This window comes from Nonomuraea rosea (assembly GCF_039539705.1).
GTDB classification, from domain to species: Bacteria; Actinomycetota; Actinomycetes; order Streptosporangiales; family Streptosporangiaceae; genus Nonomuraea; species Nonomuraea rosea.
This window is the reverse complement of sequence record NZ_BAABDQ010000015.1, coordinates 55522-170864: the sequence shown is the minus strand read 5'-3', so window position 1 is coordinate 170864 and position 115343 is coordinate 55522. Positions and strand designations below refer to the sequence as shown.

The following is a 115343-nucleotide window of genomic DNA, read 5'->3' as shown; positions in this document are numbered from 1 at the left end:
GGAAGTACACCACGTACCGGATCATGGCGAAGGACGTGATCGACGCGGCGCTCGAAGGCTACGACGTGCCCGAGTCGGTCACCGACCGGCTGCCGCTGCTCGGCGCCGACGGGCTGCCCGCGCTCCAGCTCTCCGTCCGGCGCATCGCCGAGGACCACGACCTGGACACCGACACGGTGGCCTACCTGCTCCGGCGCTACGGGAACCTGGCGATGGAGGTGCTGGAGCTGGTCCGCGAGGACCGCGCGCTCGGCGAGCCGCTCATGGAGGAGGGGCCGTGGCTCAGGGCCGAGGTCTGCTACGCCGTCACCCACGAGGGCGCGCTGCACGCCGAGGACATCGTGGCCCGCAGGACCCGGATGCTCATCGAGTCGAACGCGCTCGCCGAGCAGGCCGCGCCGCTGATCGCCCGGCTGATGGCGGACGTGCTCGGCTGGGACGACGCCCGGGTGGAGCAGGAGGTCGCGCGCTGCCGGAGCCTGGTGGAGGCGGAGCGCGCCGCACTCGACGACGCGAAGACCCCACGCCTGGCCAACGCCTGAGCCCCCTGCGGCGATCCCGCGTCACTGCTCGCCCGGTGCGGCGAGCCAGTGACGGGTGAGGTCGTGGACGGCCTCCAGCCAGCGTTGCGGCTGCTCGCCGGCGGCGATGGCGTCCCCGGCGCCGTGCAGGACGGTGAACAGGATCGTGGCCGCGATCCGCGGATCGACGGGGCGGAACGCGCCCTCGGCCATGCCGCGGCTCAGCGCGCCGGCGATGGCGGCGATGACATCCGGCTCACCGGGCGCGGGCGCGAGCGCGGAGCCGAAGTGGAAGGCGGCGTCGTGCAACCCGCCGGGCCGGGAGATGGAGTCGACGGCCGCCGCGCATTCGGCGTCGAGGGTGGCCCACCAGTCGATCGGCTCGGCGGACTCGGCGAGCCGGTGGAACCGGTCCACGTAGTCGCGAAGGACGCGCTCGCGTACCGCCGCGAGCATGTCATCCCAGGAGGAGAAGTAGACGTAGAAGGTGCCCTTGGCGGCGTCGGCCTCCGCGGTGACGGCCTGAACCCAGTTGCTCACGTCCTGCCGGGACTCCAGGAGCCGGATGGCGGCGTCGATGAGCTCGGTGCGCCTGGCCTCGGGGGAGAGGCGGCGGCGGCTCCTGGAGGTGACCACCGCACCAGGCTAGTGGACCCGGCCGGCCGGAGCGGGAGCCTCTCCGGCGCGGCCGGCCGAGGCGATCCTCACCGCGTCACCCCCGCGTGGGCGATGCGGAGCTCGCTGACGCCGCGCAGGTTGATGTGCTCCCGGTACGGCGGCGGATCGGCGACGAGCCCGGGCTCCCGGACGCGCCGGGCGAACGCGGACAGCGCGAGCCGGCCTTCGAGCCTGGCCAGCGGCGCTCCCAAGCAGAAGTGCGAGCCGAAACCGAAGCCCAGGTGCCGCACCTGCGCGCGGCCCGGGTCGAACCGGTCGGGATCCGGGTTCGCCTCCGGGTCCCGGTGCGCCGCGGCCAGCAGGAGGATGATCAGGCTGCCCGCGGGCGCCTCCGCCTGCCCGACGCGTACGTCCTCGCGGGCGAGCCGGGCGGTGAGCTGGACGGGCGGGTCGTAGCGCAGGATCTCCTCGACGACCGCGGGCGCCGTGCCGGGGTCGTCGCGCAGGGCGGCGAGGTGGCCGGGGTGCCGCAGCAGGGCGAGCACGCCGTTGGCGATCAGGTTGACCGTCGTCTCATGCCCCGCCACCAGCAGCAGCACGATCGTGGAGATCAGCTCGTCGTGGCTGAGCACGTCGCCGCCGTCCTCCGCGGCGAGCAGCTCGGAGATCAGGTCGTCCCGGCGCGGGCTCTTGCGCCGGTCGGTGACGAGCTCGCCGACGTACCTGTGCATCTCGACCGAGCCGCGCACCCACTCCGGGGTCGCGCCGTCCGTTTCGCCGAGGTCGGAGAAGCCGTCGAGCAGCCGGGTGAGCTGGGCGGACCACCCATGGAACAGCCGCTCGTCGGCCTGCGGGACGCCGAGCATGCGGCAGATGACCGTCATCGGCAACGAGTAGGCCAGGCCGGACAGCACGTCGAACGTCTCACTCTCGGCCGCGTGGTCGAGAAGGTCGTCGACCAGTCGCGCGACGGAGGACTCCATCCTGGCGACGGTGCGCGCGGTGAACGCGCTGCTGACCAGGCGTCGCAGCCGGGTGTGGTCCGGCGCGTCCATGGAGAGGAACCACGGCTGCCGGACCGAGGGCGGCGCGTCCGGCGGGTAGGGATCGGCCGACCGGCCGGCGTCGAAGAAGCGCCAGCGCTCGGCGCTGAGCCGTGGGTCGCGCAGCAGCGTCTCGCAGTCGCGGTAGCCCGTCACCACCAGCGAGGACATCTCATCGACCCACACCGGTCCGCGGGCGCGGAACTCGGCGTAGACCGGGTACGGGTCGATCCTCGACGCGGGTTCGAGCAGTTTGCCGACCAGGTGGAAACCGGACGTGTCGCGGTCCGTTGCCAGGGACATCCGTGCTCCTTCCGTAATTAGTGACCTGAGGTCATTAATACTGACCTGAGGTCAATATGTCAACTATAGTCAGTCCATTGATGTAGCGACTACACTCACGAAGCATGACGAAACGACACTGGTCCCTGCCGAGAGTCCTCATCGCCCTGATGGCGGTCGAGACGGCCCTGGGGGCGCTCCTGTTCGACCTGGTCCTCCATGACACCGCCCACGAGCACATGTACAACCCGGCCTGGCCCCCGCACGCCAAGTTCCACGACGCGCAGTACATCGTCATGTCGCTGGCCCTCGGGCTGTTCGCGCTGGTCCTGCTCGCCCGCCGTCATGGGGACGCGCACGCCCGTCTGCTGTGGTCGGCGGGCATCCTGGCCGTGCCCTGGGCCGGCATGTTCCCGGCCCTGCTGTTCCCCGGCACGGCCACGTACGACCCGGAGTTCGAGGCCGGGACCCAGTTCGTCCTCGGCCTGCACGGCCAGGTGTTCATGGCCCTCGTCACCCTCGCGATCCTCGGCGTCGCGGTGGGCCTCGCCGTGGCGCGCCGCCGCCAGGTGGCGTCGTGAGGCTGTTCGTGTTCGGCGGGAGCGGCGGCGCCGGTGCGCAGGTGCTCGCCCAGGCGCTCGGCGCCGGCCATCGGGTCACCGCCCTGGCGCGCACCCCCGAGTCGATCCCCTCCCACGCCCGCCTGGCGGTCCTGCGCGGCGACGTGCTGGAACCCGAGGGCTGGCGCGGGGCGCTCGCGGGCCACCACGCGGTGCTGTCCTGCCTGGGCAGCCCCGATCGGCGCCCCACGACCGTCTACTCGCAGGGCATCGCCGGCATCGTCGCGGCACTGTCGGACAGCGGAGTGCGCCGGCTGACCTGCGTCACGTCGGCCAGCCTCGGCCTGTCGCCGTCCGCGCCGCTGAGTCAGCGCCTGCTGATCGGCCGGGTGGTCCGGCCGCTGTACCGCCACATGTACGCCGACATGGCGAGAATGGAGGACATCGTCGCCGCCAGCGATCTGGACTGGACCATCGTCCGGCCGCCGAGGCTCACCAACGGCGTGCTCACCGGAACGTACCGGACGGCCGTCAACGGGCACCTGCCGCGCACGCGCTCCCTGTCGCGGGCCGATCTCGCCCACTACCTGCTCAACCACCTCGACGATCCGGTGAGCCGGCGGTCCCGGGTCGAGATCTCCCGCTGAGGGGCGGCTTGACGGGGCGTCCATGAGCGCTTACGTTTCCGGCGACCAGTGAAATTATCGATACGAAACCGAAACTTTCGGAGGCGCGTCGTGGTCATCCCCCCAACCGGCAACGGAGGTCACCGGTGAAGCCATTGATCATCGCCCTCGCGCTCGTACTCGCCGCCCCCCTTCCCGCGTACGCGCACCCGCGCGCACCGCGTGACCTGCGAGAACTGGCGCACCAAAGCGGCATCAGGATCGGCACGGCCGTCGACATCGCCGCCCTGCGCGGCGAGGCCGACTACCGCAAGGTCCTGAACCGAGAATTCACCCACGTCACGGCGGAGAACGCGATGAAGTGGGAGTCGGTCGAGCCGCAGAGAGGGGTCTACACCTGGGCCGACGCCGACACCCTCGTGGACAACGCCCGCCGCAACGGCCAGCGCGTCCGCGGCCACACCCTGGTCTGGCACAACCAGCTCCCCGCCTGGCTGACCGCCGGCGTCGCCGACGGCACGATCGGCAACGACGAGCTCAGGTCGATCCTGCGCGACCACATCACCACCGAGGTCCGCCGCTACAAGGGCAAGATCAGGGCGTGGGACGTCGTCAACGAGGTGGTGGAGGAGGACGGCACGATGCGGAAGACCATCTGGCTCGACCGCCTCGGCCCCGGCTACATCGCCGACGCCTTCCGCTGGGCCCACCGCGCGGACCCGCAGGCCAAGCTCTTCATCAACGACTACAACCTCGAATGGAACGCGCCCAAGATCGAGACCACCCTGGCCCTGGTCAAGGACCTCCAGGCGCGCGGCGTGCCCATTCACGGCGCCGGCTTCCAGGGCCACCTCGGCATCCAGTACGACTATCCGGGCGACTGGGCGAACGTCATGCGCCGCTTCGCCGACCTCGGCCTGGAGATCGCGGTCACGGAGCTGGACGCGCGCATGGTGCTGCCCGTCACCGAGGAGAAGCTCGAGACCCAGGCCACCTACTACAGCCGCGCGCTCACCGACTGCCTCAGCGTGGCGGCCTGCAAGGAGCTGACCGTCTGGGGCTTCACCGACCGGCACTCGTGGGTGCCCGGCTGGTTCGACGGGCAGGGCTCGGCCTGCCTGTTCGACGAGAACCTGGCGAAGAAGCCCGCCTACCGGGCGCTGCTGGCGGTGCGGAGCCCCAGGTAGCGGTCGCTCCGGCACCGGCCGGGTAGCCGGTGCCGCGGGGCCCGATGAGGGCTTTCCCCCAGGCGCATCCCCCAGTCCTGCGCGGCGGCCGCCCGCAAGGCTGGGGGTTTCCCCAGGCCGCCTCCTGACGCGGCCCCACCGGCCGGATGCCTAATGTCCGGTGGGAGCCGGCGAAACGGGGCCCGTGAACGGGCTCGCGGACGGCGCGAAGGGAGTGCGACATGGCACGCGATCTGGAGGGATTTCCGTACCTGGAGGCGGAGTTCGCGGCGAACGGGCGGTTGCTGACCGAGCCCGCCGCCACCGACGTGTCGGGCCTGGTGAACCGCAGGACGCCGACGGATCTGATCATGCTCGTGCACGGCTGGAACAACACCGCCACGGTCGCCCGCGAACTGTACCGCGAGCTCGCCCGCTCGCTCAGGGCCGCGGCGCCGCGGACGGCGCCCGCCGGTCGCACGATCGCGCTGTACGGCGTCCTGTGGCCGTCCGCGAAGTGGGACTGGTTCGAGCGGCTGACCGGCACCCTGGACGCCCTGGACGCGCGCCACGGCACGGAGCTGGGCATCCGGCTGGACGGGCTGCGCGAGGTGTTCACCGCTCCGGAGCAGCGGGAACGGCTGGCCGCCGCCCGAGCTCTCCTTCCTGACCTGGAACGTTCCAGTACGGCCCAGCGGGAGTTCGTCGCCCTGGTCCGCGGCCTCCTCCCCACGCACGACGCGCCGGACGACGACGCGCCGGACCAGCTCTTCGCGCTTGACGACGACGACCTCGCCGAGCAGCTCACCCACCGGCTCCCGCCCATGGCGGACCAGCGCGGCGACTTCGCCGTGCCCGCGGACAGCCTCCTGTGGAACCTGGCCGGCGGCTTCCTCGAAGGCGCCAGGCGGCTGGTCGACTTCGTGGCCTACTACGAGATGAAGGAGCGGGCGGGCACGGTCGGCAGGGACGGTCTTGCCCGCTTCCTGCGCGGTCAGGTCCCCGGCGGGGTCCGGGTGCATCTCGTCGGCCACAGCTTCGGCGCCCGGCTGGTGTCCGCGGCGGCGGCCGCGTCCGGCGGGATCGGCGCGCGAGCCTGCTCGATGACGTTGCTGCAGGGCGCGTTCTCGCACTTCGGCTTCGCCAGCAACTACCTGCCTGGGCGCGACGGCCTGTTCCGCCCCGCGGTGACCTCGAAGGTCGTCACCGGGCCGCTGCTCATCACGCACACCAGGAACGACCAGCTCGTCAGCATCGCGTACGGCATCGCCTCCCAGCTCGCGGGCCAGACCGGCGCCGACGCCTTCGGGCCGGCCAGCCGCTACGGCGGGATCGGCGCCAACGGCGCGCAGAACACGCCCGAGGTCGCCCAGGGCACGCTGCTGGCCGCCGGCCGGGCCTACAACCTGCACCCGGGCGTTCCGCACAACCTCAACGCCGACGCCTTCATCACCAACCACAGCGCGGTGACCGGACGCGAGGTCGCGCACGCGATCCTGTCCGGCGTGGCCGCCACACCCTGAAGAGGAGTGAGCACATGCCACAGACCTCGCGTCTCCAGGAACGCCTCGGGACGGTCTTCCTGCCGGAGGCCCAGGACGTCGTGCCGGTGCAGGACGCCGCGCCGCTGCCGGGCATGCCGCCGATCATCGGCCCGGAGGACGCGGCGCGGGCGCCCGACCTGCTGCCGCCGATCAAGATCTGCGTCACGAACCTCAAGCAGGGTTGCTACCGGCTGCGCTTCACGCCCAAGGGATCGCCGGTCACCGTCGCCTTCCGCGGCACCCTGCGGGTCGAACACATGGGCGGCAACCTGCGCTTCTCCGGCGATCTGTATAGATTCCGCCCGGGGCAGTCCGACGCCGACGCCGACGCCGTCACTCCCATCCCCGTCCATCCCCGGGCGGACTACCACTCCTACCTCAAGGGCGTCGAGGCCAGGCTGCTCACCATCGTGCGGCCGGGCACGCCGTGCCCCTTCAGCCTGACGTTCGACCAGTTCTCCTACCTGCATCCCGCGACGGGCTTCAAGGGCGCCTTCAACCCGGCGGCCGACCGGCAGATCCGCTTCAGCCTGCACGCCACCACCACGCAGGACTTCTACCGGGGCAGTGCGTTCGAAGGGCTGACGGAGCTGGGCGAGGTGAGCATCCGCTGGATCTCCGCGTCGTACCGGCGGGCCCGCGTACAGCTCAACACCCTGCGCGGCGCGGTGGCGCCGCCGCCGAACGTGGCCGGTGAGAGCTTCGCCACCACCTTCGCCAAGGTGGGCTGGGAGCTGGCCGTCACCGACGACGGGACGATCCCGCTGCCCGCCGTGCTGGGCGCGATCGACATCAACGACCGCTGGCCGGAGGAGAGCCTGCACGCTCTGATGGCCTCCGTCCCCGACTACGATCCCGCCAGGCTCGACGAGGAGTGGCGCGTCCACCTCGTCTGCGTGCCCGCCCGGCTGGGGAGCGGGCGCGGCGTCATGTTCGACTCGTCGCTGGGGGCCGATCCCGACGAGATCGCCAGGGAGGGCTCGGCCACGTTCAGCCACGACGGCTATCCCGCGGCCGACTGCCTGGACGGCCAGGGCGGCTCCCACTATGACGCCGCCACCGACCAGCAGCAGCGCCAGGTGCCCGCGGCGTTCCTGCGCTCGGCCACGCACGAGATCGGGCACGCCTTCAACCAGATCCACACGTTCTTCGAGGCGCCGTCGGACAACTCGATCATGAGTCCGACGCCGACCGTGGCGACCGTGATCGGGCTGCCGGGCAAGTTCCCCGACGAGATCAAGATGGAGTTCAGCCCGACCGTCGCCAGGCACCTCAAGCACCTGCCGGATCCCGCGGTGCGGCCGGGCGCGATGGAGTTCTTCGGCGCGGCCGTGTCCGCTCCCGAGCCGGCCGACATGGACTGGCCGGACACGCTGGAGCTCGTGGTCTCGCCCGCGAAGGAGCAGGTGTCGCTGGGCGAGCCGGTGTCGCTGTCCTGGACGCTGACGAACCGCGGCGGCTCGGCCGTGACCGTGCCCGCCAGCCTCGACGTGAGCTCGCTCATCGCCAGGGTCAGCGTCACCGACCCGGCGAACGGGATCACGTTCATGCGGCCCGCCGACCTGTCGGCCTGCCCGTCGACCAGGTTCGAGCCGCTGGCGCCCGGCGCGTCCGCCTCCGGCTCGACCACGCTCTACTGGGGCACCGACGGCTTCGCCTTCACGATGCCGGGGCGGCATCGGGTGGAGGTCATCGTGATGTGGCCGGGCGACGGCGTGCCGCAGGCGGTGTCGGGGACGGCCGGCGTCTTCGTCGTCTATCCCACGACGTCCGCCGACAACGACCTGGCCGACCTGCTGCTCGATCCGGACGTGGGCAAGGCGGTCGCGCTCGGGATGCCGTACGGGGAGGCCGTCGATCGGGTGCGCAGGGCCGAGGCCATCGCGCCCGGGCACGCCGCGACCGTAGCGCTCAGAGAGATGGGCCCGTCGCAGTTCGGCGGCTAGGGTCGGGCGCGTGGACAGCAGGATCATCGACCTGCCCGAGCCGGCCGTCGCCGCCGCCACCGACGGGAGCACCGTCTGGTGCGCGGCGGGCGGCCGGCTCCTGGCGTTCGACCGGTACGGCTCGCCGGTCGGCTCGGTGCCGGCGCCGCGGGGGCTGCGCTCGCTCGCGGCCGTCGCGGGCACCCTGGTGGCGGCCGGCGCGGCCCTGTCGTGGCTGGACCCGGGGACCGGCGAACCACGGGAGAGCGTGCCCGCGGGGCCGGGGACCGTCGTGCTGGCGGGCGGCGGCGCGGTGTGGGCCGCCGACCGTGCGTCGCAGCGCGCCTGGCCCCTGCCGGCGGCGGGGGTCCGCGGCACGCCGATCGAGACCCCGGGCCTCGACGCCTGCGCCCCCGACGGCGACCACCTCTGGTGGACCACCCACCCCGACCCCCCGTCGCACGGCGACCCCCACTCCGGCGACCCACACCCCGACCCCCCGCCGAGTGGTGGGGCCGTGTTGTGGGGTGGGCCCGAGCCGGTGGCGCTCGGGCCCGTGCGGGTGGGGGCGATGGTCGTGTGCGCCGGGGTGGTGTGGATGGGCGCGGAGGACGCGCTGCTGACCGTGAACGCCTGGTCCGGGGTGCCGATCGGCGGCTCTTGGCTGCAGGTGAGGGGCCCGGTGACCGCGCTGGCCTGCGCGAACGGTGTCCTGGCCGGTGGCGGCCCGGCCCACGGGATCTTCGTGCTGGACCCGGCCAAGGACGAGGGCCCCCGGTACGCCGGCGCGGGCACGCCGGGCACGCCGGGCACGATCCTCGCCTGCCCGCCCGCCGTGTGGGCCCTGTCGGCGGACCGCCCGGCGGCCCTGGTGATCCCGCAGTTCTGAAAACTCACGAGGTAAAGGCCGTTGACAGATATTCATGTATTACCTACTTTTTAGGTAGGTAAATGGTTCTGGCCCCAAGGATGGCCCGTGAAGCGCACCAAGGGCATAGTGCCCCTCGTACTCGTCGTCGCCTTGACCGCCTGCGGTTCTCCGCAACCCGCCCAGCATGCCCAGGCCACCTCCCTGACCTGGGCCATCGAAACCCAGCCGATCACCCTGAACCCGCAGCAATGGGCCCAGAACAAGGTCAGGCTGCTCGTGTTCAACCAGTTCGACGCGCTGCTCTCACGCGGCGCGGACGGCTCCTTCCAGCCCTGGCTGGCCAAGTCGTGGACGGTGTCGGACGACGAGCTGACCTACACGCTGGAGCTGCGCGACGACGTCACCTTCCACGACGGCACCAGATTCGACGCCGCCGCCGTCAAGGCCAACCTCGACCAGTTCCGCAAGCCCGGCTACAACCCGACGGTCGCCTCCATTCAGCTCAGGGCCTTCGACAAGGCGGAGGTGCTGTCGCCGACGAGCCTCAGGATCACGCTCACCGAGCCGGACGGGCTCTTCCTCGACTTCCTGGCCTCGCCCTACTCCGGGCAGATCTCGCCCAAGTCGCTGCGGTCCGCCAAGGACCTCAAGTTCGGCGGCCCCGACCTGGTCGGCACGGGGCCGTTCATCCTGGACGCGTACGTGCAGGGCCAGGAGATCCGCTATCGCCGCAACCCCGCCTACACGTGGCCGCCCGCCGGCGCGGCCCACCAGGGCCCCGCCCACCTCTCCCAGCTCACCTACCGGTTCCTGCCCGAGGCCGCCGTCCGCGTCGGCGCGCTCACCTCCGGCCAGGTACAGGTCATCGAGGGCGTACCGGCCACCGAGACCGCCCTGATCAAGAGCGACCCGAACCTGAGCCATCAGAGCGCACTCAACTCGGGCACCTCCTTCACCTACTACTTCAACACCTCCCACGCCCCCTTCGACGACCAGCGCGTACGCGAGGCGTTCCGCGCGGCGACGGACGTGGACGCCGTGCTCAAGGCCGTCTACCAGGGCACCGCCACCAGGGCGTGGAGCCTGGTCGGCAAGGCGAGCCCGTTCTACGACGCCACGCTCGAAGGCACGTACGGCGCCGACCCCGCCAAGGCCAACGCCCTGCTCGACGAGGCCGGGTGGAAGCAGCGCGACGCCGAGGGCTTCCGGACCAAGGACGGCAAGCGGCTCACCGTGCGCACGCTCGCCTCGGCCGCCTTCATCAGGGACCGCCGCGACGTCCTGGCCCAGGCCATCCAGGCACAGGTCAAGCAGAGCGCCGGCATCGACTTCCAGGTCAAGATCGTCGACCAGGGGACGGCGCAGAAGGCGCTGGACGACAACGAGTACGAGCTCTTCGAGAACTCCCGCGGCGACTCCGACGCGGGCGCCGCGCTCAACCTGCTCCTCCCGGGCAAGGGCGCCATCAACCGCACGCACTACTCCGACCCGCAGCTGGAGAAGTGGCTCGCCGCCGCCACGGCCACCTCCGACCAGGCCGAGCGGAAGGAGCTCTACACGAAGGTCCAGCGGGCGGTGGTGACGGACAAGGCGATCGTGCTGCCGATCTACGTGCCCGCCGACCAGATCGCCGCGCAGAGGAGCGTGCAGGGGCTCGGGTTCGACCCCGGCTCGGGCACCCCGCGCAACGCGTACGACGTCCGGATCGGCACATGACCGTCGTCAGGCGGCTGCTGACCGGGCTCGCCGTGCTGTGGGCGGCGGCCAGCACGGCGTACGTCGCGCTGTTGCTGGCCCCGGGCGAGACCATCGACATCCTGATCGGCGACGGCGCGGACACGCCGGAGATCCGCTCGCGGATCATCGAGGAATGGGGGCTCGACCGGCCCGAGGTGGTCCAGTACGTGTCCTACCTGTGGCGGCTCCTGCACGGCGACCTCGGCCGCTCCTACCACCTCCAGCTCGGCGTCGGCGAGATCCTGGCCACCCAGGTCGGGCCCACCCTGCAGCTCACGCTCGCCGCCGCGGCGGTCGGCGTGTCACTGGCCGGCATCATCGCCGTGGCGACCGCGGGCCGCGGCCGGTGGCTGCGCGGCACGGCCACGGCCGCCGAGCTGGTGTCGGTCTCGGTGCCGCCGTTCCTCATCGGTCTCGTGCTGCTGTCGGTGTTCTCGTTCACGCTGGGCTGGTTCCCCGTCTCGGGGGCGTCGGGGCCGCAAGCGCTCGTCCTGCCCGCGTTCGCGCTGGGCCTGCCGATCGCCGGCGTGCTCGGGCAGGTGCTGCGCGGCGGCCTCGAACGGGCGCTGGAGCAGCCGTTCGCCGTCACCGCGCGGGCGCGCGGGCTGAGTGAGCGGATGCTGGTGGCCAGGCACGCGCTCAGGCACGCGCTGATCCCGGCCGTCACGCTCGCCGGCTGGTTCACCGGCACGCTGCTCGGCGGGGCGGTGATCACCGAGGTGCTCTTCGGCCGTCCCGGGCTCGGGCAGGTCGCCATGCAGGCGGTCACCGGCCGGGACATGCCGGTCGTGATGGCCGTCGTGCTGCTGTCCGCGATCGTGTACGTGGCCATCAGCACGCTGCTCGACCTGGCCTACCGCGCCATCGACCCGCGGATCGGGGGCTGAGGTGCGTCTGCTCGCCCCCTTCGCGTTCCTCGCCGTGCTCGCGCTGGCCGTCGCCGTGCCCGGCCTGCTCACCGGCGTGGACCCGCTGGCCGCCGACCCGCTCAGCGCGCTCGCCGCGCCGGACGGCACGCACTGGTTCGGCAGCGACCACCTGGGCCGCGACGTGCTGTCCAGGGTCGTGTACGGCGCCCGCCACTCGCTCACCATCGGCGTGACCGCGACCGCCCTGGCGGTGGCCGCGGGCGTGCTGCTCGGCCTGGCCGCGGGGCTGTCGCCGAAATGGCTGGACGAGGCGCTGGCCCGGTCGTTCGACGTCCTGTCCACGCTGCCCGAGCTGCTGCTCGCGCTGCTCGTCATCGCGATCACCGGCCCCGGCACCGGGAACGTCATCTTCGCCATCGCCGTCGCCGCGCTCCCGAACTACGCCCGGGTGATCCGCGCCCAGACCTTCGTGGTGCGGCATGCCGGATATGTCGAGCAGGCGGTCACGTTCGGCCGGTCCCGGGCCGCGATCGTCGCCGGTCACGTCCTGCCCAACGTGCTCGGCCCGATCCCCGTCCTGGCCACGATCGGGCTCGGCCAGGCCGTCATCGCCGCCTCCGGGCTCAGCTTCCTCGGCATGGGGCCGCAGCCGCCGGCCGCCGAGTGGGGCGCGATGCTCTCCGAGGCCCGCAACTACCTGCGGGTCGCCTGGTGGCAGGCGCTGTTCCCGGGCATCGCGGTGACGCTGACCGTGGTCTGCCTGACCGTCGTCGGCCGCCGCCTGCAACGCCGCTTCGAAGGAAGGACCCCATGATCATCAGGACCGCCCGCACGGCCGTCCCCATGGCCGGCGGAGAGGGCGCGCCGTGACCACGTACGCCGCGCCGCCTTCGGTCGCGACCCTGGTGGCCGTGGAGGGCCTGCGGGTGAGCTTCGGTGCGAACGAGGTCGTGCGCGGCCTGTCGCTGTCGATCGCGCAGGGGGAGTGCGTGGCGATCGTCGGCGAGTCCGGCTCCGGCAAGAGCGTCACGGCCAGGTCGCTGCTCGGCCTCGCCGGGCCCGGCGCCACGGTGCGGGCCGAGCGGTTCAGCGTGGCCGGCCGGGACGTGCGCGGTTTCGGGCCGGAGGACTGGCGGCGGCTGCGCGGCCGGTTCGCCGGGCTCGTGCTCCAGGACGCGCTGGTCTCGCTCGACCCGCTCAGAACCGTGGCCGCCGAGATCGCGGAGGTGCTGGCGGTGCACGACGTCGTGCCGCGCGCCCGCCGCGCGGACCGGGTGCTGGAGCTGCTCGAATCGGTCGGCGTCCCCGAGCCGGACGTACGCGCGCGGCAGCGCCCGCACCAGCTCTCCGGCGGCCTGCGGCAGCGCGTGCTGATCGCCTCGGCCATCGCCGCGGAGCCCGAATTGATCATCGCGGACGAGCCCACCACCGCGCTCGACGTGAGCGTACAGGCGCAGATCCTGCGGTTGCTGGCCGAGCGCAAGGCGGCGGGCACCGCGCTGCTGCTGATCAGCCACGACCTGGCGGTGGTCGCCTCGATCGCCGACCGCATCCTCGTCATGCGGGACGGTCACGTGGTCGAGGAGGGTCCGGCCGGGCAGGTCCTGGCCGCGCCCGCCCACGCCTACACCCGCTCGCTGCTGGCCGCCATACCCTCGGCCGCCTCGCGCGGCACGCGCCTGTCGGGCGGGCCGCCCCTGACCCGCCGCGCGCCGGACCCGTCCGCGCAGGTGCTCGCCGCCACCGGCCTGACCAGGTCGTACGGCCCGCGCCGCGTGGTCGACGACGTCTCCTTCACCCTGCATGAAGGGGAGACGCTGGGCATCGTCGGCGAGTCAGGCTCGGGCAAGACCACGCTCGCCAGGCTGGTCCTCGGCCTGCTCGAACCCGGCGACGGCCGGGTCAGCCTGCGCCGGCAGCAGTGGAGCGGCGTGCCGGAGCGCCGGCGCCGTCCCCTGCGCCGCGGGATCCAGCTCATCTCCCAGAACCCGCTCGACTCCTTCGACCCCCGCCACACCGTCGGCCGCCTGATCGCCGAGCCTCTCGACCCGCCACGAGGCCTCAGCGCCCGCACCGCATGGAGCTCCGGCAGCGCCCTCAGCGCTCGTGAGGAGCGGCGGGCGCGGGTGCTCGACCTGCTGGCCCGCGTCGGGCTGCCCCCCGAGGTGGCCGCCCGCCACCCGCGCGAGCTGTCCGGCGGCCAGCGTCAGCGCGTCGCCATCGCCAGGGCCCTCGGCCCCCGTCCCGACGTGCTCGTCTGTGACGAGCCCGTGTCCGCGCTCGACGTCTCGATCCAGGCCCAGGTGCTCGACCTGCTGGTGGAGCTCCAGGCCGAGTACGGGACCGCCCTGCTGTTCATCAGCCACGATCTCGGCGTCGTCCACCACATGAGCGACCGGGTCCTGGTCATGAAGGACGGCGCCGTGGTGGAGGAGGGCGAGGTGGAGCGGGTCTTCACCCGGCCGGTCCACCCCTACACGAGGGCGCTGGTCGAGGACCTGCCCCGACTGCCCCATCCGGACAACCAGGCCATCCGTCCATGATTTCCCGTACGAGGAGCACGCCATGAAACAGGTGCACCTGGCCGCTCATTTCCCGGGCGTGAACAACACCACCGTCTGGGCCGACCCCCGCTCCCAGAGCCAGATCGACTTCTCCTCCTTCCAGCAGCTGGCGCGCACCGCCGAGCGCGCCAAGTTCGACTTCTTCTTCCTGGCCGAGGGCCTGCGGCTGCGCGAGCTGAAAGGCCGGATCCACGATCTCGACGTGGTCGGCAGGCCGGAGGCGCTGACCGTGCTGGCCGCGCTGTCCGCGGTCACCGACCGGCTCGGGCTGGCCGCCACGGTCAACGCCACCTTCAACGAGCCGTACGAGCTGGCCCGGCGGCTGGCCACCCTCGACCACCTCAGCCAGGGCCGGGCCGCCTGGAACGTGGTCACCACCTCCGATGCCTTCACCGGCGAGAACTTCCGCCGCGGCGGCTACCTCGATCGTTCCGAGCGCTACACGCGGGCCGAGGAGTTCGTCCGGCTCGCGCGCGTGCTCTGGGACTCCTGGAGCCCCGACGCCGTGCTCGCCGACCAGGAGAGCGGCCGGTTCCTGCGGTCCGACGCCGTCCGGACCGTACGCCACCAGGGCCGCCACTTCACCGTCGAAGGCCGCTTCAACGTCCCGCGCAGCCCGCAGGGACAGCCCGTGATCATCCAGGCGGGCGACTCGGAGGAGGGCAGGGAGTTCGCCGCCGCCACGGCCGACGTGATCTTCAGCCGGCACGGCACCCTGGAGGCGGGCCGGGCCTTCTACGCCGACGTCAAGCGCCGCCTGGCGCGATACGGCAGGGAGCCGCACCAGCTCAAGATCATGCCGGCCGCGACGTTCGCGCTCGGCGACACCGACGCGGAGGCGGCCGAGCACGCCGCCGAGATCCGCCGCCTGCAGGTGGGGCCGCAGACCGCGATCGCCTTCCTGGAGCAGATCTGGGGCAGGGACATGTCCGCCTACGACCCGGAAGGTCCCCTCCCTGATGTCGAGCCCGAAGGTGCACAGGACGTCTCCCAAGGGCGGGTCCAGGTCGCCGACCGGCTCGGGGTGGCCGCCCGGTGGCAGGCCGTGGCGCGGGCGAAGGACCTGACCATTCGTGAGCTGGTCATCGAGATGACCGGCCGCCAGTCGTTCGTGGGCTCGCCGGAGACGGTGGCCGGGCAGATCGAGGAGTTCGTGCGTACCGACGCCGCCGACGGGTTCATCCTGGTCCCGCACCTCACGCCGGGCGGGCTCGACGACTTCGCCGCCAGGGTGGTGCCGCTGCTGCAGGAGCGCGGCGTGTACCGCGCCGACTACGGCGGCGCCACACTCCGAGACCATCTCGGGCTGGACGCCGCGCACGTGGGAGGTGCCGCGTGACCGGGCTCGGGCCGGACGCCGCGCATCTGAGAGGTCGCGTGACCGGGCGGCACCTGCACCTGGCCGTCGCGCTCGACGGCGCGGGATGGCATCCGGCGGCCTGGCGCGACCCGGCGGTCAGGGCGCGGGAGCTGTTCACCGCGCGTCATTGGGCCGGGCTCGTCGCCGAGGCCGAGCGCGGGCTGCTCGACTTCGTCACCATCGAGGACGCGCTCGGCCTGCAGTCCACCCTGCTCGACGGCCCGGACGACCGCACCGACCAGGTACGCGGCCGGTTCGACGCGGTGCTGCTCGCCGCCGCGCTCGCCCCGCTGACCACGCGCATCGGCCTGGTGCCGACCGCCACGACCACGCACACCGAGCCGTTCCACGTGGCGATCGGCATCGCGACCCTCGACCACGTCAGCTCGGGGCGCGCGGGCTGGCGGGTCCAGGTCTCACCGCGCAGGACCGAGGCCGCGCACTTCGGCCGCAGGGACCTGCCCGTACTCGACCTGACGCGCGTTGATCTGACGGCGGGTGCGGTGGCGGAGCTGTTCGCCGAGGCGGCCGACGCCGTCGAGGTGGCCAGGCGGCTGTGGGACAGCTGGGAGGACGACGTCGAGATCAGGGACGTGGCCACCGGGCGGTTCATCGACCGGGACCGGCTGCACTCCATCGACTTCGCGGGCGACCGGTTCTCGGTCAGGGGCCCCTCGATCACGCCACGGCCGCCGCAGGGGCAGCCGGTCGTCGCGGTGCTCGATCACGGGGCCTCCCCGGTGCCGTACGAGCTGCCCGCCGGCTCCGCCGACGTCGTCTTCGTGACCCCGCACGACAGGGACGGCGCGGCGGCCATCGTCCGGCAGATCGAGAGCGTGCGGCGGGGCCCGCTCAAGGTCTTCGCCGACCTCCTGGTGTTCGTGGGCGACGACGCCGCCGAGCGCAAGGCCAGGCTGGACGAGCTGGCCGGCGCGGAGCTGACCTCGGACGCGTACGTGTTCGCCGGCACCGCGGCGGAGCTGGCGGACCTGCTCCTGGACTGGCGGGCGGCCGGGATCGAGGGCTACCGGCTGCGGCCCGGCGCGGTGCCGATCGACCTGGCGGGGATCAGCCGCCAACTGGTCCCCGAGCTGCGGGAACGCGGCGCCTTCAGAAGCTCGTACGAGGCTGCCACCCTGCGCGGACTCCTCGGCCTGCCGCGCCCGGCCAGCCGTTACGCCTCTTCAGAAAGCTGATATCACGTGAAATTTCTGGCCATCACCCTGATCGTGCACGACGGCCGCAAATCTACGAACGAGCGCTTCCGCGAGGTCGTCGGCAACGCGATCCTGGCCGAAGAGCTCGGCTTCGACGGCTTCGGCGTGGGGGAGCGGCACGAGCGGCCGTTCATCTCCTCCTCGCCGCCCGTGGTGCTCAGCCACATCGCCGCCAAGACCTCCCGCATCCGCCTGTTCACCGCCGTCACCACGCTCAGCCTCCTGGACCCCGTACGGGCCTACGAGGACTACGCCACCCTCGACCACCTGTCGGACGGCCGCCTCGAACTGATCATCGGCAAGGGCAACGGCGCCGCCCAGGCCCAGCTGTTCCACGTCACCGCCGACGATCAGTGGGAGCGCAACCGCGAGGGCTACGAGCTGTTCCGCAGGCTCTGGCGCGAGGACAAGGTGACCTGGGAAGGCGGCTTCCGCCCTTCGCTGACGGACGCGGAGACCTGGCCGCGGCCGTTCCAGCAGCCGATCCGCGTCTGGCACGGCAGCGCCACCAGCAAGGAGTCGGTGGACCTGGCCGCGCGCTTCGGCGACCCGCTCTTCTCCGCGAACGTCACCAACCCCATCGAGCCCTACGCCGAGCTGATCGAGCACTACCGCGAACGGTGGACCCACTACGGGCACGATCCCGCCGACGCGCTGGTCGGGGCGGGCAGCGCCGGCTACTACGCGGCCAGGACCTCCCAGGAGGCGATCGAGACGTACCGGCCGATCTTCGAGGGCCGCCTGGTGGCCGCCAAGAGGTACGGCGTGCCGCTGGTCTTCCACTCCCTGGAGGACGCCATCGAGCGCAGCTCCATCCTGGTCGGGAGTCCGCAGCAGATCATCGACAAGGTACTCAGATATCACGAAAGGTTCGGACACGAGGTGATGCACCTGCACGCCGACGCCGACGGGCTCACGGACGGGCAGCATCGGGACGCGCTGGAGCTGTTCCAGGCGGAGATCGCGCCCACGCTGCGCAAGGAGATCCCCAGCAGGCCGTTCCCCGGAGGGCTGTCATGACGGTTCCGCTGTCCATCCTCGACCTGGCGCCCATCTCGTCGGGCGGCGGCGCGGGTGACGCGCTGCGCAACACGATCGACCTCGCGCGGCGCGCCGACGAGCTCGGCTACCGGCGCTACTGGCTGGCCGAGCACCACTTCGCGTCCGGGGTGGCCAGCTCGGCGCCCGCGGTCCTCATCGCCCTGGTGGCGGCGGCCACCCGCCGGATCAGGGTGGGGTCGGGAGCCGTCCAGCTCGGGCACCAGACGCCGCTGGCGGTGGTCGAGCAGTTCGGTCTCATCGACGCGCTGCACCCGGGCCGGATCGACCTGGGGCTCGGCCGTTCGGGCCAGCGCCGGGCGGAGCTGAAGGCCGCAGCCCCCGAAGAGGCCACGAAAGCAGTGGGGCGGGTCGTGGACGGGCTGCTGATCCCGCCGCCGTTCAACTACTCCGCCCTCATCAAGGTCCCCGAGCTGGCCTTCCAGGCGTCGCTGCTGCAGCAGCCCGGCGCGCGGACGCCCGACTTCGCCGAGCAGGTGGACGAGATCATCGCCTTCCTGCACGGCACCTACACCTCCCCTGACGGCCTGACCGCGCACGCCGTCCCAGGCGAGGGAGCCGACGTCGAGCTGTGGGTGCTCGGCAGCAGCGGCGGCCAGAGCGCCCAGGCAGCGGGCGAGCGCGGGCTGCCGTTCGCCGCGAACTACCACGTCAGCCCGTCGAACGTGCTGGAGGCGGTGGCGGCCTACCGGGAGGCGTTCAAGCCGTCCGGCGTGCTGGCGGAGCCGTACGTCGTCGTCTCGGCCGACGTGCTCGTGGCCGCGGACGAGGCGGTGGCGGCCGAGCTGGCCAAGCCGTACGGGCTGTGGGTGCGCAGCATCCGCACCGGCCGGGGCGCCATCCCGTACCCGACGCCGGAGGAGGCCGACGCGCACGTGTGGAGCGAGCAGGACCTGGCGCTGGTCGCCGACCGGCTGGACACCCGGTTCGTCGGCACGCCCGAGACGGTGGCCGGCGGCCTGCGGGTGCTCCAGCGCGTCACCGGAGCCGACGAGCTGCTGGTCACCACCATCACCCACGCCCACGCCGACCGCGTGCGCTCCTTCGAGCTGCTGGCCGGCGCCTGGACATAGGTGGCGGATCTTGGCTTTCCGCGGCGGGACCGGCTGATGGGAGGCGGTTCGCACTTCCGGCACGGCCGGCTTCCGCTGGAGGCGGCGCTCGCCCGCGAGTCCGGCGCCTCGTACGCGCGCAAGGCGCTGCAACTCTAAACCTGATCGGAAGAGTAGGAATTGTGACTTGACTGGAGCTTGAACCTGATAAATGCTATCCCTACTTGTACAGTAGGAATGATAGGAAAGGGGCGGTTGTGCGAGCGCTCATCCTGCTCGGGCTGGTCGGTTTCGCGGCCCAGCTCGTCGATGGGAGCCTGGGCATGGCCTACGGCGTCACATCGACCACGCTTCTGCTGGCCGTCGGCACGAACGCGGCGGCAGCCTCCGCCACGGTGCACCTGGCCGAGATCGGCACCACGCTCGCCTCGGGAATCTCCCACTGGCGCTTCGGCAACGTCGACTGGAAGGTCGTCGCCAAGATCGGCATCCCGGGAGCCGTCGGCGCGTTCGCCGGTGCGACGTTCCTGTCCAGCCTCTCGACCGAGGTCGCCGCCCCGGTCATGTCGATCATCCTGCTGTCGCTCGGCGCGTACATCCTGGTCCGCTTCACCGCCTTCGGCCTGCCGCGCGGCAACCTGGGCAAGCCGCTGCGCCGCCGGTTCCTGGCGCCGCTCGGCCTGGTGGCCGGCTTCGTGGACGCGACCGGCGGTGGCGGCTGGGGCCCTGTCGGCACGCCCGCCATCCTGGCCAGCGGCCGGCTGGCCCCGCGCAAGGTGATCGGCTCCGTCGACGCGAGTGAGTTCCTGGTCGCGATCGCCGCCAGCATCGGTTTCTTCTTCGGCATCGGCTCCGAGAACATCGACTTCGCCTGGGTGGCCGTGCTGCTGCTCGGCGGTGTCATCGCCGCGCCGATCGCGGCCTGGCTGGTGCGGCACATCCCGCCGCGCATCCTCGGCTCGGCCGTCGGCGGCGTCATCATCCTCACCAACGTGCGCACCCTGCTGCGCAGCGACTGGATCGACGCCTCCGGCGGCGTCCAGACGGTCGCCTACCTGGTCATCGCCGCCATCTGGGCGGCCGCCATCGCCTACTCGGTGCGCGAATACCGCCGCGACAAGGCCAACGAGTCGGTCGAAGCGCTTGAGCTGGAGCTGCAGCGCAAGGCTACGGAGGAGGAGGAGACGGCCTCCGCCTGAGGCCCCCGCGCCGCCGGGCCCGGTCTCCCATGGGAGCCGGGCCTGTGGCGCTCACACGCCTATGAGAATCTCTGCCCGCACCCAGTACGCTCTCGGCGCCATGCTCGCCCTGGCCGAGGCCGACGGCCCGGTGCACGCCGAGTGGATCGCCGGCTCGCAGGACATTCCGCGCCGCTTCTGCGACAACATCCTCCTCCAGCTCCGCCGCGCAGGGCTCATCCACAGCCAGCGCGGCCCCGACGGCGGCTACTGGCTCGCCCGGCCGGCCAAGGAGATCGCCCTCGCCGACGTGATCCGCGTCACCGAGGGGGTCGAGCAGGCCACCCGCCCCTTCCCGAAGGCCGCCGCGCCGCTGGCCGCCATCTGGGCCCAGCTCCGCGACCACGAGGACGCCCTGCTCGGCGAGATCACCCTCGGCGACATCGTCTCTCCCGCCCGGACCGATCCCCGTCACGCCGGCCGCTGAATCACCGGCCCGTCCCCCGTATGTCACACGGGGGACGTCCAGGGATATTTCATGCTTTCTAGGTAGGTTATAGTGGCTTTGTTCGAGCCTCCGTTCATGAAGGGCGCTTCGCCATGCCAACCTCCAGACTGCGGACCACAGCCGTGGCCGGCACCGCCATGCTCGCCGTCGCGGGGCTCCTCGGCGCCTGTGGCGGCGGAGGGGCCGCCGGGACGGCGAAGAGCGGCGACGGCCGCCCGGTCCACGGCGGCACGCTGACCTACCTGGAGCATCAGCCTCCGACGTGCCTCTACCTGCCGGCGGCCGGCTTCTATCCCAACGGCGGCATCCTCAACCAGGTCACCGACAAGCTGACCTGGCAGAACCCGAAGACGCTGAAGATCGAGCCGTGGATCGCCACCAAGTGGGAGATCGGCGAGAACGCCACCGAGTACACCTTCCACCTGCGCGAAGGCGTGACGTTCAGCGACGGCAGCCCGCTCGACGCCGCCGCCGTGGCGGCCAACTTCGACGTGTACGGCCTGGGCGACGACAAGCTCAAGCTCCCCGTCGCGGAGTTCGTCAACAACTACGAGCGCAGCGAGGTCATCGACCCGCTGACCGTGCGCTTCCACTTCGACAAGCCGTCGCCCGGCTTCCTCCAGGGCACCTCGGTCATCGGCGCGGGCCTGGTGTCCAAGAAGACGATCTCCCTGCCGTACGAGCAGCAGTGCCAGCTCAAGAACATCGTCGGCTCCGGCCCGTTCACCCTGAAGAACCAGGTGGTCGACAAGGAGGTGGACCTGGTCGCGCGCAAGGACTACAACTGGGCTCCGCCGTCCTCCGAGCACCAGGGCCGCGCGTACCTCGACGAGATCAAGATCATCGTGACGCCCGAGGACAACGTGCGCGTCGGCGCCCTCACCTCCGGCCAGGCCGACTTCGTGCGATACGTCCAGGCCTACGATGAGAAGACGGTCAAGGACGCGGGCTTCCAGATCTACGCCGAGCCCACCAGAGGCGTCAACAACGGCCTCTACCTGCGGCCGGGCAACAGCATCCTGAAGGACCGCGACGTCCGCAAGGCGCTCCAGGCGGGCACGAACGCCAAGGAGGTCGTCGACACCCTGTTCACCGCGAGCTATCCGCTCGCGACCTCGGTGCTCAGCCACCTCGCGCAGGGCTACACCGACCTGTCCAAGCAGCTCGCCTACGACCCCGCCAAGGCGGCCGCGCTCCTGGACCAGGCCGGCTGGGTCAAGGGCGCCGACGGCATCCGCGCCAAGGACGGGCAGAAGCTGCAGCTCGGCGTGTTCGTCTCCGGCCCGCAGCCGCTGTCGAAGCAGACCCTCGAACTGGTCGGCCAGCAGTGGGCCAAGCTCGGCGTGAAGCTGGAGATCCGCCCGGCCGACGCGGGCACCCAGGCCGTGGACATCAAGGACGCCGAGAAGACCGCGATCCAGCACGGCATGGTCGGGCGCGCCGACCAGGACGTCATCAAGAGCCACTTCCACAGCCAGAACCGCGACGTCATCCTCTCCGACGACAAGGAGCTGGACCGGCTGCTGGAGGAGGAGTCGGCCGAGCCCGACGCCGTCAAGCGCGACGCCAAGGTCGCCGAGATCCAGCGGTACGTGATCGAGCAGGGGTACGCGATCCCGCTGTTCGAGGAGCCCCAGGTCTACGGCGGCGCGCCGAACGTCCACGGCATCGCCTTCGAGGCGGTGGCCCGCCCCTGGTTCTACTCGGTCTGGAAGTCGGATCAGTGATCCGCTACCTCACGGCCAGGGCCGGGCAGGCGGTGCTCGTGCTGTGGATCGCCTTCACGGCCAGCTACGTGCTGCTGCAGCTCCTGCCGGGCGACTCGATCCTGATCAAGTTCCAGAACCCGGAGCTCGGCCTGTCCCCGCAGCAGATCGCCGAGATCCGGGCGTACTACGGCGGTGGCGACCCGCCGATCGCCGACTACCTGCACACTCTGCTCGGCTTCCTGAGCGGCGGCTTCGGCTACTCGATCGACACCGGCACGCCGGTGGCCGAGCGGCTGGGCGAGGCGCTGCCCGAGACGGCGAAGCTGGCCTCGGCCGCGTTCCTGCTGGCGGTGCTGATCGCCGTGGTGATCGCGTTCGCGGCCGGCTACAGCAGGGCGTCCTGGCTCAGGAACGCGCTGCTGTCGGTGCCGTCGCTGTTCGTGTCGGTGCCGGCGTTCTGGCTGGGGATCCTGCTGATCCAGGTGTTCTCGTTCCGGCTCGGGCTGGTGCCGGTGATCGGGGGCGGCGAGGTGCGACAGCTCGTCCTGCCGGTGCTCACGCTGGCCGTGCCGATCTCCGCGCCCATCGCCCAGGTGCTGGCCCGCAGCATGGACCAGGTGGCCACGCAGGCGTTCGTGCCCGTGGTGGCGGCCAAGGGGGCCTCGCGCTGGTGGATCCTGTGGCGGCACGTGGCACGCAACGCGGTGCTCCCGACGCTGACGGTGGCGGGGCTGACGTTCGGCGAGCTGATCGCGGGCTCGGTGGTCACCGAGACCGTGTTCGGCCGCAACGGCATCGGGCGCCTGACGGAGCAGGCGGTCAACGCGCAGGACACGCCCGTGATGCTGGCCGTGGTGGTGCTCGCGACGGCGGTGTTCGTGCTGGTCAACCTGGTCGTGGACGTGCTGTTCCCGGTGCTCGACCCGCGCTTGAAGGCGGCCTCGTGAAGCGCGGGCTGCCGGTGAGCCTGGTCCTGGCCTGGGCGGTGATCGCCGTGGTCGTGCTCTGGGCGGCGGCGCCCGGCCTGTTCACCGGCTACGACCCGATCGCCGGGGTGCCGGCCGAGAAGTTGCAGGGGCCCAGCTCGTACCACCTGTTCGGGACGGACGCCGTGGGGCGGGACCTGTTCGCGCGGGTGGTGCACGGGGCCGTGCACTCGCTGTCGGGGGCGTTCGTGGCTGTCGCGGTGGGCCTGCTGCTCGGCACCCTGCTCGGGCTGCTGGCCGGGTCGGCGGGCGGGGTGGCGGACGCGGTCGTCATGCGGATCGCCGACGTGCTGCTGTCGGTGCCGGGGCTGCTCCTGGCGCTGACCGTGATCATCCTGCTCGGTCCCGGCACCGTGAACGTGGCCATCGCGGTCGGCGTCGGCTCGGTCGCGGCCTTCGCCCGGGTGTCGCGCTCCGAGGTGGTACGAGTGCGGCGCACCGACTACGTCGAGGCCGCGTTCGGCAGCGGCGGCCGGTTCCTGACCGTGCTCAGGCGGCACGTGCTGCCGAACTCGCTCGGCCCGGTCATCGCGCTCGCCGCGCTGCAGTTCGGGGTGGCGATCCTGGCCATCTCGACGCTCGGCTTCCTCGGGTACGGCGCCGAGCCGCCCACCCCCGAATGGGGCCTGCTCATCTCGGAAGGACGCAACTACCTGGCGACCTCGTGGTGGCTGACCACGCTCCCGGGAGCCGTGGTGGTGGCGGTGGTCCTCGCGGCGGGCCGCATCAGCCGCTCGATCGGACGGGAGCGGTCATGAGCCCGCACGTCAGGAGGGAACACCCGTGAGCCTGCTGGAAGTACGCGATCTGGCCGTCTCCTACGACGGCAGGCGCGCGGTCGAGGGGATCTCCCTCACGGTGGAGCCGGGCGAGGTCGTCGCCGTCGTGGGCGAGTCCGGGTCCGGCAAGACGACCACCGCGCACGCCGTCATCGGCCTGCTCCCCGCGAACGCCACCGTGGACGGCGGGCACATCCTGCTCGGCGGCGCCGATCTGGCCACCTGGCCGGCGCGGCGGATGGAGTCCGTACGCGGCGCCCAGATCGGCCTGATCCCCCAGGACCCGGGCAACTCGCTCGACCCGGTCAAGACGATCGGCACGCAGATCGGCGAGGTGCTGCGCATCCACAAGCGGGGCGACCGACGGGCCATCCGCGGCCGGGTCCTCGACCTGCTCGCCCGCGTCGGGCTGCCGGACCCGGAGGCCAGGGCCCGGCAGTACCCGCACCAGCTCTCCGGCGGCATGCGCCAGCGGGTGCTCATCGCCATCGCGATCGCGCTCGAACCCCGGCTGATCATCGCCGACGAGCCGACCAGCGCCCTGGACGTCACCGTGCAGCGGCGCATCCTGGACCTCATCGACGACCTGCGTGCCGAGTCGGGGACCGCGCTGCTGCTGGTGACGCACGACCTGGGCGTGGCCGCCAGCCGCTCCGACCGGCTGGTCGTCATGAAGGACGGCCGGATCGAGGAGCAGGGCCCGACGGCGGCCGTGCTGTCGTCGCCGCAGGCCCGCTACACCGAACGCCTCCTGCACGACGCCCCCGCCCTGTCGGCCGCGCCGTTCCGCGACCCGCCCGAGCCGGCGGCCGGCCCGGCGATCACGGTCCGGGACCTGGTCAAGGAGTTCAGGCTCGGGCGGCAGCCGTTCAGGGCGGTGGACGGCGTCTCCTTCGAGGTGGCGCGCGGCACCACGCACGCGCTGGTGGGCGAGTCCGGCTCGGGCAAGACCACCACGGCCAGGATGGTCGTGCGCTTCGAAGAGCCCACTTCGGGAACGGTGAGCATCGCGGGCGCGGGGGAGGGACGAGGGTTCCGCCGGCAGGTCCAGCTCGTCCACCAGAACCCGTACGGGTCCCTGGACCCCCGCCAGCAGATCGCCGACATCGTGGAGGAGCCGTTGCGCAACTTCCGGCTCGGCGACCGGGCCGCCCGGCGCGAGCGCGTGCTGGACCTGCTCGACCGGGTGGCGCTGCCGCGCGACGTGCGCACGCGCCGGCCTGGCGAGCTGTCGGGCGGGCAGCGGCAGCGGGTGGCGATCGCCCGCGCGCTGGCCGCCGGGCCCGAGGTGCTCGTGCTCGACGAGGCCGTCTCGGCGCTCGACGTCACCGTGCAGGCGCAGATCCTCGGCCTGCTCGAAGAGCTCCAGCGCGACCTCGGGCTGACCTACCTCTTCATCTCGCACGACCTGGCGGTGGTGCGGCAGATCTCACACACCGTCTCCGTCATGAACAAGGGAACCATCGTGGAAGCAGGAACGACCCGGGAGGTCTTCACCGCCCCCCGGCACGACTACACCAGAGAGCTCCTGGCGGCCATCCCGGAGCCGGTGCAATGAGGCTCGGCTTCTTCACCCGGCTGCTCGACGACGTCGCGCCGGCCGAACGCTACCGGCTGGCCGCCGAGCAGATCGCGCACGCCGAGTCCCTCGGCTTCGACTCGGCCTGGGTGGCTCAGCATCACTTCGACGGCGCCGAGGGCGGGCTGCCCGCACCGCTGGTGTTCCTGGCCCACGTGGCCGCGAGGACCAGCCGCATCAGGCTCGGCACCGGCATCATCACGCTGCCGCTGGAGCAGCCGGTGCGGGTGGCCGAGGACACCGCCGTGCTCGACCTGCTCACCGGCGGCCGGCTGGAGGTCGGCGTGGGCAGCGGGGGGACGCCCGCGTCGTTCGCGCCGTTCGGCCACGACAGCGCCGAGCGCTCCGCCATCTACGCCGGCCACCTCGCGACGCTGGTCAACGCGTGGTCCGGCGGCGAGCTCGGCGGCGGCAACCGGCTCTACCCGCCCGCTCCCAGGCTGGTCGAGGCCGTCTGGGAGGCCACGTTCTCGGTCAGCGGCGGCACGCGGGCGGGCAAGGCGGGCAACGGGCTGATGCTGTCCCGCACCCAGCCGCGGCCCGCCGACGATCCGCAGGCCACGCTCGCGCAGATCCAGCGGCCCATCGTGGACGCCTACCACGAGCACCTGCCGCCCGGCGCGACCCCGCGGATCATGGCTTCGCGGACCGCGTTCGTGGCCGACAGCAGGGCGGAGGCGCTGCGGTACGCCGAGCTCGGGCTCGGCCGGGGCCGGCTGCCGTTCGAGCTGCCCGACAGCGACCTGGACCGGCGCATCGCCGCGTTCGACGTGCACGTGGGCACCCCGCAGGACGTGATCGAGAGCCTGCGGGCCGATCCGACGCTCTCCCGGGTCACCGACCTGGTCCTCCAGGTGCACTCGGTCGATCCGCCGCACCCGCTCATCCTCCGCTCGATCGAGCTGCTGGCGACCGAGGTGGCGCCCGCGCTCGGCTGGGTCCCCGCCACAGAATTGAGCTCCACATGATCATCGATGTCATCGACCACCTGGCAGGCATCCAGCCAGGCTCGCCGCTCGACCGGCTGCGCGGCCGGCGCCCCGCCGCCCGCGAGCACGCCCAGCGCAGTTACGACGCGTTGTTCAGTCCCTGGGCCGAGGACGATGTCACGCTCGTCGAGCGCGACGCGGTCGCCGCGTTCGTGGCCGGGCTGCACCGTGACCCCGCCGCCACCCGCTTCTACGCCGACCGGCTGGCCGAGCTCGCGCCCGGCCTGCTGACCGTCGTGGAGTCCGAGATCGAGGCCGGCGGGACGACCGGGCCGTACGGGATCTACCCGGGCACGGGCCCGCTGTCGCCGGAGGACGACGAGGGGCTGCGCTACCGGGTGCGGCGGGCGGGGGAGGTCGGGGTGCGGCTCGCGGCCGCGTTCGAGCACGCCCACCTGCTCGTGTTCCGGCCGCGCGAGGCCGGGCGGGAGTCCCTGGACGCGCTGGCCCGCGCGGGCTGGAGCGCCACCGGCATCGTGACGCTGTCGCAGCTCGTGGCCTTCCTCACGTTCCAGATCCGCGTGGCCGCCGGGCTGCGCCACCTGCAGAAGGGACTCGCCTCATGACCGCCTCCCCCCGACTCGACGGGTCTGGGCGGGCGCAGCTCGCCTTCACGCGGGACCAGCTCGGCTGGGAGCCGTGGCTGGCGCCGCTGACCACGGAGGAGCTGACCGACGAGCACTACGAGGCGCTCGTCGACAAGGCCCGCGCCAAGTCGCCGCACTTCCTGCTGCTCGCCCGCGACCCGGGGATCCTGCACGCCAGGACGAACACCGACAACGACATCTTCCACAACACCGACGGCGGGCTGCCGCGCGCCGAGCGCGAGCTGGCCGCGACCGCCACCTCGCGGCGCAACGGCTGCGTCTACTGCGCCTCGGTGCACGCGCGCTTCGCGGCCCACTACTCCAAGCGCGCGGACGACGTGCAGCGGCTGCTCGACGAGGGGGTGCACGCGCCGCAGGACGGCAGGTGGCAGGCCGTCATCGACGCGTCCGTGGCGCTGGCGGCGACCCCCGGCGAGTTCGGTGCCGGCCACATCGAGGCCCTGCGCGCCGCGGGGCTCGACGACCTGGCCATCAGCGACGTCATCCACTCCGCCGCGTTCTTCAACTGGGCCAACCGGCTCATGCTCTCGCTCGGCGAACCCGTCGAGGAGCCCGCCTCATGACCGTCGATCTCCGCCTCGACCACCTCGTGCTCGCGGTCCCTGACCTGCTCGCGGGCGTCGCCGAGTTCGCCGCGCGCACGGGGGTCACGCCGGTGGCGGGCGGCAGCCATCCGGGCGGCACCGCCAACCACCTCGTGGGGCTGGGGCCGACCGCGTACCTGGAGATCATCGGGCCGGATCCGGCGGTGCCGGGGGCGCGGCCCCGGGCGTTCGGGCTGGAGTCGCTCGCCGAGCCGCGCCTGGCCGCGTGGGCGGTGCGGCCGGGCGACATCGACGCCTCGGTACGCCAGGCGCGCGAGCACGGCTACGACCCGGGCGACGTGCAGCCCCTCTCACGCCGCACGCCCGCGGGGACGCTCCTGGAATGGCGGCTGACCACGCGGGACGACCCGGCCGCGATCCGCCCGGTGCCCTTCCTCATCGACTGGGGCACCACGGGCCACCCCGCCGCCTCGGGGCTGCCGCAGCTGGGCCTGGCCTCGTTCACCGCCTTCGGTCCCGATCCCGGCGCGCTGCGGCGGGACCTGGCCGCGCTCGGCGTCGTGCTCGACGTCGAGGAGGGCCCCGAGACCGCGCTGCTGGCCGTGCTCGACACCCCGCTCGGCCCCGTCACCCTGCGCTGACCGAAGGCCTCTGTGTACGGATGGCGTCAAGAACTGCCCCTCACTCGTATGGAACCCGTCAAGAACGGAAAAAGCGCCGCATTTCATGGCTTTCCTAGGTCATGAACCGCTCATCCCGGGCGGTTCGGCAAATGTGTTCCGGAGTTGAGGAGTGGGGATGGCAGACGTCATCTTCGTCGCCCTGACGATCGCGATCTTCGTGATCTTCGGGCTGGTCGTCAAGGCGGTGGAGCGCCTGTGAGCGCGATCAATGCCACCGGTCTCGTGGTCGCCGTGGCCCTGGTGGTCTTCATGGTCGCGGCCCTGCTGTTCCCGGAGCGCTTCTGATGAGCCCCGCCGTCGCAGGGGCGATCTTCATCGTCTCCCTGATCGTCGCACTGGCGCTGGTGCACAAGCCGCTCGGTGACTACATGCACCGGGTCTACACCGGCGTCCGGCACACCGCCGTCGAGCGGGGCGTCTACCGGCTGCTCGGCGTGCGGGCCGACGCCGAGCAGAGCTGGGGCGTCTACGCGCGCGGCCTGCTGGCGTTCTCGGTGATCTCCATCCTGGTCGTGTACGCCCTCCAGCGGCTGCAGGACAAGCTCCCGCTGAGCCTGGGCCTGGCGCCGGTCACCGACCACATCGCCTGGAACACCGCGATCAGCTTCGTCACCAACACGAACTGGCAGGCCTACTCCGGCGAGTCCACCATGGGCCACCTGACCCAGATGGCCGCGCTGGCGGTGCAGAACTTCGTGTCCGCCTCGGTCGGCATGGCGGTGGCGATCGCACTGGTACGCGGCTTCGCCCGCCGCAGGTCCGAGACGATCGGCAACTTCTGGGTGGACCTGGTCCGCGGCACGATCCGCATCCTGCTGCCGATCGCGTTCGTCGGCGCGCTGGTCCTGGTGGCCGGCGGCCTGATCCAGAACTTCTCGGGCCTGCACGAGGTCACCACGCTGACCGGCGGCACCCAGTCGATCACCGGCGGCCCGGTCGCCTCGCAGGAGGTCATCAAGGAGCTGGGCACCAACGGCGGCGGCTTCTACAACGCCAACTCCGCCCACCCCTTCGAGAACGCCGCGACCTGGACGAACTGGTTCGAGATCTTCCTGATCCTGCTGATCCCGTTCGCGCTGCCGCGCACGTTCGGCCGGATGGTCGGCCAGGTCCGCCAGGGCTACGCCATCCTCGCCGTGATGGCCACGCTCGCCCTGGCGAGCGTCGTGCTGACCAACGTGTTCGAGCTGGCCGGCGACGCGACCGTGCCGCAGGCGGCCGGCGCGGCCATGGAGGGCAAGGAGGTCCGCTTCGGCATCCCGAGCTCGGCCACCTTCGGCGCCGCCACGACGCTCACCTCGACGGGCGCGGTGAACTCCTTCCACGACTCCTACACGCCGTTCGGCGGCATGATGACGATGCTCAACATGATGCTGGGCGAGGTCGCGCCCGGCGGCGTCGGCGCGGGTCTCTACGGCATGCTCATCCTCGCCGTCATCACCGTCTTCGTGGCGGGCCTGATGGTCGGCCGCACCCCCGAATACCTGGGCAAGAAGATCGGCGCGCGCGAGATCAAGCTCGCCTCGCTGTACTTCCTGGTCACCCCGATGCTGGTGCTGGTCGGCACGGCGGTCGCGATGGGCTCGCCGGAGCGGCGCGCGAGCATGCTCAACGCGGGCCCGCACGGCCTGTCGGAGATCCTGTACGCCTTCACCAGCGCCTCCAACAACAACGGCTCGGCCTTCGCCGGCCTCACGGTCAACACGCCCTGGTACGACGTGGCGCTCGGCCTGTGCATGGCCTTCGGCCGGTTCCTGCCGATCATCCTGGTCCTGGCGCTGGCCGGCTCGCTGGCCAGGCAGTCGCCCGTACCCGAGGGGGCGGGCACGCTGCCGACCCACCGCCCGCAGTTCGTCGGCATGGTCGTCGGCGTGACGGTGATCCTGGTCGCCCTCACCTTCCTCCCGGCACTCGCGCTCGGCCCGATCGCAGAAGGACTGTCCTGATATGTCAACCCCCGTGCTGGAGAAGCCGGCGCAGGCCCGCGGCCGCGTGGGCGGTGGGCTGCTCGATCCCAGGCAGCTCGTCGTGTCGCTGCCGGACGCGCTGAAGAAGCTCAACCCGGCCACGCTGTGGCGCAACCCGGTCATGCTCATCGTGGAGGCCGGCGCGGCGTTCACCACCGTGCTGGCGGTCCTGGATCCGTCGTTCTTCGCCTGGGCCATCGTGGTGTGGCTGTGGCTGACCGTGATCTTCGCCAACCTGGCCGAGGCCGTCGCCGAGGGGCGCGGCAAGGCGCAGGCGGCCACGCTGCGCAGGGCCAAGACGGACACCACCGCGCGCCGTCTGCGCAGCCGCACGTCGGCCGAGTGGGACGTGGTCGGCGCGCCCGAGCTGAAGCAGGGCGACTTCGTGATCGTCGAGGCGGGGGAGACCATCCCCGGCGACGGCGACGTGATCGACGGCATCGCCTCGGTGGACGAGTCGGCCATCACCGGCGAGTCCGCTCCCGTCATCCGCGAGTCGGGCGGCGACCGCTCTGCCGTGACCGGCGGGACGAAGGTGCTGTCGGACCGGATCGTCGTACAGATCACCCAGAAGCCCGGTGAGAGCTTCATCGACCGCATGATCGCCCTGGTCGAGGGCGCGAACCGGCAGAAGACGCCGAACGAGATCGCGCTCAACATCCTGCTGGCCGCACTGACGATCATCTTCCTGGCCGCCACCGTCACCATGCAGCCGCTGGCCATCTACTCCAAGCTCATCAACCCGGGCGTGCCGGATTCGCTCGCGCTCGACGGGAACGGCGTCACCGGCGTGGTGCTGGTCTCGCTGCTGGTCTGCCTGATCCCGACCACGATCGGGGCGTTGCTGTCGGCCATCGGCATCGCGGGCATGGACCGGCTGGTGCAGCGCAACGTGCTGGCCATGTCGGGCCGCGCGGTCGAGGCGGCCGGCGACGTGTCCACGCTGCTGCTGGACAAGACCGGCACGATCACGCTGGGCAACCGGCAGGCGGCCGAGTTCGTCCCGGTGGACGGCGTCACCGAGCAGGAGCTGGCGGAGGCGGCGCAGCTGTCCAGCCTGGCCGATGCCACCCCTGAGGGCCGCTCGATCGTGGTGTTCGCCAAGGAGCGCTACGGCCTGCGCGAGCGCGAGATCCACGGCGCCGAGTGGGTGCAGTTCACGGCGCAGACCCGCATGTCCGGGGTCAATCTGGAGGGCCGCGAGGTCCGTAAGGGCGCGGCCACGGCGGTGATGAAGTGGGTGCGCGACCACGGTGGGCATCCCACCGACGGGATCGGTCACATCGTGGACGGCATCTCGGCGTCCGGTGGCACCCCGCTGGTCGTCGCGGAGAAGGGCCGTGTGCTGGGGGTGATTCATCTCAAGGACGTGGTCAAGCAGGGCATGCGCGAGCGGTTCGACGAGATGCGCCGGATGGGCATCAGGACGGTGATGATCACCGGAGACAACCCGCTGACCGCCAAGGCCATCGCGGACGAGGCCGGGGTGGACGACTTCCTGGCCGAGGCCACGCCTGAGGACAAGCTGGCGCTGATCAGGAAGGAGCAGGAAGGCGGCCGGCTGGTCGCGATGACCGGCGACGGCACCAACGACGCCCCCGCCCTGGCCCAGTCGGACGTCGGCGTGGCCATGAACACCGGCACCAGCGCCGCCAAGGAAGCCGGGAACATGGTCGACCTCGACTCCAACCCGACCAAGCTCATCGAGATCGTCGAGATCGGCAAGCAACTGCTGATCACGCGGGGCGCGCTGACCACGTTCTCGATCGCGAACGACATCGCCAAGTATTTCGCGATCATCCCGGCCATGTTCGCGGCCGTCTACCCGGGCCTGGACGCCCTCAACATCATGCGCCTGGCCAGCCCGCAGTCCGCGATCCTGGCCGCGGTCATCTTCAACGCGATCATCATCGTCGCGCTGATCCCGCTCTCGCTGCGAGGCGTCCGATATCGGCCCTCCAGCGCCTCCAAGCTCCTGTCCCGCAACCTGTACGTCTACGGCCTGGGCGGCATCGTCGCGCCGTTCCTCGGCATCAAAGTCATCGACCTGCTGATCCAGTTCCTTCCGGGGATGTCTTAAATGGAACGTCTACCCAGCTGGCTGCGCCAGCACATAGCCGCTCTCAGGGCGGTCGCCGTCCTGACCGTGCTGCTCGGCCTGGTCTATCCGCTGGTCACCACCGGTGTCGCCCAGGCGCTGTTCAACGGCAAGGCGAACGGCTCCATGGTCAAGGGCGGGCACGGCAGCTCGCTGATCGGCCAGTCCTTCACCGACGCCGACGGCAACCCGGTCAGGAAGTACTTCCAGTCGCGTCCGTCGGCGGCGGGCGACGGCTACGACCCGACCTCGACCGGCGCCAGCAACCTCGGCCCCGAAGACGTCATCGACGTGCTGCCCAACGGGGCGGACGAGGGCAAGCAGTCGCTGCTGACCCAGGTCTGCGCCCGTTCCAAGGCGGCCGGCGAGCTGGAGGGCGTCAGCGGCGCCCGGCCGTACTGCACCTCCGACGGGGTCGGCGCGGTGCTCAAGGTCTTCCCCGACCGGGCCGTCAGCGTCAACCAGGCGTGCCCCGCGACCCCCTTCACGGCCGCCTACCAGGGGCTGAAGGTCGAGTGCGGCAAGCCGGGCGAGGACTACGCGGCCGGCCGGACCGTGCCCGTGCGCGGGGACGTGTCCACGGTGGACGTACCGGCCGACGCGGTCACGGCCAGCGGCTCCGGCCTCGACCCGCACATCTCGGTGGCCTACGCCGAGCTTCAGGCGCCCCGCGTGGCCAAGGAGCGCGGGCTGGCACCCGACCAGGTCAAGGCGTTGATCGGCGCGCACACCACCGGCCGGGCGCTGGGCTTCATGGGCGAGCCCGCCGTCAACGTGCTCGAACTCAACCTGGCGCTCGACCGCTCATGACCCGGGGCCGCCTGCGGGTCTACCTCGGGGCGGCGCCCGGGGTCGGCAAGACGTACGCGATGCTCGGCGAGGGCCGCCGCGGGCTGGAGCGCGGCCGGGACGTGGTCGTGGGTTTCGTCGAGACCCACGGCCGCGCCCGCACCGCCGCCCTGCTGGAGGGCATGGAGGTGATCCCCCGCACGAACATCGCCTACCGGGGGACCACCTTCGCCGAGCTGGACGTGGCCGCCGTCATCGAGCGGGCGCCCAAGGTGGCGCTGATCGACGAGCTCGCCCACACGAACGTCCCCGGCTCGCGCCACGCCAAGCGCTGGCAGGACGTGGACGAGATCCTCGACGCCGGGATCGACGTCGTCTCGACCGTCAACATCCAGCACCTGGAGTCGGTCAACGACGTCGTCCAGGAGATCACCGGCGTGCCGCAGCGCGAGACCGTGCCCGACGAGGTGGTACGCCGGGCCGACCAGGTCGAGCTGGTCGACATGTCCCCGGAGGCGCTGCGCCGCCGGATGGCCCACGGCAACGTGTACGCCCCGCTCAAGGTGGACGCGGCCCTGTCGAACTACTTCCGCGTCGGCAACCTCACCGCGCTGCGCGAGCTGGCCCTGCTGTGGGTCGCCGGCAAGGTCGACGACCAGCTCGACCGCTACCGCGCCGACCACGGCATCGCCACCACCTGGGAGGCCCGCGAGCGCGTGGTGGTCGCGCTCACCGGCGGCCCCGAGGGCGACACGCTGGTACGCAGGGCCGCCCGCATCGCCGCCCGCACCAAGGGCGCCGACCTGCTGGCCGTCCACGTCACCAGCGCCGACGGGCTGGCCGGCGCCGACCCGGCCGGCCTGGCCCGCCAGCGCACCCTGGTCGAGAGCATGGGCGGCAGCTATCACCAGGTCGTCGGCGACGACATCCCGCGCGCGCTGCTCGACTTCGCCCGCGGCGTGAACGCCACCCAGCTCGTCCTCGGCGCCTCCCGCAGGGGCCGGTTCGCGCAGATCTTCGCACGCGGCGTCGGCGTCGAGACCACGGCCCGCTCCGGCTCCATCGACGTCCACATGATCACTCACGACGAGGCCAGGAAGGGCCGCCGACCGGCTCGCTCCAGGGCCGCGCTGACCCGCACCAGGCGGCTGAGCGGCTGGGCGCTCTCCGTGGCCGGGATGCCCCTGCTGACCGCCGCGCTGGCGCCGTTCCGCGACGTGCTGTCGCTGCCCAGCGAGATCCTGTTCTTCCTCTGCCTGACCGTCGGCGTGGCGCTGGCGGGCGGCATGTGGCCGGCCATCACCGCGGCGATCGGCGGGTCGCTGCTGATCAACTGGTTCTTCACCCCGCCGGTCGGCGAGTTCACCATCTCCGATCCGGAGAACCTGTTCGCGCTGGTCGTGTTCGTGCTGGTGGCCGCGGCGGTCAGCACGATCGTGGACATCGCGGCCCGCCGTACGCGGGAGGCCGCCCGCGCCGCCGCGGACGCCGAGCTGCTGTCCACGCTGGCCGGGCACGTCCTGCGCGGCCAGGCCGCGGTGTCATCGCTGCTGGAGCGGACCCGGGAGACGTTCGGCCTGACCTCGGTCACCCTGCTCGAACGCCGCCCGGAGAGCGGCCGCACCCCCGACCACCGCTCGGATCCCGACGCCTGGCGGATCGTGGCCACCTCCGGCGGCGCGCCGTCCACCTGCCCTGGGCAGTCCGACACCGACGTGGTCATCGACGACGACATGATCCTGGCCGCCCAGGGCGGGCCGCTGGACGCCGCCGGCCGTACGGTGCTGGAGGCGTTCGCCGCCGAGGCGGCCGTCGCGCTGCGCCAGGAACGCCTCCAGCAGGCGGCCGAGCAGGCGCGCCCGCTGGCCGAGGCGGACAAGATGCGCACCGCGCTGCTCGCCGCCGTCAGCCACGACCTGCGCACCCCGCTCGCCTCCGCCAAGGCCGCCGTCGAGAGCCTGGGCAACACCGAGGTCGCCTGGAGCGTTCGTGACCGCGCCGAGCTGCTGGCCACCGCCGGGGAGTCGCTCGACAAGCTGGACCGGCTGGTGGCGAACCTGCTCGACATGAGCCGCCTGCAGGCCGGCGTCCTCGGGGTCACGCCGCAGCCGCTGGCCCTGGAGGAGGTCGTCCCGCGTGCCGTCGACGACCTCGGCCCGTTGCACGACCGCGTGGAAGGCGACATCTCCGTCGAACTGCCCGAGATCCTCGCCGACCCCGCCCTGCTCGAACGCGTCCTGGTCAACCTCATGGCGAACGCGGTCCGCTACAGCCCGCCCGGCAAGACGGTGCTCATCACGGCGAGCTGGCACGGCCAGCACGTGGAGATCCGCGTCATCGACCGTGGTCCCGGCATCCCGGCGGAGGCGCATGACCGGGTGTTCCAGCCGTTCCAGCGGCTCGGTGACCGTGACAACCACTCCGGCGTCGGGCTGGGGCTGGCGTTGTCGCGCGGGCTGGCCGAGGCGATGGGCGGCACGCTCGTTCCGGAAGAGACACCAGGTGGAGGTCTCACGATGATCCTGACCTTGCCGATCGCGCCACGGATCCCCCCGCGGCCCCCGACCCTAGCCTCGGCCCCGACCCCAGCCCCGATCCAGGACAGGGAGGCGACGCTGTGACGCGCATCCTCGTCGTCGACGACGAGCCGCAGATCCTGCGCGCGCTGCGCATCAACCTGGCGGCGCGCCACTACGACGTCGCCGTGGCGGCCGACGGCGGCTCCGCCCTGCGCGCGGCCGTGGACGCCGCTCCCGACCTGGTCATCCTCGACCTGGGGCTGCCCGACCTCGATGGCGTGGACGTCATCCACGGCCTGCGCGGCTGGACCACGATCCCGATCATCGTGCTGTCCGGCCGGGCCGGGAACCAGGACAAGATCGAGGCCCTGGACGCGGGCGCCGACGACTACGTCACCAAGCCGTTCGGGATCGACGAACTGCTGGCCCGCGTACGGGCCGTCACCCGGCGGGCCGCCGTCCAGGAGGCCGAGCTGGCCAGCGTCCGGGTCGGCGACCACGTCGTCGACCTGACCAGCAAGACGGTCTCCGGCGACGTGCGGCTCACGCCCACCGAATGGCACATCCTGGAGCTGCTCCTGCGCCACCCCGGCAAGCTGATCAGCCAGCGCCAGCTCCTCACCGAGGTCTGGGGCGCCAACTACGTCAAGGAGACCCACTACCTGCGCCAGTACCTGGCCCAGCTCCGCCGCAAGCTCGAACGCGACCCGGCCCGCCCCGCCCACCTGATCACCGAACCAGGGATGGGCTACCGCTTCACCCCCTGACCCGGCCTGTTACATTCTGGGCGGTAAAAGAGCGTGCTGGAGGTGCTGTGGCCGGTCGTCCGCCTGCTGACGAACACCCGGGGCGGCGGCTGTGGCCGCTCTACGCGGCCGGGTTCACCACGGCGTTCGGCGCGCACGGCGTCGCGGCCAGTCTGGGCGGTCCCTCCTCGGAGGCGGTGACCTCGCTGCTGGTGCTCGGCGGGCTGCTGGCGCTGTATGACGGCGCGGAAGTGCTGCTCAAGCCGCTCTTCGGCACGCTGGCCGACCGGATAGGCGCGCGGCCGGTGCTGCTCGGCGGCCTGGTCGCCTTCGCCGCGGCCTCCGCCCTGTACGCCGTCGCCGACAGCTCCGGCTGGCTGTGGGCGGCCAGGCTCGGCCAGGGCGCCGCCGCGTCGGCGTTCTCCCCGTCGGCCTCCGCCCTGGTCGCCCGGCTCAGCCCGGCGGCCAGGCACGGCCGGGCATTCGGCGGCTACGGCTTCTACAAGAGTCTCGGCTACACGCTGGGCCCGCTGCTCGGCGGCGTGCTGGTGTGGGCGGGGGGACTGCGGCTGCTGTTCGCGGTGATGGCGGTGCTCGCGGTGGCTGTGGCGGGGTGGGCCGCGCTGGCGGTGCCGGCCGTACCGCCGCTGCCCAGGACCCGGCAGACCGTAGTGGACCTGGGGCGGCGGCTGGCCGAGCGGACCTTCTGGCAGCCGACGGCCGCTCTGGCCGCCGCCACCGCCGCGCTGTCGGTCGGAGTCGGCTTCCTGCCGGTCACCGGCGCCGTCGCGGGCCTGGGCCCGGTGGCCACGGGCGCCGCGGTGTCGGTCCTGGCCGCCTGCGCCGCCGTGGTCCAGCCGGTCGCCGGGCGTGCTTTCGACGCGGGCCGGATCACCACCCGTTCCGGGCTCGGCCTGGGCCTGGCCGTCGCCGCCGCGGGGCTGGCCTGCGCCCTGCTGCCGGGCCTGGCCGGGCTGCTGGCCGCGGCCGTGCTGATCGGCGCGGGCACGGGGCTCATCACCCCGCTCGGCTTCGCGGCCCTGGCCGCCTCGACCCCACGGGAACGGCTCGGGCAGACGATGGGGACGGCCGAGCTCGGGCGCGAGCTCGGGGACGCGGGCGGCCCGCTCCTGGTGGCCGGCGTCGCCACCGTGGCCACGCTCGCCCATGGGTACGCCGCGCTCGCGCTGCTCCTGGCGGTCGCCCCCGTCGTCATGCTCGCCGGCCGGCTACGGCGCTGAGCTGGGGTTACTATTTGTTTTACGAGTAAAACACTTGCTAAACTTCAGGGGTGAGTGCCCTACCCTTCGACCAGCCCCGTGTCCGCCTGCCCGTTCGTGCTGCCCTGCGCCTGTCGCCGCTTGGTGACATCTGGCACAAGCCCGCGCTGAGCGCCGTCGCCGCGCTCGCGCTCGTGCTGCTGCCGTTGTACCTGGCCGGGCGGCTGGACCTGGTGCTGTACGCCGCGGCCGGCTCGATGTGCGCCCTGTACGGCCACGGCCTGCCGTACGCCGCCCGGGCCAGGGCGCTGGCGTGGGTGACGCTGGGAATGCTGTCGAGCACGGGGGTCGCGCTCGTCACGGCCGCGCTCACCGACTCGATCGCCATCCGGGTGGCGGTGGCCGCGCTCCTGGCCGGGCTGCACAAGGCGGTGTGCGACGCGACCAGGATCGGGCCGCCGGGGAACGTGGTGCTCACGTTCATCGCGGCCAGCGCCGCCTTCGTCCCGCAACACCTCGCCGACGTCCCCATGCACCTGGGGCTCGGGGTGCTGGGCGGGGCCGTGGCGTGGGCGGTGGGGATGGCTCCAGGCCTGATCCGGCCCGACGGACCCGAGCGGATCGCGGTGGCCCGGGCCCTGGAGTCGGCTGCGCGGCTGCTGCGGGCGTACGAGGGTGGCGGCCCCGCCCGCGCGGTCGCTGGGCGTGGGGGCGTGAGAGACGAGCTGCATCAGGCCCGTCACGCGGCTGCGGCGGCTGTCAACGCCGCCTGGCAGACGCTGCTGCGCTCCGGCACCGCCGACCGCCGCCAGGAGCTGCGGCGGCTGCTGGTCCGAGCCGAGTCAGCCGCCGCACTGGCCTCGGTGGACAACCAGCGCGTGCCGGCGCAGGAACTCTTGGCGGAAGCTGATCGGCTGGCCGGGGTTGCTCGCGAGTTGCGTAAGGGCCGGCGGCTGCCTGAGCCGTCACCGGCCGATCCCCGTACGGCGGCGGCTGAGCGGGCGGAGCTGGCGGGGGTCGCGGCCGAGGAAGGGCGTCCTGGGCGCCGGACGATTCGCTGCCTGCTCTCGGAGGTGGTGCGCAGGTGGCGGGTGGTGTTGATGGTGTCAGGAGGTGCGGCTGCGGCGGGATGGGCGTCGATGGGGCTCGGGGTGGGCCGCCCGTACTGGGCTGTCGTGACCGCCGCGGCCGTGTTCGCCGCCAACACCACCTTGTCCTGGAGCCGCGCGCTCCAGCGTGTGGTCGGGAACCTGGTGGGTGTCGCCCTGTTCACCCTGCTCGTGCCGGTCACCAGGCTGGGCGCGCTCGCGCTGATCGTGACGGTCCTCGCGATGCAGTTCGTCACGGAGGCGGCCGTCACCCGCAACTACTGGCTGGGCAGCGTGTTCGTCACGCCGATGGCGATCCTGATGACCGAGTTCGCGGGGGCGCAGCCGGTGCCCGTGCTCGTGGCGGACCGCTGGCTGGACACCTGCGTGGGTGCCGCCGCCGGGCTCCTGGCCTGCGCGCTCCTGCCCGATAGGCGGGCTGCCCAGCGGGTACGCGACGGGCTCGGCCGCCTGGAGCTGGCCGTGGCGCAGGAAGCCCCGCCGCCCGCTGAGCGCGGAGTCGCCCGCGGCCGGCTCCGCACCGCCCTCGTGGAGCTGCGCGAAACCGCCGACACCGCGGCGGGCGAATGGTGGAGCGCGGCGCTGCCCCACGAACGCATCGCCGCCGCCGAACGCGCCGGGCACCATCGACTCGCCGAACTGACGCCCTGACCCGCCACCACCGAGCGGACCGGCCGTTCGTTGTGGCGCGTACGATCAGTCCCACCCGAACCGCCGTGCAGGAAGGACCGAGCCCGTGGAGGACGCCGTGGCGGTCGCGCTGCGTCAGTGGCGGGAGGTCCTTCCAGACGCCGACCTCGACACGATCGCCGTCATCGGCCGGCTCAACCGGTGCGCCGCGCTCCTGCAGCACGCCACCGACGCCCCGCTGGGGCGGGCCGGCGTGAACCGGGCGGAGTTCGATCTTCTCTGCGCCCTGCTCAGGGTCGGCGGCGAGCTGACGCCCGGCAGGCTGGCCAGGGAGACGTTCGCCTCGGGCGCGGCGGTGACCAAGCGGATCAAGCGCCTGGAGGAGCTCGGCCTGGTCGCCAGGCGCGTCGACGACCGGGACCGCCGGGTGGCCCATCTGTCGCTCACCGAGCCGGGCCGGGACTTCATCATGCGGCTGATGCCCGAACAGCTCGAATACGAGACCGCGCTGCTGTCCGGCCTGCCCGCCGAGCGGGAGCGCCAGCTCGCCGACCTGCTGGCCGACCTGCTGCTGACGCTGGAGGGCCGCCTCGGAGGCATGATCGGGTGACCGGCCACGCGCCGGCGGCCGGGCGTTACGATGCGTCCGTGTCGTCAGAGACGTTGATCGTGGCAGCCGCCCAGACCTCCTCCCAGCCAGGCGACGTGCGGGCCAACGCCCGTGCGGCGGCGGCCTCGCTCGCCGTGGCCGCCGACGCGGGGGCCGGGCTGGTCGTGTTCCCCGAGTTGTCCCTCGTGGGCTATGACCTGGACCTCTTCGCCGATCCCACGGCCTGGGTGACGAAGGACGACCCGCGGCTCGACGTCGTACGCGAGGCCGCCAGGGACCTCCAGGTGACGGCGGTGGTCGGCGGGGCCTACCGCGAGACGGGCGCCGCCGGCTGGATCGCCTCCCTGGCCGCGCTGCCGGACGGGGAGCTGCACGTTCACGGCAAGCGCAACCTGCACGGCCGCGAGCGTGACCTCTTCGAGCCCGCGGGCCCCGGGCGGCTCCTCGACGTCGGCGGCTGGCAGGTCGCGCTCGCCGTCTGCTACGACGCGGGCGTGCCCGGCCACGCCGCGGACGCGGCCCGCCAGGGCGCCGAGGTCTACGCCGGGTCGGTCCTCTACACGACGGCGGAGACGCGCCGCCTGGACCTGCACTTCGCGGCGCGGGCGATGGACCACCGGATGTTCGCGGTGGCCGCGAACCACGCGGGCACCGGGTCCGGCTGGGTGTCGTGCGGTGGCAGCGGGGCCTGGCACCCGGACGGGACCCGGCTGACGCAGGCCGCGACCGGTCCCGGGCTGGTCACCACGGCGCTGTCGCGTGCCGAGTTGCGGGCGTTGCGGGAGAAGGACGCGCTGGCCGGCTACCCGCGCGGAGCCGTACCGGGGGGTCGATGACAATCATGGACATTCGTTATGACGGCGGTGCTGGAGATCGGCGGCGTGCGGTTGCCCCTACTGGCTCGACGATGCCATCCAGGCGGCGATCTGCGCCCGTGAGTTGACGCCGAGCTTGTTCAGGATGCTGCGGACGTGGCTGTCCACCGTGTGCTCGGAGATGAACAGGCGGGCGCCGATCTGCTTGTTGCTGAGCCCGTCGGCGACCAGCCGCGCCACCTCGGCCTCCCGCCGGCCGAGCGGCGATTCCTCCGCCGCCGCCACGGACTCCGGAGCCGGCTCCCCGAGCGCCAGCGCGACGGCGGCGTCCCTGCTCAGGCGTTCTCCCGCCGCGAACTCGGCCGCGAATCCGGACGCTCCGAGCGCCGCCACCCCCGCCTCCTCGGCCCCGGCCAGCAAGGGCGCGAGGTAGGGGAGGATGCTCGCCCCGGCCCCTGCCCGTACGGTCTTTGCCGCCCCCAGCAGCCGCGCCGCCCGCCGCGCCTGGCCGGTGCCCGCGGCGTGGCAGCCCAGGGCGTCGAGCAGGACGTACTGGCCGACCCGGTCGTCGATCCGGTACGCGATCCGCAACGCCTCGGTGAGCAGCGGCTCCGCCTCGTCGAAGTCGCCGGCGATCAGCGTGGCGGCGCCCAGGTTCACCAGCATCATGTCGAGGCTGTAGAGGTCACCCGTCGCCCGGCCGAGGCGTACGCCCTCCGCCGACACGGCTCTGACCACGTCGAGATCCCCGTCGAACAGGCCGACGAGCGCCCGCGACTGCAGGAACATGAGCGTGGCGGCGTCGTCGCCGAGACCCGTCGTGACGACGTGCGCCTCGCCGGCCAGCCGATCGGCCGCCTGACGGTCGCCCGCCATGGCCGCGGCGATCGAGGCCAGCGAGAGCGACTGCGCCAGCACGGGCCCGAGCGCGGGCGCCGGCCCGGACTCCCGCGCGCAGGTCACCGCCGCGTCGAGCGCCGGTCTGGCGGCTGCCGCGTCCGACTGCAGCACGGCCAGGAAGCCGCGCATGAACCACCCCTGGGCCCGCTCCTGCGGACCGCCGCCGGATGCGAGCAGCTCGTCGAGCCATCGGACGCCCTCGTTGACGGCACGGGTGACCCAGTAGTAGCCGATGGCGTACATCAGGGACAGGCCGCGGCCGGGGTCTCCGCCGGTCAGGCAGCCACGGAGGACCGATCGGAGGTTGTCGATCTCCAGGTCCATCCAGTCGAGCCACTCGGCGAGCCGCTGCCGGGCCGTGGCCGCGTCGCGCCGGCATCGAGCGGTGTAGTAGCCGGCGTATCGGCGCCCGAGCGCCTCCTGCTCGCCGGCCTCGCGCAGCCTGAGCACGGCGTACTCGCGCATCGTCTCGTGCAGGCGGTAGCAGGCCAGGCCCCTGACGTCCTCCTTCAGCACCAGGGACTTGTCGACGAGCGAGGACAGCAGGTCCAGCGCGGACACGTCGTCCCCGTACGCGCATACCGCCTCGATGTCCTCCAGCGTGAACCGCCCCGCGAACACGCACAGCCGCCGCAGCAGCGCCTGCTCGCCCGCCGTCAGCAGGTCGTGGCTCCAGTCGATGGTCGTGCGCAGCGTCTGGTGGCGGGGGAGCGCGGCCCGCCCGCCGCCGGTGAGCAGGCCGAACCGGTCGGCCAGGCGGCCGAGGATCTGCTCGGCGCTCAGGACCCGCGTCCGTACGGCGGCCAGCTCGATCGCCAGCGGCAGGCCGTCGAGGCGGCGGCAGAGGTCGGCCACGGCCGCCTGGTTCGCCGCGGTCAGCTCGAACGCCCCGGACGCCGCCGCGGCCCGCGCCGCGAACAGCATGACCGCCTCGTTCTGCCGCAGCCCCGCGAGCGGCAGGCCGGCGCGCGGCAGGTCGAGTGACGGCACGGGGACCACGTGCTCCCCAGGCACCGACAGCGGCTCCCGGCTCGTCGCGATCACCCGTACGCCCGGTGCGGCCCGCAGGACGTCCGCGACCAGCCCGGCGGTGGCCGCCAGCAGGTGCTCGCAGTTGTCCACCACCAGCAGCAGCCTCTTGTCCCGCAAGTACGACAGCAGCACGGACGAGGGCGTGGCCGCGGCCTGGTCCCGCAGGTCGAGCGCGGCCATGACGGCGTCGCCGACCAGCGCGGAGTCCCGTACCTCGGCCAGCTCGACCAGCCACGCGCCGCCGGTGAACGCGCGCCCGAGGGTGTTCGCCAGCCGGATCGCGAGGCGCGTCTTGCCCACTCCGCCCGGCCCGGCGAGGGTGATCAGACGGGCCTCGGTGAGCCGCTTCCTGACCTCCGTGAGCTCGCGGCGGCGGCCGACGAAGCTGGTCGCCTCAGCCGGCAGGTTTCCCAGGCGGCGCGGGGGTCTGGCCATGATGGCTCGGACACTACTACCGGCGCGCCGCGCGGCTGGGCCCACGAAATCACGAATAATCACGAATTTCCGTGATTTCGCCGAGCGGCGTGCTGCCCGACGCTGAGAGACATGGCTGAGAAAGCAGCGATGCAGCAAGCGGGGGTCAGCCGTGTCGAGCCCGGACCCCCTCCCGGCACCATGAAGGCGGTCCGCTTCTACGCTTACGGACCGCCCGAGGTCCTCCAGGTCGAGGACGCCGACGTGCCCGCCGTCGGCGACGACGACGTGCTGATCCGGGTACGGGCCGCCGCGGTCAACCCATTGGACTGGCACGGCATGCGGGGCGCCCCCTACTTCGCCCGCCTGCAGATGGGCCTGTCGCGCCCCAAGGTCAACGCGCTGGGCAACGACGTCGCGGGCTGCGTCGAGGCGGTGGGCAAGAACGTCACCGAGTTCCGGCCGGGCGACGAGGTCTACGGCGGCAGCGGCGTCCCGCTCAAGGCACGCAGCGCGTCCTTCGCCGAGTACGCCGTCTTCCCCCAGGACGCCATGATCCTCAAGAAGCCGGCCGGCCTGACCTTCGAGCAGGCGGCGGCCGTCTCGCAGGGAGCGATCTCCGCCCTGCAAGGGCTGCGCGACAAGGGACGCGTCCGTCCCGGTCACAAGGTGCTGATCAACGGCGCGGCCGGGGGCGTGGGGACGATGGCGGTGCAGATCGCCAAGGCGCTGGGAGCCGAGGTGACCGGCGTGTGCAGCACGCCGAACGTGGAGCTGGTCCGGTCGCTGGGCGCCGACCACGTCATCGACTACACCAAGCAGGACTACACCCGCACGGGCAAGCGCTACGACATCGTGTTCGACCTGGTGGCGAACCGGACCATCACCGAGAACAGGCGCGTCCTCGCCCGCAAGGGCGTCTTCGTGGAAGCGGCCCCCTTCGAGGGGCTGTGGCTCGGCCCGGTGATCGGGATGCTCAAGGTGGTGCTGCTCTCCCTGGTGGTGCCGCAGCGGCTGCTGTTCTTCCTGGCCAGGGCGCGCAAGGCCGACCTCGCGGCACTCGGCGAGCTGATCGAATCCGGCAGGATCCGCCCGGTCATCGACCGGACCTACCCGCTGGACCGGATCTCCGAGGCCGTCGGGTACGTCGAGCGCGGACACGCCAAGGGCAAGGTCGTGATCACCGTCTGAGCCGGCGTACGGGGTCCGGGCCTTACGTGGCCCGGATCAGGCGGACGCCGTACAGGACGATCCAGACCACCCAGAGCAGCCAGCCCGTCAGGCCGATGAGGCCGAGCGGGCCCTCCGCCCGCATGATCACGAAGGCGAGGCAGGCGGACGTGAGCTGGAGCGCGGCCGCCACGAACCCCAGCACGCCGTGCCAGGGGCGGATGAGCTTCGTGCGGAGGCCGGCCATCGACAGGCCGACGAGGGCGATCGCCAGGAACGTGCCGTTGAGCGTGAACACCGCGTCGTGCCACGCCCACAGCGCCGGGGTCGCCCCAGGGTCGGCGGGGGCCGTCCTGGCCAGGGCGAGGCGGCCCGCGCTGACGCCGGCGAACGTGGCGTTCTGCAGGATCAGGCCAGTGAAGCCGACCAGGGACCAGGCCTCGCCGCGCGCGCGTTCGGAGGTCCACATCACGGCGACCGCGCCCGCGCCGAACACGGTGGCCAGCACCCAGGCGAGGGGAGTGAGGGCGGTGCCGAGGCCGACGATGTGGCCGTTCGCGCCGAAGAAGGCGTTGACCTCGTCGATTCCGGCCCCCGTGACCGGCATTCCGGCCGGAGCCATGATCAGGTTGGCGCCCACGATCGTCGTGGCGAACCCGACGGCGGCGATGCCGCTGATCCGGGAGAAGCGCATGGTGGTGCCTCCGTTTACGTAGCTTATATTGAATATAAGTAGCGTAAACCCTTTAAGGTGGCGAGTCATGGGGGAAGAGACGGTCCAGCGCCGTTACGACTCGTTGCGCCGTACGACGCAGGCGCTGGAGACCCGCGCCGAGATCGCCCGCGCCGCCCGCCGGCTCTTCACGGAGCGGGGCTGGGCCGCGACGACCGTGCGCGACGTGGCGCGCGAGGCCGGGGTCTCCGTGCCGACGGTCTATTCGGTGTACGGCAACAAGGCCGGGCTGACCCGGGCGCTGGCGGACGCCGCCGATCTGTCGGCCGACCTGGCCCAGCAGCTCGCGGAGCTGGAGGCGGCCGAGGCCGATCCCCGCCGGCAGCTCGCCGCGATGGCCGGCTTCGACCGGCGCCTGTACGAGCGCGCGGGGGACGTCATCATGCTGCTGCGCGAGGCCGGGCGTACCGAGCCTGAGCTGGCCACCGTCTACCGCGACGGGCGCGCGCGGGCCGACGGGACCCGCACGACGGTGTTCTCCTCCTGGGCGCCCGGCGTCCTTCGCGCGGGGCTCGACGTGCCTGCGGCCGCCGACGTCTACGCGGGCCTGTGCAGCATCGACGTCTACACCACGCTCACCGCCGAACGCGGCTGGCCGCCGGACCGGGTCGAGCGGTGGTGGCGCGAGGCGCTGGCCCGCGAGCTGCTGAGCTGAGCCGTCGCAGGCCTGTCATCGGGGTCCATGAGTATTCGTGAACATCACTTCATGTTCGGCAGGCACCCGCATTGCATGGCCATGCATTGCTATGTATATACTTCTACTCGTGTCCAAGGTGCTCAATTCTCTGCCTGTCGGTGAACGTGTCGGCATCGCCTTCTCTGGCGGTCTCGACACCTCGGTAGCGGTCGCATGGATGCGCGAGAAAGGTGCCGTCCCGTGCACCTACACCGCTGACATCGGCCAGTACGACGAGCCCGACATCGCTTCGGTCCCCGGTCGCGCCACCGCGTACGGCGCGGAGATCGCCCGGCTGGTCGACTGCCGGGCCGCCCTCGTGGAGGAAGGGCTCGCGGCCCTGGCCTGCGGGGCGTTCCACATCCGGTCCGGCGGCCGTACCTACTTCAACACCACCCCGCTCGGGCGGGCCGTCACGGGCACCCTGCTCGTACGCGCCATGCTCGAGGACGGCGTGCAGATCTGGGGCGACGGCTCGACCTTCAAGGGCAACGACATCGAGCGGTTCTACCGCTACGGCCTGCTCGCCAACCCCTCCCTGCGGATCTACAAGCCGTGGCTGGACGCCGACTTCGTGGGCGAGCTCGGCGGCCGTACGGAGATGTCCGAGTGGCTGCTCGACCGCCGCCTGCCCTATCGGGACAGCACGGAGAAGGCCTACTCCACCGACGCGAACATCTGGGGCGCCACCCACGAGGCCAAGTCTCTGGAGCACCTCGACGCGGGCATCGAGATCGTCGAGCCGATCATGGGCGTCCGGTCCTGGGACCCCGACGTCGAGATCCCCACCGAGGACATCACGATCGCCTTCGAGCAGGGCCGGCCGGTGACGATCGACGGCAAGGAGTTCGCCTCCGCCGTCGATCTGGTCCTGGAGGCCAACGCCATCGGCGGCCGGCACGGCCTGGGCATGTCCGACCAGATCGAGAACCGGATCATCGAAGCCAAGAGCCGTGGCATCTACGAGGCGCCGGGGATGGCGTTGCTGCACGCCGCCTACGAGCGGCTGGTCAACGCGATTCACAACGAGGACACCCTCGCCAGCTACTACAGCGACGGCCGCCGGCTGGGCCGCCTCCTGTACGAAGGCCGCTGGCTGGACCCGCAGGCGCTGATGCTGCGCGAGGGGCTGCAGCGCTGGGTCGGCACCGCGGTCACCGGCGAGGTGACGCTGCGGCTGCGGCGCGGCGAGGACTACTCCATCCTGTCCACGTCAGGGCCGGCGTTCAGCTACCACCCGGACAAGCTGTCCATGGAACGGACTGTGGACTCCGCGTTCGGGCCGGTCGACCGCATCGGCCAGCTCACCATGCGCAACCTCGACATCGCCGACACGCGCGCCAAGCTGGAGCAGTACGCCGGGCTCGGCCTGCTCGGCGGCCCGCACCCGACGTTGATCGTCGCCGCGCCGGCCGCCTCGACCGGGCTGATCGGCGAGATGCCGGAGGGCGGGGCCGAGGCGATCGCCTCCCGCGGCGAGGTCCCCGACGACGAGGCGCTGCTCGACCACGCCGCGATGGAGTTCGGCACCGACTGACCCGCTACAGGTCGCTCCATGCCTCGGGTCCGGTCGCCACGTACGTGAGCAGCCCGCCCACGAACAGCCTTGCTCCGGTAGTGGTCAGGGCCGGTGGCCGCACAAGGACGCTCCGAGCGGAGTCATCAGGTACAGGACGTTGCGCCCGCAGCGCTCCCGCGTGACGAGCCCGTTCTCGCGCAGGACGCCGAGGTGCTGCGACACCGCGCTCGGCGTCACGCCGAGCGCGCGGGCCAGGTCCGTCGTCGTCGCGGGAGAGCGCAGCGCCTCCAGCAGCTCCGCGCGCGCCCGGCCGAGCAGCCTGACCGTGCTGCCCGCCGGCGCCCGCGTACCCGCCGTCCACAGCGTCCCGACGCCTCGCGCCGGGTAGCGCACGGTGGTCTGCGTGGACGTCCGCTTCTTGATCAGCACGTACGACGAGCCGATGGCGACCGGCATGAGGACCAGCCCGCCGGGACCGCGATCCACGACGCCCTCGGCCTGCCAGCGCTCTCCGCCCAGCATCAGCCGGCCGTCGCGCCAGCGCAGATCCGGATGCAGGTCGGCGAACAGCCGCTCGGCGCCGCCCGCGGCGAACTGCTTCGCGCGATGGACCACGTCGGCGTCGAGCACGGCCCGGATGCGCGACCAGTGCGGCGCGACGAGCCGGTCGTGCGCCGCGCGCAGTTCCACGGCGATCGCGCGCAGGCCCGCGGCCGGCCGGGCGGCCAGCGCCGCGACGGGTTCCGGAGGGTTCGCGCCGAACACCCTTCGCAGGCTCACCCGCACCTGCCGCGCCGTCGTCCGCCGCAGGGCGGCCAGGTCCTCGTCGATGGACGTTCCGGCGCCGGACGGGGCGGGCACCAGGAACTCCGGCCAGTTCGGCCGGTCGCTCACGAGCAGCGGCCACGTGTGCGACAGGTCGAGCGGCTCGGCGGCGAGGCTGTCCAGCGCCCAGCGCAGCCAGGGCAGGTTGGCCGCCTGCCGATCGAGGTCGGCCAGTTGCTGCAGGCAGGACACCGTCTCCGACAGCGGCGAGATCGCGAATCGGGTTGCCGCCAGCTCGTCCACGCCGAGCCGGATCGTCAGGGCCATAGTTGATTATGTAGTGCTGGGCTAAATGGTGTCGTGCCGCGGGTTCGGCGCGTGAAGATCCCGGGATGACGTACACCGAGCCTCGCTTGTCCGGGCGCTACTGGCGGTTCTGGTGGGTGACGGGGATCAGCGCCGTCGGCGACGGGGTGTTCGCGGCGGTGGTCCCGCTGCTGGCCGTCGCGGTCACGACCGATCCGCGGCTCGTCTCCTTCGTGGCCGCGGCGACGTATCTGCCCTGGTTGCTGCTGTCGTTGCCGGTCGGGGCGCTCGTCGACCGGTACGACCGCGTCGCCCTGCTGCGGTGGGCGCAGGCGGTCCAGGCGGTGCTGGCCGGCGTGCTCGCGATCCTGGCCGCGTACGGGCGGATCGGCATTCCGGTGCTGGTGGTGGCGGCGTTCGGGCTGGGGGCGTGCGCGGTCGTCTTCGGCAACGCGGCGCAGGCGATCCTGCCGGACCTCGTCGCCAGGCCGCTGCTGCACCGGGCGAACGGGCACCAGCAGACGATCACCACGATCGGCCTGCAGTTCGCGGGGCCGCCGGTCGGCAGCCTGCTGTTCGCGGTGGGGGTGGCGCTGCCGTACGGGCTGGCGGCGGGCGCGCTCGCCCTGGCCGCCGCCCTGCTGGCCACCCTGCCCCGGCGGCGCGGCGCCCACTCGCCGTCCCACGGTTTACGGATGGGGGCGGAGATCGCGGACGGGCTGCGCTGGCTGGCCCGGCACCGCCTGCTGCGCACACTCGCGATCCTCCTCGGCGTCAACACGTTCTGCGGCCAGCTCGCCAACGCGACGCTCGCCCTCCTCGCGACCCAGACGCTGGGGCTCAGCGCGCGCGCCTACGGCCTGCTGCTCGCCGGCGCCGCCGTCGGCAGTCTGCTCGGAGCCCTGGTCAACGCCCGGGTCATCACCATGATCGGGCCGCTGCCCGCCCTCCTCGCCGCCCTCGCCACGAACGCGGCCGTCTTCGCCGGGATCGGGCTCAGCCCGGACGCGATCGTGCTCGGCGTCCTGCTGGCGGTCAACGGCTTCGTCATCATGCTGTGGAACATCGTGACCGTCGGCCTCAGGCAGGAGCTCGTGCCGTCCGGGCTGCTCGGCCGGGTGAACAGCGTCTACAGGATGATCGGCTGGGGGCTGATCCCGCTGGGCGCGCTGGCCGGGGGCGTGGTGGCGCACGCGTTCGGGCTGCGCGCGCCGTACCTCGTCGCGGGCGCGCTGCGCGGGCTCGCCCTGCTCGCCGCCCTGCCCGTACTGATCCGCGCCCTCCGCCCCGACCAGCCGGGCAGTCAGTCGTGAGGCGTCAAAGGCCGCTCACCCGGCGCGACCACTCCTCCAGAGCGGCGTAGTCGGCGTCGCCGAGCCCCTGACCGGGATCGACGCGCTGGAGCAGGGCGTGCCCGCGGTGGTGCGCGGCCACCCAGGCCCGATCGGCGTCGGTGAGCTCGTCGTCGACCCAGGCGAACGGCCGCCCCGCCGCCCAGCCGACGAGCGTACGGGTCTTCCCGTGCAGCCCGTTCCACGCGTCCAGCGCATCGACGTCGGACGGCTCAGGCCAGCGCACCACCGGCAAGCGTGGCAGGCCGAGCCGTGGCGCGACGCAGTCGTTCGCGTCGTCCATCCAGGTCGTGGCCCAGACCAGGTCGCACTGCAGCGCCGCCAGCCGTCGCCCGTGCGCGGGATCGATCCTGGCCAGCAGCGGGTTCGCGCCCGTCGCCGCAGGCCCGTGGATCGGGTAGCCGTGCGGCGGCGGCGCGCCGAACGGGATGAGCGGGCCGTCGACGTCGAGGAAGAGCAGCGGCCGCTGCGCGGGACCGGTCACGACTCGCACGATAACGCCGGCGGTGACATCCCGTGACATCCCCGTATGTGGATTACAAGCGAAATTCCAGCGGGCCGCCACACACTCCGGGCACAGGGGAACGACGGGAAGACGGGTGTGACGATGAGCAAGCCGGGAATGCGGATCGCCGCGATGACGGGCGCGATCCTGACCGTGGCCACGTTAGCGCAGGGAAACGCGCTGGCCGACGGCGCGAAACAGGTCTCGAAACCGGAGGACGTGGCGGTCGGCACCCGGCTGGCGGCCCGGAGCGACCCCGCGGTGGTCCTGATCGAGCTGCGGTACACCGGGACGGTGCTGGTGCCGGTGCCCAGCCGTACCAGGGCGTTCGACGCGCTCACCGCCAGGGCGCGCAAGCACGCGAAGGCCGGTCGCATCCCGTCCGACCAGCAGAGCCAGATCAAGTGGATCCTGCGTACGGCCTCCGCGAACGTCAGCCGCTACCTCAAGCCGGCCAAGCAGAGCATCAAGCTGAAGAACCAGAGCGTCGGCGGCCACTGCACCGGATGGTGGATCACCCCCAACGGGTACATGGTGACCGGCTCCCACTGCGTCGGCTTCGCCAACTCGCTCCTGCGCCAGCGGTTCGGCGCAGGGGTGCTGCCCGTCATCAACGCCCAAGAGGTCAAGAACTACCTCAAGAGCATCGTGGGCGTCGCTCAGCCGGACGACGAGATGGTCCGGCTGGCCGGGACGCTGTTCGGCGGGTTCAACACCAAGAACATGCGGGTGACCGGCGTACGGCGCGGCATCGGCGTCGTACGCGCGCTGCCCGGCGGCGGGCGCGACGCCACCTCCAAGGTCACCCCGCTGCGGCTGGTGGCCAGGGGCCTGGACTACCCGGGCGAGGACTTCGCCCTGCTCAAGCTGAACGGCGCCAGGAACCTGCCCACCGTGCCGCTCGGCTCCGACGCCGACGTGCAGGTGGGCGACGAGCTGTACATCAACGGGTTCCCCGGGGTCATCACCACGAGCCCGGCCTTCAACCCCAAGTCCAAGATGTACCCGGCGCTGACCCAGGGCGCCTTCAACGCCAGGCGCACGACCATCTCCGGGGTGCCGTACATCCAGGCGCAGGCCCCGTCATACGGGGGCAACTCGGGCGGCCCGGTGTTCGACAAGCGCGGCCGCGTGATCGGCACGCTGATCGCCGGCACGGGCGACGACGCCCAGGAGAACCAGAGCTACATCCTGCCGGTGGGCATCATCAAGAAGCACCTCGCCGCCGCGGGGGTCAAGCCGGTCCAGTCCAGGACCTCGCTGCTGTACGGCGCCGCGCTCGACGACTTCTTCGCCAGGCGCTACCGGGCGGCGCTGCCCAAGTTCCGCCAGGTGCGGGCGCTCTACCCGGCGCACCCGTACGTCGCCGGCTACCTCCGCGACACCCGCGCAGCCATCGCGGCCGGCCGGGACAGGACGCCCAGGAACGGCGCCTGACCCGCACGTCCAGGACAGGACCACTAAGCCGGTCCTCCGCGCCCTGAGTGGAGCTGTCCCGGCGCGGAGCTGGGCGGTTTTCTTGGGGGTCAGGGAACCGTGCACGGGCACGGCGGGGGGAACGAGGGAGAGTCATGGCAGTGAACGAAGACCGTCTCATGGATTTTCTGCACAAGTTCGTCGGTGACCTGGGGGCGACGATGGCGGCGGGCGGCGTCGTGGTCGGCGACCGGCTGGGGCTCTACCGGGCGCTCGCCGACCGGCCGCTGCTGCCGGAGCAGCTGGCGGAACGCACGGGCACGACGCCGCGCTACGTCGAGGAGTGGCTGCGCGGCCAGGCCGCCGGCGGCTATGTCATGTACGACGCCGCCACGGGGGAGTACTCCTTGACCGAGGAGCAGGCGTTCGCGCTGACCGATCCGGACGGCCCCGTCTTCATGCCCGGCGCATTCCAGCTCGCCCTCGGCGCGCTGAAGGCGGAGCCGGAGATCACGAAGGCGTTCCGCACCGGCGAGGGCGTCGGCTGGCACCAGCACGACGCGGACGTGTTCGCCGGGTGCGAGCGCTTCTTCCGGCCCGGCTACAGCGCCAACCTGGTCTCCGCCTGGCTGCCCGCGCTCGACGGCGTCGAGGCCAGGCTCCGCGCCGGGATCCGGGTCGCCGACGTCGGATGCGGGCACGGCGCCTCCACGACGCTGATGGCGCAGGAGTATCCCGAGTCGGTGTTCATCGGCTCCGACTACCACGGCGACTCCGTCGAGCAGGCGCGCAAGCGGGCCTCCGACCTGGGGATCGAGGGCCGGGTCCGGTTCCAGCTGGCCAGCGCGCAGACCTTCGACGGCGGACCGTACGACCTGGTGACCACGTTCGACGCCCTGCATGACATGGGGGACCCGCTCGCGGCCGCCCGGCGTGTACGCGAGCAGCTGGCGGAGGACGGCACCTGGATGATCGTGGAGCCGGCCGCGGGGGCATCGGTGAGCGAGAACATGAACCCCGTGGGCCGCGTCTACTACGCGTTCTCGGCGTTCCTGTGCGTGCCGAACGCCCTGTCGCAGGAGGGCGGCTACTCGCTCGGCGCGCAGGCCGGCGAGGAGCCGGTGCGGAGGCTGGCCACCGACGCGGGGTTCAGCCGGTTCGCCCGAGTGGCGGAGACCCCGTTCAACATCGTCTACGAAGTACGGCCCTGACCGGCGGCGAGTCGTGCGCCCCTGCGCCACACGGCCCGGATGTTCAGCGTGTCATCGATGTCGGTCGTCGGATCGCCGTCCACGAGGAGTAGGTCGGCGCGCTGACCGGCGGCGATGCGGCCACGGTCGCCGAGCCCGAAGCGGCGCGCGGGTGTGCGGGTCGCCGCCCGCAACGCCTCGGCGGGCGTCAGGCCCGCCTGGACGAGGTAGGCCAGCTCCTGGTGGACACTGGCGCCATGGGCGACGCCGCCCAGGAACGGCACGGGGAAGGAGGCGTCGGTCCCGGCGATCAGATCGACGCCGGCCGCGTGGAGCGCCCCGACCGAGTCCAGCACGTCGCCGAGCCGGCCCTGCGGGTAGCGGTCGAAGCTGCTGCTCAGCGTCTTCAGCCACGCCTCGTCGAGACGGGAGCTGACGCGCGGGTCCTGCGCGAGAGGCGCGCCGGTGATCCCCATCATCGACGCGTCCAGCACCACGCAGGGCACGACGAACGCGCCGGACCCGGCGATCAGCTCCACGATCTCGTCGTTGTGCGGCCGGTCCATGAACAGGTGGACGAGCCCGTCGATGCCGGCCTCGATCGCCATGCGCGTCGCGTCGAGGGTGAGGGTGTGGGCGACGGTCAGCATCCCGTGCCGGTGGGCCTCGGCGACCCCCGCGTTCAGCGTCGCCTGGTCGAGCATGGGCAGGCCCGGATGGCCCTCGACCGTGCCGTCGTCGATCATGAACTTGATGTAGTCCGAGCCCGCCGCGACGAGCTTCGGCACGAAACTCCGCGCTTCCTCCGGCGTCGTCGAGAACGGCATCACGAGGTCGCCGCCGTGCGGCCGGTCCCCGCCGGGGCGCTTGCCCTTGGGGAACAGCTCGCTCGGATGCCCGCCGGGCGGCGTGATGCCGAACCCCGCCGATCGTACGTCGGCCAGGCGATCGTCGTCGCTGACGCGGGCGCGGTTGGGCTTGGTCCACAGGCCCTGCATCTCCAGCTCGGTCGTGACCCCGAACGTCAGCGCGTACGCCAGGGCCTCCTCCGAGGTGTGCACGTGGGCGTCGATCAGTCCGGGCAGCAGCGTCGCGCCACTGCCGTCGACGACCTGCGCCCCGGCAGGGGTCTCGCCGCCGACCGCGCTGATCTGCCCGCCGTCGATCACGACGGTGGTCTCCGGCAGTACGCGCTCACCGTCGAAGACGCGCGCGTTGATGACGGCTGTAGTGGTCACTGTTCCTCCATCGAGATGCATGACTTACAGCATACACATGCTTGATGTAGTGCATCTGTATGCGGATCAGCATTTGATCGCTTAGGATGTCTCGTATGACGAGCGGTAACGACGAAACCCTCCTGGACGGCATCGGGCCCGCGTTCTCGCGACTGCGGCGGCGCGTGCCCGCCTCGCGCAGGGACGCGACCCGCAATCTGGTCCTCAACGTCGTCACCGGCGGAGACGGTGAGCTGACCGTCGGCGGTCTCGCCGAGGAGCTGGGGGTCGACCAGTCGGTGGCCAGCCGCATGGTCGCCGACTGCATCTCCGCCGGTTATCTGCTTCGCGCGGCCTCGCAGGAGGACGGCCGCCGTACCGTGCTGAAGCTCACCCCTGAGGGCGCCGACCTGCGGGACGGCTTCGCGAAGGCGCAGCGGGCGGCGTACGAGCACATCACCAGGGACTGGCCGGAGGGAGAGCGGCTGGAGTTCGCCCGGTTGCTGGTCAAATACGTCGAAGCCAGCGCCAGGCTGCGCCGGGAGGACGCATAGCGAAGGGCACTCACTCGGGAGTGCCCTTCATCGTCTTACCGCTGGCCGGCGAGCCACTCGTCGAACGTGGTCGGAGCGAGGCGGGCCTTCTCGCCGGGCAGCAGCACGTTCCCGGCCATCTCCAGGCCGAACAGCCCTGACCACGTCGGCACCAGCTGCACCTCGTGGCCGCGCGCCTGGTTGGTGCGCCGGGCCAGGTCGACGAGGTCCTGCGGCTCGGGCCCCGCGACGTCCGCGTACCGGCCCTGCGGCTCGCCCGTCACGATCTCGGCGAGCACGCCGGCCACGTCGGCGGGCGCGATCGGCTGCACCAGCAGCGGCGGGATCGTGGCGACGCCGTCCTGCTCGGTCCAGCTCGCCACCATCGCCGCGAAGTCGTGGAACTGCGTGGCGGGCACGATCGTCCACGGCACAGAACCGGCGGAGACCAGGCGTTCCTGCTCCCGCTTGCCCGCATAGTGCGGGTTGCCCTCGACCTGGTGGATGCCGACGATCGAGAGCAGCACATGGTGGCGGACGCCGGCCCGCTCCTCGGCGGCGAGCAGGTTGCGCGTGGTGGTGGCGAAGAAGTGCACCGCGGCGGCGTGATCGCCGGCCGGCCCGTTGGTGACGTCGACCACCGCCTCGACGCCGGCCAGGGCGTCGCCGAGCCCGTCGCCGGTCAGCAGGTCCACGCCGAGTGAGCGGCTGATGCGCACGACGTCGTGCCCGGCCCGTTCGAGGGCGGTGACGGTCAGGGCTCCGATGTTCCCGGTGGCTCCGGCGACTGCGATCCGCATGATCTCTCCTCAAATCTCGTTACCCGCCGACCCTATCTCGGACTAAATAGATCCTCAATATCCGGGATACCCTGTATGTCGTGAAGCTGCCTGCGAGCACCGAATGGTTGTTGCACTGCGCCACGACGCTGGCCCAGCTGGAGCCGGGAGCCACCGCGTCGGCGGCCCAGCTCGCGGACTACTACGACCTGCCTGCGCCCTATCTCGCCAAGCAACTGCAGGCGCTGGTCAGGGCCGGCGTGCTCGCCGCGACGACCGGCCCGCGCGGCGGATTCCAGCTCGGTCGACCGGCGGCCGACATCACCCTGCTGCACATCGTCAAAGCGGTCGACGGCGCGTCCTCGCCGTACCAGTGCAAGGAGATCCGCCAGCAGGGCCGGGGAGCGCTGCCGCAGGAGGAGTGCCGGCGCACGTGCGTCCTCGCGGAGAAGATGGCCGAGGCGCACAACGCCTGGCGGCGCAGCCTCGCGGGGGTCTCACTCGCCGACATCCTCGCCTCGCTGCCCCCGTCGGCCCCGGCCAGAACCCGCTCCCGCCTCGCCGGCATCCCCCGCTCCACACAACCCCGCTGATCGGAAGCGCTCTTCTGTCAAGATCATCACATGCTTCGATTAGTCACGACACTTCTGGCGGCGTCGATGCTGCTCAGCGGCGGCAGTCATCTGATCAGACCGCTGACGTTCGATGACCAGGCCGATCAGGCGGTCTGGAGCTGGCGGACGAGCGGGGCCGCCGAGATCTGGCGCGACGGCTTCGTCCCCCTCGGGGATCTGACCTCGATGCCGCCGGAGGTGTCCGAGAAGGTGCAGCAGGACGAGGAGTTCGGCTGGATCGTGGCCGGGCCGCTCCCCGCCACCCCCGCCGAGTCGCAGATCCGCTGGGACGACGGGTCCACGATGCGGGTCCCCGTGATCGGGGCGCGGAAGGCGTTGCGGGCGATCTCCCCCTGGCCCGAGGAGTACACCTTTCCCAAGGGGGAGGCGTACGAGCTGACCGGTGCCACGTTCACGACGATGCGGCTGAAGACCGTGCGCGGCATGGCGACCGTGCCCGCGTGGCGCCTGTCCTTCTCGAACCTGCCGGGGCCGGTCCACCGGGTCGCGGTCGATCAGGACGCGATCGGCACCGTCCGGGCAGCCGTCGGCGAGCAGGACCCGGTGGAGGAGCGGGTCGCGGACTACGAGCTGCTCGACGACCGAACGCTGCTGATCACCTACGGCTACGGCACCTGCGGCAGCAAGCCGCTCGCCGTCCGGTCGCGCGTCCTGGAGCAGCCGGACGTGGTGGTCCTGGGGATCGTCGTCCCCCACCAGGGCGGCGGCATCTGCTTGGGGGTCGGCAGGTCCGGCAAGGACGTGGTCAAGCTCGGCGAGCCGTTGCGCGATCGCGTGGTGCTGGACGCGGGGAGCAGGTTGCCCGTCCAGTGCGCCCGTACGCCCGACGCGTGCCGGGTGGAGCCCAGGTGAAGCCGTCTGGGGTCAGGTCTTGTACAGCAGTGACAGCGGCTCAGGCGGGCGCGGATCGCTCAGCTGCGTGGCGGTCCGCCCGACGAAGCGGGTCAGCGACCGCGCCAGGTGCGGCTGGTCGAAGTAGCCGAGCCGGTGGATCACCTCCTGGGACGGCACGCCCTCCTGGATCAGGATCGCCGCCTGCCTGGCCCGGTCGATCTGCCGGATGGCGCCGCGGGTGAGCCCGGTCGCCGCCAGGAAACGCCGCTGAAGCGTCCGCTCCGACACCTCCGGCGACGCTCCGCGCAGCACGTCGGCGACGATCGGGTCGTGGCCCAGGACGCTTTCGCGGACAAGCCGCCGGACGAACAGCTCGGCATTGTCGTAGTCGGGCACGTGCCAGTTCGAACCCTTCAGCCAGAACGATCTACGCGTCACATCGGGGATCCCCGCTGAGCCGTCCACGAGCCCGTGGACCGGCAGATGCGGCATGGAGCTGCCGAGCGAGAAGCTGATCCCGAAGAAGACGGCCTCGTCGGGAACCGGGGCCGGGCTCGCGTACGACGCCGGCCCTTGCACGGCCACGCTGACCTGGCCGGCCTGCTCCCAGAAGACCAGGTCCCAGTGGGACGCCGCGAGGGACATCATCTGGCTGACGCCATGGCTGCGGCTCCGCCATACCCGCTCGATGTACGGCGAATCGGACGGTCGGCTCTCGACTTCTAACCCCACCCGAGCAATTCTGCCGTGCTTCATCCGTCTATGGGAGGGCGTGCCATCTGACGAGTCGGTATCGGCGGACCCCCGAAGACCGCCACCATCCTGGCCCGTGGGCTCGGCACGCTCTGACCGTAACTTACTGTCCTCCACGCTGAACGTTCCACAGGGACGCACCCAGGGCTGTGCCGCCTCCGGCTCCGGGTAGCACCAAGCACGCCATGACGCCTCCTGCGCCGCTGAGCTGTTAGCGCTAACAATCTGTCACGCTCTCCCGTGGCGGTGTGGTCACGTTAGGTCGACGAAATCGGCCTGTCAAGGATGCGCTGGCCCCTCGGCGACGCCGAAAGTTTCCGGCAACTTGGCACACGCATTTCCGCCATCTTGCCTGCAGGTTCTTGACGGGTTTCCGAAACCGCACCTAAAGTCCCCCATTAACAATCGTCCTTTTCGGCGAAATTTTCCATGCTGCGGCACCCCCACGCCTAAGGAGCGCAGTGATGTCCCGCAAACTCCCCCCGGTCATGATCGTCGCGGCCATCGCTCTGACCGCCGCCGCCTGCTCAGGCGGTGGCGGCTCCTCGGCTCAGCCGTCGGGAGACGGCAAGTCGTTCGAGTTCTGGTCGTTCACCGGCATCGATCAGAAGGCGTCGGTCGAGGACTTCCAGAAGCAGAACCCCGGCGTGCAGGTGAAGCTCACCGAAGTGGGCTCATCGGTCGAGACGGCGCAGGCGCTGACCACCGCGCTGGCCGGCGGCAAGGTGCCCGACCTGGTGCTCATCCAGGGCGACGACCTGCCGAAGTTCGTCCAGCAGCCGCAGAACTTCCAGGACCTGCGGCAGCTCGGCGCCGACAAGATCAAGGGCGACTACCTGGACTGGATCATCAGCCAGAGCACCGCCAAGGGCGGCGAGATCATCGGCATCCCCACCGACGTGGGCGGCATGGCGGTGGCGTACCGCAAGGACCTGTTCAAGGAAGCCGGGCTGCCCACCGACCGCGAGGAGGTGAGCAAGCTCTGGCCGACCTGGGACGCCTTCATCGAGACCGGCAAGAAGTACACCGCCGCCACCAAGAAGGCGTTCGTCGACAACGCGGCCACCAGCGTCTTCCACCAGGCCGTCAACCAGGGGCCGCAGAAGTACTACGACCCGTCGGGCAACGTCGTCTACGCCACCAGCCCGCAGGTCAAGACCGCGTTCGACCTGGCCATCAAGACGGTCCAGGCCGGCATCACCGCCAAGCAGAGCTCGTTCTCCGAAGGCTGGAGCGCGGGCATGGGCAAGGGCGACTTCGCGGTCATCTCCGCGCCGTCGTGGATGCTCGGCGGGATCCGCAGCAACGCCCCCGACACCAAGGGCCAGTGGGACATCGCCACCATCCCCGGCGGAGCGGGCAACTGGGGCGGCAGCTACCTGGCCATCCCGAAGGGCGCCAAGAACCCGAAGGCGGCCTGGGACTACATCACCAAGACACAGTCGCCGCAGGGCCAGCTCGGTCACTTCGTCGACTCCGGCTCGCTGCCCACGACCCCGTCGGTCTACAAGGATCCCAAGCTCACGGGGAAGAAGGACGCCTTCTTCTCCGACGCCCCGACCGGGACGATCTACACCGACTCGCTGCTCGGGCTCAAGCCGTTCCTCATCGGCCCGGACAGCTCGGCCATCGGCCAGGAGTTCGTGAACGCGATCACCAACGTCGAGCAGGGCAAGGGCGACGCGGCGGCGGCCTGGCAGGCGGCGCTGACCAACATCAAGACCGCGATCGGCAAGTAGCGTGACCGCGACGCTCGACACGAGCCGGGCGCCCGTGCTCGCCGGCGGCGCCGTCCGGCAGCGCCTGGGCGAGCGGCTGGCCCCGTACGCCTACGTCGCGCCGTTCTTCCTGATCTTCGCGGTGTTCGGGCTGGTGCCGCTGCTGTTCACGTTCTACGTCGCGTTGTTCGACTGGAACCCGATCGGCGAGCACGTCTTCATCGGCCTGGACAACTTCACCCGGCTCCTGGCCGACGCGCGGTTCTGGAACGCGGCCTGGAACACGATCAGCATCTGGCTGCTGTCCACCGTCCCGCAACTGCTGCTCGCCCTCGGCCTGGCGCACCTGCTCAACCACGCCAGGCTGCGGTGGGCGGTGTTCTTCCGGATGTCGATGGTGGTGCCGTACATCACCTCGGTCGCGGCCACCACGATCGTCTTCGCCCAGATGTTCGACCGCGACTACGGCCTGCTGAACTGGCTGCTCGGCCTGTTCGGGGTGGAGCCGATCAACTTCCTGCAGTCGGTGTGGGGCAGCCACACGATGATCGCCGTGATGGTGACCTGGCGCTGGTTCGGCTACACCACGCTGCTCTACCTGGCTTCGCTGCAGGCGATCCCGCGGGCGATCTACGAGGCGGCGGCGGTGGACGGGGCCGGGCCGTGGAAGCAGTTCAGGCACATCTCCATCCCGTCGCTGCGCCCGGTCATCGTCTTCACCGTCGTCACCTCCACCATCGGCGGCCTGCAGATCTTCACCGAGCCGCTGCTGGTCTCCCGCTCCGCGCCGCTCACCTGCGGCCCGGTGCGGCAGTGCCAGACGCTCACCCTCTTCCTGTACGAGCAGGGCTTCGGCCAGTTCCAGTTCGGCTACGGCGCGGCCATCGGCGTCGCGCTGTTCGTGCTGATCATCGCCATCGCCACGCTCAACTACATCCTGTCCACCCGCATCCGGCCGGAGCGATGATGAACCGATCCCACCGGGTCCGCTGGTGGACCTACCTGCTGCTCGGGCTGGCGGTCCTGGCCTGCATGTTCCCGCTGTACTGGATGTTCGTGGTGGCCACCACCGACACCGCGACGGCGACGCGGTTGCCGCCGGAGATCGTGCCGGGCGGGAACTTCTTCCACCTGGCCGGGCTCGTGTTCAGTACGGTGCCGTTCGTCCGCTCGATCCTCAACAGCCTGATCGTGGCCGGCACGATCGGCGTCGGGCACGCGCTGCTGTGCTCGCTGGCCGGGTTCGCCTTCGCCAAGCTGCGCTTCCCCGGCCGCAACGTGCTGTTCCTGATCGTCGTGCTGACCATGACCGTGCCGACCCAGCTCGCGGTCATCCCGCAGTACATGATCATCTCTTCGCTGGGCTGGGTGGACACCCTCCAGGCGCTCATCGTGCCCGGCCTGGCCAGCGCGTTCGGCATCTTCTGGATGCGCCAGCACCTGGCCACCACGATCAGCGACGAGATCCTCCAGGCCGCCCGCATCGACGGGGCCACCACCTGGCAGATCTTCTGGCGGATCGCCTTCCCGCTGGTGCGGCCGGCCGCGTTCGTGCTGGGGCTGCTCGGGTTCGTCACCTCATGGAACGACTTCCTGTGGCCGTTCATCGTGCTCAAATCACCCGAGATGTACACCGCGCAGATCGCCATCAAGGCCCTGCAGAACAGCTTCACCGTGGACCTCGGCCTGGCCATGTCCGGCTCGTTCCTGGCCACCCTGCCCCTGCTCGTGCTGTTCGTGTTCGTCGGGCGGCGCATGGTCGCCGGGATCATGGACGGCGCCTTCAAAGGCTGACGCACTGACCTGGAGAGGACGTTCTTGGTGCGCATGTACGACAACCCAGTGGTGCCTGGGTTCCACCCGGATCCGAGCGTGTGCCGGGCCGGTGACGACTACTACCTGGTGTGTTCGAGTTTCGAGTATTTCCCCGGTGTGCCGATCTTCCACAGCCGTGACCTGGTCCACTGGCGGCAGATCGGCAACGTCCTCGACCGGCCCGCGCAGCTCGACCTGCCGCCCGGCGCGACGGCCTCCGGCGGCATCTACGCGCCCACGATCCGCCACCACGACGGCCGCTTCTACGTCATCACCACCAATGTGAGCGGCCGGGGCAACTTCATCGTCACCGCCGAACGCCCTGCGGGGCCGTGGTCGGACCCGGTCTGGATCGACCTGCCGGGCATCGACCCCGATCTGACCTGGGACGAGGACGGCAACTGCTGGTGCGTCGTCTCGGGTAACCACGTCTCCCGCGTGGACCCGGACAAGGGGAAGGTGCTCGAAGGCCCGTACCCGGTCTGGTCCGGCACCGGCGGGAAATATCCGGAAGCGCCGCACCTGTACCGGGTGGACGGCTGGTGGTACCTGCTGATGTCCGAAGGCGGTACCGAGCGCGGCCACGCCGTCTCGATCGCGCGCTCCCGCTCACCGCGCGGCCCCTTCGATCCCGGCCCGGTCAACCCCATCCTGACGCACCGGGGGACCGGCCGGCCGATCCAGAGCACCGGCCACGCCGACCTCGTACAGGCCGCCGACGGCACCTGGTGGATGGTGCTCCTCGCCACCCGCCCGCGCGGCTACACCCCCGAGTTCCAGGTGCTCGGCCGGGAGACCTGCCTCACCCCGGTGCGCTGGGAGGACGGCTGGCCGGTCGCCGGCCCGGTCGAGGAGCGGCACCCCGCGCCCGCCGCCTGGCACCCGCTGCCCGGCGAGCCCGCCAGGGACGACTTCGACGCCGCGGCCCTGGCGCCGTCCTGGATCTCGCCGCGCGACCGCCCGGACGGCTCCTGGTCGCTGACCGAGCGACCGGGCCGGCTGACCCTGCACGCCACGGGCCCGACGCTGGATCGTCCCAGCCACACGTTCATCGGCCGCCGCCAGCAGCATCATGACTGCCGCATCAGCACCTGCCTGGAGCCTGGAAACGCCACGGCCGGGCTGTCGCTGCGCATGGACGAAGCCCACCACTACGACCTGGAGGTGGGCGACGGGCACGCCCGCGTGATCGCCCGCATCGGGCCGCTGCGGCAGAACGTGGCCGAGCACCGGATCCCGCCCGGCACGGTCACCCTCGCCATCGACATCCGCACCGACAGGATCCTGCCGCCCTCGACGGCCGGGCCGATCAGTGGGCCGATCAGTGGGCCGATCAGTGAGCCGGCCGGTGTCGGGGCCCGTGGTCCCGACACCGTCGCCTTCTCGGTCAACGGGACGTTGCTGGCCGAGCTGGACGGCCGCTACCTGTCCACCGAGGTCGCCACCGGGTTCACCGGCCGCGTCGCCGGCATGTACGTCACGCGGGGGAGCGCGAGCTTCGACTGGTTCGACTACTCGGCGTGATGCGCCCCGCTGATCCGGGCCCGGGCTGCGGGAGACCTCCGCCGCACCCAGGTCCGGTCAGGAGGCGGCGGGAGGTGCGGTGCTCTCGCGGATGACGAGCTCGGTGCCGAGCTCGACGCGGCTCTGCGGCAGCGGCTCGTCGTTCGCCAGCTTCAGCAGCATCGTGGCGGCCGCCGCGGCCATTTCGGTGAGCGGCTGGCGAATGGTGGTCAGCGGCGGGATCGCCCACCGCATCGGCGGCAGGTCGTCGAACCCGATCACGCTCAGGTCATCGGGGATGCGCAGGCCCAGCTCGTACGCCGCCCGGTAGACGCCCATGGCCTGCCCGTCGTTGCAGGTGAAGATGGCGGTCGGCGGGTCGGGCAGGCGCAGCAGCCGGTGCGCCTGCGCAAGGCCGCCCTCGATGAGGAAGTCACCCCGCCCGATCAGCTCCTGATCGACGGGCACGCCCGCCATGTCCAGCGCCGTACGGTAGCCGTCGAGCCGCGCCCGGCTGGACAGCGCGTAGTCGGGCCCGGTGATGACGGCGATGCGGCGGTGCCCCAGCTCCAGGAGGTGGCGGGTGGCGGCGAGCCCGCCGTTCCAGTTGCCCGCACCCACCGAGGGGACGCCCTGCCCGGGGTCGCCCGCCGGGTCCAGCAGGACGAGCGGGATCTCGCGGTGGGTGAGCTGCTCGCGCTGAGCCTCGGTCAGACCGGAGAACACCGCGATCACGCCGGTCGGGCGGCGCCGCAGCACGCCGTCCAGCCAGCTCGGCCCCGGCGTGTGGTGGTGGTGCAGCTCCGACACGCCCACGGTGAGCTGGTGGGCGCGGGCGACCTGCTCGACCCCCTTGATGATCTCGATGGGGTAGTCGCCCTCCAGCGCGTGGAAGACCAGCTCAAGCAGGGCGACGGGCGCGGTCCGCCGTCGCTGCCTGCGGTAGCCGCGTTCACGGATGATCTTCTCGACGGCGGCGCGGGTCTCGGGCGCCACCTCGGAGCGGCCGTTCACGACCTTGGAGACGGTCGCGGTGGAGACGCCGGCCAGCTCGGCGAGCTGCGCGATGGTGAGGGGGGACGACTCCGTGGCCATGGCGGCAGTCTAGCGACGCGCCGGCGACGGGAGCGAAGGCGCGAATCGGCGCTCAGCCGGCGACCGGGGTGTAGGTCAGGTTGAGCACGCCGGTCTTGAACGTCTCGGACTTGGCCAGCTTCAGCGGGTAGGTCTGGGTGTCCTCGAACAGCCGCCGCCCATGGCCCACCACGATCGGGTGGACGAGCAGGCTCAGCTCGTCGATCAGCCCGTTGGCCAGCAGCCAGCGCACGGTCGTCGCGGAACCGGACATCTGGAGGTCGCCCTCGACCTGCTCCTTGAGCTCGCGCAGCCGGGCCGCGACGTCACCGGAGATGATGGTGGTGTTGTTCCAGTCCGCCTTCTCCAGGCTGTTCGTCACGACGTACTTCTTGGTGTCGTTGAGCGCCCTGGCGGCGTCCTGGTCCTGGTCGGTGGTCGTCCAGTAGGAGGACCACTCGTCGTACAGCTTGCGGCCCATCAGGAAACCCGCCGCGCTCTGCATCCCCGCCTCGACCACGGCACCCATCTCGTCGCTCCAGTAGGGGAAGTGCCACTGGTCCGGCGACTCGACGACGCCGTCGAGGGAGATGAAGAAGCTGGAAATGATCTTGCCCATGGTGCCGCTCCTCAGGTCGTGACGATCGCTTGCCATCGGGAGATTAGGCGGGAAGAAGCGTTCGAGTCTTGTACAGAAGCGACACGAGGATTTTTACCCTCGTAGCATTTTTATGTTGACATCCCCATGTGCCCTGATCTAAGTTTACGTCCGTAGCAAGTTTCCGGACTGACCCAAGGAGACCTTCTTGCAGATCACCGCCTCGACCGTCTCGCTCACCGTCGCCGACGTCGCCGCTTCCCAGGCCTTCCTCACCACTCACCTGGGCTACACGGTCCAGGCCGCCGCCGACGGCTTCGCCTCCCTCACCCGCACCGACGCGATGGACCTCGTCCTGCTCGCCCGCGGCATCGAGGTGCTCCCTCCCGAGCAGCGCGACCAGCACGTCGGCGGCCTCATCCTGGCGTTCACCCTCGCCGGCGGCCTTGAGGACCAGGAGAAGCGGCTGCGCGACGCCGGCGTGGAGATCACCATGCCGCTGCGCGAGGAGCCCTGGGGCGAGCGCCTCTTCCAGATCACCGACCCGAACGGAGTGATCATCCAGTTCGTCGAGTGGGTCACTCCCGCGGACGCGTGACCTCTCCGGCGGGCGTGCCGCAGAGGAAGGGCGCGACGACGGCCCAGAACTCCTCCGGCCTGACGCTGTGCACGCGGTGTCCGGCGTCCTCGACGGTCACCAGCCGGCAGTCGGGGACGGCCGCGTTCACCCGGGCCAGCGCGTCCGGCGAGACGTGGCTGGCCGGGCCGCCGCCGACCAGCAGCGTGGCCGCACTGATCAGCTTCAGGCGCTCCCGCCAGCCGGGGTCGGGGGTTCTGAGCTCTGTGATGATCGGTTCGATCAAGCGCCACTCGAACGGCAGGGGGTCGGCCGGCTCGGTCACCGGGGCGAGCGGTTCCGGCGCCCTCTCGGGGGGAGGCGGGGTGTCCTCCACGACCAGCCGCCGTACACGGTCCGCCTGCCGCTGGGCGACGAGGACGGCCACCGCGCCTCCCACGGAGTGACCGACGAGGTCGGTCCGGCCGATGCCCTGGGCGTCGAGGAAGGCGAGCACGTCGTCGCACATCGACGTCAGCGAATAGGCGTCGGTCCATGAGCTGCCGCCATGACCGCGCAGGTCGAGCGCCAGGACGCGGCGGCCGTGAGCGGCGAGCCGGGCCCCGAACGCGGCCCAGGTGGCGGCACCGCTGCCCAGCGCGTGCACCAGCACCACGGGCACGCCGCGCGGTGAGCCGACCTCACGGAACGCGAGCGTCACGTCCGCGACGGCCACCTTGCCGAGCCGGACCTCCGGCTGCGTCGACTCCATGCGCATGAAGCCTAGGACGTGCTGGACATCGAGTCGGCTGTCGTCACCCCTTGTACATGTCCAGGAATGAAGTGAGAAGGCTCGCGGGTGTGTTGGTGTTCTCGTTGAGCACCAGCCGGTACACGTTGGAGACGGCTGCGATCGCGTCCGGATCCGTGGCCGTCGTCAACCAGGCCTCCGCCCTCCGTAGGACCGCGTCGCGTTCGGGCTCCGATTGCTCTGGCTGCTCGGCCTTTTCTTCCTCTTCCGTCTGGTCGGGAGCCTTGCTTTCTCCGGTCCTCGTCGTCCGAGCTTGAGGGTTCCTGCTGTCTTTTCTGGTCAACTCGGCTCCTTGGTCTCTGTCCCAAGCTGATCGGCCTCGGTGGTCGTGGTGACAGGGGCCGGGTCGATCACGCCGCAGGCGAGCTTGAGCGCCTTCTGCGCCGAGATCGCGTACCTGTCGTCGATCCGCGCCGCGTAGCCGTCGAGGCTGAACGGTTCGTCCGCGGTGAACGGGGCCTTGGCGGCCCACCGCATGACCTTGTCGTAGAGCGGCTTGATGTCGCCCCGGAAGTAGGCGTCGGCCAGCTCCTGCCCGGTCACCTGGGTGTGCTCGATGAGAGCCGAGATCGCGTCGCGCTGATGGCCGTACTGGTCCTTGTCCCTGACGATGGTCTGGTCCTCCATGAGGCCCGCCACGAGCTTGTGGGTGAAGTACTCCGTCAGACCCTCGTTGAACCAGAAGCCGAAGACCTTGCGCACCGCCGGGTGGGAGAGCTTGTGGACCGTCTCGTGGTACTCCGTCCCGGCGCCGATGTGGTTGTCGCGGATGTAGATGTGCTCGTTGAAGCGCACGCCGTTCGTGCTCGCCGCAGTGTCGAACAGGAAGTTCTTCCGGACGCTTTCGATCTCCTGCTCGTCCTTCGGCATCCGTTCGAGGACCATGACCGCACCCAGCTGGTCCTCGGTGACGTAGTGGACGTGGTCGTCGAGCAGCCAGCCGGGCTGGGGAGGGTCGACGTACTGGGCGAAGGAGGGAGTCGTGGCGAAGACCTCGAGGATCCGCTCAGCCGTCAGCTTCCTCTTCTCCCTCGGCTCCTTCACCTCTGCCGCCGCGGCGCTCTCCTTCAGCGCGTCCAGGATCTCCTGCGGTTTGCCGACTTTCTCCTTCTGCTCAAGCAGGTCGTTCACGAGCGTGTCAGCGTTGATGGTCAGGTCTCTTCCGCCGACCTGGATGGTCAGGCTGAACGGGACGATCTGGTCGGGCCGGACCCTCCTCGGCAGGACGCCGGACAGCGGGTAGGACCCCTTCTTGATCTCGGCCAACCGCACGTACTTCTTCGGCTGGCCCAGCGTGGCGGTGACGAACCCGATCACGCCGCTGGTGATCCGCACTTCCTGCAGCCCCTCGATCTCCGTCCGCACATCCGCCCAGACGTCCGGTCCGGCAGCGTCGAAGTCGTCCTCGATCTTCTCGATCAGCGTGACGGTCGGCTTGTACGTCTTCTCGACGAAGTGGCCACGCTGGACGAAGTAGTCGTTGGGGTCCAGGAGCGACGTGCAGCCGATCATCGGTGTCCCGTCGGCGGCGTGGAAGATCTTCGTCGCGTCGAACTGGTACCACGCTTCGTTGTACATGGCGACTTCTGCCACCATCGTGCCGATCTTGCCGTCCGCCGTCTTCTCGTAGACGGGTGCGGTCAGGTCGCTGTTCTCCTGGAACATCGGCGCGAGCTGCAGGGAGATCGTCGGCGGCGTGTACGGGAGGATGACCGGGATCTCCTCGAAGCTGAACGCGGTCTGGGTGTCCCGCTTGTTCAGCTGCATGGTTTCCCAGCTGACGGCCGGGGGCTCCTGCTGCTCGTGGCGCCAGAGGTCGGTCAGCGTGTCCAGAGCCGCCGCGAGAGGATCACTCACGGCCGGCGGTTCGGTGCTCGTCGTGGTGCTCTGGGGATGGTCGCCCCATATGGTGGCGAGATCGTCCAGGAGCGCCTGGAGGTCAGCGTCGATCACGGAGGGCGCGTCGACCGTCGTCGTGGGAACGGCAGCCTGGTCGTCCGTCTCGACCTGCTGCTCCACCAGGGGCTGGGGTGGGTCGAGATCGCTGTCGTACGCGGCCAGGTCGGCCGACGAGGGCGTTTCCCAGCGGCTCATCTCCTCGTTCAGACTGGCCATCGCCCGCGCGACGTCGGCCCATGAGTCGGCGGCGGCGTCCTGCTGCTGAGCCGGCTCGGGGGCGGTGGGGGCGGGCTTCCGCCGGAGGGAGCTCTTCTTCTGGGTGCTCATCTGTGCCCTTCTGGGTCGGAACGGAGCTCTGCCGGCGCGGGTTAAGAGACCTCGCCCCCGGTCTTACCGGTGTCGTCGGGAACGGATCTGCGCTGTGACTTCTTGCGCGGGCTTCCGCTCATCGTGGCTCCTCTCGTGAACGGGGTCCGCCGCGCCGGCACCGGCCGGGGCGGACCCCGTGGCAGGGGTCCGCCCCGGCGGGGGCGTGGCGGGACGATCAGCGCGTCATCGCACGGCGGCCTGGTACATGAGGACCAGCGTGACGTTGCTCAGCGCGCTGCGGTCGCCTTCGACGGTGAAGGCCCAGTTGGACGGGCCGCCGCCGTTGAGGCTCAGGCCCGGCGTGGTCAGCGGGACGCCGTCGGCGAGCGGGAGCCGCCGCCCGGTCTCCAGCACCAGCCGCGCCGTGGCCTCGCCCGCGTACGCGTACGTCGGGTACAGACCGGTGATCCGCCGGCTGCTCATCCCGGGGAACAGGCCGGGGGAGAGCGGCAGCACCAGCCGGTCGCCGCCGGCGAGGAACGCCTCCCATTCCTGCGGGAAGTCGCGGGCCACGTCGATCAGGAGGGCCGCCGGGTAGGGACGCAGCATGCCCTTGACCGACTCGGTGAACACCTCGCCGCCGTGCTCGGCGGTGTAGCGCACGGTGAGCACCACATCCGTCAGGGCCCCGGCCAGGCCGTGCCGCCCGCCGCCGAGCTCCAGCCGCCAGGTGGACACCGCGCCGGTGCCCTCGAACGGTAGGTAGCGCTCGTCGTCGTAGCGCAGCTCGAACAGGCCGTTGTTCTCCATCGGGTACTCGACCTGGGACAGCGCGATCCGCTGGCTGGGCCGCCAGTCGCCGCGCAGGGTGGCGGGAACGTCGCCCTGCGGGTCGAGCAGGTATTTGACCGCCTTCGAGTCGGCCTCCAGCACGGTCTTGCTGTTCAGCTGGGTCAGCGTCGCGTTCAGCCCGAGCTGCTCGCCCGCGGTGTCGGTGAAGGTCACCGACACGGTACGCAGCTGGCGCAGGAAGTGGCCGGGGAAGTCCCGGTCGAACAGGTCCTCGCCCAGGGTGAACTCGCACCGGCCGCCGGAGCGCAGCCGCAGCAGCGCCACCGCGTCCAGCTCCAGCAGGGACACCTTCTTCGTGATCTCCAGGCCGCGGACGTTGCCGGTGATGTAGGCCTGGCCGAGCCGCTCCAGGTCCATGCCCAGGCTCTCGGCCGCCTGCAGGCCGCTGCGCCGGCTCTCCCAGTACGCCGGCCGGATCACCTCGGCCTCGCCGGCACGTACGCCGCGCTCGAAGCGGTAGGCCGCCTCGGCCGACCGCGCCGCGTCGTAGGCCAGCTGGAAGGCCTGGAAGCACAGGCCGGACAGCCGCCCGGACAGCCACCCGTACAGCTCGGCGCCGGTGAACTTGTCCCGCATGAACGTCGCCGTGGACGTGTTGTGCGCGATCTCCTGCTCCAGGATCTTCAGCTCCTGGTGGGCGGACTCCAGCCGCTGCTGCGCGATGTTGATCTGGTACCCGATCTGGATCACGTCGCTGTCGGCGGTCGCGAGCTGCAGCTTCCAGTCCTCGACGGACCGCTCGTGCTGAGCGCGCACGCCCAGCGCCTCGCCGATCATGCTGATGCCCTCGGCGGAGGACTCCAGCACCTCGCCGGCCTTGTCCAGGCCCCGGCCGACCTGCTCGCCGCCCCACTCGGTGCCCAGGATGAACGGCCCGACCTTGACCTGCGGCGCGGGATAGGCGAACGCCGCGCCAGTCTTCAGAATGGCGGCGACGACGTGCAGGGCCGCGCCGGTGGACATCATCGCCAGCTGACCGTGCTCCGCCGGCGACAGCCCGTTCGCGATGAGGTCGCCGTAGTGGTCGGAGCGCCCCTGCGCCGAGGACAGGCTCTCCCGCAGCTCGGACAGGTCCTCCTCGGCGATCCGCACCTGCGCCTGCCGGACGCCGATCGTCAGGCCGAGTATCGTCCCCTCCTGCTTGACCTGGAGCACGCTCAGCTCCTCGGCGTCACGTCGTTCCAGCACGCTCAGCAGGTCGGCGCCGAACTGGCGGACCCGGTCGACCAGCTCCTGGGCCCGGCGGAAGGCGACCTGGAAGCGCTGCGGCGGCACCGCCACGCTCGCCGCAGCCGCGGCGGCCTCGCCGAGCGGGGTGCCGTCGGCGGCGGCGCGCACCAGCCGCATCGGGTCCAGCGGCGGCTCGAACAGCGGCAGCGGCTGGCTGATCCCCAGGATGTTCAGCGACTCGCGGATCTTGCGCAGCCGGTCCGCGACCCGGTCCCAGTACTCGGTGAACACGCTGTTGTCCGGGATGTGGAAGTAGGAGCCGGCCACGCCCGCGTGCACCTCGCCGGCCTGCTCCAGCAGGGAGCCGCCACCGGTCAGGTAGCCGAGCAGGTCGAGGTCGCCCGCCTCCGCGTCCAGCTCGGTGAAGGACTCCGGCACGGACGGCAGCCCGGTGCCCAGCCGCTCCGGAGCCTCGCCGAGCAGGTCGAACGCGAGAATGTAGAGCATCCGCGCCTCGTCGACGCTTTCGGGCGTGTACTGCCGGAACAGCATGTCGCCCCAGTCGAGCAGGTTGTCGATGTAGCCCATCACCACGGCGCGGCGGTAGGCCACCGGGCGCAGCCGGGCGATGGCGTGCGGGTCGAACGGGTCCTCCCGGTAGACCTCCAGCAGGTCGGCCCGGCCGCCCAGGGCCTGCAACTGCTTCTCCAGGTCGGCGAGCACGGCGGTCCGCTCGCCGAGCGCGGCCACGGCGGCGGCCTGTCCCGGGGTCAGCCCCGTGGTGGCGGCCAGCGCGGAGACGGCGTCGGCGATGGCCTCGTGCGTGTCGTCGTCGGTGACGGTGAGCAGGTCGCCCGCGCCGGGCCGGCCGTCACCGGTGTCGGCGGCGGCCAGCCGGCGCAGCGCGCCCAGCACGTCCGGCAGCCCGGCCTCCTCGACCGTCGTGACGGTGACGCCGAGCACACGCAGCACCTCCAGGTCGCGCGCGCAGCCGTCGGCGAGGGCCTGCAGGTCGGCGCCGAGGAACGGCAGGAAACGCCAGTGCCCCTGCGGGTTCGTCGGGTCGAAGACGTACTCGTACCACCGTTTGGCGTCCTCGAAGCGCTGCGCCTCGTTGAGCGCCTGCGCGATGAGCAGCGGCGCGTGGAAGAAGATCTCCCAGTAGTAGAGGCCGTTGGCGCTCTGGAAGTCCAGGTGCGCGCCGGTCGGCAGCCGCCCCTCGTCGACCGTGCCCTCCCGGACCCGGACCGCCGTGGTGGCGTCGGGATCGGTGGTGACCGCCACCTCGTCGATCTCCTGGGTGGCGGTGTCGAGCAGCGCGGCCACGCCGCCCGACAGCAGCCGCTGGTTGAGCGCGAACGCGGTGCCCGTGGTCAGCCGGATGATCTCGAAGGGCAGGGAGCTGCGCTCGTACGGGCGCGGCACCGCCGCGGTCTTGGCGCGGCGTGCGTAGGAGCCGCCGGCGAACAGGAACAGGCCCTCGTCGGAGTCCATCGCGGCGTCGAACGGGGTGGGCGACTCGCGGGGCAGCCCGCCCCAGGCGCCGGCGACCGGCAGGTACGCGCCGGCCTCGTCGGGCCCGCGGGCGGTCTCGCCACGGGCGTAGGCGGCGCCGGAGAACAGGTAGACGTGGCCGCCGCGGGTGAAGGCGGTGTTGATCTCCCTGGTCAGCGGCTTGGGATAGCCCGTGTCGATGAGACGGCCGGGCAGGCCGTGGTCCAGGGTGTAGCGGACGTACTCCATGCCGCTGGTCAGGTACAGCTTGCCGGCGCCGGTGTAGGCCGCGCCGACCTTCCCCGTCGTGGCCAGCTGGGTGGTGGCGCTGATCTTGTGCCGGCTGGAGGTTCCGTTGACGAGGACCTTGCGGTAGAAGCCGCTGCCGGTGCCGCCCGTGGTGCCGTTGTCGCCGTTGTCGAAGAAGTACGCGGTGTTGTCCCGCCAGAGCGCAGCGTTGACCCGGGTCTCCGGCAGGCCCAGCTTGTTGCCGATGAGGGGGCGGGGGTAGGCGTTCTCCTTGCCGGCCTCGTCGAGGACGAACCGGCTCTTCTTCTGTCCTCCTCGCCCGTTCGACTCGGTCGTCCAGGAGTAGCGGGCGTACGTCTCCCCGGCGAACGCGACGGCGAAGCGGTCGTTGACCAGCACCGCGTCCAGCGGCTTGAAGGTGTTCGGGAGTCGATCGAACACCCACAGGTCGGTCAGCTGGTGGTCGGCGGGAGGCTCGGGAGGGTTCTTGGCCGCCGCGGCGGCGATGTCCTCGGACGTCATGTAGCTCCCCAGGGCGTGGGAGACGAAGTACTCGACGCCGTCAGGGGTGGTGAACGCGACGTCCACCTTCGTCCACGGCGGCAGCCCCTCCCTGTTGGTCTTGATGTTCTTCGGGTACTCGTCGTCGATGACCTGGAACGGGGTGCCGGTGAACCGGACGTAGCGCTGGCCGGAGAAGACGTAGGTGTACTGGCCGCGGCTGAACACCGTGTCGACCTTGTCGGCCTTGGGCAGGACGGTGGGGACCAGGCCCCACCGGGCGGAGGTGGTCAGCCGCCCGCTCAACGCCCCCGCGGGCGTGCCCGGCGGAGCCCCGTCGGGGACCTTCCCCGGCACCGACTCCGCGTACTGGCCGGCGGTGTTGTCGAAGAAGTACCGGGCGCCGTCGGGCAGCTCGACCGCGGCGTCCACCTGGCCCCACGCCGGCAGCTTGTCGTCGTTGCCGCTCAGCGGCAGCAGGGCGGCCGACTCGTCAGGCCCGGCGTCGGCCGGGCGGCACAGGAAGCTGCCGCCCTTGACGTCCACGCTGAACCAGGACCCGGACTCGGCCGCGACCGGGGTGTCGAACCTGACGACGTCGGTCGGCCGCACCGAATCGACGAAGACCTCGGCGACCCGCTCGGACGCCGCCGTGAGGGCCTGGGCGACCTTGTCGTCGGTCTCACCGGCCACCCACAGCCCGGCCAGCACGTTCAGCATGGGGCCGAAGAAGATCCCGAAGGGCAGGTCGGAGAAGCCGGGGACGTCGGCCAGCGCCCGCTCGGTGAGGTCCTCGGCGACCAGCTCGGAGCTGAGCGAGAACATCAGCCCGGTGCGCAGCACGCTCGGCGGCTGCGGCTTGCCGTCCTCGGCCGGCGGGTTCGGCGTGGTCACCGTGTAGGCGCAGGCGACCACGACGGAGGTACGGTCCTCGCCGGCGGCCACCGGCTGGATGAACAGGGTGATGTCGTCGATCGTGCCGCTGCGCGGGGCGCCCACGCCGAGCGTCTGCGCCGCCACCCACTCCTTGTTCAGGTTCTCGAACGAGTAGAAGATCTTGATCTGCCGGGTCGCCGGCTTGCCGCTGACCTGCTGCTCGTCGCCCTTGGACGCGGCCACCACGGTGGTCGTCGCCCCATCGTCGGCGACCGGTTCGACGGCCGTCCAGAACACGAACATCCGGCCGAAGGCGTGCACCGGGTGCACCTCGTCGGCGTCGATCTGCAGGTTGACCTTCTGCCACGGCTCCCAGGACGCCGCCAGCCGGTCCCGGCTGGTGAACTCCGCCCGGCGGTGGTAGTAGCGCCGCGGGTCGGTCTTGGTCCGCCCGAACAGCGCCAGCCGGTACGGGCCGCCGGTCGTCCTGTCCTTGGTGTAGACGTAGCCGCCGGCGATGGTGAGCCGGGACACCTCGGTGTATTCGTCCAGGTAGCGCTTGTAGGCCTGCTCCACCGTCGTGGCGGTGATCTCGTTCTGCAGCAGGTCGCCCTCCAGCGCGCGGAACGCGGGGGTGCGGTCGGCCCGCAGCTCCGGCCGGATGTAGTTCTCCGGATAGAGGAAGACCTTGCGGTTGGCCTCCCACAGCCGGTAGCCGCGCATCCACTGCCACCACTCGCGGATCCGCCGGCGGGCATCCTCGGCGGACTCGACGACACCGGCGGTCGCGACGGTCGCGACGACCCCGGTGGCCGGGGGAGACTCCAGGCCGAGCAGGTAGCGGTGCACGTAGAGCTGGGTGGCGGCGATGGCCTCCCTGACCCGGGAGGTGATGCCGCGCGGGCCCATCTCGACGTCGATCAGGAACCGGTCGAACAGGTCCCTGGCGGTGCGCAGCCGGTCGCCGGGGCTGCGGCCGAGCACGGCCGCGACCAGCGCGTCGCGCCGCAGCACGTTCAGCTCGTCGTGCAGGGTGCGCTTCAGCGCCGGCCAGTCCGCCGGGTCGTTGCGGCGGGCCAGCAGCTCCTGCAGCGCCTCGGCGGCGGCGTCCAGCGCCGGGTCGCCGCCGTCGGCGTGCATCCGGGACCACACGTCGGCGTGCAGCGCGGACGGCACGGTGCCCAGCCGGCCGGTGAAGGCGAACAGGCCGGCGATCCGGATCAGGAACTCCAGCTCGAACAGCGACTCGTCCGCCGCGCCGTCGGTCAGCAGGCCGACCCGCCGCCGGCACCACCGGATCTCGTCGGCGTCCCAGCCGAACAGGTCGGCCAGGAACCGGTACGGGTCCGCGACGGCGGCCTCGCCGGGCAGCAGGAACGCGGCCAGGTCACCGGAGTGGGCCCGGGCCAGCTCGGCGAACCGGGCGATCGTCCGCACGTCGCTCAGCCGGAAGTCGGCCGTGCCGGACCAGCGGTGCCGGAACGGCTGTGGATAGGTCCTGTCGGGGACGTCGTACCGGTCCCCTGAGTAGCGGACGTGCTCGGTGCCCAGGCACAGGTAGGCGCGGCCGCCGAAGGAGAACGCGGCGTCGGGCCCGGCGTCGAACGTCTCGGGCAGGTTGCCCCAGTCGCCGGCCACCAGCCGTGGATAGCCGGCCTCCACGGTGTCCATCAGAGTCATCCGGTAGCGGGCGTACTGGCCGCCGCAGAAGACGTACAGGTCACCGTCGCGGGAGGTGAACGCGGCCTGCACGGTCGCCCCGGGGGCGCGGAACGCGTTGTCGACCACGCCCCAGACGCCGGCGATCGGCGCCTCGGTCGCCCGGCCGTTCTCGATCCGCAGGTAGCGGGGGCCGGCGAACAGGTATGTGACGCCGCCGGTGTCCTGGAACGCCGCGTCGATCGCGTCGCGGAAGGCTTCGGGCAGCTCGCCGATGCCCAGCTCGGCGGGCAGCGCCTCGGCGATGACCCGGGGGTAGCCCTCGTCGATCTGGTCGTAGCCGCCGGCGTCCGAGTAGCGGACGTACTGGTCGCCGGAGAACAGCAAGGTACGCGGAGTGGTTTCCCCACTGACCACCAGGGCGGCGTCCACGCGCTGACGCTCGGCGACGGTGTTGCGGACCCGGGCCAGCGCCGTCTGGTCGAACCGCGCGGTCAGGCCGCGCGACAGCACATGGCAGACGCCGCCGGACAGGATCCGCACGGTACGCCCGCTGCCGGCCACGGCGTCGACCATGGAGCGCCCGTCGGCCTCCAGCCGGTCGGCCAGGTCCTCGTCGAAGGACACCGGCAGGCCGGTGAACGCCTCTTCCGCGCGCAGGTTGCCGGCGATCGGCCTGGGATAGCCGGGGTCGGCGTACCGGTAGGAGGCGCCGGTGTAGCGGACGTACTGGTCGCCGGAGAACAGGTATGTGACCCGGCTCCCATCGGCGGCGGTGTCGGCGAACGCGGCGTCCACCACGTCCTCGCCGGTGCCCAGGAAGTTGTTGCGGGTCCGTCCCCAGGCGTCACGGATCGGCCGCCGCGCCGCCAGGGCGCCGTCGTAGCGGGCGAACTCGCCGGGGAAGAAGAAGTACGTGGCGCCGTCGCGGCCGACGTACGCGCTGGTGAGGCCGTCGGCCTTGGCCAGCTCGCGCCAGACGCGCTCCAGCGGACGTGGCTGCGACCATGCCCCGGTCACCGGCCCGCCGGTCGTCGTGCCCGCGGGGCCGGCCGGGTCGCGGCGTACGTACTGGCCGTCGAACAGCAGCAGCATCGTCTCGCCGACGGACAGCACGGCGTCCGGCACGGTGAACCCGGCGGGACGGTACTCCTCGGGCACGCCCCAGAACCCGGCGTCGGCGATCAGCGGCACCCCGCCCTCCGGCGCCCGGGTGTAGTCGCGGCCGGTGTAGGTGACGTAGCGCATCGTGCCGTCGGGCCGGGGCGGCTCGAACAGGTACGTGGTCTCGTCCTGCACGTAGGCGAGCGTCACCCGGGTCAGCCCGCCCCAGTGCGCCGCGATCGGCAGCGGCGCGCCGTCGACGTCGGCGTCCATGGCGGCCTCGCCGGAATACACCACGAACTGGTCGCCGCTGAACAGGTAGGTCCTGCCGTCGGTGCCGACGAACGCGGCGTCCACCGCGTTGTCGTGGACGACGTTGTTGCGCGGCCGGCCCCACTCCTCGGACAGCGGGTAGGCCCGCCCCAGCCGGGTGTCGAAGCAGGACGCGCCCTTGAACAGGTAGGTGTTGCCGTCGGCGCCGTGCAGCACGGCGTCCAGATCGGCCCGGTACTCCGGCGGCACCGCGCGCGGGAACCGCGGCCGGACCGGCTGCGGCGCGACGGCCGCCCGCTCCGGCTGGCCGTGCCGGTGCCAGCCGCCTGGCTGCTCGGCCAGCAGCGCGCCGTCCTGGTCGAACGCGCAGCGGACCGGCTCGGTGAACGCGTTCGCGTAGCGGCGGTAGGCGGTCTGGGAGACCGCGTGGCAGCGCCCGCCGCCGAACAGGTACACGGTGCCCCGGTCGGCGAACGCCGCGTCCACGACGGCCGGCGCCTCCTTCAGGTTGCCCAGCCGCGGCTCGTGCGGCAGCGCGGCCAGGACCTGCGGGTAGCCGAGGTCGGGCGTGGTCAGGTCGGCGCCGGTGTAGCGGACGTACTGGTTGCCGGAGAACAGGTAGGTACGGGTGCGCACGACGCCGTCCGCGTCGGTGTCGTCCGCCACGAGGGTCGCGTCCACCCGCCCGGTACGTGCGATCGCGCTGACCACGTTCCCCCAGAAGCGGACGATGGTCGCCGGGTAGCGGTCGTCGATCCGGGTGTGGTCGCCGGTCGAGCACCGGACGTACTCGGTGCCGGAGAACAGGTAGGTCCGGCCGTCCTTGCCCAGCAGGGCCGCGTCGACCTGGCCGAACGGCAGGTCGTCCCAGTGCCGGCGCAGCGGCTGCGGCTCCGACCACCAGCGGCGCTTGTTGTCGAAGGTGGCGTAGTGGCTGCCGGAGAACAGGTACATCAGGCCGTCCCGGCCGGTGAACGCGGCGTCCACCCGGGTGAACGGGGCGTCGGCCAGCGCGTCCGGCAGGTTCCACCGGTTGGCGGCCAGCGCCTGCGGGTGGGCGGCGTCGGGGGCGGTGTAGTCCTTCGTCGCGTAGCGGACGTGGAAGGAGGCGTCGGACGGCTGGGCGCAGTGCACCTCGATCCGATACTCGTCCGAGGCCCGCTTCCCGGTGATCGGGTCCACGGCGGCCGGGTCCACGGCGCGGCGCAGCGCCAGCCGGATCCCGTGGCCGGCGGTGATCTGCCACGCGGTGCCGGACCCGGACACGGGCGCGTCCTCGGCGGCGGCGATCCCGTGCTCCAGCAGCAGCCGCCGCACCGGGTACGGCAGCCGGCCCGCGTTCAGGTCGTCGGCGTGCTCCACCGGGATGCAGGTGATCAGCCCGGCCGTGCCGAACAGGTGGGTGGCGCCGTCCAGGGTGAACGCGGCGTCCACCCGCAGCAGCCCGCCCCAGTCGTCGGCGATGCGCCGCGGGTAGCCCGGGTCCGCCGTCGAGTAGTCGGCGCCGGAGTAGCGCAGGTAACGGTCGCCGGAGAACAGGTAGGTGCGGCCGTCCAGGCCGACGAAGGCCGCGTCGACCGTGCCGCCGGGCAGGGCCGCGCCGATGGTCCCCCAGCGGTGCGCGGTGGCCGCGAGGTCCGGCCCGCTCTGGCGCAGGGCGACCGTCCTGCCGTTCTTGAACAGGTGCAGCACTCCGGCGGGGTCGCGGAAGGCGGCCTCTATCCCGCCGGTGAACTCGGTCGGGACACCCTGGAGGAACGCCTCGATCAGTTGCGGGAAGCCCGCGTCCGCCCGCAGCTCGCCGCTCTCGACGTCGCCGCTGTAGCGGAACACCTGGTCGCCGGAGAACACCAGGTAGGCGGCCCCGTCGGCGCAGGCGGCGTCGATCTGGCCGGTATCGGCGAACGCGTTGCGCAGCCGCCCCCAGACGTCGGCGACCGGGCGCGCGGCGGCGGTGCCGTCCACGGCCAGGAAATGGTCCCCGGAGAACAGGTAGGTGGTGTCGTCGGTGCCGCGGAAGGCGGCGTCCAGCGAGCGGCGGAACCGGCCGGGCAACTCGGCGCCGCGCTGCCCGTCCTCCCACCACTCGCCGATCCGGCGGGGGTGGCCGGGGTCGACGTGCTCGCGCCCCGGCCCGGAGTAGCGGACGTACTGCTCGCCGCAGAACAGGTAGACGCGGCCCTCCTCGTCGGTGAACGCCGCGTCGATCGCCGCGGGGGCGTCGAAGGCGTTCTCGACCACGCCCCACTCCTGCTGCTTCGGGGCCCACCGGGCGCCGCCGCGCTCCCTGGTGAACGTGCGCGGGACGCCGTCGCCGCCCCTGCCGATGATCCAGTCGGTGCCGTTGATGTCGCTGAACGCGGCGTCGACGCCGGTGAGGACGCCGAACCGGGCGGACAGCTCGGTCAGCGGCACCGGCTCGTCACCGGTGCGGACGTAGCCGGGGCCGTACACCCAGCACTCCCGGCCGCGGAACAGGTAGACGTTGCCGTCGGAGCTCTCCAGCAGGGCGTCGATGCTGTCGACGCCGCGGGGCGCGGCCAGCGGCTCGGGGAACTTGCCCGCCAGGTCCTGGTCGCGGAAGGCGAGGGTGATCTGGTTCGCGTCGAGGCCGAACTTCCCGGCGAGCAGGGCGACGGCGCGGATCCGCCGGAGGGCGGCGCGCGAGTCCGGGGGCAGGTCGGCGCCGCGTTCCGCGCCGGCCAGCGCGGGGGCGGCCAGCAGCTCCACCGCCTCGTCCGGGCCACCGGCGACCGCCGTGCAGGCCGCGGCGACGATCGGCGCGCTCACCCCGAGCTCGTCCTGGAGCACGAGGAGCAGCGCGGCACGCTGCCGGCCGGCCAGCGCCTCCAGCTTGGTGATGATCTCGGCGATCGCCGCGTTCGTCCGCACCGCGACGGCGTGCAGCAGGAAGAAGACGTCCTTGGCGAAGTCCTCCAGGCCGGGCAGGACGAAGTCCAGCGCGTTGTACACCTCGGCGAAATAGCCGAGCCGGTGCTCGGGGATGCCCAGCTCCGGGGTGAGATGCCCGGCGTCGACCAGCCTGACCACGAGCTGGGCCTGCTCGTCCGCGTCGAAGCCGAGCTCGGCCGCCGCCGCCGGGTCGACCCGGTAGGGGCGGGCGTCGGACAGGGCGGTGGCGATCCGCTGGAAGATCGCGGAGTTCTCGGCCGCGGTGAACCCGGTCAGCTCCAGCCGGCCCGCCGGGTCGGCGAAGAACGCCTGGCTGCTCGGCAGGATGCGGTCGTCGGCCAGGTGGACGCCGTCCAGCAGGTCCGCCGCCCGCTGCGCGGCGGCCGGGTCGGTGATGTCCGCGAAGTCCGCCGCCGTGACGGTGAGCAGCTCGGCCCGGGCCTGGGTGAGCGGGCCGCGCAGGGCGTCCAGGACGTGCCGCCGGTACGGGTAGAACTCCAGGGCCAGAGCCAGCTCACCGAGACCGGGGTCGAGCAGCGCCGCGGGTTCGGTGAAGAAGCCGCCGGCGTCGATGTGGCCGTTGCAGCGCAGGCTCTCGACCAGGTCGGTGACCTGCTGCGGGGACAGCGGCAGCGTGGCGAGGACCGCCGGGTCGAAGACGACGGCCCCGCCGGTGAACCGGGCGGCCAGCTCGCGCAGCCGGACGTGCACGCCGGCCAGGACGCCGCTCAGGTCGGCGTTCACCGCGAACGTGGCGCGGTTCTCCGCACGGGCGAAGAACCCGGGCCGCAGCACGGTGCCGTCGTCGTCGAGGTAGCCGTTGAAGACCAGGTTGTCGTACAGCTCGGCGCGCTCCGCGTCGCTCAGGCCCGCCAGCTTCGTCAGGTCGGAGGGGAAGAAGACGGCCGGTTCCGGCAGCGATTCCCCGGGGCCGGGCATCGGGGACAGGCTGCGTACCAGGTCGAACAGCGCGTCGCGGTGCTTGCCGAAGTCACGGGCCAGCCGCAGCCCCGAGGGGGTCTCCGGCAGCGGATCGGCCGCCAGGGAGCCGCCTGGCTCCAGGTGGCCGGCGACGACCAGGTTGGCGTGGACCTTGGCGGCGAGGCGGTCGCCGAGCCCGATGCCCTCCAGGTCGCCGCCCACCACCATGCCCAGCTCGTTGAGCGCGGTAAAGGCGGCGGTCGCGGCGCGGGCCGGGTCGACGCGCAGCAGCCGGGCGTCCCGGGGGGACACCACGCCGCTCGGGTGGGCTACGGCGATGTCGTTGATCACGCCGGCGGCGCGCGGGCCGAACCGCTGGGAGGTGAACAGGCCGGGGGAGGGCGCGAGCGCCTCGAACCGCCGGCGCAGCTCCGCCAGGAGGGCCGCGTCGGCGTCCGGCTCCTCTCCGCTCAGGGCCTCTCCGCTCAGGGCCTCTCCGCTCAGGGCTTGTCCGCCCGGCGACTGCCCGTTCAGGCTGGCTTGGCTGCCTGATGCGGCCTGCCCTCGCGCTGCTGCGGCGCTGAGCACCGTGGCCAGCTCGCGGCCGTTCAGGTCGGCGGACTGCATCCACGGCACCACGGCCAGCAGGGTCTGCATCAGCCACAGACCGGCGGCGACGTCCCCGCCGGCCAGCACCGCGTAGTAGTCGTCGGAGCTCATGCCCGTGTCGATCAGCAGCGGGAACGTGGTGTGCCGTTGCAGCGCCGGGTCGCACTCCAGCGCGTCGAGGACGTCGAGCAGCTCCGCGGCCGAGACGCCGAGTGCCACGGAGAGCCGGTGGATCCGGTGCAGCAGCGACAGCTCGGCCGGGCCGGTCGCCCGGTCGAACGGGGGCACTTCGTTCGTGGTGGAACGTTCCCGGAATCGGCTGACGAGGGCGGTCAGCTCGTCCTCGGTCAGGGACAGCGCCGCGGTGACCCGCCGCCGGTACTCCTTGTTGCGGGTGGCCAGGACGTCGCCCGCGCAGGCGAGCACCGGCCGGTCGGCGTAGGCGTACGGCACCCGCGCCGATCCGCGGATCACCGGCGCGCCCGCCGTGGCGAAGGGCACGTTGAACACCCGGTCGAACAGGTCCTTCGGCGTCTCGCCGTCGCCCGCGCCGAGCGTGTTCACCGGGGCGACCAGGCTGACGGCGACGTCGATCGGCACGTCCAGGCCGCGGCGCAGGTGGAGCAGCACGGCGAGGTGCCGCAGCGCCCTGGCGTCGATCCGGTTGCCGCAGCAGTCGCGCAGCACCAGGTCGAGGTCGGTGAAGGACAGCCCGGTCCGGCGGGCCAGCCGGACGAACCGGGAGACCCGGTCGAACCAGGCCGCGGGGATCGGCTCGCCGTCGTCGTAGGGGTTGGCCGGGTCGTCCACGCAGACGAGCCGCTCCTCCTCGGCGTCCAGGCCGACCACCGGGCCGCCGTGATGGATGAAGAACGCGGACGCGGCCGCGCGCTCCGGAGTCGCCCCGCCGATCGAGCCCGCGCCGAGGCCGCCGTACAGCAGCTCCCGCAGCTCGGTGCCGCTGATCGAGGCGGCCTGCCGGAACCGGGGGACCGCCTCCAGGGTGCGCAGGGTCTCCCCGGCGTCAGCGTCCAGCCCCCAGTGCCCGCGCAGCACGGGGCCGTCGCCGAGCGGGGTGGTGAGCACGGCGACGTCGTCCCGGGTGAGCCCCAGGTACTCCCGGGCGACGACGTCGGGGGCGGGGACGTCGGCGAGGTGGCGATAGAGCTCGTCGGGCTCGACCTTCAGGTGGTGCAGCAGCCTGCGCAGCCGCTCGTGCCGCAGCGAGAACGGCATGGTGAACGGGTGCCGCAGCGCCCGCAGCACCTGATCGGCCCCGATCGTGCCGCCCTTGGTCAGCTCCCGCTCCAGAACCTCGTTGACCACGTCGAGGTAGGGGAGCTCGGTGTAGGTGTTCGTGCCGTCGAGTGGAACGTTCCTGATCGTGGGGCGACGGGAGAGGAGGTCGTCGAGCAGCCCCTCCGGAGCGTCGTCGCCGAGGAGCTGGATCAGCTCGGCGAGGTAGGCGGCGGGGGAGTACACGGAACGGGACTCGTCCCGCTCGCGGAAGTCGAGCTCGCCGAAAAGCTGCTCGTAGCTAGGGAGGGAGTCGGCCGGCTGCATGGATCCTCCTGGACGGGCCGCGACGAGACCGTGGGGCCTGCACAATCCGAATGGACTTGGAAGCGGGGCAGGAGAATGGCGAAATTTATTTCGGGCAGCACGTATCGGCGCGCCGTCCGCGTAGGCGATGTCGTCAATTCCCCCGTTGGTGCGAAAAACGCAGCCGACCTCAGGTCCCCGAACGAAAGATCATGCATGCGTAAGCTAGGCGGACGAATAGTATCAACCTCGTACGGGGATAGCCATAGCCTCTCACCTGGGCAATCTGCTCGGATCATCTAGATGGCGGATAATAACGCCTTTTCGGTAAAAGCCGTTTTTTCGGGCAGGACTTTTTGGTCGGGCGAATGCGGGGAAGCTTCGTGGTGTCGTGAGAAATGACGACACGTACTGTCAACTTGCGCATCAGGAGTCACATCAGCCACATCCGGCAGCCTCAGGGCGCCCTGCCGTGGGCCCAGCGGGGCCGCCGGCCACAAGCACGGTACCGGCCTGGCACGCCCTGTCGAGGGGGCGAATGCGCGAAAAGTCCGCGTCTGAGTTGTTAGGGTCTGCCAAGGTTGTGCCTTGATACAACCTGTTGTCTTCTTCGTCCTCGGAGAGTCGATGCACAGCTTGAGGGGGTACGCTCTCCGCCTGCTGATGACGTCGTAGACCGCATCGCCGGATGAGTGAACAAGGACCCGTGAGTAACAGCAGCTATGACCCGGAGCAGACCGGCCGCCCGCAGAACGCCGGGGGGCGGTCCGGCGCATCCGCTCGCCAGGGGCGGCGGCAGCGCTCGGCCCAGCGGGCCACGCCCAGTCACGACTCCTCCGCCCACCCCGAGAACCCGCCGGAGCCGGATCGGAGCGGTCCAGGGGAGAGCCCGCGCGGCGGGCGGCGGCGCGCCGCGGCCTCCGAGGACGCCCGGGCGATGGCTCAGCCCGCGCAGCCGGGCCGCGACAGGCCACGGAGATCCGGCGGCGGTCGCAGGGGTCCCGGTGGGCCGGGTGGGCCGAGCGGACCCGGTGGGCCCGGTGGGTCCGGTGGCCCGGGCGGGCCGGGTGACGGCGGTCCCGGGGATGGGCCGGGGCAGCCGGACAAGGACGGCGGCCGGCCGCGGCGTACCGGCTGGAAGCGGTTCATCCCCAGCTGGAAGATCGTGGTCCTCGCCTGCACGGTGTCGGTGGCCGGCCTCTTCGGCATGATCATGGTGGCGTACGCCCTCACGCCGCTCCCCGTGGACACCCAGGACCACGCCGTCGAGCAGGGCAGCATCATCTACTACCGGGACGGCAAGTCCGAGATCGCCCGGCTCGGCACCAAGCGGGAGATCGTCCCGATCTCCAAGATCCCGCTGCATGTTCAGGACGCCTTCATCGCCGCGGAGAACCGCACGTTCCGTACGGACCCGGGCATCTCGGTGTCCGGCATCATGCGGTCCGTGTGGAGCACGGTGACCGGCCAGCAGGTCCAGGGCGGCTCGACGATCACGCAGGAGATGGCGCGGGGCTACTACGACGGTCTCAGCCAGGAGCGGACACTTCAGCGGAAGGTCAAGGAGATCTTCGTCGCGATCCGCGCCGGCAAGGAGATGTCGAAGGACCAGATCCTGGCCAACTACCTCAACACCATCTACTTCGGCCGCGGCGCGAACGGCATCCAGGCCGCCGCCCAGGCGTTCTTCGACAAGAACGTCGACAAGCTGACCACCGCCGAGGCCGCCTACCTGGCGGGCCGGGTCCAGAGCCCGGTGGCGTTCGACAAGGCGGAGTCGGCGAAGAACTGGGCGCCGACGCGGGAGCGGTTCACCTACGCCGTCTCCGGGATGGCGATCGTCGACCCGGCCAAGTACGGGCAGCTGCCCACGACGGCGAAGTTCCCCAAGCTCGCCAAGCTGGACAAGAAAGAGACCCTCAAGGGCATCAACGGCTACATGGTCGACATCGTGCAGCGTGAGCTGGAGAAGCGGGGGATCTCCAGGGAGAGCCTGCGCAGCAACGGTTACCGCGTCACCACGACGTTCGACAAGAAGCTCATGCAGGCCGCGAAGAAGGCGGTCGAGAGCAACCTCGCCACCGTCGGCGACAAGAACATCCACGCGAACATGGCCGCCGTCGACCCGCGCAACGGGCGGGTGATCGCGTTCTACAGCGGCCACGACTACCTCAAGAGCTTCAACAACAACGCCTTCGACGCCTACAAGCAGGCCGCGTCGGCCTTCAAGCCGTACGTGCTGGCCGCGTGGCTGGAGAACGACTACAGCCTCAAGAGCTACGTGTCCGGCAACGGCCCGGTCACGCTGCCGGGCACCAAGCCGATCGGCAACTCGCACAACGTGGGCGCGGCCGTGCAGATCGACCGGGCCACCGCCGATTCGGTGAACACGGCGTTCGCCACGATGGCGCAGGAGGTCGGCCTGGACGAGGTCGAGCGGATCGCCGAGGGCGCCGGGATCGACAAGGAGGACCTGCGGAAGGCGGTCAAGGACCACGCGTTCGGCATGTCCATCGGCGCCGGCCTGGTCACCCCGGTCGAGCAGGCCGCCGGCTACGGCATGTTCGCCAATGGCGGCGTCCACCACGACGCGCACGTGGTCGTCTCCGTCAAGACATTCAAGGGGACACCCGTCATCACGGAGGTCGGCCAGCCCAAGACGGTGATCGGCCCGGACACCGCCGCCGACGCCACGTACGCGATGCAGCAGGTGGTCAAGAGCGGCACGGCCAGGGGCACCGCGCTGCCCGGCGGCCGTCCGATCGCCGGCAAGACGGGCACCAACAACGAGAACAAGGAGGCCTGGTTCGTCGGCTACACCCCGCAGCTGTCCGCGGCTGTCGGGATGTACAAGGAGGTCCCGCAGATCAACCCGAAGACCAAGAAGGTCATGAAGGACGCCAACGGGTACCCCCTGCCCAAGGAGGTCTCCCTCGGCAACATCCAGGGCGCCGACATGCCCACCAAGATCTGGCGTGACTTCATGACGATCGCGATGGCCGACAAGCCGGTCGAGCAGTTCCCGGCGCCCGCCTTCGCCGGTCAGCGGCACGACCTGGTGCAGAAGCCGGCGCCGAAGCCGACCGAGGACCCGCTCGACGGGAACGACGACGACGTCGGCAACGAGGATCCCGCCTGCGTCGACGACCCCGCCTGCGGCGTCGACGACAACGACGACGGCAGCGACGAGAACGACGTCGGCACGGGCAACGACGACCCGCTCGGGGACGACGGAGACGTGACGCTGAACGGCGACGACGATCCCACCGGGACCAACAGCACCACCCCCTCGGACGACCCCCAGCCCACCGGAGGCGGCTGAGCGCCGCGCTCCGGCGGAGCCCGGCGGACGTCAGACGCCGGGGGTCTCGGAGGCATGAGACTTCACCTCACTGTGACCATGGGAGGGGCATGAGCAGAGAGCGATTACCGCGCACGCTGGGGCTCTTCATCGGCTTGTCCCCTATTCCGCACAATGGCGATAACACCTGTGGAAGCGTTCATCCCTGACGTTTACTTCCAGTGTCCCGCTGAACAAAGTGGACGGAAAGGGGGCGATCGCGGAGCACGAGCCCACCCGGCCGCTGACGCTGCTGGTCCGCCACGGCCGCCCGCTTCCGCCCTTCAGGCGGGTCGGCGGTTGACCGTCCGAGTCTTCTTGCTTCTGAGGTGGGAAATTGCGCCGGGATATTGATGTCGGACGTGTGGTGGCGGGGAGCTGCTTGGGGGGCTTCGCATTTTTTGCCGCGCTCGTAAGTTTCATGCCGACCAATCGAGATTGGGATTCGACGTGGCCTGATTATAGCGATAATGATTCGGTTGCTTTGGCGATGATGTCGTCCGGATTAGCCTTCGTGGCCGGGCTGACGGCGGCGGTGGTGTTCGGCAAGAAGTTTTCCTGGCTGCTTTTCGTGGCATTTCTTGCGATAGTGGGTTATCGATTCGTCACGCTCCTTCCTCACTACTAACGGTGACGTCTCGTCCTGGTCCAAGGGGGACCTTAAGCGATTCGTAAGCGGGTCCCGAGAGGCTGCAAGCACGTCAAGAACCGCCGGGCCGGACGGGTCCGGCCCCTTACCTGGAGGACCGTCATGAGGACGATCGCCGCAAGCCTGTTCATCTCCCTCGACGGCGTCGTCGAAGACCCGGCGGACTGGCATTTCCCGTACTTCAACGACGAGATGGGCGCCGCCGTGACGGCGCAGATGGCCGACACCCTGCTCCTGGGGCGCAAGACCTATGACAGCTTCGCCGGCGCGTGGCCGGAGCGGGAGGCGGAGGGCGGCGAGGACGCCGGCTTCGCCAAGACGCTCGGCGACGCACGGAAGATCGTCGTGTCGCGCCAGCCCCTGGAGTTCACCTGGCGCAACTCCGAGCTGCTCCAGGGCGACCTGGTCGAGGCGGTGACCGCGGTGAAGAACGAGGACGGCGGCCGCATCGCCGTCAGCGGCTCCGTCTCGGTGGTCCGCCAGCTGCTGGCGGCGGGGCTGCTGGACGAATTGCACCTGCTGGTGCACCCGATCGCCGTCCGGAAGGGCGAGCGGCTGTTCGACGAGGGGGAGAGCACCGTCCCGCTGGAGCTGATCAAGTCCGAGACGTTCACGACCGGTGTGCTGTACCTGGTCTACCGGCCTGCCGGGGCCACCGGCGACGGCTCCTACGACGAGGCCAAGACCCACCTGCCCCAGGGCGAGTAGGAGCAGGGGCCATTTGACCCTGTCACCGGCGTCAACGTTTACCCTTGGCCCTCGCCGTCGACGAAAAGGGCAGACATGAGCACGGACCGGACCGCCATCCTCCAGTACGACCAGAGGTTCTTCGACGCCATGGTGGCAGGCGACGCGGACCTCCTTGAGGCGCTGTTGTCGGACGACTTCGTCCTCGTGGGGGTCGAGGACGGAGCCGTCGCCGACAAGAAGCTCATCCTGGACCTGGTGGCGTCCGGAGCGCTCCAGTTCCCGCAGATCGCTTCGTTCCCGGACGAAGCGATCGTGCGGGTCGTCGGCAGCGTGGCGATCGTCGTGGGGCGTACCGGGATGAGCTTCACCAAACCCGACGGCACCGCGTTCGTCGCCGGCAGCCGCTACACCCACGTGTACGCCGCCGGCTCCGACGGTGCCTGGCGTCTCCTCTCCGCGCAGGGCACCACGATCAAGGACTGAACGGGGGCCAGGCGCCCGGCGCGGCCATCGCCTTCGACGGCAGCCCCGAGGACGGCAGCCCCGGGAACTGCCGCCGACGCGGCTCGGCGATGGTGACGCTCATGCCGGTGGCGTCTCAGGGGCGGGCGTACACGCCCAGGTGGTTGAAGCCGAACGGCAGGAACCAGCAGTGCCAGGCGTGCAGGAACTGCGCCACGGGGACCTGCGGCATCCACGGGCAGTTGCCCAGGAAGACGGTGTCGTTCTCGATCCGGTAGGCCACGGCCCAGTGTGCCGTGTACCAGCCGCCGCCTATCGCGCCCAAGTCCAGGCAGACCGGGACCGGACGGCCCAGCTCGACGTAGGACAGAAGCGTGCGCCACTGGTCCTGCCAGCCGCCGCTGAAGGCCCCCGACCAGCCGGCCTCGGCGTTGAGGCCGTAGGCGGTCAGCGCGTTGACGATGCCGCCGCCCGTGCTGCCGAGGCCGAACAGCACGTCAGGGCCGTGGCCGTTGGCGATGAGCGCGTCGATGATCTCGCCGTCGTCCCAGTGCTGCTTGCCGTCCACGCCGAGGCGCGGGCGGGCGAGGCTGAACGGGTCGAGGCCGTGGAAGTCGAGGATCGTCGACGCCATCCGGCGGGTCGCCGCCGGCGAGGTCGTCATCGATCCCCAAGTGGTGCGGCAGGCGGTGCTGCGGCCCCGCCCCTCGGACCCGCTGGAGCGGCTGACCGAGTCGGAACGGCAGGTCCTGGAGCTCATGGCGGAGGGCCTGTCCAACGCCGCCATCGCCGACAAGCTTCACTACAGTCCCAAAACCGTCGAGAAGCGGGTGACCGCGATCTCGCAGAAGCTCCAGCTGCCGCAGCAGGACGACGACGAGCGGGCCGGCGTCAACCTCCGCGTGCTCGCCGTCCTCACCTATTTGCGGAGCCACAGCGTGTAGCCGGGTTCAGGTGACGGCCTTGCGGCACACGGTGCCCGGCGACGGGAGGCGCAGGCTGATCAGGTAGCGGTTGACGTGGGAGATGATGCAGGCGTTGCCCGCGTTGTAGAGGACGTGGCCGTACCACTGGTACTGGACGGCGGCCGAGCCGGGCACCCGCCGTACGAGGTCCGCGGCCTCGTCGAAGTCCGTCCAGGAGCCGACGCCCAGGTAGGGCGGCAGTTCTCCGGCGGGCAGCGGCGCGGGCGGGTTGGTGGCGGGGGCCGGCCAGCCGACGCAGGAGAGCGGGTGCCAGAGCTCGATCCCGGCGAGGTTCGGCAGCAGGCGCTCACCCTCGCGGCGCTGCTTCCGGTACTCCTCGTAGTCGCGGAATCCGAGGCCGTCGAGGCAGTGGGTCATGTTCATCCCGATGAACGCGGGGACCTTCGGGCTTTTCGTGCTCTGCCGGACATAGTCGGCGAACCCTGAGGCGTCACCGCCGTCCGCCCGCTTGATCGCCTCGGCGAGCTCCGTCCATCGGGGGAACTCGGGCTCGGGACCCGGTGAGACGATGCTGGGCGCGGCGGCCTCCTTGATGTCGAACCCGCTGTAGGCGACCCGCGGCGATTCGCCCCTGACCGGCACCGGGACGCGGTCGGCCCGCGCCACCAGCGCCCGCCAGACCTCGCCGGCGTCCTGGCCGTGCAGCGCGCAGGCGGTGGTCGCCGCGCACCATTCAGCGAAGCGGGCGAAGGACGCCTCATGGGGGAGCCGGCTCTTCGCGCGGTCCGTGTACGGGTTGGCCGAGCCGTCGAACACCATCGCGCGCACCCGTCCGGGGAACAGCCGCGAGTAGTCGATCCCGGGTACGCCGCCGTAGGAGTTGGCGATGAAGCTCAGCTGCTCCTCGCCCAGCGCGACGCGGATCGCCTCCATGTCCCGGGCCACGGAGGCCGAGTCGAGGTGGTCGAAGAGCTCGGGGTCGGCGGCGCGGCAGCGCTTCGCCGCCGCCCGGTTGCGCGCGCCCAGCTCGGCGTACTCGGCGCGGGTGCCGGGCAAGGTGATCCACGGACCGGAGACGAGGCAGTCGTACGGCAGCAGGCCCTTGTCGACGGTGTTGCGGGGCGCGACGCTGACCACGTCGAAACGATCGCGCAGCTCGGCGAAGCTGCCCGCGTTCCGGCTCAGATCCGCCACGCCCGAGCCGCCCGGCCCGCCGGGGATCGCGAACACCGTGCCGATCCGGCGTTGCGCGCCCGTCGCCGGCAGCAGGCCGACGGTCAGGTCGATCTTCCGCCCGGACGGCTCGGCCCAGTTCACCGGCACCTTGATCGAGGCGCAGCGTAGCTCCTTGGCCAGGCTCTTGTCCGCGCAGTCCGCCCAGGCCGGCGTGGACCGGCCCGGGTCCGGCGAACCGGCCGCGACGGCGGGCACCCCCGAGACCAGGACGGCCGCGACCGTGCCGATCGCCAGCACCTTGAGCCGGCGCCCGGTCAACGCGATCACCGTGCCGCCCGCCGTCAACGCCGCGATCACGTACGCGACCAGCAGCCCCGCCGCCGCGGCCGGCGGCAGGATCCCGCCGCCGGCCCCCGCGATCTGGAGCGGCAGGTTCTCGACCATGAACGAGCCGGCCTGCGCGCGCAGCGGCATGGGCAGCGTCTTGGCCACCACCGGCAGCACCACGATGATCACGGCCAGCACGACCAGCGCGCCAGGCGTGGAACGGACGGCGGCCCCGACGCCGAGCCCGATCAGCGCGACCGCGGCCATCGACAGCCCGGCGACGATCACCGAGGCGAGCACGCCCGGCTCCGACAGCGACGTGCCCAGCGTCACCCCGTCGCGAAGCAACTGCCCGGCCCGGTCGCCGAGCGCCGCCATGGCGGCCGCGTGCATGGCGAACGCCAGAGCCTGGCCCGCCACCAGCGCGACCGCGGCCAGGCCCGGCACCTTGGCCAGCAGGAGCACCTGCCGGCGCGGCACGGCCACCAGGCTCGTGTGGATCATCCTGGTGCCGTACTCCGAGGTGATCGCCAGGGCGCCCAGCAGAGCGAACACGAAGTAGGCGACGGCGATCCCGTTGCCGATGCCGTCCCCGTTGCCGGGGAAGGCCATCCGCTCTTCCATCGTCTGCCCGTCGAACCCACGGCCGATCATGAACGCGATCCCGGCGCAGGCCAGGACGGCCGCCGCCGAGCAGGCCAGCAGGTAGAGGTTCGAACGGAGCGAGCGGAGCTTCAGCCACTCGGAAGCGATCACGTCGATCATCGGACGGCCTCCGCCGGAGTGGTCCTGTACTCGACGCTGTCCTCGGTGAGCCGCATGAACGCCTCCTCCAGGGACGCGCCGCGCGGAGACAGCTCCGCCAGCGCGATGCCCGCGGACAGCGCCAGCGCGCCGATCCCGGCCGCGTCCAGGTCGCGGACGGACAGGGCGCCGTCGTCCCCGGCCGCCACGGTCGCGCCGTGCGCGCGCAGGACGGCGGTGTCGTCCCCGGCCGTCACGGTCGCGCCGTGCGCGCGCAGGACGGCGGTGAGCCGCTCCGGGTGGGGCGTGCGGACCAGTACGTCGCCCTGGAAGTGCCCGGCCAGGGCGTTCATGGCGGTGTCGGCGATCAGCCGGCCCCGTCCGATGACGATGACGTGGTCGGCGGTGAGCGCCATCTCGTTCATCAGGTGGCTGGACAGCAGGACCGTGCGCCCCTCGGCCGCCAGCGAACGCAGCAGGTCGCGGAGCCAGCGGATGCCCTCCGGGTCCAGCCCGTTCAGCGGCTCGTCGAACATCAGCACCGCCGGATCGCCCAGCAGCGCCGCCGCGATGCCCAGGCGCTGCTTCATGCCCAGGGAGAACCCGCTGATCCGCCTGCTCGCGACGTCCGTCAGGCCGACCTGGTCGAGCACCTCGCCCACCCGGCCGTGGCCGATGCCGTTGCTGCGGGCCAGGCAGCCGAGATGGGCGCGGGCGGTACGGCCGCCGTGCACGGCCCCGGCGTCCAGCAGCGCCCCCATCGTGCGCATGGGCCGGCGCAGCTCCACGTACGGGCGGCCGTCCACCAGCGCCGCACCGGCGGTGGGGAGCTCCAGGCCGAGCACGGCCCGCATGGTCGTGGACTTGCCGGCGCCGTTGGGCCCCAGGAACCCGGTCACCAGTCCCGGTCTCACCGTGCAGGTCAGGTCGTCCACGGCGAGCGTGCGGCCGTACCGCATGCTCAGCCCTCTCACTTCGATCACGTGTCCCTCTCATCCGCTCGGCCAGGCTTGCTCCTGTCCAGCCTCGCGACCTGGCGGGCCGCACTCCATGGGCGTCGGCCCACCGGCCGGGGTAGGAAATCGCCACCCGGCGACGGTGGAGCCAGCCCCACCGTCCTCGCCTCCGCAGGTGATGAGACCGTGATCCATTCATGGCGGCACTGATCACTTGTGCCTGCACAATGTTCTGGTGATACGTCGCCTTCCGGCAGTCCTGTGCTTAGTCCTCCTAATGCCGCCGATCGCCGGTTGCGGGGTCGTCGACGGGGCTCTCGGCAGGGTCACCGTGACCATGGGCAGCGAGTCCATGGAGCCGGCGATCAAGCGAGGCTCGACGGTGTCGGCGCGGCGTACCGACGACGCGTACGTGCCGCGTCGGGGCGACATCATCATTTACCGGGCACCTGCGGATTGGACCGCCGTCCGCGCGGGCGGCACTTACATCTCGCGGGTCATCGGAGTGCCAGGGGACAGAGTGGCGTGCTGCGACAACCCCTCGGCGGCGCTGCAGGTGAACGGCGCACCCGTGAAGGAGCCGTACATTCCGAGTGGTCCGGCGTCGGCGAAGTGGTTCGACATCACGGTTCCGCAGGACCGGGTCTGGGTCATGAGCGACAACCGCCACGTCTCCCGCGATTCCCGTGCCGAGATGGACAAGGCCGGAGGCGGCACCATCGGCCGTTCGGACGTCCTCGGCGTGGTGACGGAGAGCTCTTGACCAGATGGTCTACGCCGGGCGGACGGCCGGGTTCAGCAGGCGCCGGCCCGGCCCGGCGTCCTTACGCCAGGTCGAGGCCGCCGAGCTGGGCGCGACTGGTCACGTTCAGCTTCGGGAAGGCCCGGTACAGGTGGTAGCTGACGGTCTTCGGGCTGAGGAAGAGCCGGGTGCCGATCTGCCGGTTGGTCAGTCCCGCGGCGGCCAGCCGGACGATCTGGAACTCCTGAGGTGACAGCGCGGTGAGGCGGTCGGTGGCGGCGGACGCGGGGCCGGCCTCACCGGCGGCGCGCAGCTCGGTCCTGGCACGCTCCGCCCAGGGACGCGCGCCCACACGTTCGAAGGCGTCCAGCGCGGCCCGCAGGTGGGTGCGGGCCGCGGTACGGTGCCGATCCCTGCGCAGCCGCTCGCCGAAGGCCAGCCGGGTACGCGCCGCTTCCCACGGCCCGCCGCCGTGCGCGTGCAGGCGTACGGCGGTGTGGAAGTGCTGGTGGGCGCGCTCCGCGTCGGGTTCGAGCAGGGCACGGCATCGGTGCAGGACGGCGCCGGCCCAGTCGTGCCCGCAGGCGTCGGCCCAGTCCCCGAACCGGCGCAGCGGCTCGTCGGCGGGCAGGCCGAGCCGGGCCGCGGCCTCGATCTGATCGGGCGCGAACAGGATGGACTGGATCTGGTGGCGCACCGGGCCGTTCATGGCGGCGTCGAGCCGGCCGAGAGCGTCGTCGAAGCGGCCTGCGACCAGGTCGAGCAGGGCCAGGGCCCACTGCGACCAGGCCAGGCCGGTGGCGATGTGGTTGTCCTCGAAGCGGCCGAGCGAAGAGGCGGCCAGCTCGGCGCAGCGCCCGGCGTCGCCCTGGACCGCGGCGATCCAGGCCAGCATGCCCTCCATGCAACCGGCCCGGTTCGGCTTGTCGGCCTCGCCGATCAGGAGCAGGCCCTCGGTCGCGGTGGCCGCGGCCTCGCTGAACCTGCCGAGGTGAAGCTCGGCGGCGGCGAGCCCGAGGTGGACGCGGACGAGCCTGCGGAGCTCGCCGGTCGCGCGGCACTCGTCGGCGGCGGCGAGCGCCATGTCCCGCGCGGCCTGGAAGTCGCCGGTGTGGTGGGCGAAGTACACGGCATTGACGCGGCGCGACGCGTGCACGCCGCCGGTTTGCCGGCTCCCGTCGGTCACCAGCGTGCGCATGATCGGCACGGCGTGGGCCGGCCCCTCGGTCCACAGCAGAGCCGTCGCGGCGGCGGAGCGTGCGGCGAGGTCGAGGTCGTCCTCAGGACGCAGGCCGAGCGATCGCAGGCGGGTGGTGGCCTGGACGAGTTTGCCGATGTCACTGGTGAGCGTGGCGTTGCGTGCGGCCTCGACGAGCATCAGCCCGGCGGCGGCCCGGTCCTCGCCGGCCACCTCGTCGGCACCGCTGATCAGCAGATCGTGGGCCAGGTGCGGAGCTCCCTGGGCGAAGGCGATCTGGGCGCGCAGCCTGGGCAGGGTGGCGCGCGTCGGCGCGTCGGGGACGAGACCGGCTCCTGCCTCGATGAGCTGTTTGGCGCGTTCCGGCTGGTCTGTCTCAAGGGTCGTCACCGCGGCCGAGATCAGCCGCCGGCCCTTGAGCTCCGGATCCGCGGTCAGGGCGGCGGCCCGCTCCAGAGCCGCGGCCGCGCTGGAGAACGCGCCACGTTCCTTCGCCCGTTCCGAAGCCTCCTCCAGCGCCCGCGCGGCCACCTCGTCCGGGCCGGTCGCGGCCGCGGCCAGGTGCCAGGCCCGCCGGTTGGGCCGGTCCGGGAGCAGGCTGGCGAGGATCGCGTGCGCGCCGAGCCGCAGATCGTAGGTCCCGTGCTGGAAGGCCGCCGCCCGCATGAGCGGATGGACGAAGCTCACCTGGGTTCCCGCGACCCGGACCAGACCCGAGCGCTCGGCCGCGCCCAGCGCGGCCGGCTCGACGCCCAGCTCGGCGCAGGTCGCCGTGATCAGGTCCAGCTCGCCGCCGTCCACGAGCGCGGCGACGAGCAACGCCCGCTGGGCGTCCTGAGGCAGCTCGCCGATGCGGGCCGCGTACACGGACTGGAGGCGTTCCGGCAGCGGCAGCGGGTCTCGCTCGTACGCCCGCAGGCCGGCGGTCCGCGGCAGTTCGAGCAGGGCGAGCGGGTTGCCGGCGCTCTCGTCGATGATCCTGGCGCGCATCGGCCCGGTGAGGGCGGGCGCGGTGTCCGCCAGCAGCCGGGCCGCGCTCTCCTCGTCCAGGCCGGCGAGCCGGTGCTCGGACAGGCCGGCCGGGTCGAAGCCGTCACGGGCGCCGAAGAGCAGCACGATCCCCTCGGCGAACAGCCGGTGTGCCGCGAACCGCAGCGCTCGGGCCGACGCCTGGTCGAGCCAGTGCGCGTCGTCGATCAGGCAGAGCAGCGGCCCGTCCTCGGCCAGCTCCGCCAGCAGCGACAGCGCGGCGACGCCGATCTGGAACCGCTCCTCGCCGCTCGTGGGCGCGAGCCCCAGAGCGCCGGCCAGCGCCGCGGCCTGTGGTGCGGGCAGCGCGTCGAGACGGTCGAGCCCGCGGTGCAGGAGCAGGTGGAGCGACGCGTACGGGATGTCCGCCTCGGTCTCGACGCCGATCCCGCGCAGCACCCGCATGTCGTGCGCGCGTTCCTCGGCGTACGCCAGGAGGGAGGTCTTGCCGATGCCCGGCTCGCCCCTGATCACCAGGACCCCGGAACGGCCCTGCCGCGCGCCGTCGAGCAGGGCGTCGATCACCCGCTGATCCGACTCACGCCCCCGTAGCACGGGACAAATCCTAGTCACTCGTCCGATACCGACCGGTCATCGACCTCCATAGCGTCATTTCTCGTGAAATCCACGCAAGCGGTCGAGCTGACCGAGGTCACCAAACATTACGCACACGGCGTCACCGCGCTCGACGACGTCACGATCGGCTTCGGCCTCGGCACGTTCACGGCCGTGATGGGCCCGTCGGGGTCGGGGAAGTCGACCCTGCTGCAGTGCGCGGCCGGTCTCGACCGGCCCAGCTCGGGCCGGGTGGTCGTGGACGGCCGTGACCTCGCGACGCTCGGCGACAGGAAGCTGACCCTGCTGCGGCGGGACCGGATCGGGTTCGTCTTCCAGTCGTTCAACCTGCTCCCGTCCCTGACCGCCGAGCAGAACGTGGCTCTGCCGCTGCGCCTGGCCGGTCGCCGCCCCGATCGCGAGCTGGTACGGCGCAGCCTGGCGGCCGTCGGCCTGGCCGAGCGCGGCCGGCACCGGCCCGCCGAGATGTCCGGCGGCCAGCAGCAGCGGGTCGCCATCGCCCGCGCCCTGGTCACCAGGCCCGCGGTGCTGTTCGCCGACGAGCCGACCGGCGCTCTGGACGCCGGCACCAGCCGCGAGGTGCTGCGCCTGATGCGCGACCTGGTCGACGGGCAGGCACAGACGATCATCATGGTCACCCACGACCCGATCGCCGCCTCGTACGCCGATCGGGTGGTGTTCCTGGCGGACGGCCGCTTCTACGGCGAGCTGCACGACCCGACCGCCGAGCTGGTGGCCACCCGGATGCTGCAGCTTGAGGCGGCCTCGTGCTGAGCATCGCCTGGTCCACCCTGCGTACCCGGTGGCTGTCCTTCTTCGGCACCTTCCTCGCCCTGGCGCTCGGCGCGGCGCTGACCGCCGCGCTCGGCCAGGTGCTGGCCTCCAGCATCTCCTCCCCGCAGCCCGGGCCCCAGCGGTACGCCGCCGCGCCCGTCGTGGTCACGGCCGACGATCGGCTGACCGTGCACAGCTGGTTGGGCACCAGCAGCGCGCCGCTGGCCGAGCCGCGCGGCGTCCCCGCTCCGCTGGCGGCGCGCCTTCCCGACGCCGTGGTGGATCGGGTCTTCCCCGCGCGGCTCGCCGGCGGTCCGGCCGCCACCGGCCGCCCGTGGTCCGCCGTCCGCGCGGCGCCGTACAAGCTGAGCTCGGGACGGGCCCCGGCCAGGAGCGACGAGATCGCCGTCACCGGCGGCGCCCGGATCGGCGCGCGCGTCCAGGTCGTCACCTCGGCGGGGGCGAGGCCGTACCAGGTGGTGGGGGTGGTGACGGCCGGGCCGGAGGCGGCCGTGTTCTTCACGGACGCGCGAGCCGCCCGGCTCTCGCCCCGGATCGACGCGCTCGTCCTCTGGCGGCCCGCCGCCGAAGTACGCGCCGCGCTCGGCACGGCCGCCCAGCGCGAGACCGCCGCCCTCGGCACGGCGGCCGGGCCCGAGACCGCCGCGCTGGGTACGGCCGCCCGGCGCGAGGCCGCCGCGACCGGGGAGCCCGCGGTCGCGGCCGGGCTCAGGGTGCTGACCGGCCGGGACAGGGCGCTGCTCGACCCGTCGCGGGAAGCCGGAGAGCAGGCACGGAACAACGCGAACACGATCGCCGGCATCGCCGCAGGCTTCGCCGGATTTATCGCGATATTTGTGGTCTCGTCCACGTTCTCCTTCGCGGTCGGCCAGCGGCGGCGCGAGTTCGCTCTCCTGCGGACCATCGGCGCCACCACAGGACAGATCCGGCGCATGGTGTACGGCGAGGCCGTCCTGGTCGCGGTCACCGCCTCCGCACTCGGTGCGGCGCTCGGCCCGCGCGCCACCCGGCTGATCCTCGGCTGGCTGGTCTCGCTGGGCATGGCGCCCGCCTGGCTCGTGCCGTCCACGTCCACGGCGCCCTCCGTCATCGCGTTCGGCACGGGCGTGCTGGTCTCCCTGCTCGGCGTGGTCGCCGCCGCCCGGCGCGCGAGCCGGGTGCGCCCCGCCGAGGCGCTGCGGGAAGCCGGCGTGGAGCCGCGCGCGATGACGCCCGGCCGCTGGATCAGCGGCCTCGGCGTGCTGGCCGCCGCCGTGATCGGCATGGCCGTGAACGCGATCGGCGACCCGGCCGGCGCGACCAACAACAAGTCGTTCATGCCGATCGTCATGCTGCTCATCGCCGCCGTCGGCCTGCTCGCGCCCGTCCTGGTCCGCCCGGTCACGGACCTGCTGGCAGGCCCGCTCGAACGGCTGCGGGGCGCGGGCGGCCTCGTGGTCTCGGCCGGGGCCGTCGCCTCCACCAGGCGTACCGCCGCCACGGCCGCCCCGGTCCTGGTCACCGTCGGGCTGGCCGCGACCCTGCTCGGCGGCGCCGCGATGACCGACGCCACCAAGACGGCGATGCAGACGAGCCCGGTACGCGCCGGCCACCTGGTGCTCCCGACCGGGGCCGGCGGGCTGGATCGGCAGCTCGTCGAACGCCTGCGTGCCCTCCCCGGCGCGAACGTCGTCACCGCCACCTCGACCAGCCTCTACACGCTCGAAGGCAATGGCACGCAGCTCATCCGCCGCCCCGCCGAGGCCGTCGATCCGGCGAACCTCACGACCGCCCTGTCCGCGCCCGTGACCGCCGGCTCACTCAAGGACCTGCGGGACGACACGATCGCCGTCTCCACGACGTGGGAGCTGAGCCTCGGGCGGCGGGTCAAGCTCTGGCGGGCCGACGGCAGCGAGGCGACCTTCACGGTGATCGCGCTGCTCGGCGAGCGGTCCGCCGCGGACTCGTACGTCACCCCGGCGCACGCCTTCTCGGCCCGGCCAACCGTCGCCTACGTCGGCCTGCGCCCAGGAACGCCCGCATCCGCGCTGGAACATGCCGTCGCCGGCCACAACGCCCGCGCGATGACCAAGGCCGCCTGGATCGAGAGCGCCGGCGACCGCCGGGCCACCGCCAGCCGCCTCGGCCTGCTCGTCGTGCTCGGCATCATGCTCTGCTACACGGTGATCGCGCTGGTCAACACCCTGCTGATGGCCGCATCCGACCGGGCGGGCGAGCGTGGCGCGCTGCGGCTGCTGGGGGCCACGCGGGCGCAGGTGTTGCGTTACGTCATGGCCGAGGCGCTGCTGGTGGTGGCCGTGGGCGTGCTCCTGGCCGCCGTCGCCACCCTGCTCGGCCTGCTCGGCCTGTGGTCGGCGCTGGTGCAACTCGCCGGGCCTGTGCCGGTCAGCGTGCCGTGGGAGCCGGTGGCCGGGCTGGTCGCCGCCTGCTTCGCCCTCGCCGTGGTGGCCGCGGTGCTCCCGGCGAGCCGTACGAAAGGGGTGGACATCCCACGCCTCTGACTCATTCCACACGAATCATTGACAGCACACCGAATCGAACCTACGTTCACATGGTTTGTGTCATTCCGCGTACGCAGATCGGGAGCTGATCAATGAAGCGGATTCTGGGTGTCTTAGCAGCGGCCCTGGTGGCCTGCGGTCTCGTCGCCGCGCCGGCCGGGGCCGCCGTGGTGGTGACCGACCCTCTGGCCGGCACCGTGGCGGGCGCGCAAGAGGTCGCGGCGTTCTGGCTCGGGGAAGGCGGGGCCAACCTGGCGAACGCGACTCCGTACGACGTCCAGACCGCGATCGGCGGCGAGGTCGTGCCGGTCGGCGACCTGCCCATCGAGACCAAGCCCGGCTCGGTCCCGCCCCTGCCGCTGGAAGAGCCCGGTCAGCCGGACGTCACGACGCCCCCCAGCGCGGGCAAGGTGTTCTTCGTCGGCGCCGACGGCCTGCCGCACTACTGCTCGGGCACATCAGTGAACTCCCAGTACCGCAACCTGGTCGCCACCGCGGGACGCTGCACGTACGACCTCCAGGACGGCACCACGCTCGACAAGTGGGTCTTCGTCCCCGGCTACTCCGCGGGCACGCTTCCGTGGGGCCTCTATGTCGGGAAACAGGCCTTCACTCACGCAGATTTCCGGACATATGGCGACCATGACCGCGACTACGCCTTCGTCACCGTCTACCGAGGCGTCATCTCTTCCGCATCGGGGCAGCTGACCGACACCGGGCGGCTGAGCGACAACGTCGGCGCCCAGGGCCTGGCCTTCAACCGGCCGATGGGCACCTCCGTCGACGTCTTCGGCTACCCGGCCGGCGCGCATCCGGACGGCAGCCGGCCGTACACGGGCGCGACGATCGAAACGTCCAGCGGCCCGACGTCCGCCGTGGCGGTCCCCAGCCTGCCGGCCGACGGTCTCGTCCGCGTCGATTCCGGGTTCACCGGTGCGGGCTCCCTCGGCTCGTCGTGGCTGTCGTCCTACAGCGAGGCCCAGCGCGTGGGTTACCTCACCGGCATCACCATCGGCGTCGCCGACACCGACGGTGACCTGCGTTACGACACCAGCGTGTCCCCGTACTTCGACACTCAGCTGAGCACGGTGTTCAGCGCCGCGAAGTCGAGCTGGACCGGCGGAATCGCCTGATCGGGCTCCGCCGTGAGCAGGGGGCGGGCGCCGCCTGCTCACGGCGAGGCCACCGCGTAGGCTTTGGGTGATCTCCACCGGATCGCGGAGAAGGAGCGCCCGATCACCCCCCAGCCCGGCTTCGCGGAGGTGCTGCGTCGCCATCGGCACGCGGCACGCCTGACGTTGGAGCAGCTCGCCGAGGCTTCGGGGGTCAGCGCCCGGACGCTCTCGGACATGGAACGCGGCCGCAGCAAGGGCCCCCAGCACCGGACCGTCACCGCGCTGGCCGATGCGCTCGGCCTGGCCGACGCGGACCGCCGGCAGCTCGTCGAGCTGGCGCGCGAGGGCCGCCTGCGCGACCACTGGAGCCGCCCGACCGGGCTGTGCGAGCTGCCCCGTTCCGTCGACGACTTCACCGGCCGGGCCGCCGAGCTGGCCTGGACCAGCGAGCTGCTGCGCGCAGGGGACGCGCCGGGCGTCGGGCTCATCACCGGCTCCGCCGGACTGGGCAAGACCACGCTGACCGTACGCGCCGCCCACGCCCTGCGGCCGGACTTCCCCGACGGCGTGTTCTTCCTCGACCTGTTCGGCATGTCTCCGCGGCCCCTGCCCGCCGACGAGGCCCTGGGCCTGCTGCTGCGCGCACTCGGCGTGGCGGATCAGCAGATCCCGGGCGACGTCGCCGGGCGTGCGTCCTTGTACCGGTCCCTGCTGCGCGACCGGCGCGTGCTGATCGTGCTCGACAACGCCGCCTCCGAGGAGCAGGTCCGGCCGCTGCTGCCGGGTGGCGGCGCGGGCAAGGCCCTGGTGACCAGCCGCCGCCTGCTGGCCGGCCTGGAAGGAGTGCGCAGACTCGGCGTCGGGCCCTTGCCCCTGCTGGAGGCCACCGAGCTGCTGACCGGAATCCTGAAGGAGCGCGGCGCCTCGGACGAGGGATCGGCCGTCTGGCAGCTCGCGCAGCTGTGCGGCGGTCTGCCCCTCGCACTCAGGATCGCCGGAAACCGGTTGGTCAGCCGCCCCGGCTGGAACGCCGCCGACCTCGCCGCCCGCCTGACGAACGAGGAGCGCCGCCTCGACCAGCTCAGCGCCGGCGATCTCAAGATCGCCACCGCGTTCGGGCTCTCCTACGAGCAGCTGGCCCACTCGACGCGGCGGGTCTTCCGCCGGCTCGCCCTGGTGCCCGGCCGCAACTTCGACGCCGCTCTCGCCGGAGCGGTCGGCGGCACGTCGATCGAGGGGGCGTGGGACGCCCTCGACGAGCTCGTCGACCTCGGCCTGCTGCAGGACAGCGCGTCGGGACGCTACCGCTTCCACGACCTGGTCCGGCTGTTCGCCCGCGACCGGCTGCGGCAGGAGGAGCCCGCGGCCGAGCGCGACGCGCTCACCGCGACGATGACGTCATGGCTGCTGCGGATGGCCACCACCGCCGGTCGGTGGTTCGAGCCCGGGTACGGCCGCCCCGACCGGCCCGGCCCCGGCCTGTCCTCCCTGGAGGAGGCCGGTCACTGGCTGCGCGTGGACGCGGACAACTGGCTGGGCGCGTTACGCCACGCGGCGGGCGCCGGCCGGTTCGCCGACGTCCTCGACTGCGCCGAGTCGATGCACTGGTTCTCCGACCGGTGGATGCACGCGCCGCACTGGCACGAGGTCTTCACCCTCGGCTCCGAGGCCGCCGCCGCACTGGGCGATCCGGCCCGGCAGGCCGCGCAGCTGAACCTGCTGGCCTGGGCCCATCTGGTGCCGCGAGAAGACCTGGAGACCTCACTGCGCTACGCGGCCCAGGCGATGGACCTGGCCACCCGCAGCGCCGCCACGTCGCAGATCGCCCTGGCCCACCACATCGCGGCAGGCGCGCTCCGGCGGCTCGGGCGGCTCGACGAGGCCATCGCGGCGGAGACCCGGGCGGCGGAGATGTTCAAGGCCGACGGCGACATCGACCAGTACTGCCAGTGTCTCGGCGCACTCGGCACCTGCCTTCGCGACGCCGGGCACTACGCCGAGGCGCTGGAGCAGTACCTCGGACTGTGGGCCCTGCTGAACGACGACGGTTCGGGGATGTCGCCGAGCGCCGCGGCGTTCACCCGGCCGATCGCGCTGGCCCGCGTCGGCGAATGCCTGGGCCTGCTCGGCCGGCGCGCCGAGGCGATCGGCAAGCTCACCGAAGCGATCAGCCTCATGGAGCAGGTGGAGCTGCCCGTCCCGCAGGCCCGCTCCCTGGAGACGCTGGCGGCCCTGCTGGCCGGCGAGGGCCGGACCGGCGAGAGCCGCCAGGCCTATGCGCGGGCGGCCGAGGTGTACGAGGCCGTCGGCGACGCCGAGGAGAGCAGCCGCTGCCGCGACCTGGCGAACGCCGCAAGCTGACAGGTCCGCGCCACTTCTGCGTCCTGTTCTGCGTGGCCGGGCCGCCCGCGCGCCCTTTGGATGGAATGCATCGTGTCCATCCAGCTCAGGAGCGTCCATGACCAGCATCGGGAACGTCGTGCTCGTGCACGGCGCCTTCGTGGACGGCTCCGGCTGGCAGGGCGTCTACGACGAGCTGACCAGGGACGGACTCCGCGTCCACATCGTGCAGAACCCGACGCTGTCGCTGGCGGATGACGCCGCGGTGACCCGCCGCGTCCTGGACGGCCTCGACGGCCCGGCCATCCTGGTCGGCCACTCCTACGGCGGGGCCGTCATCAGCGAGGCCGGCACCCACCCCAACGTCGCCTCGCTGGCGTACGTCGCCGCGTTCGCCCCCGACAAGGGCGAATCGGTCAGCACCCTCATCGCCACCCCGCCCATCCTCCCTCCCGTGGCGGGCTTCCTCTTCCTCGACCGCGACAGGTTCGCCGTCTCGTACGCCGCCGACCTGCCCGACCAGGTGGCCGCGTTCATGGCCGACTCCCAGGTCCCGTGGGGCCTGGACGCACTCACCGAGCCGGTCACCGAACCGGCCTGGCGGCACAAGCCCAGCTGGTACGTCGTCGCGACCGCGGACCGCATGATCCCGCCGCCGGCCCAGCGCACGATGGCCGAGCGCGCCGGAGCGAAGGTCGTCGAGGTCATCGGCAGCCACGCCGTCCACGTCTCGCAGCCCGCCGCGATCGCCGACCTCATCCGCCAGGCCGCCGCCTGACGAGCATCCGGCCGGACAGGACAACAGGAGGCAGATATGACAAGCAGACCGGTCACCAAGGCCGCTGTCATCGGCACCGCGCTCGAGTTCTACGACCACGCCCTCTTCGGCCTGGGGGCGGCGATCGTCTTCGACGAACAGTTCTTCCCGGCCGGCACGCCGTTGGCCGGCACCCTGGGCTCCTTCGCCGCGTTCGCGGTCGGATTCCTGGCCCGTCCCATCGGCGGCGTCGTGTTCGGCCACTTCGGCGACCGCGTCGGGCGTAAGCCCATGCTGGTCATGACGCTGCTGCTGATGGGACTGTCCACGGTCGGCATCGGGCTGCTGCCCACCTACGACCAGGTGGGCCTGGCGGCGCCCGTCCTGCTGACGGTGCTCCGGCTGGCGCAGGGGTTCGGCGCGGGAGCCGAGTACGCGGGCGCCCTCGTCCTGGTGGCCGAGTCCAGTGACCCCCGGCGGCGCGGACTGTGGGCCTCGCTTCCCGGCGCGGGCGTCCAGATCGGCATCCTGACCGCGACGCTGGCCTTCACCGCGGCCACCGCGCTGCCGTCGTTCGAGACCTGGGGCTGGCGGTTGCCGTTCCTGCTCAGCCTGGTGGGCGTGGGGGCAGGGCTGTTCCTCAGGTTCCGGGTGGGGGAGTCGGAGCTCTTCGAGCGCGAGCGTGCGCGCGGCCTGAGCCGGTTCCCGGCCCTGGAGGTCGTGCGGAGGCAGCCGCGGATCCTGCTGATCGCCTTCGCGGCCAACGCCCCCTTCGGCGCGATCGCGTACATCCTCAATGTCTTCGTGCTGTCGTACGTGACCAAGACGCTCGGCCTGCCGGCCACGGTGGGCCTGGTCGCCAAACTGCTCGCCGCCGCGGTGGCGATCGTGGTCACGCCGTTGTCCGGGCTGCTGGCCGACCGGGTCGGCCGCCGTCCCGTCTTCCTCGGCGCGGCGCTCCTGCTCGGCGCGTTCGCCTTCCCGATGTTCTGGCTGGTCGACACCGGCCGCCCCGAGCTGGTGATCCTCGCGGTCACCGTGGGTTACGGCGTCTGCGTCGCCGGGATGTTCGCCGCGCTGGCCTCGCTGCTCACCGAGCTGTTCGACACCCGTCACCGCTACAGCGGCGTCGCGATCGCCCGGGAGTGGACGGCCGCGCTGACCAGCGGCCCCGCGCCGCTCGTGGCCACCGTCCTGGTGGCGGGCGCCGGTGGCGCGTCCTGGCCCATCGCCCTCCTGCTGGTGGTCTGCGCGGCGATCACCTTCACCGCCGTCCTGCTCGCTCCGGAGACCCGCCATCGGAGCCTGGCCGGCGTCGTGAGCGAACCGGCGATCCGTACGGGTGCAGTCATCTGACGGATTGCCGCCGAGCGCCGCGGATCTAGCGTCGAGCCCATCGACCCAGATCGGAAAGGGACCTGAAATGCCTTACGTGAGCGCCGCCGACGGCACGCAGATCTTCTACAAGGACTGGGGCGGCGGTCAGCCCGTCGTGTTCAGCCACGGCTGGCCGCTGAACGCCGACGCGTGGGACAACCAGCTCCATCTGGTCGCCTCCCACGGGTTGCGCGCCATCGCCCACGACCGGCGCGGCCACGGACGCTCCGGCCAGCCGTGGCACGGCAACGAGATGGACACCTACGCCGACGACCTGGCCGCCCTGCTGGACACGCTCGACCTGCGCGACGTCGTGCTGGTCGGGCACTCCACCGGCGGTGGCGAGGTGACCCGCTACGTCGGCAGGCACGGCAGCGCCCGCGTGGCCAAGGTGGTGCTGCTGGGCGCGGTCCCGCCGCTGATGCTCAAGACCGACGCCAACCCCCGCGGTCTGCCGATCGAGGTGTTCGACGGCATCAGGGCCGGGGTCGCGGCCGACCGGTCCCGGTTCTACAAGGAGCTGGCCGTCCCCTTCTACGGCTTCAACCGCGAGGGCGCGCGACCGTCGCAGGGCGTCATCGACGCCTTCTGGCTCTGGAGCATGCAGGTGGGCGTCAAAGGCGCGCTCGACTGCGTCAAGGCCTTCTCCGAGACCGACTTCACCGAGGACCTCAAGCGCTTCGACGTCCCGACGCTGATCGCGCACGGTGACGACGACCAGATCGTGCCGGTCGTCGCCTCCGCGCTGGAGACCGCCAAGCTCGTCAAGGACGCCACCGTGAAGATCTACGAGGGTGCTCCGCACGGCCTGGCCGGCGCCTTCGAACGCGACTTCAACGACGACCTGCTCGCGTTCATCACCCGATAACGGCCCTGCCGGTCGGCCGGGGCCGACCGGCAGGGGAAGTCAAGACCCCAGTCATTCGTCACATGACGTACTTATGCCACCATTCGATCATGCAGGCTCCGGGGGAAGGTGTCGCGTGATCACGCTCCTTGGGCGCGAGCGCGAGGTGGCGGAGCTCGAAGGGCTCGTGGACCGCATTCGCGAGCGCGGCGATGCCCTGGTCGTACGCGGCGCGCCGGGCATCGGCAAGTCCGCCCTGCTGGCGGTCGCCGCCGCGCGGGCCGAGGCGTACAAGGTGATGGTGTCCAGCGCGTCCGGCGTACAGAGCGAGACCCACCTGCCCTTCGCCGGGCTGCACCAGCTGCTGCGGCCGATGCTCGGCTCCGCCGATCAGCTGCCCGCCCGCCAGCGGGAGGCCCTGCTCGGCGCGTTCGGGATGGCCGAGGTCAGCGACCCCGAGCCCTTCCTGGTCGCGCTGGCCGTCCTCAACCTGCTGGGTGAGGCGGCGGTCCACCGCCCCCTGCTGGTCGTGGTGGACGACGTTCAGTGGCTGGACCGGCCCACCACCGAGGTGCTGGCGTTCGTGGCCAGGCGCGTGCGCTCGGATCCGATCGTGCTGCTGATGGGACTCCGCGACGGCTACCCCACCAGCCTGGACGGCAGCGACGTGCCCGAGCTGCGGCTGGCCGGCCTGGATGCCGCCGCGGCCGAGGAGCTTCTGGACGCCCACGCCGCCGAGCTGAGCGCCGGCCTGCGCCGGCGCGTGCTGAGCGAGGCGGCCGGCAACCCGCTCGCCCTGGTCGAGCTGCCGCTCGCGATGGACACGGGGGCGGTCACGACCGAGGCGGGGTTGCTGCCGCTGACCGCCCGCCTGGAGCGGGCCTTCGCCATCCGGCTGGCCGAGCTGCCGCCCCACACCAGAGGGCTGCTGCTGGTGGCCGCCGCCGACGACGGCCACGACCTGGCCCACACGCTCGCGGGGGGCGCGATGGTGGCGGGCGCGGAGCTGACCGCCGAGGCGCTGGCCCCGGCCGTGGACGCCGGGCTGGTCGAGCTGCACGAGCAGGCACTCCGCTTCCGGCATCCGCTGGTGCGTTCGGCGATCTACCAGAAGGCCGGTCGCACCGATCGCCTGGCCGCCCACGCCGCGCTGGCCCGGGTGCACGGCCACGACCCGGACCGCAGGGCCTGGCACCGCGCCGCGGCGATCGCCCAGCGGGACGAGTCCGTCGCCGCCGAGCTGGAGGGGGTGGCCGCGCGGGCCCGGCAGCGCGGCGCGATCCCGGTGGCGGTGACCGCCCTGCGCCGCGCGGCAGAGGTCAGCGAGGAGCCCACGGCCGGCGCCCTTCGCCTGCTGGCCGCGGCCGAGCTGGCCTTCGAGCTCGGCCGCGGTGACCAGGCCGCCGAATTGCTCGCGCTGGCCGAGCCGTCCGTCCTCGGCGAGCTGCCGGGGGCCAGGGTCGTCTGGCTGAGCGAGGTGCTGGGGGAGGGGCGCAACGACGGCCCCGCGCGGATCCGGCGGCTGGTCACGACCGCCGAAACGGCGGAGGCGGCGGGTGATCGCCAGCTCGCGCTCAACTTCGTCCAGGCGGCGGCCCTCCGCTGCTGGTGGAGCGATCCGGGCTGGGAGCAGCGCCGGCGCGTCATCGCCCTGGCCGAGCGGCTCGCGGCCGGCGCCAACGACCCGGAGCTGCTGATCACCCTGGCCACGGCGGCGCCGGTCGAACGCGGCGCGGACGTCGTCGAGCGCCTGATCGAGGTGCGCGACGCCCGGCTGGACGGGGCGATGACCCGGCTGCTGGGCGTCGCGGCCAGCACGGTCGGCGCCTTCGACCTGGTCGGTGACTTCCTGGACGCCTCGATCGCCGACCTGCGGGCCCAGGGCAGGCTGGGCCTGCTCACGCGGGCGCTCAGCACGCAGGTGTGGCGGCAGATCTTCTGCGGCGACTGGGCCGGCGCGCTGCTGGTCGCTGAGGAGGCCGAGCGCCTGGCCCGCGAGACCGCGCAGCCCCGCCGGCAGGCCTCGGCCCTGGGGATGCTGGGGTTGCTGGCCGGGCTCCGCGGTGAGGAGGCGCGCGGCCTCGCGCTGGCCGCCGAGGGTGAGCGCGTGCTGGGCACCGTCGCCGTCAGCTCGCCCGTGGCGGTGCTGCTCCAGCACGCCAGGGGCGTGATCGCGTTGTGCGCCGGGCGGCACGACGAGGCTTTCGAGCACCTGTGGCGGTTGTTCGAGCCGGGCGACGCCGCCCATCACCTGATCTGGCGGCAATGGGTGATCAGCGAGCTGGCCGAGGCGGCGGTGGCGGCCGGCCGGCAGGAGCCGGCCAGGCGGGCGGTGGCGGAGCTGGAGCAGGTGGCCGCCCTGACCCCGTCGCCGCTCCTGCACGTGGGGCTCCGGCACGCGCGCGCGTTGCTGGCCGACGACGCCGACGCCGAGGCGCTCTACCAGGACGCGCTGAGCGCCGACCTGTCGTCCTGGCCCACCGCGCGGGCCCGCCTGCTGCTCGCCCACGGCATGTGGCTGCGCCGCCGGCGGCGGATCCAGGAAGCCCGCGTGCCGCTGCGGGCCGCCCGCGACGCCTTCGACGTGCTCGGGCTGCTCGCCTGGGGGGAGAAGGCCCGCCAGGAGCTGCGGGCCGCGGGCGAGGCCAGCGACCTGCGCGTCCCGCCGGCCGCCGAGCAGCTCACCTCGCAGGAGCTGCACATCGCCCGGCTGGCCGCCTCCGGGCTGTCCAACCGCGAGATCGGCCAGCAGCTCTACCTGTCGCACCGCACCGTCAGCACTCACCTGTACCGGGCGTTCCCGAAGCTCGGCATCACCGCGCGGGCTCAGCTGCGCGACGTACTGGGAGATACGTCACGCGACTGATACCGGTGCCGGGCAGGCGGAACGTACCGTCGCTGCGTGCCGTCAACTCGCCAGGAACTCCAGCATGAGCTCGTTCCACTGCTCGTCGTGGACGAACGGGACCCCGTGCGGCGCGCCGGGAATCGTGACCAGGACACTGCCCGCGATCGCCCGCGCGACGCGGGCGCCGCTGTCCTCCGGCGGGACGAACGCGTCCCCCTCGCCCTGGATGATCAGCGTCGGCACGGTGACGCGCGCCAGCTCCGCGTCAGGGGCCGCGGTGCTCCAGGCCGTCAAGGAGTCCGCGGTCGCCTTGGGGGAGGCGTCGGCGGAGTGTCTCAGCAGGTACCGGCGGGTCTGCTCGTCCAGGGCAGGATGGCCGTCCACGGCGAAGAAGCGCAGCAGCAGGTCGTCGAGCATGGGGACGCGGTGCCGTACCGAGGCGATCCGGAGCTCGTCCGCGAGCGGGCCGGGATACAGCACCGGGCTGCCCAGCACCAGCCGGGTCACCCGGCCGGAGACGGCGGCGTAGCTGACGGCCTCGGCGCAGCCGGTGGCGAAGCCCACCAGCGCCGGCCCGGTCAGGTCCAGGCCCTCGATCAGGGCCGCCAGGTCGGCGGTGAAGGTGCCGAGGTCGTAGCCGTGCCACGGCCGGCTGGAGCGTCCGAAGCCGCGCCGGTCGTAGCAGACCACCCGGTGGCCGGCCTCGACGAGCGGGCCGATCTGGGGCTCCCAGAACCGGCACGACAGGGGCCAGCCGTGCACCAGGACGACAGGCGGCCCGTCGCCGACGTCCTCGTAGAAGAGGCTCACGTCTGTTCCCACCTGTAGTCGCGGCACCCGCCCAGCATGCCGCCGGCGGGAGGCACGGCAATCGGTCAAATGACTGCACCGAGGAGACGAACCACATGGACATCATCGGACGGGCCGGGGAGCTGGCCGCGCTGCGCCAGGCCATCGACCGCGCCCCAGGCGTCCTGCCGAACGTCGTGCTGCACGGCGATCCGGGTGTGGGCAAGTCCGTGCTGCTGCAGGCCGCGATCGCCTACGCCAGGCAGCGGGGGATCAGGGTGCTGGGCGGCAGCGGCTTCGAGTCGGAGGCGCAGTTCGCCTTCGCCGGGCTGCACCAGTTGTTCGCGCCGGTGCTGGAGTACGTGGACCGGGTGGAGCCGTTCCACCGGGACACCCTGCTCCGGGTGCTGGGGATGCGGGACGGGCCGGCCCCGGACCGGCTGGCGATCTCGGTGGCGTCGCTGGCGGTGCTGGCGGCCGTGGCCGAGGACGGGCCGGTGCTGATCGCCGTGGAGGACGCGCACTGGGTGGACCACCCCACGCGCGAGGTGATGATGTTCGTCCTGCTCCGGCTGCAGCCGTACGACCTGCGGGCCGTCTTCGCCCGCCGGCCGCTGACGGCCACCGAGCGCGTCACGCCCGGCGTCCACATGCTGGAGGCCGGGCCGCTCGGCGACGAGGCGGCCGGGCAGCTGCTGGACCTGCTCCACCCGGGCCTGCCTCCGTCGGTGCGCGAACGCGTGCTCGCCGAGGCCGCGGGCAATCCCCTGGCGATCACGGAGCTGCCGCAGACCTCCGTCGGGGTGGAGCTGCTGCCGGCCGGCGCGTCCCTGCGCACCCGGCTGGAGACCGGGTTCGCGGGCCGGCTGCTGGAGCTGCCGCCGCGGATCCGTACGACGCTGCTGGTGGCCGCACTCGACGGCGACCGATTGCAGCATCGGGCCGAGCTGTCGGCGTACGAGCTGCTGGAGGCCGAGCGCGCGGGCCTGGTCACGCGCGATTCGACGCCGTCGGGCCTGCGCTTCCGGCACCCGCTGGTCAGGTCGGCGATCACCAAGACGGCCTCGCCCGAGGAGACGCGCGAGGCGCACGCCGTGCTGGCCGAGCAGCACAAGGCCGACCCGGAGCTGCGGATGTGGCACCTGGCGGCGGCCACGGTGGAGCCGGACGAGCGGGTGGCCGCCGAGATCGAGCAGGCCGCCCGCGCGGTGAGCCTGCGGGGCGGCAGCGGGCTGGCGGTCAAGGCGCTGCGGCGGGCGGCCGAGCTCACGCCGGATCCCGCGGCCCGCGCCGTCCGGCTGGAGCTCGCGGCCGAGCTGGCGGGCGAGTCCGGACAGCTCGACCTGGCCCAGGACCTGCTGGACCAGGCCCGCCGCCACCTGGACGACCCGGCCAGGACGCTGGCCGTCAGGGCGCAGATCCTCATGCTGCGCGACGGCGACCTGGACGCCGCCCGCCGCCTGCTGCGCGGCACGCCAGGGGCCGGTCCCCTCGTCAGGGTGCTGGCCGCCTCCTACGCCCAGGACCCCGAGGACTGGGCGGAGGTCACGGACCTGGTCGCCGGCTGCGACGACGAGCACGTCCGCCTGCTGCACGACGTCTTCCTGGGCACCGGCACGGCCGAGCGTGTGCGTACGGCGCTCGACACGCTGCCCGGTGACGCCCCGCCCGGCCGGGTGGCGGCGCTGTGCCGGGCGGCCACCTGGATGGACCTGCTGCCCGACTACCGCGGCCGCATCCGCGCCCTGACCGAGGGCGAGGCCGGGCAGGGCGCGGTGACCCACGCGGCCAGCGGTCACTGGCTGGCCGCCCACGACCACTTCCTGGCCGGCCGGTGGGAGGCCGCGGAAAGCGCCGCCAACGCCGGGCTCGACCTGTGCGTCCGGCACGATCTGCAGCTGCTGGCGCACGACCTGCGCTGCAGCCTGGGCTGGATCGCCGCCGCGCGGGGCGACGCCGACAGCGCCAGGGAGTACAGCAGGACCATCGAGCAGTGGGCGGCCCCACGGGGCAGCGCGCTGCACCTGTCGCTGGCGGCCCGCAACCTCGCGCTGGCCGCGATGGCGCACGGCGACTACGAGACGGCTTACGCGCACTGGACGAGCATCAGCCCGCCCGGCGTCATCTCCCCGTACGTGGCGTTCGCGCCGTGGGCGGTCTTCGAGCTGGTGGAGTCGGCGGTGCGCACCAGCAGGACGGCCGAGGCCAAAGCGCATGTCGCCGCCGCGGACGGCCTGGCCGATCGAGCTCCCCGGCTGCGCCTGCACGTGATGGCGGCGCAGGCGCTGGTGGCCTCCGACGAGGAGGCGGTGCCGCTGTTCCGGGCCGCGCTCGCGCTGCCCAGGACCGAGCGCTGGCCGTTCGACCACGCCCGGGTCCGGCTGGCGCTGGGTGAGCTGCAGCGCCGCCGCCTGCAGCCGGGCGAGGCCAGGCCCGACCTGCGCAGGGCGGCCGGCCTGTTCGCCTCGATCGGCGCGACGGCCTGGCAGCAGCGAGCCGAGCAGGAGCTGCGCGCCACCGGTGTGGCGGTCACCCAGCGGCCCAAAGCCGCCCACGGACTGACCGCCCAGCAACTGGAGGTGGCGCAGCTCGCCGCCTCCGGGCTGAGCAACAAGGAGATCGGCGAGCGGCTGTTCCTGTCCTCGCGCACGGTCAGCGCCCACCTGTACCGGATCTTCCCCAAGCTCGGCATCACCTCCAGGGCCGCCTTACGTGACGCCCTCGCGGGTGTGGCCGCAGATGCAGTCAATTGACCGATTCCTGCCCACGGCGGACGCCGGATGCTCGTGCTGCAACGACGACACGACAGCCAAGAGGAGATCCCCATGACCGTCCAGACAGGCCGCGGGCTGAGGCTGGCCCTCGCCACCCTGACCCTGGCGCTCGGCGCGACCGCCATCGCCGTCCCCGCCTCGGCCGCGATGACGACCACCGCGAACGTCGCCACGACCGCGAAGCCGACCGTGGTCCTCGTGCACGGCGCGTTCGCGGACGCCTCCGGCTTCAACGACATGATCGCCCGGCTGCAGGCCATCGGATTCCCGGTGATCGCGCCGGCCAACCCGCTGCGTGACGTGGCCGGGGACGCCGCGTACCTCTCCAGCATCCTGGACACCATCACCGGGCCGATCATCCTCGCCGGCCACTCGTACGGCGGGATCGTCATCACCAACGCCGCCCGCGGCCACGACAACGTCAAGGCACTGGTCTACCTGGGCGCCTTCGCGCCCGACACGGGCGAGAGCGCACTGAAGCTGGCCGACCAGTTCCCCGGCAGCGAGCTGGGCCACGCGCTGATGCCCCGTGACTACAAGCTGCCCGACGGCACGCCCGGCGGGACCGACGGCTACATCGTGGCCGAGAAGTTCCGTGAGGTCTTCGCCGCCGACCTGCCCGCGAGCAAGACCCGGCTCATGGCGGCCACCCAGCGGCCGGGCAGCGTGACCGGGCTGTCCGGCGGCAGCGGCGAGCCGGCCTGGAAGACGATCCCGTCCTGGTACCTGATCCCCACCCAGGACAAGGTGATCCCGCCCGCCGCCCAGCGGTTCATGGCCAAGCGCGCCGGCAGCACGGTCAAGGAGATCCGCTCCTCCCACGTCGTCATGACGTCCCACCCGGACGCCGCCACCGCGGTCGTCCTGTCCGCCTACGCCGCCACCCGATAGAGGGAGCCGACATGAAACCCGACACGATCGTCCTGATCCATGGCTTCTGGGTCACGCCCCGCAGCTGGGAACACTGGGTCACCCGCTACCAGGCCCAGGGCTACCAGGTCCTGGCCCCGGCCTACCCCGGCTTCGAGGTCGAGGTGGAGGCGCTCAACGCCGATCCCACCCCGATCGAGCAGGTCACCGTCCCGCAGATCATCGAGTCCCTGGAGAGTCTGATCCGCGGTCTGGACAAGCCGCCGATCATCATGGGTCACTCCGCCGGCGGCGTGTTCACCCAGATCCTGCTGGACCACGGCTTCGGCGCGGCCGGGGTGGCGATCAACTCCGCCCCCACCGAAGGGGTGAAGATCATCCCGCTGTCGCAGCTGAAGGCCACCTTCCCCGTGCTCAAGAACCCCGCCAACCGCCACCGGGCCGTCGGACTCGACTACGAGCACTGGCGCTACGCCTTCACCAACACCTTCCCCGAGGACCAGGCCCGCGCCACCTACGAGCGCTACCACGTCCCCGCCTCAGGCCACATCTTCTGGGGCAGCGCGCTGGCCAACATCCACCCCGGCAAGGACGACAACTGGGTCGACTACCACAACGACGCGCGCAAGCCGCTGCTGTTCCTGGCCGGCGAGGACGACAACCTCATGCCGCCCAAGATCCAGCGCTCCAACGCCGCGCACTACAAGTCGCCCAAGACGATCACCGAAGTGGCCGAGTACTCCGGCCGCTCCCACCTGATGCCCGCGCAGGACGGCTGGGAGAAGATCGCCGACCACGCCCTCACCTGGGCCCTCGACCACTCCTGACCACGAGGGCCGGCCTCCGGGGTCACACACCCCGGGACGCCGGCCCCCATCGAGCTGCCGGCCCCGGAGGAGCGTCCATGACGAAAGCCCGGTTCACCCACATCGGCGGTCCCACCGTCCTCATCGAATTCGGCGGCTGGCGGCTGCTCACCGACCCGACCTTCGATCCTCCCGGCCGCACCTACTCCTTCGGCTGGGGCACCTCCTCCCGCAAACTGACCGGCCCCGCCGTGGCCGCCGCCGACCTGCCGGCCGTCGACGCGGTCCTGCTGTCGCACGTGCACCACGGTGACAACCTCGACGACGCGGGACGTGCCCTGCTGCCGGCCGCCGGCGCCATCGTGACCACCTCGTCCGGCGCTCGCGCCCTGCCGTACCCGGCCCGCGGCCTGCGAGCGGGCCAGACGACCCGCCTGGAGGCCCCCGGACGCCCGCCCATCGACATCACCGCCACCCCCTGCCGGCACGGCCCCCCGCTCAGCGGGCCGATCGTGGGGGAGGTCATCGGCTTCGCCCTCACCTGGCCCGGCCAGGAGCATGGCCCCCTCTGGATCACCGGCGACACGGTCTACCACCGCGCGCTGCGCCGGGCCGCCGCCGAGATCCGGCCGGGCACCGTCCTGCTGCACCTGGGCGGCGTCGGCTTCCCCCTCACCGGGCCATTGCGCTACACCATGACCGCCCGCCAGGCCGTACGGCTGTGCGCGGCCATCACCCCGCACACGGTCCTGCCGGTCCACTACGAGGGATGGCAGCACTTCCGGCAGAGCCGGGAAGGCGTCGAACGAGACCTGCGGCGGGCGCCGAAGCAGCTCAGCAGCCGGTTTCACTGGCTGCCCCGTGGCTCGGCCGAGCCGGTAGAGCTCTAGATCCGTTGAAGAACGTCCGCGGCACGACATTCATTCGAGCTTGATCCGGCGGCCCTGCGTGATCTGCACCACGACAGGAAAGACGCCGGGGAGGACGTCGTGCAGGCGGCGGCTCAGATCCGCGGCCGGCGGCACCCCGGCGGGAGCGCGGACGGAGATCTGAAAGGTCGTCCCCTTCAACCGGACGCCGGTGACCGTGGCCCCCGGTGCGGCGGCCAGCCATTCGGCCGCGCTCTGCCTGACCTGGCTCTTCCAATGGGCGACCCGGTAGTGCAGGACGGTGCTCAGGCAGAGGATCGCCACCACCAGAACCCCGAGCCCACCGAGCGCGAGCACCGCGCGCGTGCGCGACCGGCCGGCGACCGGGAGCGCGGTGTATCCGAGAGCGGCGAACACGAAGGTCCCGGCGAAGACGAGCGACAGCATGTTGGACAGGAAGAGCACCAGCGCGCCGAGCGCGAGGAGCGGAGCGCCGCTCCCCAGGCACACCCCGGCCACGACGAGCGGCGGCACCAGCGAGATCGCGATCGCCACCCCCGGCAGCACCGCCGCCACATCCCGGCGGGCGAGCGCGACGGCGCCGGCCAGGCCGGTCGCCAGCGCGGCGAGCAGGTCGGCAAGCCCCGGTGACGTACGGCCGGAGACCTGGCTGTTCGACAGCAGCTCATAGGAATCGGGGATGACCAGCGAAGCCAGCAACCCGACGGCGACGACCGCGCAGCCGCCGCCCAGCACGAGCCGGCCCGCACCGTTGCCGGATCGCTTCACCAGGCCCAGCGCCATGCCCATGATGGGCGTCGACAGCGGAGCGATGATCATGGCGCCGATCACCGTGGCGGTGGAATCGGCCAGCACTCCGGCGGCGGCGATCAGCGACGACAGAACGAGCATCGTCCAGAACGCCGAATACGTGGAGGCGCGGTCTCCCGCACGCAGATCGAGGTCGGCGGTGAGCTCTTCGAGCGTCCGGCGTTGTGCCGGTGGAACCAGTCGCGCCCGCGCTGCCGGCATCACGTCTCCCATCCGCGGCAGGCCGTGGGGGGACGGTCAGCACCATGTTGCCGCAGGTCCCCCGCGACGTCAGTCCCGGGAGAGCTCGTGTCGGTACGCGTCCAGGACGAGGCCGTGGAAATGATGGACCGCGTGCTCCGACAGCCCCGACCCGCCGGGGTCGTAAACGATCTTCCCCTGGGTGAACGCGGGGGTGCGCATCCCGCGCTGAACGCTCTCCACCAGGGCGATGTCCTCCACCTGGAGAACCTCGTCGATGTACCGGATGCCGTCCAGCTCGGCCTCGTCGGGCTCCGCGGTCTCCAGGTAGAAGTCCCAGATCTCGCGGGTCCGCTCCGGGCCGTCGGGGATGATCTGCAGCACCATGAAGTTCCCGCGGAGGTCAGCGACGGCAGTCTCATCGTGATGCTGGAGGAATGCGCGGGCGTCACGAAACGCCTCCACGGCATCGACTGACCGCTTACAGCTCGGTTCCCGTGCCCGAGCCGCTGGAGTACGGCGGCGTGGATCCCGAGAGCTGGCCCGACTGCGCTGCGCTCCTGGCCGCCGTGC

General features: G+C 71.9%; 90 protein-coding genes (2 of these 90 only partly in view). 68 read left to right on the top strand and 22 right to left on the bottom strand.

From position 1 onward, the window contains the following. On the top strand, nt 1-542 hold the 3' portion of the coding sequence (locus ABEA43_RS31460; protein WP_345567489.1) for a glycerol-3-phosphate dehydrogenase/oxidase. It extends 1138 nt beyond the left edge of the window; only the last 542 of its 1680 coding nucleotides appear in the window; the start codon falls outside the window, past its left edge; the stop codon is at nt 540-542. A gap of 21 nt (nt 543-563) precedes the next feature. On the opposite strand, the gene ABEA43_RS31455 is transcribed toward ABEA43_RS31460, so the two are convergent. Both ABEA43_RS31455 and ABEA43_RS31450 read right to left on the bottom strand, forming a co-directional pair. Further along, the gene (locus ABEA43_RS31455; protein WP_345567487.1) at nt 564-1157 is read right to left on the bottom strand and encodes a TetR/AcrR family transcriptional regulator; all 594 of its coding nucleotides are present in this window, start codon (nt 1155-1157) and stop codon (nt 564-566) included. A 68-nt stretch (nt 1158-1225) separates the two neighbouring features. Continuing rightward, on the bottom strand, nt 1226-2485 hold the full coding sequence (locus ABEA43_RS31450; RefSeq protein WP_345567485.1) for a cytochrome P450: 1260 nt from the start codon (nt 2483-2485) through the stop codon (nt 1226-1228). A 104-nt stretch (nt 2486-2589) separates the two neighbouring features. On the opposite strand from ABEA43_RS31450, the gene ABEA43_RS31445 reads away from it, so the two are divergent. From ABEA43_RS31445 to ABEA43_RS31275, 34 genes are all read left to right on the top strand, one after another. Next, a complete protein-coding gene (locus tag ABEA43_RS31445; protein WP_345567484.1) occupies nt 2590-3045 on the top strand; it encodes a DUF6640 family protein in 456 nt (151 codons plus the stop codon). Beyond that, the gene (locus ABEA43_RS31440; protein WP_345567482.1) at nt 3042-3671 is read left to right on the top strand and encodes an NAD(P)-dependent oxidoreductase; all 630 of its coding nucleotides are present in this window, start codon (nt 3042-3044) and stop codon (nt 3669-3671) included. The genes ABEA43_RS31445 and ABEA43_RS31440 overlap by 4 nt, the downstream gene beginning before the upstream one ends. A 125-nt stretch (nt 3672-3796) precedes the next feature. Further along, on the top strand, nt 3797-4837 hold the full coding sequence (locus tag ABEA43_RS31435; RefSeq protein WP_345567480.1) for an endo-1,4-beta-xylanase: 1041 nt from the start codon (nt 3797-3799) through the stop codon (nt 4835-4837). A 221-nt stretch (nt 4838-5058) separates the two neighbouring features. Beyond that, entirely contained in the window at nt 5059-6339 is a 1281-nt protein-coding gene (locus ABEA43_RS31430) for a hypothetical protein (RefSeq protein WP_345567478.1), read from the top strand. 14 nt (nt 6340-6353) lie between these two features. Continuing rightward, a complete protein-coding gene (locus ABEA43_RS31425; protein WP_345567476.1) occupies nt 6354-8306 on the top strand; it encodes a hypothetical protein in 1953 nt (650 codons plus the stop codon). A gap of 10 nt (nt 8307-8316) precedes the next feature. After that, entirely contained in the window at nt 8317-9174 is an 858-nt protein-coding gene (locus ABEA43_RS31420; protein ID WP_345567475.1) for a hypothetical protein, read from the top strand. 87 nt (nt 9175-9261) lie between these two features. After that, entirely contained in the window at nt 9262-10872 is a 1611-nt protein-coding gene (locus ABEA43_RS31415; protein ID WP_345567474.1) for an ABC transporter substrate-binding protein, read from the top strand. Beyond that, nucleotides 10869-11780, top strand: coding sequence for an ABC transporter permease (locus ABEA43_RS31410; RefSeq protein ID WP_345567472.1), 912 nt, complete (start codon nt 10869-10871; stop codon nt 11778-11780). The genes ABEA43_RS31415 and ABEA43_RS31410 overlap by 4 nt, the downstream gene beginning before the upstream one ends. Before the next feature lies 1 nt (nt 11781). Beyond that, nucleotides 11782-12576, top strand: a complete 795-nt coding sequence (locus tag ABEA43_RS31405) for an ABC transporter permease (RefSeq protein ID WP_345567470.1) — start codon at nt 11782-11784, stop codon at nt 12574-12576. 52 nt (nt 12577-12628) lie between these two features. Next, nucleotides 12629-14305 carry a dipeptide ABC transporter ATP-binding protein gene (locus tag ABEA43_RS31400; RefSeq protein WP_425570384.1) on the top strand — a complete coding sequence of 559 codons (1677 nt, stop codon included), beginning with the start codon at nt 12629-12631 and terminating at the stop codon, nt 14303-14305. A 22-nt stretch (nt 14306-14327) separates the two neighbouring features. Next, nucleotides 14328-15665, top strand: coding sequence for an NtaA/DmoA family FMN-dependent monooxygenase (locus ABEA43_RS31390; RefSeq protein ID WP_345567468.1), 1338 nt, complete (start codon nt 14328-14330; stop codon nt 15663-15665). After that, nucleotides 15662-16882: an LLM class flavin-dependent oxidoreductase gene (locus ABEA43_RS31385; protein WP_345567466.1), complete on the top strand. Its 1221-nt coding sequence runs from the start codon at nt 15662-15664 to the stop codon at nt 16880-16882. Before ABEA43_RS31390 ends, ABEA43_RS31385 begins: the two co-directional genes overlap by 4 nt. Nucleotides 16883-16888: 6 nt before the next feature. Continuing rightward, nucleotides 16889-17923 carry an LLM class flavin-dependent oxidoreductase gene (locus tag ABEA43_RS31380; RefSeq protein ID WP_425570383.1) on the top strand — a complete coding sequence of 345 codons (1035 nt, stop codon included), beginning with the start codon at nt 16889-16891 and terminating at the stop codon, nt 17921-17923. Then, complete coding sequence (locus tag ABEA43_RS31375; RefSeq protein WP_345567464.1) at nt 17920-19035, top strand: LLM class flavin-dependent oxidoreductase; 1116 nt, start codon at nt 17920-17922, stop codon at nt 19033-19035. Before ABEA43_RS31380 ends, ABEA43_RS31375 begins: the two co-directional genes overlap by 4 nt. Nucleotides 19036-19271: 236 nt before the next feature. Next, a complete protein-coding gene (locus ABEA43_RS31370) occupies nt 19272-20213 on the top strand; it encodes a sulfite exporter TauE/SafE family protein (RefSeq protein ID WP_345567462.1) in 942 nt (313 codons plus the stop codon). A gap of 61 nt (nt 20214-20274) precedes the next feature. Further along, nucleotides 20275-20679: an RrF2 family transcriptional regulator gene (locus tag ABEA43_RS31365; RefSeq protein ID WP_345567461.1), complete on the top strand. Its 405-nt coding sequence runs from the start codon at nt 20275-20277 to the stop codon at nt 20677-20679. A gap of 113 nt (nt 20680-20792) precedes the next feature. Continuing rightward, nucleotides 20793-22427, top strand: coding sequence for a TIGR04028 family ABC transporter substrate-binding protein (locus ABEA43_RS31360; RefSeq protein WP_345567460.1), 1635 nt, complete (start codon nt 20793-20795; stop codon nt 22425-22427). Then, nucleotides 22424-23356: an ABC transporter permease gene (locus tag ABEA43_RS31355; protein WP_345567458.1), complete on the top strand. Its 933-nt coding sequence runs from the start codon at nt 22424-22426 to the stop codon at nt 23354-23356. Before ABEA43_RS31360 ends, ABEA43_RS31355 begins: the two co-directional genes overlap by 4 nt. Then, on the top strand, nt 23353-24153 hold the full coding sequence (locus ABEA43_RS31350) for an ABC transporter permease (RefSeq protein ID WP_345567456.1): 801 nt from the start codon (nt 23353-23355) through the stop codon (nt 24151-24153). Before ABEA43_RS31355 ends, ABEA43_RS31350 begins: the two co-directional genes overlap by 4 nt. 25 nt (nt 24154-24178) lie before the next feature. After that, nucleotides 24179-25732, top strand: a complete 1554-nt coding sequence (locus ABEA43_RS31345; protein WP_345567454.1) for a dipeptide ABC transporter ATP-binding protein — start codon at nt 24179-24181, stop codon at nt 25730-25732. After that, nucleotides 25729-26721: a putative FMN-dependent luciferase-like monooxygenase gene (locus tag ABEA43_RS31340; RefSeq protein ID WP_345567452.1), complete on the top strand. Its 993-nt coding sequence runs from the start codon at nt 25729-25731 to the stop codon at nt 26719-26721. The genes ABEA43_RS31345 and ABEA43_RS31340 overlap by 4 nt, the downstream gene beginning before the upstream one ends. Then, on the top strand, nt 26718-27308 hold the full coding sequence (locus ABEA43_RS31335; protein ID WP_345567450.1) for a CMD domain protein: 591 nt from the start codon (nt 26718-26720) through the stop codon (nt 27306-27308). Before ABEA43_RS31340 ends, ABEA43_RS31335 begins: the two co-directional genes overlap by 4 nt. Further along, complete coding sequence (locus tag ABEA43_RS31330) at nt 27305-27913, top strand: alkylhydroperoxidase domain protein (RefSeq protein ID WP_345567448.1); 609 nt, start codon at nt 27305-27307, stop codon at nt 27911-27913. Before ABEA43_RS31335 ends, ABEA43_RS31330 begins: the two co-directional genes overlap by 4 nt. Next, nucleotides 27910-28536 (top strand): VOC family protein, encoded by a 627-nt coding sequence (locus ABEA43_RS31325; RefSeq protein ID WP_345567447.1) that lies wholly within the window; start codon nt 27910-27912, stop codon nt 28534-28536. The genes ABEA43_RS31330 and ABEA43_RS31325 overlap by 4 nt, the downstream gene beginning before the upstream one ends. 237 nt (nt 28537-28773) lie before the next feature. Continuing rightward, nucleotides 28774-28863: a K(+)-transporting ATPase subunit F gene (gene kdpF / locus ABEA43_RS31320; RefSeq protein ID WP_345567445.1), complete on the top strand. Its 90-nt coding sequence runs from the start codon at nt 28774-28776 to the stop codon at nt 28861-28863. Beyond that, nucleotides 28863-30524 carry a potassium-transporting ATPase subunit KdpA gene (kdpA, locus tag ABEA43_RS31315; protein ID WP_345567443.1) on the top strand — a complete coding sequence of 554 codons (1662 nt, stop codon included), beginning with the start codon at nt 28863-28865 and terminating at the stop codon, nt 30522-30524. Before kdpF ends, kdpA begins: the two co-directional genes overlap by 1 nt. Nucleotide 30525: 1 nt before the next feature. Then, nucleotides 30526-32625, top strand: coding sequence for a potassium-transporting ATPase subunit KdpB (kdpB, locus tag ABEA43_RS31310; protein WP_345567441.1), 2100 nt, complete (start codon nt 30526-30528; stop codon nt 32623-32625). Beyond that, nucleotides 32626-33453 carry a potassium-transporting ATPase subunit C gene (locus tag ABEA43_RS31305; RefSeq protein WP_345567439.1) on the top strand — a complete coding sequence of 276 codons (828 nt, stop codon included), beginning with the start codon at nt 32626-32628 and terminating at the stop codon, nt 33451-33453. Beyond that, nucleotides 33450-36053 (top strand): DUF4118 domain-containing protein, encoded by a 2604-nt coding sequence (locus ABEA43_RS31300; RefSeq protein WP_345567437.1) that lies wholly within the window; start codon nt 33450-33452, stop codon nt 36051-36053. Before ABEA43_RS31305 ends, ABEA43_RS31300 begins: the two co-directional genes overlap by 4 nt. Next, nucleotides 36050-36718, top strand: a complete 669-nt coding sequence (locus ABEA43_RS31295; RefSeq protein WP_345567435.1) for a response regulator — start codon at nt 36050-36052, stop codon at nt 36716-36718. Before ABEA43_RS31300 ends, ABEA43_RS31295 begins: the two co-directional genes overlap by 4 nt. 47 nt (nt 36719-36765) lie before the next feature. After that, on the top strand, nt 36766-37938 hold the full coding sequence (locus ABEA43_RS31290) for an MFS transporter (protein WP_345567433.1): 1173 nt from the start codon (nt 36766-36768) through the stop codon (nt 37936-37938). A 50-nt stretch (nt 37939-37988) separates the two neighbouring features. Next, the gene (locus tag ABEA43_RS31285; protein ID WP_345567432.1) at nt 37989-39677 is read left to right on the top strand and encodes an FUSC family protein; all 1689 of its coding nucleotides are present in this window, start codon (nt 37989-37991) and stop codon (nt 39675-39677) included. A gap of 85 nt (nt 39678-39762) precedes the next feature. Further along, nucleotides 39763-40266 (top strand): MarR family winged helix-turn-helix transcriptional regulator, encoded by a 504-nt coding sequence (locus ABEA43_RS31280; protein ID WP_345567430.1) that lies wholly within the window; start codon nt 39763-39765, stop codon nt 40264-40266. A 38-nt stretch (nt 40267-40304) separates the two neighbouring features. Further along, complete coding sequence (locus ABEA43_RS31275; protein WP_345567428.1) at nt 40305-41102, top strand: carbon-nitrogen hydrolase family protein; 798 nt, start codon at nt 40305-40307, stop codon at nt 41100-41102. Nucleotides 41103-41159: 57 nt separating this feature from the next. Here ABEA43_RS31275 and ABEA43_RS31270 read toward each other — a convergent pair whose 3' ends face one another. Beyond that, nucleotides 41160-43448, bottom strand: coding sequence for a LuxR C-terminal-related transcriptional regulator (locus tag ABEA43_RS31270; protein WP_345567426.1), 2289 nt, complete (start codon nt 43446-43448; stop codon nt 41160-41162). A gap of 111 nt (nt 43449-43559) precedes the next feature. Between ABEA43_RS31270 and ABEA43_RS31265 the strand changes: the two genes are divergently transcribed. Then, on the top strand, nt 43560-44618 hold the full coding sequence (locus ABEA43_RS31265; RefSeq protein ID WP_345567424.1) for an NAD(P)-dependent alcohol dehydrogenase: 1059 nt from the start codon (nt 43560-43562) through the stop codon (nt 44616-44618). A 22-nt stretch (nt 44619-44640) separates the two neighbouring features. Here the strand turns inward: ABEA43_RS31265 and ABEA43_RS31260 are convergent, their stop codons facing one another. Then, nucleotides 44641-45291 (bottom strand): hypothetical protein, encoded by a 651-nt coding sequence (locus ABEA43_RS31260; protein WP_345567422.1) that lies wholly within the window; start codon nt 45289-45291, stop codon nt 44641-44643. Between the two features lie 67 nt (nt 45292-45358). Here ABEA43_RS31260 and ABEA43_RS31255 point away from each other — a divergent pair, with 67 nt between their 5' ends. Both ABEA43_RS31255 and argG read left to right on the top strand, forming a co-directional pair. Beyond that, entirely contained in the window at nt 45359-45985 is a 627-nt protein-coding gene (locus tag ABEA43_RS31255; RefSeq protein ID WP_345567420.1) for a TetR/AcrR family transcriptional regulator, read from the top strand. A gap of 109 nt (nt 45986-46094) precedes the next feature. Continuing rightward, nucleotides 46095-47543 carry an argininosuccinate synthase gene (gene argG / locus ABEA43_RS31250; RefSeq protein ID WP_345567418.1) on the top strand — a complete coding sequence of 483 codons (1449 nt, stop codon included), beginning with the start codon at nt 46095-46097 and terminating at the stop codon, nt 47541-47543. An 84-nt stretch (nt 47544-47627) separates the two neighbouring features. Here the strand turns inward: argG and ABEA43_RS31245 are convergent, their stop codons facing one another. Next, nucleotides 47628-48617 carry an ArsR/SmtB family transcription factor gene (locus ABEA43_RS31245; protein ID WP_345567416.1) on the bottom strand — a complete coding sequence of 330 codons (990 nt, stop codon included), beginning with the start codon at nt 48615-48617 and terminating at the stop codon, nt 47628-47630. Between the two features lie 65 nt (nt 48618-48682). Between ABEA43_RS31245 and ABEA43_RS31240 the strand changes: the two genes are divergently transcribed. Further along, a complete protein-coding gene (locus ABEA43_RS31240) occupies nt 48683-49909 on the top strand; it encodes an MFS transporter (RefSeq protein WP_345567414.1) in 1227 nt (408 codons plus the stop codon). 4 nt (nt 49910-49913) lie between these two features. On the opposite strand, the gene ABEA43_RS31235 is transcribed toward ABEA43_RS31240, so the two are convergent. Then, nucleotides 49914-50432, bottom strand: a complete 519-nt coding sequence (locus ABEA43_RS31235; protein ID WP_345567412.1) for an HAD domain-containing protein — start codon at nt 50430-50432, stop codon at nt 49914-49916. A gap of 123 nt (nt 50433-50555) precedes the next feature. Between ABEA43_RS31235 and ABEA43_RS31230 the strand changes: the two genes are divergently transcribed. Together ABEA43_RS31230 and ABEA43_RS31225 are read left to right on the top strand one after the other, a co-directional pair. Continuing rightward, nucleotides 50556-51890 (top strand): trypsin-like peptidase domain-containing protein, encoded by a 1335-nt coding sequence (locus tag ABEA43_RS31230; RefSeq protein WP_345567410.1) that lies wholly within the window; start codon nt 50556-50558, stop codon nt 51888-51890. Between the two features lie 134 nt (nt 51891-52024). Beyond that, nucleotides 52025-53080, top strand: coding sequence for a class I SAM-dependent methyltransferase (locus tag ABEA43_RS31225; protein ID WP_345567408.1), 1056 nt, complete (start codon nt 52025-52027; stop codon nt 53078-53080). Here the strand turns inward: ABEA43_RS31225 and ABEA43_RS31220 are convergent. Continuing rightward, the gene (locus ABEA43_RS31220; RefSeq protein WP_345567406.1) at nt 53062-54297 is read right to left on the bottom strand and encodes an amidohydrolase family protein; all 1236 of its coding nucleotides are present in this window, start codon (nt 54295-54297) and stop codon (nt 53062-53064) included. The two genes, ABEA43_RS31225 and ABEA43_RS31220, sit on opposite strands and share 19 nt — an antisense overlap. Nucleotides 54298-54392: 95 nt before the next feature. Between ABEA43_RS31220 and ABEA43_RS31215 the strand changes: the two genes are divergently transcribed. Continuing rightward, entirely contained in the window at nt 54393-54830 is a 438-nt protein-coding gene (locus ABEA43_RS31215) for a MarR family winged helix-turn-helix transcriptional regulator (protein ID WP_345567404.1), read from the top strand. Nucleotides 54831-54865: 35 nt separating this feature from the next. On the opposite strand, the gene ABEA43_RS31210 is transcribed toward ABEA43_RS31215, so the two are convergent. After that, nucleotides 54866-55609, bottom strand: a complete 744-nt coding sequence (locus tag ABEA43_RS31210; RefSeq protein WP_345567402.1) for an SDR family oxidoreductase — start codon at nt 55607-55609, stop codon at nt 54866-54868. 80 nt (nt 55610-55689) lie between these two features. Between ABEA43_RS31210 and ABEA43_RS31205 the strand changes: the two genes are divergently transcribed. After that, nucleotides 55690-56181 (top strand): RrF2 family transcriptional regulator, encoded by a 492-nt coding sequence (locus ABEA43_RS31205; protein ID WP_345567400.1) that lies wholly within the window; start codon nt 55690-55692, stop codon nt 56179-56181. Between the two features lie 30 nt (nt 56182-56211). Continuing rightward, on the top strand, nt 56212-57075 hold the full coding sequence (locus ABEA43_RS31200) for a hypothetical protein (protein WP_345567398.1): 864 nt from the start codon (nt 56212-56214) through the stop codon (nt 57073-57075). Between the two features lie 12 nt (nt 57076-57087). On the opposite strand, the gene ABEA43_RS31195 is transcribed toward ABEA43_RS31200, so the two are convergent. Beyond that, the gene (locus ABEA43_RS31195) at nt 57088-57789 is read right to left on the bottom strand and encodes a helix-turn-helix domain-containing protein (protein WP_345567396.1); all 702 of its coding nucleotides are present in this window, start codon (nt 57787-57789) and stop codon (nt 57088-57090) included. 485 nt (nt 57790-58274) lie between these two features. On the opposite strand from ABEA43_RS31195, the gene ABEA43_RS31190 reads away from it, so the two are divergent. The 4 genes from ABEA43_RS31190 to ABEA43_RS31175 are packed head-to-tail and all read left to right on the top strand — an operon-like array spanning nt 58275 to nt 62867. Next, nucleotides 58275-59549 (top strand): ABC transporter substrate-binding protein, encoded by a 1275-nt coding sequence (locus tag ABEA43_RS31190; protein ID WP_345567394.1) that lies wholly within the window; start codon nt 58275-58277, stop codon nt 59547-59549. A gap of 1 nt (nt 59550) precedes the next feature. Continuing rightward, the gene (locus tag ABEA43_RS31185; protein ID WP_345567392.1) at nt 59551-60495 is read left to right on the top strand and encodes a carbohydrate ABC transporter permease; all 945 of its coding nucleotides are present in this window, start codon (nt 59551-59553) and stop codon (nt 60493-60495) included. Next, complete coding sequence (locus ABEA43_RS31180) at nt 60492-61322, top strand: carbohydrate ABC transporter permease (protein WP_345567390.1); 831 nt, start codon at nt 60492-60494, stop codon at nt 61320-61322. The genes ABEA43_RS31185 and ABEA43_RS31180 overlap by 4 nt, the downstream gene beginning before the upstream one ends. A 33-nt stretch (nt 61323-61355) precedes the next feature. Next, nucleotides 61356-62867: a glycoside hydrolase family 43 protein gene (locus ABEA43_RS31175; RefSeq protein ID WP_345567388.1), complete on the top strand. Its 1512-nt coding sequence runs from the start codon at nt 61356-61358 to the stop codon at nt 62865-62867. Between the two features lie 57 nt (nt 62868-62924). On the opposite strand, the gene ABEA43_RS31170 is transcribed toward ABEA43_RS31175, so the two are convergent. Together ABEA43_RS31170 and ABEA43_RS31165 are read right to left on the bottom strand one after the other, a co-directional pair. Next, complete coding sequence (locus tag ABEA43_RS31170; RefSeq protein WP_345567386.1) at nt 62925-63941, bottom strand: LacI family DNA-binding transcriptional regulator; 1017 nt, start codon at nt 63939-63941, stop codon at nt 62925-62927. Between the two features lie 52 nt (nt 63942-63993). After that, nucleotides 63994-64539, bottom strand: a complete 546-nt coding sequence (locus ABEA43_RS31165; RefSeq protein ID WP_345567384.1) for a dihydrofolate reductase family protein — start codon at nt 64537-64539, stop codon at nt 63994-63996. Nucleotides 64540-64726: 187 nt separating this feature from the next. On the opposite strand from ABEA43_RS31165, the gene ABEA43_RS31160 reads away from it, so the two are divergent. Next, a complete protein-coding gene (locus ABEA43_RS31160; RefSeq protein ID WP_345567382.1) occupies nt 64727-65116 on the top strand; it encodes a VOC family protein in 390 nt (129 codons plus the stop codon). Here the strand turns inward: ABEA43_RS31160 and ABEA43_RS31155 are convergent. The 4 genes from ABEA43_RS31155 to ABEA43_RS31140 all read right to left on the bottom strand — a co-directional run bounded on the left by ABEA43_RS31155 (nt 65097) and on the right by ABEA43_RS31140 (nt 82277). After that, nucleotides 65097-65846, bottom strand: a complete 750-nt coding sequence (locus ABEA43_RS31155) for an alpha/beta fold hydrolase (RefSeq protein ID WP_345567380.1) — start codon at nt 65844-65846, stop codon at nt 65097-65099. The two genes, ABEA43_RS31160 and ABEA43_RS31155, sit on opposite strands and share 20 nt — an antisense overlap. 43 nt (nt 65847-65889) lie before the next feature. After that, entirely contained in the window at nt 65890-66168 is a 279-nt protein-coding gene (locus ABEA43_RS31150; protein WP_345567378.1) for a hypothetical protein, read from the bottom strand. Continuing rightward, nucleotides 66165-68111 (bottom strand): hypothetical protein, encoded by a 1947-nt coding sequence (locus ABEA43_RS31145; protein WP_345567376.1) that lies wholly within the window; start codon nt 68109-68111, stop codon nt 66165-66167. The genes ABEA43_RS31150 and ABEA43_RS31145 overlap by 4 nt, the downstream gene beginning before the upstream one ends. 225 nt (nt 68112-68336) lie before the next feature. Beyond that, entirely contained in the window at nt 68337-82277 is a 13941-nt protein-coding gene (locus ABEA43_RS31140; RefSeq protein ID WP_345567374.1) for a hemopexin repeat-containing protein, read from the bottom strand. A 685-nt stretch (nt 82278-82962) separates the two neighbouring features. Between ABEA43_RS31140 and ABEA43_RS31135 the strand changes: the two genes are divergently transcribed. From ABEA43_RS31135 to ABEA43_RS31120, 4 genes are all read left to right on the top strand, one after another. After that, nucleotides 82963-85578, top strand: coding sequence for a transglycosylase domain-containing protein (locus ABEA43_RS31135; protein ID WP_345567372.1), 2616 nt, complete (start codon nt 82963-82965; stop codon nt 85576-85578). Between the two features lie 355 nt (nt 85579-85933). Then, a complete protein-coding gene (locus ABEA43_RS31130; RefSeq protein WP_345567370.1) occupies nt 85934-86224 on the top strand; it encodes a hypothetical protein in 291 nt (96 codons plus the stop codon). A 123-nt stretch (nt 86225-86347) separates the two neighbouring features. Further along, entirely contained in the window at nt 86348-86953 is a 606-nt protein-coding gene (locus tag ABEA43_RS31125; protein WP_345567368.1) for a dihydrofolate reductase family protein, read from the top strand. Between the two features lie 75 nt (nt 86954-87028). Next, nucleotides 87029-87418, top strand: a complete 390-nt coding sequence (locus ABEA43_RS31120; protein ID WP_345567366.1) for a YybH family protein — start codon at nt 87029-87031, stop codon at nt 87416-87418. 115 nt (nt 87419-87533) lie between these two features. Here ABEA43_RS31120 and ABEA43_RS31115 read toward each other — a convergent pair whose 3' ends face one another. After that, a complete protein-coding gene (locus ABEA43_RS31115) occupies nt 87534-88061 on the bottom strand; it encodes a hypothetical protein (protein ID WP_345567364.1) in 528 nt (175 codons plus the stop codon). Nucleotides 88062-88071: 10 nt separating this feature from the next. Here ABEA43_RS31115 and ABEA43_RS31110 point away from each other — a divergent pair, with 10 nt between their 5' ends. Continuing rightward, nucleotides 88072-88341: a response regulator transcription factor gene (locus ABEA43_RS31110; protein WP_345567362.1), complete on the top strand. Its 270-nt coding sequence runs from the start codon at nt 88072-88074 to the stop codon at nt 88339-88341. 6 nt (nt 88342-88347) lie between these two features. Here the strand turns inward: ABEA43_RS31110 and ABEA43_RS31105 are convergent, their stop codons facing one another. Together ABEA43_RS31105 and ABEA43_RS31100 are read right to left on the bottom strand one after the other, a co-directional pair. Beyond that, nucleotides 88348-90591, bottom strand: a complete 2244-nt coding sequence (locus ABEA43_RS31105) for an alpha/beta fold hydrolase (protein WP_345567360.1) — start codon at nt 90589-90591, stop codon at nt 88348-88350. Continuing rightward, nucleotides 90588-91553 carry an ATP-binding cassette domain-containing protein gene (locus tag ABEA43_RS31100; protein ID WP_345567358.1) on the bottom strand — a complete coding sequence of 322 codons (966 nt, stop codon included), beginning with the start codon at nt 91551-91553 and terminating at the stop codon, nt 90588-90590. Before ABEA43_RS31100 ends, ABEA43_RS31105 begins: the two co-directional genes overlap by 4 nt. Nucleotides 91554-91803: 250 nt before the next feature. Between ABEA43_RS31100 and lepB the strand changes: the two genes are divergently transcribed. After that, complete coding sequence (gene lepB, locus ABEA43_RS31095; RefSeq protein WP_345567356.1) at nt 91804-92289, top strand: signal peptidase I; 486 nt, start codon at nt 91804-91806, stop codon at nt 92287-92289. A 61-nt stretch (nt 92290-92350) separates the two neighbouring features. Here lepB and ABEA43_RS31090 read toward each other — a convergent pair whose 3' ends face one another. After that, entirely contained in the window at nt 92351-95050 is a 2700-nt protein-coding gene (locus ABEA43_RS31090) for a helix-turn-helix transcriptional regulator (RefSeq protein WP_345567354.1), read from the bottom strand. 63 nt (nt 95051-95113) lie between these two features. On the opposite strand from ABEA43_RS31090, the gene ABEA43_RS31085 reads away from it, so the two are divergent. From ABEA43_RS31085 to ABEA43_RS31050, 8 genes are all read left to right on the top strand, one after another. Continuing rightward, entirely contained in the window at nt 95114-95845 is a 732-nt protein-coding gene (locus ABEA43_RS31085) for an ABC transporter ATP-binding protein (protein ID WP_345567352.1), read from the top strand. Then, the gene (locus tag ABEA43_RS31080; protein ID WP_345567350.1) at nt 95839-98367 is read left to right on the top strand and encodes an FtsX-like permease family protein; all 2529 of its coding nucleotides are present in this window, start codon (nt 95839-95841) and stop codon (nt 98365-98367) included. The genes ABEA43_RS31085 and ABEA43_RS31080 overlap by 7 nt, the downstream gene beginning before the upstream one ends. Nucleotides 98368-98459: 92 nt before the next feature. Then, nucleotides 98460-99500 (top strand): trypsin-like serine peptidase, encoded by a 1041-nt coding sequence (locus tag ABEA43_RS31075; protein ID WP_345567348.1) that lies wholly within the window; start codon nt 98460-98462, stop codon nt 99498-99500. 63 nt (nt 99501-99563) lie between these two features. After that, on the top strand, nt 99564-101843 hold the full coding sequence (locus ABEA43_RS31070; RefSeq protein ID WP_345567346.1) for a helix-turn-helix domain-containing protein: 2280 nt from the start codon (nt 99564-99566) through the stop codon (nt 101841-101843). A gap of 97 nt (nt 101844-101940) precedes the next feature. Then, entirely contained in the window at nt 101941-102600 is a 660-nt protein-coding gene (locus ABEA43_RS31065; protein ID WP_345567344.1) for an alpha/beta fold hydrolase, read from the top strand. Nucleotides 102601-102636: 36 nt separating this feature from the next. Further along, the gene (locus ABEA43_RS31060) at nt 102637-103935 is read left to right on the top strand and encodes an MFS transporter (protein WP_345567342.1); all 1299 of its coding nucleotides are present in this window, start codon (nt 102637-102639) and stop codon (nt 103933-103935) included. 67 nt (nt 103936-104002) lie between these two features. Continuing rightward, nucleotides 104003-104824 carry an alpha/beta fold hydrolase gene (locus ABEA43_RS31055; protein ID WP_345567340.1) on the top strand — a complete coding sequence of 274 codons (822 nt, stop codon included), beginning with the start codon at nt 104003-104005 and terminating at the stop codon, nt 104822-104824. A gap of 115 nt (nt 104825-104939) precedes the next feature. Next, entirely contained in the window at nt 104940-107669 is a 2730-nt protein-coding gene (locus tag ABEA43_RS31050) for an AAA family ATPase (RefSeq protein ID WP_345567338.1), read from the top strand. Nucleotides 107670-107711: 42 nt separating this feature from the next. Here the strand turns inward: ABEA43_RS31050 and ABEA43_RS31045 are convergent, their stop codons facing one another. Continuing rightward, nucleotides 107712-108461 carry an alpha/beta fold hydrolase gene (locus ABEA43_RS31045; RefSeq protein ID WP_345567336.1) on the bottom strand — a complete coding sequence of 250 codons (750 nt, stop codon included), beginning with the start codon at nt 108459-108461 and terminating at the stop codon, nt 107712-107714. A gap of 95 nt (nt 108462-108556) precedes the next feature. Between ABEA43_RS31045 and ABEA43_RS31040 the strand changes: the two genes are divergently transcribed. From ABEA43_RS31040 to ABEA43_RS31025, 4 genes are all read left to right on the top strand, one after another. After that, the gene (locus ABEA43_RS31040) at nt 108557-111193 is read left to right on the top strand and encodes a helix-turn-helix transcriptional regulator (RefSeq protein ID WP_345567334.1); all 2637 of its coding nucleotides are present in this window, start codon (nt 108557-108559) and stop codon (nt 111191-111193) included. A 72-nt stretch (nt 111194-111265) separates the two neighbouring features. Further along, nucleotides 111266-112105, top strand: a complete 840-nt coding sequence (locus ABEA43_RS31035; RefSeq protein WP_345567332.1) for an alpha/beta fold hydrolase — start codon at nt 111266-111268, stop codon at nt 112103-112105. A gap of 11 nt (nt 112106-112116) precedes the next feature. Continuing rightward, on the top strand, nt 112117-112911 hold the full coding sequence (locus tag ABEA43_RS31030) for an alpha/beta hydrolase (protein ID WP_345567330.1): 795 nt from the start codon (nt 112117-112119) through the stop codon (nt 112909-112911). Between the two features lie 77 nt (nt 112912-112988). After that, entirely contained in the window at nt 112989-113780 is a 792-nt protein-coding gene (locus tag ABEA43_RS31025; RefSeq protein ID WP_345567328.1) for an MBL fold metallo-hydrolase, read from the top strand. 30 nt (nt 113781-113810) lie between these two features. On the opposite strand, the gene ABEA43_RS31020 is transcribed toward ABEA43_RS31025, so the two are convergent. Together ABEA43_RS31020 and ABEA43_RS31015 are read right to left on the bottom strand one after the other, a co-directional pair. Beyond that, nucleotides 113811-114791, bottom strand: coding sequence for a DUF389 domain-containing protein (locus ABEA43_RS31020; RefSeq protein WP_345567326.1), 981 nt, complete (start codon nt 114789-114791; stop codon nt 113811-113813). Between the two features lie 69 nt (nt 114792-114860). Further along, nucleotides 114861-115157: an SRPBCC family protein gene (locus tag ABEA43_RS31015; protein ID WP_345567324.1), complete on the bottom strand. Its 297-nt coding sequence runs from the start codon at nt 115155-115157 to the stop codon at nt 114861-114863. 110 nt (nt 115158-115267) lie between these two features. Between ABEA43_RS31015 and ABEA43_RS31010 the strand changes: the two genes are divergently transcribed. Then, nucleotides 115268-115343 carry the 5' end (the start) of a hypothetical protein gene (locus ABEA43_RS31010; protein ID WP_345567321.1) on the top strand. Its footprint extends 317 nt past the window's final position, so the window shows 76 of its 393 coding nt (coding positions 1-76); it begins with the start codon at nt 115268-115270; its stop codon lies off the right edge, out of view.

Bases quoted from the DNA above. Each gene is read 5' to 3' on its own strand.
- ABEA43_RS31450 (WP_345567485.1), bottom strand. From the start codon at position 2,485: ATGTCCCTGGCAACGGACCGCGACACGTCCGGTTTCCACCTGGTCGGC.
- ABEA43_RS31445 (WP_345567484.1), top strand. From the start codon at position 2,590: ATGACGAAACGACACTGGTCCCTGCCGAGAGTCCTCATCGCCCTGATG.
- ABEA43_RS31430 (WP_345567478.1), top strand. From the start codon at position 5,059: ATGGCACGCGATCTGGAGGGATTTCCGTACCTGGAGGCGGAGTTCGCG.
- ABEA43_RS31425 (WP_345567476.1), top strand. From the start codon at position 6,354: ATGCCACAGACCTCGCGTCTCCAGGAACGCCTCGGGACGGTCTTCCTG.
- ABEA43_RS31410 (WP_345567472.1), top strand. From the start codon at position 10,869: ATGACCGTCGTCAGGCGGCTGCTGACCGGGCTCGCCGTGCTGTGGGCG.
- ABEA43_RS31390 (WP_345567468.1), top strand. From the start codon at position 14,328: ATGAAACAGGTGCACCTGGCCGCTCATTTCCCGGGCGTGAACAACACC.
- ABEA43_RS31375 (WP_345567464.1), top strand. From the start codon at position 17,920: ATGACGGTTCCGCTGTCCATCCTCGACCTGGCGCCCATCTCGTCGGGC.
- ABEA43_RS31365 (WP_345567461.1), top strand. From the start codon at position 20,275: ATGAGAATCTCTGCCCGCACCCAGTACGCTCTCGGCGCCATGCTCGCC.
- ABEA43_RS31360 (WP_345567460.1), top strand. From the start codon at position 20,793: ATGCCAACCTCCAGACTGCGGACCACAGCCGTGGCCGGCACCGCCATG.
- ABEA43_RS31340 (WP_345567452.1), top strand. From the start codon at position 25,729: ATGAGGCTCGGCTTCTTCACCCGGCTGCTCGACGACGTCGCGCCGGCC.
- ABEA43_RS31335 (WP_345567450.1), top strand. From the start codon at position 26,718: ATGATCATCGATGTCATCGACCACCTGGCAGGCATCCAGCCAGGCTCG.
- ABEA43_RS31330 (WP_345567448.1), top strand. From the start codon at position 27,305: ATGACCGCCTCCCCCCGACTCGACGGGTCTGGGCGGGCGCAGCTCGCC.
- ABEA43_RS31325 (WP_345567447.1), top strand. From the start codon at position 27,910: ATGACCGTCGATCTCCGCCTCGACCACCTCGTGCTCGCGGTCCCTGAC.
- kdpA (WP_345567443.1), top strand. From the start codon at position 28,863: ATGAGCCCCGCCGTCGCAGGGGCGATCTTCATCGTCTCCCTGATCGTC.
- kdpB (WP_345567441.1), top strand. From the start codon at position 30,526: ATGTCAACCCCCGTGCTGGAGAAGCCGGCGCAGGCCCGCGGCCGCGTG.
- ABEA43_RS31305 (WP_345567439.1), top strand. From the start codon at position 32,626: ATGGAACGTCTACCCAGCTGGCTGCGCCAGCACATAGCCGCTCTCAGG.
- ABEA43_RS31300 (WP_345567437.1), top strand. From the start codon at position 33,450: ATGACCCGGGGCCGCCTGCGGGTCTACCTCGGGGCGGCGCCCGGGGTC.
- ABEA43_RS31270 (WP_345567426.1), bottom strand. From the start codon at position 43,448: ATGGCCAGACCCCCGCGCCGCCTGGGAAACCTGCCGGCTGAGGCGACC.
- ABEA43_RS31265 (WP_345567424.1), top strand. From the start codon at position 43,560: ATGGCTGAGAAAGCAGCGATGCAGCAAGCGGGGGTCAGCCGTGTCGAG.
- ABEA43_RS31260 (WP_345567422.1), bottom strand. From the start codon at position 45,291: ATGCGCTTCTCCCGGATCAGCGGCATCGCCGCCGTCGGGTTCGCCACG.
- ABEA43_RS31255 (WP_345567420.1), top strand. From the start codon at position 45,359: ATGGGGGAAGAGACGGTCCAGCGCCGTTACGACTCGTTGCGCCGTACG.
- ABEA43_RS31245 (WP_345567416.1), bottom strand. From the start codon at position 48,617: ATGGCCCTGACGATCCGGCTCGGCGTGGACGAGCTGGCGGCAACCCGA.
- ABEA43_RS31240 (WP_345567414.1), top strand. From the start codon at position 48,683: ATGACGTACACCGAGCCTCGCTTGTCCGGGCGCTACTGGCGGTTCTGG.
- ABEA43_RS31230 (WP_345567410.1), top strand. From the start codon at position 50,556: ATGAGCAAGCCGGGAATGCGGATCGCCGCGATGACGGGCGCGATCCTG.
- ABEA43_RS31225 (WP_345567408.1), top strand. From the start codon at position 52,025: ATGGCAGTGAACGAAGACCGTCTCATGGATTTTCTGCACAAGTTCGTC.
- ABEA43_RS31215 (WP_345567404.1), top strand. From the start codon at position 54,393: ATGACGAGCGGTAACGACGAAACCCTCCTGGACGGCATCGGGCCCGCG.
- ABEA43_RS31210 (WP_345567402.1), bottom strand. From the start codon at position 55,609: ATGCGGATCGCAGTCGCCGGAGCCACCGGGAACATCGGAGCCCTGACC.
- ABEA43_RS31200 (WP_345567398.1), top strand. From the start codon at position 56,212: ATGCTTCGATTAGTCACGACACTTCTGGCGGCGTCGATGCTGCTCAGC.
- ABEA43_RS31190 (WP_345567394.1), top strand. From the start codon at position 58,275: ATGTCCCGCAAACTCCCCCCGGTCATGATCGTCGCGGCCATCGCTCTG.
- ABEA43_RS31180 (WP_345567390.1), top strand. From the start codon at position 60,492: ATGATGAACCGATCCCACCGGGTCCGCTGGTGGACCTACCTGCTGCTC.
- ABEA43_RS31175 (WP_345567388.1), top strand. From the start codon at position 61,356: ATGTACGACAACCCAGTGGTGCCTGGGTTCCACCCGGATCCGAGCGTG.
- ABEA43_RS31170 (WP_345567386.1), bottom strand. From the start codon at position 63,941: ATGGCCACGGAGTCGTCCCCCCTCACCATCGCGCAGCTCGCCGAGCTG.
- ABEA43_RS31165 (WP_345567384.1), bottom strand. From the start codon at position 64,539: ATGGGCAAGATCATTTCCAGCTTCTTCATCTCCCTCGACGGCGTCGTC.
- ABEA43_RS31155 (WP_345567380.1), bottom strand. From the start codon at position 65,846: ATGGAGTCGACGCAGCCGGAGGTCCGGCTCGGCAAGGTGGCCGTCGCG.
- ABEA43_RS31145 (WP_345567376.1), bottom strand. From the start codon at position 68,111: ATGAGCACCCAGAAGAAGAGCTCCCTCCGGCGGAAGCCCGCCCCCACC.
- ABEA43_RS31140 (WP_345567374.1), bottom strand. From the start codon at position 82,277: ATGCAGCCGGCCGACTCCCTCCCTAGCTACGAGCAGCTTTTCGGCGAG.
- ABEA43_RS31125 (WP_345567368.1), top strand. From the start codon at position 86,348: ATGAGGACGATCGCCGCAAGCCTGTTCATCTCCCTCGACGGCGTCGTC.
- ABEA43_RS31120 (WP_345567366.1), top strand. From the start codon at position 87,029: ATGAGCACGGACCGGACCGCCATCCTCCAGTACGACCAGAGGTTCTTC.
- ABEA43_RS31115 (WP_345567364.1), bottom strand. From the start codon at position 88,061: ATGACGACCTCGCCGGCGGCGACCCGCCGGATGGCGTCGACGATCCTC.
- ABEA43_RS31105 (WP_345567360.1), bottom strand. From the start codon at position 90,591: ATGATCGACGTGATCGCTTCCGAGTGGCTGAAGCTCCGCTCGCTCCGT.
- lepB (WP_345567356.1), top strand. From the start codon at position 91,804: ATGCCGCCGATCGCCGGTTGCGGGGTCGTCGACGGGGCTCTCGGCAGG.
- ABEA43_RS31075 (WP_345567348.1), top strand. From the start codon at position 98,460: ATGAAGCGGATTCTGGGTGTCTTAGCAGCGGCCCTGGTGGCCTGCGGT.
- ABEA43_RS31065 (WP_345567344.1), top strand. From the start codon at position 101,941: ATGACCAGCATCGGGAACGTCGTGCTCGTGCACGGCGCCTTCGTGGAC.
- ABEA43_RS31060 (WP_345567342.1), top strand. From the start codon at position 102,637: ATGACAAGCAGACCGGTCACCAAGGCCGCTGTCATCGGCACCGCGCTC.
- ABEA43_RS31055 (WP_345567340.1), top strand. From the start codon at position 104,003: ATGCCTTACGTGAGCGCCGCCGACGGCACGCAGATCTTCTACAAGGAC.
- ABEA43_RS31040 (WP_345567334.1), top strand. From the start codon at position 108,557: ATGGACATCATCGGACGGGCCGGGGAGCTGGCCGCGCTGCGCCAGGCC.
- ABEA43_RS31035 (WP_345567332.1), top strand. From the start codon at position 111,266: ATGACCGTCCAGACAGGCCGCGGGCTGAGGCTGGCCCTCGCCACCCTG.
- ABEA43_RS31030 (WP_345567330.1), top strand. From the start codon at position 112,117: ATGAAACCCGACACGATCGTCCTGATCCATGGCTTCTGGGTCACGCCC.
- ABEA43_RS31025 (WP_345567328.1), top strand. From the start codon at position 112,989: ATGACGAAAGCCCGGTTCACCCACATCGGCGGTCCCACCGTCCTCATC.
- ABEA43_RS31020 (WP_345567326.1), bottom strand. From the start codon at position 114,791: ATGCCGGCAGCGCGGGCGCGACTGGTTCCACCGGCACAACGCCGGACG.
- ABEA43_RS31015 (WP_345567324.1), bottom strand. From the start codon at position 115,157: ATGGTGCTGCAGATCATCCCCGACGGCCCGGAGCGGACCCGCGAGATC.